Origin of the sequence: Rahnella selenatireducens, assembly GCF_046449555.1 — a bacterium.
GTDB classification, from domain to species: Bacteria; Pseudomonadota; Gammaproteobacteria; order Enterobacterales; family Enterobacteriaceae; genus Rahnella; species Rahnella selenatireducens.
In genome coordinates this window covers 57,672-173,014 of sequence record NZ_JBKEZJ010000009.1, presented here as the reverse complement: position 1 = coordinate 173,014, position 115,343 = coordinate 57,672, and the positions used below count along the sequence as shown (strand labels likewise).

The 115,343-nt window shown below is 54.0% G+C and carries 100 protein-coding genes, 3 tRNA genes and 2 pseudogenes (2 of these 105 cut by a window edge); 57 read left to right on the top strand and 48 right to left on the bottom strand.

What is annotated here, in order from left to right; genetic code table 11:
- The 3 genes in view from ACLBVC_RS16300 to ACLBVC_RS16290 are tightly spaced (at most 46 nt apart) and all read right to left on the bottom strand, a layout consistent with a single transcriptional unit that may run on beyond the window.
- Positions 1–179: the 5' portion of an ABC transporter substrate-binding protein gene (locus ACLBVC_RS16300; protein ID WP_410150500.1), read on the bottom strand. Its footprint begins 1,402 nt before the window's first position; the window shows 179 of its 1,581 coding nt (coding positions 1–179); its start codon is at positions 177–179; its stop codon lies beyond the left edge, outside the window.
- A 46-nt stretch (positions 180–225) separates the two neighbouring features.
- A complete protein-coding gene (ddpX, locus tag ACLBVC_RS16295; RefSeq protein ID WP_410150499.1) occupies positions 226–807 on the bottom strand; it encodes a D-alanyl-D-alanine dipeptidase in 582 nt (193 codons plus the stop codon).
- 30 nt (positions 808–837) lie between these two features.
- Positions 838–1,710, bottom strand: coding sequence for a MurR/RpiR family transcriptional regulator (locus ACLBVC_RS16290; RefSeq protein WP_410150498.1), 873 nt, complete (start codon positions 1,708–1,710; stop codon positions 838–840).
- A gap of 407 nt (positions 1,711–2,117) precedes the next feature.
- Here ACLBVC_RS16290 and ACLBVC_RS16285 point away from each other — a divergent pair.
- Positions 2,118–2,193, top strand: a tRNA-Asn gene (locus tag ACLBVC_RS16285).
- Positions 2,194–2,487: 294 nt separating this feature from the next.
- A complete protein-coding gene (locus tag ACLBVC_RS16280; RefSeq protein ID WP_410150497.1) occupies positions 2,488–4,026 on the top strand; it encodes a cryptochrome/photolyase family protein in 1,539 nt (512 codons plus the stop codon).
- Positions 4,027–4,169: 143 nt separating this feature from the next.
- On the opposite strand, the gene ACLBVC_RS16275 is transcribed toward ACLBVC_RS16280, so the two are convergent.
- Together ACLBVC_RS16275 and ACLBVC_RS16270 are read right to left on the bottom strand one after the other, a co-directional pair.
- Positions 4,170–5,084, bottom strand: coding sequence for a GGDEF domain-containing protein (locus tag ACLBVC_RS16275; RefSeq protein WP_410150496.1), 915 nt, complete (start codon positions 5,082–5,084; stop codon positions 4,170–4,172).
- A gap of 102 nt (positions 5,085–5,186) precedes the next feature.
- A complete protein-coding gene (locus ACLBVC_RS16270) occupies positions 5,187–6,956 on the bottom strand; it encodes a sensor domain-containing phosphodiesterase (protein ID WP_410150495.1) in 1,770 nt (589 codons plus the stop codon).
- 383 nt (positions 6,957–7,339) lie between these two features.
- On the opposite strand from ACLBVC_RS16270, the gene ACLBVC_RS16265 reads away from it, so the two are divergent.
- Positions 7,340–8,098 carry an EAL domain-containing protein gene (locus tag ACLBVC_RS16265; RefSeq protein WP_410150494.1) on the top strand — a complete coding sequence of 253 codons (759 nt, stop codon included), beginning with the start codon at positions 7,340–7,342 and terminating at the stop codon, positions 8,096–8,098.
- Positions 8,099–8,167: 69 nt separating this feature from the next.
- Here ACLBVC_RS16265 and ACLBVC_RS16260 read toward each other — a convergent pair whose 3' ends face one another.
- Complete coding sequence (locus ACLBVC_RS16260; protein ID WP_410150493.1) at positions 8,168–9,067, bottom strand: GGDEF domain-containing protein; 900 nt, start codon at positions 9,065–9,067, stop codon at positions 8,168–8,170.
- Between the two features lie 742 nt (positions 9,068–9,809).
- On the opposite strand from ACLBVC_RS16260, the gene ACLBVC_RS16255 reads away from it, so the two are divergent.
- Positions 9,810–11,099, top strand: a complete 1,290-nt coding sequence (locus ACLBVC_RS16255) for a glycoside hydrolase family 68 protein (RefSeq protein WP_410150492.1) — start codon at positions 9,810–9,812, stop codon at positions 11,097–11,099.
- Between the two features lie 107 nt (positions 11,100–11,206).
- Here the strand turns inward: ACLBVC_RS16255 and ACLBVC_RS16250 are convergent, their stop codons facing one another.
- The 4 genes from ACLBVC_RS16250 to ACLBVC_RS16235 form a co-directional block, all read right to left on the bottom strand.
- Positions 11,207–14,257 carry an efflux RND transporter permease subunit gene (locus ACLBVC_RS16250; protein WP_410150491.1) on the bottom strand — a complete coding sequence of 1,017 codons (3,051 nt, stop codon included), beginning with the start codon at positions 14,255–14,257 and terminating at the stop codon, positions 11,207–11,209.
- Positions 14,254–15,396, bottom strand: coding sequence for an efflux RND transporter periplasmic adaptor subunit (locus tag ACLBVC_RS16245; RefSeq protein ID WP_410150490.1), 1,143 nt, complete (start codon positions 15,394–15,396; stop codon positions 14,254–14,256). Before ACLBVC_RS16245 ends, ACLBVC_RS16250 begins: the two co-directional genes overlap by 4 nt.
- A 95-nt stretch (positions 15,397–15,491) precedes the next feature.
- Positions 15,492–16,673 carry a sensor histidine kinase gene (locus ACLBVC_RS16240; protein ID WP_410150489.1) on the bottom strand — a complete coding sequence of 394 codons (1,182 nt, stop codon included), beginning with the start codon at positions 16,671–16,673 and terminating at the stop codon, positions 15,492–15,494.
- The gene (locus ACLBVC_RS16235) at positions 16,670–17,368 is read right to left on the bottom strand and encodes a response regulator (protein ID WP_410150488.1); all 699 of its coding nucleotides are present in this window, start codon (positions 17,366–17,368) and stop codon (positions 16,670–16,672) included. Before ACLBVC_RS16235 ends, ACLBVC_RS16240 begins: the two co-directional genes overlap by 4 nt.
- Positions 17,369–17,493: 125 nt before the next feature.
- Here ACLBVC_RS16235 and ACLBVC_RS16230 point away from each other — a divergent pair, with 125 nt between their 5' ends.
- The gene (locus ACLBVC_RS16230) at positions 17,494–18,282 is read left to right on the top strand and encodes a MipA/OmpV family protein (RefSeq protein ID WP_410150487.1); all 789 of its coding nucleotides are present in this window, start codon (positions 17,494–17,496) and stop codon (positions 18,280–18,282) included.
- 94 nt (positions 18,283–18,376) lie between these two features.
- Here ACLBVC_RS16230 and ACLBVC_RS16225 read toward each other — a convergent pair whose 3' ends face one another.
- The 3 genes from ACLBVC_RS16225 to ACLBVC_RS16215 are packed head-to-tail and all read right to left on the bottom strand — an operon-like array spanning position 18,377 to position 21,434.
- Entirely contained in the window at positions 18,377–18,679 is a 303-nt protein-coding gene (locus tag ACLBVC_RS16225; protein ID WP_410150486.1) for a PTS sugar transporter subunit IIB, read from the bottom strand.
- Positions 18,680–18,691: 12 nt separating this feature from the next.
- Entirely contained in the window at positions 18,692–20,002 is a 1,311-nt protein-coding gene (locus tag ACLBVC_RS16220; protein WP_410150485.1) for a PTS sugar transporter subunit IIC, read from the bottom strand.
- Between the two features lie 13 nt (positions 20,003–20,015).
- Entirely contained in the window at positions 20,016–21,434 is a 1,419-nt protein-coding gene (locus ACLBVC_RS16215) for a glycoside hydrolase family 1 protein (RefSeq protein ID WP_410150484.1), read from the bottom strand.
- Between the two features lie 441 nt (positions 21,435–21,875).
- On the opposite strand from ACLBVC_RS16215, the gene ACLBVC_RS16210 reads away from it, so the two are divergent.
- Positions 21,876–21,965, top strand: a tRNA-Ser gene (locus tag ACLBVC_RS16210).
- A 265-nt stretch (positions 21,966–22,230) separates the two neighbouring features.
- On the opposite strand, the gene astE is transcribed toward ACLBVC_RS16210, so the two are convergent.
- The 5 genes from astE to ACLBVC_RS16185 are packed head-to-tail and all read right to left on the bottom strand — an operon-like array spanning position 22,231 to position 28,398.
- A complete protein-coding gene (gene astE / locus ACLBVC_RS16205) occupies positions 22,231–23,211 on the bottom strand; it encodes a succinylglutamate desuccinylase (protein ID WP_410150483.1) in 981 nt (326 codons plus the stop codon).
- Positions 23,212–23,229: 18 nt separating this feature from the next.
- On the bottom strand, positions 23,230–24,573 hold the full coding sequence (astB, locus tag ACLBVC_RS16200) for an N-succinylarginine dihydrolase (protein WP_410150482.1): 1,344 nt from the start codon (positions 24,571–24,573) through the stop codon (positions 23,230–23,232).
- 11 nt (positions 24,574–24,584) lie between these two features.
- A complete protein-coding gene (gene astD / locus ACLBVC_RS16195) occupies positions 24,585–26,063 on the bottom strand; it encodes a succinylglutamate-semialdehyde dehydrogenase (protein WP_410150481.1) in 1,479 nt (492 codons plus the stop codon).
- On the bottom strand, positions 26,060–27,133 hold the full coding sequence (gene astA / locus ACLBVC_RS16190; RefSeq protein WP_410150480.1) for an arginine N-succinyltransferase: 1,074 nt from the start codon (positions 27,131–27,133) through the stop codon (positions 26,060–26,062). Before astA ends, astD begins: the two co-directional genes overlap by 4 nt.
- A gap of 44 nt (positions 27,134–27,177) precedes the next feature.
- Complete coding sequence (locus ACLBVC_RS16185; protein ID WP_410150479.1) at positions 27,178–28,398, bottom strand: aspartate aminotransferase family protein; 1,221 nt, start codon at positions 28,396–28,398, stop codon at positions 27,178–27,180.
- Positions 28,399–29,159: 761 nt separating this feature from the next.
- On the opposite strand from ACLBVC_RS16185, the gene ACLBVC_RS16180 reads away from it, so the two are divergent.
- The 8 genes from ACLBVC_RS16180 to ACLBVC_RS16145 all read left to right on the top strand — a co-directional run bounded on the left by ACLBVC_RS16180 (position 29,160) and on the right by ACLBVC_RS16145 (position 37,139).
- The gene (locus ACLBVC_RS16180; RefSeq protein ID WP_410150478.1) at positions 29,160–30,149 is read left to right on the top strand and encodes an autoinducer 2 ABC transporter substrate-binding protein; all 990 of its coding nucleotides are present in this window, start codon (positions 29,160–29,162) and stop codon (positions 30,147–30,149) included.
- A 262-nt stretch (positions 30,150–30,411) separates the two neighbouring features.
- Positions 30,412–31,929, top strand: a complete 1,518-nt coding sequence (locus tag ACLBVC_RS16175; RefSeq protein WP_410150477.1) for a sugar ABC transporter ATP-binding protein — start codon at positions 30,412–30,414, stop codon at positions 31,927–31,929.
- On the top strand, positions 31,922–32,911 hold the full coding sequence (locus ACLBVC_RS16170) for an ABC transporter permease (protein ID WP_410150476.1): 990 nt from the start codon (positions 31,922–31,924) through the stop codon (positions 32,909–32,911). The genes ACLBVC_RS16175 and ACLBVC_RS16170 overlap by 8 nt, the downstream gene beginning before the upstream one ends.
- A gap of 1 nt (position 32,912) precedes the next feature.
- Positions 32,913–33,866, top strand: a complete 954-nt coding sequence (locus tag ACLBVC_RS16165; RefSeq protein ID WP_410150475.1) for an ABC transporter permease — start codon at positions 32,913–32,915, stop codon at positions 33,864–33,866.
- Between the two features lie 29 nt (positions 33,867–33,895).
- Positions 33,896–35,536 (top strand): FGGY-family carbohydrate kinase, encoded by a 1,641-nt coding sequence (locus ACLBVC_RS16160; RefSeq protein WP_410150474.1) that lies wholly within the window; start codon positions 33,896–33,898, stop codon positions 35,534–35,536.
- Positions 35,533–36,141: an SIS domain-containing protein gene (locus ACLBVC_RS16155; RefSeq protein WP_410150473.1), complete on the top strand. Its 609-nt coding sequence runs from the start codon at positions 35,533–35,535 to the stop codon at positions 36,139–36,141. Before ACLBVC_RS16160 ends, ACLBVC_RS16155 begins: the two co-directional genes overlap by 4 nt.
- A 144-nt stretch (positions 36,142–36,285) precedes the next feature.
- The gene (locus ACLBVC_RS16150) at positions 36,286–36,654 is read left to right on the top strand and encodes a hypothetical protein (RefSeq protein ID WP_410150472.1); all 369 of its coding nucleotides are present in this window, start codon (positions 36,286–36,288) and stop codon (positions 36,652–36,654) included.
- Entirely contained in the window at positions 36,654–37,139 is a 486-nt protein-coding gene (locus ACLBVC_RS16145) for a YqhG/Tai3 family protein (protein ID WP_410150471.1), read from the top strand. The genes ACLBVC_RS16150 and ACLBVC_RS16145 overlap by 1 nt, the downstream gene beginning before the upstream one ends.
- Before the next feature lie 37 nt (positions 37,140–37,176).
- Here the strand turns inward: ACLBVC_RS16145 and ACLBVC_RS16140 are convergent, their stop codons facing one another.
- Positions 37,177–38,625: an aminotransferase-like domain-containing protein gene (locus ACLBVC_RS16140; RefSeq protein ID WP_410150470.1), complete on the bottom strand. Its 1,449-nt coding sequence runs from the start codon at positions 38,623–38,625 to the stop codon at positions 37,177–37,179.
- Positions 38,626–38,993: 368 nt separating this feature from the next.
- On the opposite strand from ACLBVC_RS16140, the gene spy reads away from it, so the two are divergent.
- The 3 genes and pseudogenes from spy (at position 38,994) to ACLBVC_RS16125 (ending at position 40,653) form a co-directional block, all read left to right on the top strand.
- Positions 38,994–39,503, top strand: coding sequence for an ATP-independent periplasmic protein-refolding chaperone Spy (gene spy, locus ACLBVC_RS16135; protein ID WP_410150469.1), 510 nt, complete (start codon positions 38,994–38,996; stop codon positions 39,501–39,503).
- A gap of 138 nt (positions 39,504–39,641) precedes the next feature.
- Positions 39,642–40,355 (top strand): annotated as a pseudogene (locus ACLBVC_RS16130) (carbon starvation CstA family protein); the annotation flags it as partial.
- Positions 40,348–40,653 carry a YbdD/YjiX family protein gene (locus tag ACLBVC_RS16125; protein WP_410150468.1) on the top strand — a complete coding sequence of 102 codons (306 nt, stop codon included), beginning with the start codon at positions 40,348–40,350 and terminating at the stop codon, positions 40,651–40,653. The pseudogene ACLBVC_RS16130 and the gene ACLBVC_RS16125, both read left to right, overlap by 8 nt.
- Positions 40,654–40,706: 53 nt before the next feature.
- Here ACLBVC_RS16125 and nac read toward each other — a convergent pair whose 3' ends face one another.
- The 3 genes from nac to ACLBVC_RS16110 all read right to left on the bottom strand — a co-directional run bounded on the left by nac (position 40,707) and on the right by ACLBVC_RS16110 (position 43,688).
- Complete coding sequence (gene nac / locus ACLBVC_RS16120; RefSeq protein WP_410150467.1) at positions 40,707–41,633, bottom strand: nitrogen assimilation transcriptional regulator NAC; 927 nt, start codon at positions 41,631–41,633, stop codon at positions 40,707–40,709.
- A gap of 320 nt (positions 41,634–41,953) precedes the next feature.
- Complete coding sequence (locus ACLBVC_RS16115) at positions 41,954–42,739, bottom strand: SDR family oxidoreductase (RefSeq protein WP_410150466.1); 786 nt, start codon at positions 42,737–42,739, stop codon at positions 41,954–41,956.
- A gap of 49 nt (positions 42,740–42,788) precedes the next feature.
- On the bottom strand, positions 42,789–43,688 hold the full coding sequence (locus tag ACLBVC_RS16110; RefSeq protein ID WP_410150465.1) for a GntR family transcriptional regulator: 900 nt from the start codon (positions 43,686–43,688) through the stop codon (positions 42,789–42,791).
- Between the two features lie 192 nt (positions 43,689–43,880).
- On the opposite strand from ACLBVC_RS16110, the gene ACLBVC_RS16105 reads away from it, so the two are divergent.
- The 9 genes from ACLBVC_RS16105 (at position 43,881) to vapC (ending at position 51,573) form a co-directional block, all read left to right on the top strand.
- Positions 43,881–44,699, top strand: a complete 819-nt coding sequence (locus ACLBVC_RS16105) for an ABC transporter substrate-binding protein (RefSeq protein WP_410150464.1) — start codon at positions 43,881–43,883, stop codon at positions 44,697–44,699.
- Between the two features lie 49 nt (positions 44,700–44,748).
- Positions 44,749–45,462: an amino acid ABC transporter permease gene (locus ACLBVC_RS16100; protein ID WP_195812639.1), complete on the top strand. Its 714-nt coding sequence runs from the start codon at positions 44,749–44,751 to the stop codon at positions 45,460–45,462.
- Positions 45,463–45,472: 10 nt separating this feature from the next.
- On the top strand, positions 45,473–46,216 hold the full coding sequence (locus tag ACLBVC_RS16095; protein ID WP_152326870.1) for an amino acid ABC transporter ATP-binding protein: 744 nt from the start codon (positions 45,473–45,475) through the stop codon (positions 46,214–46,216).
- A gap of 82 nt (positions 46,217–46,298) precedes the next feature.
- Positions 46,299–47,462, top strand: a complete 1,164-nt coding sequence (locus ACLBVC_RS16090) for a M20 family metallopeptidase (RefSeq protein ID WP_410150463.1) — start codon at positions 46,299–46,301, stop codon at positions 47,460–47,462.
- 10 nt (positions 47,463–47,472) lie between these two features.
- Entirely contained in the window at positions 47,473–48,570 is a 1,098-nt protein-coding gene (locus ACLBVC_RS16085; RefSeq protein ID WP_410150462.1) for a mandelate racemase/muconate lactonizing enzyme family protein, read from the top strand.
- Positions 48,567–49,757, top strand: a complete 1,191-nt coding sequence (locus tag ACLBVC_RS16080) for a M24 family metallopeptidase (RefSeq protein ID WP_410150461.1) — start codon at positions 48,567–48,569, stop codon at positions 49,755–49,757. The genes ACLBVC_RS16085 and ACLBVC_RS16080 overlap by 4 nt, the downstream gene beginning before the upstream one ends.
- Positions 49,758–49,793: 36 nt before the next feature.
- Positions 49,794–50,714 carry a dihydrodipicolinate synthase family protein gene (locus tag ACLBVC_RS16075; RefSeq protein WP_410150460.1) on the top strand — a complete coding sequence of 307 codons (921 nt, stop codon included), beginning with the start codon at positions 49,794–49,796 and terminating at the stop codon, positions 50,712–50,714.
- Positions 50,715–50,920: 206 nt separating this feature from the next.
- On the top strand, positions 50,921–51,154 hold the full coding sequence (vapB, locus tag ACLBVC_RS16070) for a type II toxin-antitoxin system VapB family antitoxin (RefSeq protein ID WP_410150459.1): 234 nt from the start codon (positions 50,921–50,923) through the stop codon (positions 51,152–51,154).
- A complete protein-coding gene (vapC, locus tag ACLBVC_RS16065; protein ID WP_410150458.1) occupies positions 51,154–51,573 on the top strand; it encodes a type II toxin-antitoxin system tRNA(fMet)-specific endonuclease VapC in 420 nt (139 codons plus the stop codon). The genes vapB and vapC overlap by 1 nt, the downstream gene beginning before the upstream one ends.
- Here the strand turns inward: vapC and ACLBVC_RS16060 are convergent.
- Positions 51,559–52,761 carry a glutamine amidotransferase-related protein gene (locus tag ACLBVC_RS16060; protein ID WP_410150457.1) on the bottom strand — a complete coding sequence of 401 codons (1,203 nt, stop codon included), beginning with the start codon at positions 52,759–52,761 and terminating at the stop codon, positions 51,559–51,561. The genes vapC and ACLBVC_RS16060 overlap by 15 nt on opposite strands.
- A 204-nt stretch (positions 52,762–52,965) precedes the next feature.
- Here ACLBVC_RS16060 and ACLBVC_RS16055 point away from each other — a divergent pair, with 204 nt between their 5' ends.
- The 4 genes from ACLBVC_RS16055 to ACLBVC_RS16040 all read left to right on the top strand — a co-directional run bounded on the left by ACLBVC_RS16055 (position 52,966) and on the right by ACLBVC_RS16040 (position 56,859).
- The gene (locus tag ACLBVC_RS16055; protein ID WP_410150456.1) at positions 52,966–54,174 is read left to right on the top strand and encodes an aminotransferase class I/II-fold pyridoxal phosphate-dependent enzyme; all 1,209 of its coding nucleotides are present in this window, start codon (positions 52,966–52,968) and stop codon (positions 54,172–54,174) included.
- Positions 54,175–54,324: 150 nt separating this feature from the next.
- Positions 54,325–54,400, top strand: a tRNA-Asn gene (locus tag ACLBVC_RS16050).
- Positions 54,401–54,708: 308 nt separating this feature from the next.
- Positions 54,709–56,028 (top strand): shikimate transporter, encoded by a 1,320-nt coding sequence (gene shiA / locus ACLBVC_RS16045; protein WP_410150455.1) that lies wholly within the window; start codon positions 54,709–54,711, stop codon positions 56,026–56,028.
- A gap of 132 nt (positions 56,029–56,160) precedes the next feature.
- Positions 56,161–56,859, top strand: a complete 699-nt coding sequence (locus ACLBVC_RS16040) for an RluA family pseudouridine synthase (RefSeq protein ID WP_410150454.1) — start codon at positions 56,161–56,163, stop codon at positions 56,857–56,859.
- 6 nt (positions 56,860–56,865) lie between these two features.
- Here ACLBVC_RS16040 and ACLBVC_RS16035 read toward each other — a convergent pair.
- The 3 genes and pseudogenes from ACLBVC_RS16035 to ACLBVC_RS16025 form a co-directional block, all read right to left on the bottom strand.
- Positions 56,866–57,271, bottom strand: a pseudogene (locus ACLBVC_RS16035) (DUF2058 family protein).
- A gap of 58 nt (positions 57,272–57,329) precedes the next feature.
- Complete coding sequence (gene dhaR, locus ACLBVC_RS16030) at positions 57,330–59,258, bottom strand: dihydroxyacetone kinase operon transcriptional regulator DhaR (protein ID WP_410150453.1); 1,929 nt, start codon at positions 59,256–59,258, stop codon at positions 57,330–57,332.
- A 112-nt stretch (positions 59,259–59,370) separates the two neighbouring features.
- Positions 59,371–60,468, bottom strand: a complete 1,098-nt coding sequence (locus ACLBVC_RS16025; protein WP_410150452.1) for a glycerol dehydrogenase — start codon at positions 60,466–60,468, stop codon at positions 59,371–59,373.
- Between the two features lie 270 nt (positions 60,469–60,738).
- Between ACLBVC_RS16025 and ACLBVC_RS16020 the strand changes: the two genes are divergently transcribed.
- The 6 genes from ACLBVC_RS16020 to ACLBVC_RS15995 all read left to right on the top strand — a co-directional run bounded on the left by ACLBVC_RS16020 (position 60,739) and on the right by ACLBVC_RS15995 (position 67,418).
- Positions 60,739–60,990, top strand: a complete 252-nt coding sequence (locus ACLBVC_RS16020; RefSeq protein WP_410150451.1) for a hypothetical protein — start codon at positions 60,739–60,741, stop codon at positions 60,988–60,990.
- Positions 60,991–61,058: 68 nt separating this feature from the next.
- On the top strand, positions 61,059–62,129 hold the full coding sequence (gene dhaK, locus ACLBVC_RS16015; protein ID WP_410150450.1) for a dihydroxyacetone kinase subunit DhaK: 1,071 nt from the start codon (positions 61,059–61,061) through the stop codon (positions 62,127–62,129).
- A 10-nt stretch (positions 62,130–62,139) separates the two neighbouring features.
- Positions 62,140–62,772 (top strand): dihydroxyacetone kinase subunit DhaL, encoded by a 633-nt coding sequence (dhaL, locus tag ACLBVC_RS16010; protein ID WP_410150449.1) that lies wholly within the window; start codon positions 62,140–62,142, stop codon positions 62,770–62,772.
- A 10-nt stretch (positions 62,773–62,782) separates the two neighbouring features.
- Complete coding sequence (gene dhaM / locus ACLBVC_RS16005; protein ID WP_410150448.1) at positions 62,783–64,222, top strand: dihydroxyacetone kinase phosphoryl donor subunit DhaM; 1,440 nt, start codon at positions 62,783–62,785, stop codon at positions 64,220–64,222.
- Positions 64,223–64,379: 157 nt separating this feature from the next.
- Positions 64,380–65,873, top strand: a complete 1,494-nt coding sequence (locus tag ACLBVC_RS16000; RefSeq protein WP_410150540.1) for an AMP nucleosidase — start codon at positions 64,380–64,382, stop codon at positions 65,871–65,873.
- A 114-nt stretch (positions 65,874–65,987) separates the two neighbouring features.
- Complete coding sequence (locus tag ACLBVC_RS15995; protein WP_410150447.1) at positions 65,988–67,418, top strand: EmmdR/YeeO family multidrug/toxin efflux MATE transporter; 1,431 nt, start codon at positions 65,988–65,990, stop codon at positions 67,416–67,418.
- A gap of 9 nt (positions 67,419–67,427) precedes the next feature.
- On the opposite strand, the gene ACLBVC_RS15990 is transcribed toward ACLBVC_RS15995, so the two are convergent.
- Together ACLBVC_RS15990 and ACLBVC_RS15985 are read right to left on the bottom strand one after the other, a co-directional pair.
- Positions 67,428–68,114 carry a response regulator gene (locus ACLBVC_RS15990; RefSeq protein ID WP_410150539.1) on the bottom strand — a complete coding sequence of 229 codons (687 nt, stop codon included), beginning with the start codon at positions 68,112–68,114 and terminating at the stop codon, positions 67,428–67,430.
- Positions 68,115–68,117: 3 nt separating this feature from the next.
- Entirely contained in the window at positions 68,118–69,746 is a 1,629-nt protein-coding gene (locus ACLBVC_RS15985) for an ATP-binding protein (RefSeq protein WP_410150446.1), read from the bottom strand.
- 375 nt (positions 69,747–70,121) lie between these two features.
- On the opposite strand from ACLBVC_RS15985, the gene ACLBVC_RS15980 reads away from it, so the two are divergent.
- From ACLBVC_RS15980 to ACLBVC_RS15940, 9 genes are all read left to right on the top strand, one after another.
- Positions 70,122–71,486, top strand: a complete 1,365-nt coding sequence (locus ACLBVC_RS15980) for a 2-hydroxycarboxylate transporter family protein (RefSeq protein ID WP_410150445.1) — start codon at positions 70,122–70,124, stop codon at positions 71,484–71,486.
- Positions 71,487–71,544: 58 nt separating this feature from the next.
- Positions 71,545–72,414, top strand: coding sequence for a fumarylacetoacetate hydrolase family protein (locus ACLBVC_RS15975; protein ID WP_410150444.1), 870 nt, complete (start codon positions 71,545–71,547; stop codon positions 72,412–72,414).
- A 73-nt stretch (positions 72,415–72,487) separates the two neighbouring features.
- A complete protein-coding gene (gene citC / locus ACLBVC_RS15970; protein WP_410150443.1) occupies positions 72,488–73,582 on the top strand; it encodes a [citrate (pro-3S)-lyase] ligase in 1,095 nt (364 codons plus the stop codon).
- 15 nt (positions 73,583–73,597) lie between these two features.
- On the top strand, positions 73,598–73,888 hold the full coding sequence (gene citD / locus ACLBVC_RS15965) for a citrate lyase acyl carrier protein (RefSeq protein ID WP_410150442.1): 291 nt from the start codon (positions 73,598–73,600) through the stop codon (positions 73,886–73,888).
- Positions 73,885–74,760 carry a citrate (pro-3S)-lyase subunit beta gene (citE, locus tag ACLBVC_RS15960; protein WP_101075837.1) on the top strand — a complete coding sequence of 292 codons (876 nt, stop codon included), beginning with the start codon at positions 73,885–73,887 and terminating at the stop codon, positions 74,758–74,760. Before citD ends, citE begins: the two co-directional genes overlap by 4 nt.
- Positions 74,761–74,790: 30 nt before the next feature.
- Positions 74,791–76,317 (top strand): citrate lyase subunit alpha, encoded by a 1,527-nt coding sequence (gene citF / locus ACLBVC_RS15955; protein ID WP_410150441.1) that lies wholly within the window; start codon positions 74,791–74,793, stop codon positions 76,315–76,317.
- Positions 76,317–76,856, top strand: coding sequence for a citrate lyase holo-[acyl-carrier protein] synthase (gene citX / locus ACLBVC_RS15950; protein ID WP_410150440.1), 540 nt, complete (start codon positions 76,317–76,319; stop codon positions 76,854–76,856). The genes citF and citX overlap by 1 nt, the downstream gene beginning before the upstream one ends.
- Positions 76,834–77,673 carry a triphosphoribosyl-dephospho-CoA synthase CitG gene (gene citG, locus ACLBVC_RS15945; protein ID WP_410150439.1) on the top strand — a complete coding sequence of 280 codons (840 nt, stop codon included), beginning with the start codon at positions 76,834–76,836 and terminating at the stop codon, positions 77,671–77,673. The genes citX and citG overlap by 23 nt, the downstream gene beginning before the upstream one ends.
- Positions 77,670–78,215, top strand: a complete 546-nt coding sequence (locus ACLBVC_RS15940; RefSeq protein ID WP_410150438.1) for an RBBP9/YdeN family alpha/beta hydrolase — start codon at positions 77,670–77,672, stop codon at positions 78,213–78,215. Before citG ends, ACLBVC_RS15940 begins: the two co-directional genes overlap by 4 nt.
- Before the next feature lie 8 nt (positions 78,216–78,223).
- Here the strand turns inward: ACLBVC_RS15940 and ACLBVC_RS15935 are convergent, their stop codons facing one another.
- Positions 78,224–78,700, bottom strand: coding sequence for a DUF805 domain-containing protein (locus tag ACLBVC_RS15935; protein ID WP_410150437.1), 477 nt, complete (start codon positions 78,698–78,700; stop codon positions 78,224–78,226).
- 92 nt (positions 78,701–78,792) lie between these two features.
- Entirely contained in the window at positions 78,793–79,860 is a 1,068-nt protein-coding gene (locus ACLBVC_RS15930; RefSeq protein WP_410150436.1) for a LacI family DNA-binding transcriptional regulator, read from the bottom strand.
- Between the two features lie 277 nt (positions 79,861–80,137).
- Here ACLBVC_RS15930 and ACLBVC_RS15925 point away from each other — a divergent pair, with 277 nt between their 5' ends.
- The gene (locus ACLBVC_RS15925) at positions 80,138–81,394 is read left to right on the top strand and encodes a maltoporin (protein WP_410150435.1); all 1,257 of its coding nucleotides are present in this window, start codon (positions 80,138–80,140) and stop codon (positions 81,392–81,394) included.
- Between the two features lie 330 nt (positions 81,395–81,724).
- Here the strand turns inward: ACLBVC_RS15925 and ACLBVC_RS15920 are convergent, their stop codons facing one another.
- The 6 genes from ACLBVC_RS15920 to ACLBVC_RS15895 all read right to left on the bottom strand — a co-directional run bounded on the left by ACLBVC_RS15920 (position 81,725) and on the right by ACLBVC_RS15895 (position 88,954).
- A complete protein-coding gene (locus tag ACLBVC_RS15920; protein WP_101075845.1) occupies positions 81,725–82,042 on the bottom strand; it encodes a glucose PTS transporter subunit EIIB in 318 nt (105 codons plus the stop codon).
- 74 nt (positions 82,043–82,116) lie between these two features.
- The gene (locus tag ACLBVC_RS15915; RefSeq protein WP_410150434.1) at positions 82,117–84,180 is read right to left on the bottom strand and encodes a beta-galactosidase; all 2,064 of its coding nucleotides are present in this window, start codon (positions 84,178–84,180) and stop codon (positions 82,117–82,119) included.
- Between the two features lie 63 nt (positions 84,181–84,243).
- Positions 84,244–85,395: a glycoside hydrolase family 53 protein gene (locus ACLBVC_RS15910; RefSeq protein WP_410150538.1), complete on the bottom strand. Its 1,152-nt coding sequence runs from the start codon at positions 85,393–85,395 to the stop codon at positions 84,244–84,246.
- Positions 85,396–85,459: 64 nt separating this feature from the next.
- Positions 85,460–86,311 carry a sugar ABC transporter permease gene (locus tag ACLBVC_RS15905; protein ID WP_410150433.1) on the bottom strand — a complete coding sequence of 284 codons (852 nt, stop codon included), beginning with the start codon at positions 86,309–86,311 and terminating at the stop codon, positions 85,460–85,462.
- A gap of 14 nt (positions 86,312–86,325) precedes the next feature.
- Entirely contained in the window at positions 86,326–87,627 is a 1,302-nt protein-coding gene (locus tag ACLBVC_RS15900) for a carbohydrate ABC transporter permease (RefSeq protein ID WP_410150537.1), read from the bottom strand.
- Between the two features lie 100 nt (positions 87,628–87,727).
- On the bottom strand, positions 87,728–88,954 hold the full coding sequence (locus tag ACLBVC_RS15895; RefSeq protein WP_410150432.1) for an extracellular solute-binding protein: 1,227 nt from the start codon (positions 88,952–88,954) through the stop codon (positions 87,728–87,730).
- A 276-nt stretch (positions 88,955–89,230) separates the two neighbouring features.
- Between ACLBVC_RS15895 and ACLBVC_RS15890 the strand changes: the two genes are divergently transcribed.
- Both ACLBVC_RS15890 and ACLBVC_RS15885 read left to right on the top strand, forming a co-directional pair.
- Entirely contained in the window at positions 89,231–90,334 is a 1,104-nt protein-coding gene (locus ACLBVC_RS15890) for an ABC transporter ATP-binding protein (RefSeq protein WP_410150431.1), read from the top strand.
- Positions 90,335–90,474: 140 nt separating this feature from the next.
- Positions 90,475–91,434, top strand: a complete 960-nt coding sequence (locus ACLBVC_RS15885; protein WP_410150430.1) for a D-2-hydroxyacid dehydrogenase family protein — start codon at positions 90,475–90,477, stop codon at positions 91,432–91,434.
- Positions 91,435–91,498: 64 nt separating this feature from the next.
- On the opposite strand, the gene tmaR is transcribed toward ACLBVC_RS15885, so the two are convergent.
- Both tmaR and ACLBVC_RS15875 read right to left on the bottom strand, forming a co-directional pair.
- Positions 91,499–91,831: a PTS system regulator TmaR gene (tmaR, locus tag ACLBVC_RS15880; protein ID WP_152326830.1), complete on the bottom strand. Its 333-nt coding sequence runs from the start codon at positions 91,829–91,831 to the stop codon at positions 91,499–91,501.
- Between the two features lie 153 nt (positions 91,832–91,984).
- Positions 91,985–93,082: an FUSC family protein gene (locus ACLBVC_RS15875; RefSeq protein WP_410150429.1), complete on the bottom strand. Its 1,098-nt coding sequence runs from the start codon at positions 93,080–93,082 to the stop codon at positions 91,985–91,987.
- A 227-nt stretch (positions 93,083–93,309) separates the two neighbouring features.
- On the opposite strand from ACLBVC_RS15875, the gene sbcB reads away from it, so the two are divergent.
- Positions 93,310–94,737, top strand: coding sequence for an exodeoxyribonuclease I (gene sbcB / locus ACLBVC_RS15870; protein ID WP_410150428.1), 1,428 nt, complete (start codon positions 93,310–93,312; stop codon positions 94,735–94,737).
- A gap of 298 nt (positions 94,738–95,035) precedes the next feature.
- Here sbcB and ACLBVC_RS15865 read toward each other — a convergent pair whose 3' ends face one another.
- Positions 95,036–96,412: an APC family permease gene (locus ACLBVC_RS15865; protein ID WP_410150427.1), complete on the bottom strand. Its 1,377-nt coding sequence runs from the start codon at positions 96,410–96,412 to the stop codon at positions 95,036–95,038.
- Between the two features lie 480 nt (positions 96,413–96,892).
- A complete protein-coding gene (locus tag ACLBVC_RS15860; protein WP_410150536.1) occupies positions 96,893–98,317 on the bottom strand; it encodes a glutamine synthetase family protein in 1,425 nt (474 codons plus the stop codon).
- A 349-nt stretch (positions 98,318–98,666) separates the two neighbouring features.
- Between ACLBVC_RS15860 and puuD the strand changes: the two genes are divergently transcribed.
- The 3 genes from puuD to ACLBVC_RS15845 are packed head-to-tail and all read left to right on the top strand — an operon-like array spanning position 98,667 to position 101,395.
- Entirely contained in the window at positions 98,667–99,470 is an 804-nt protein-coding gene (gene puuD / locus ACLBVC_RS15855; RefSeq protein WP_410150426.1) for a gamma-glutamyl-gamma-aminobutyrate hydrolase, read from the top strand.
- A gap of 4 nt (positions 99,471–99,474) precedes the next feature.
- Positions 99,475–100,032 (top strand): HTH-type transcriptional regulator PuuR, encoded by a 558-nt coding sequence (gene puuR / locus ACLBVC_RS15850; RefSeq protein ID WP_410150425.1) that lies wholly within the window; start codon positions 99,475–99,477, stop codon positions 100,030–100,032.
- 49 nt (positions 100,033–100,081) lie between these two features.
- On the top strand, positions 100,082–101,395 hold the full coding sequence (locus tag ACLBVC_RS15845) for an NAD(P)/FAD-dependent oxidoreductase (protein ID WP_195812748.1): 1,314 nt from the start codon (positions 100,082–100,084) through the stop codon (positions 101,393–101,395).
- Positions 101,396–101,433: 38 nt separating this feature from the next.
- Here the strand turns inward: ACLBVC_RS15845 and ACLBVC_RS15840 are convergent, their stop codons facing one another.
- Complete coding sequence (locus ACLBVC_RS15840; RefSeq protein WP_101075866.1) at positions 101,434–101,628, bottom strand: hypothetical protein; 195 nt, start codon at positions 101,626–101,628, stop codon at positions 101,434–101,436.
- Positions 101,629–101,823: 195 nt separating this feature from the next.
- On the opposite strand from ACLBVC_RS15840, the gene ACLBVC_RS15835 reads away from it, so the two are divergent.
- A complete protein-coding gene (locus ACLBVC_RS15835) occupies positions 101,824–103,551 on the top strand; it encodes a potassium/proton antiporter (RefSeq protein WP_195812750.1) in 1,728 nt (575 codons plus the stop codon).
- Between the two features lie 44 nt (positions 103,552–103,595).
- Here ACLBVC_RS15835 and osmE read toward each other — a convergent pair whose 3' ends face one another.
- Positions 103,596–103,928 carry an osmotically-inducible lipoprotein OsmE gene (gene osmE / locus ACLBVC_RS15830; RefSeq protein ID WP_152324110.1) on the bottom strand — a complete coding sequence of 111 codons (333 nt, stop codon included), beginning with the start codon at positions 103,926–103,928 and terminating at the stop codon, positions 103,596–103,598.
- A 244-nt stretch (positions 103,929–104,172) separates the two neighbouring features.
- Here osmE and ACLBVC_RS15825 point away from each other — a divergent pair, with 244 nt between their 5' ends.
- Positions 104,173–104,772, top strand: a complete 600-nt coding sequence (locus tag ACLBVC_RS15825) for a cupin (protein WP_410150424.1) — start codon at positions 104,173–104,175, stop codon at positions 104,770–104,772.
- Between the two features lie 7 nt (positions 104,773–104,779).
- On the opposite strand, the gene ACLBVC_RS15820 is transcribed toward ACLBVC_RS15825, so the two are convergent.
- From ACLBVC_RS15820 to ACLBVC_RS15795, 6 genes are all read right to left on the bottom strand, one after another.
- Positions 104,780–106,405 carry a methyl-accepting chemotaxis protein gene (locus tag ACLBVC_RS15820; protein WP_410150423.1) on the bottom strand — a complete coding sequence of 542 codons (1,626 nt, stop codon included), beginning with the start codon at positions 106,403–106,405 and terminating at the stop codon, positions 104,780–104,782.
- Positions 106,406–106,517: 112 nt separating this feature from the next.
- Complete coding sequence (locus ACLBVC_RS15815) at positions 106,518–107,018, bottom strand: GNAT family N-acetyltransferase (protein WP_410150422.1); 501 nt, start codon at positions 107,016–107,018, stop codon at positions 106,518–106,520.
- 57 nt (positions 107,019–107,075) lie between these two features.
- Positions 107,076–108,167 (bottom strand): ABC transporter ATP-binding protein, encoded by a 1,092-nt coding sequence (locus ACLBVC_RS15810; RefSeq protein WP_410150421.1) that lies wholly within the window; start codon positions 108,165–108,167, stop codon positions 107,076–107,078.
- Positions 108,160–109,929: an ABC transporter permease gene (locus ACLBVC_RS15805; RefSeq protein ID WP_101075872.1), complete on the bottom strand. Its 1,770-nt coding sequence runs from the start codon at positions 109,927–109,929 to the stop codon at positions 108,160–108,162. Before ACLBVC_RS15805 ends, ACLBVC_RS15810 begins: the two co-directional genes overlap by 8 nt.
- A gap of 77 nt (positions 109,930–110,006) precedes the next feature.
- Positions 110,007–111,095, bottom strand: a complete 1,089-nt coding sequence (locus ACLBVC_RS15800) for an ABC transporter substrate-binding protein (RefSeq protein WP_410150420.1) — start codon at positions 111,093–111,095, stop codon at positions 110,007–110,009.
- Positions 111,096–111,284: 189 nt separating this feature from the next.
- The gene (locus ACLBVC_RS15795; RefSeq protein WP_410150419.1) at positions 111,285–112,175 is read right to left on the bottom strand and encodes an SDR family oxidoreductase; all 891 of its coding nucleotides are present in this window, start codon (positions 112,173–112,175) and stop codon (positions 111,285–111,287) included.
- Positions 112,176–112,296: 121 nt separating this feature from the next.
- Here ACLBVC_RS15795 and ACLBVC_RS15790 point away from each other — a divergent pair, with 121 nt between their 5' ends.
- From ACLBVC_RS15790 to ACLBVC_RS15780, 3 genes are all read left to right on the top strand, one after another.
- Complete coding sequence (locus ACLBVC_RS15790; protein ID WP_410150418.1) at positions 112,297–113,238, top strand: AraC family transcriptional regulator; 942 nt, start codon at positions 112,297–112,299, stop codon at positions 113,236–113,238.
- Between the two features lie 176 nt (positions 113,239–113,414).
- On the top strand, positions 113,415–114,425 hold the full coding sequence (locus tag ACLBVC_RS15785) for an iron ABC transporter substrate-binding protein (RefSeq protein WP_410150417.1): 1,011 nt from the start codon (positions 113,415–113,417) through the stop codon (positions 114,423–114,425).
- Positions 114,426–114,462: 37 nt separating this feature from the next.
- Positions 114,463–115,343: the 5' portion of an ABC transporter permease gene (locus tag ACLBVC_RS15780; RefSeq protein WP_410150416.1), read on the top strand. 703 nt of this gene lie beyond the right edge of the window; 881 of the gene's 1,584 nt are visible here — the first part of the coding sequence; its start codon is at positions 114,463–114,465; its stop codon lies off the right edge, out of view.

The window sequence follows — 115,343 nt, the reverse complement described above, 5'->3', positions numbered from 1 at the left end:
TTGTCGATCGTCACCGCGGGATCCAGCGTTTGCGGGTCAGCGGCTTTACCGATCACCAGCATGTCTTTCGGAACGGCGGCCTGCGCGGCAAAACTCAAGCCTGACAGGGCAAGAAAAATGGCACCGGCGATCCGTGTTTTAGTGTTTTTACGGAACGTGCTGATTGCTGTGTTGCTCATCGGAGAACTCCTGGCTTTATGAAAAGTGATAAGAGACTTGCAATGATTACGCGGCGTTAACCGGCGGATAGCAGCCGAACCGCTCGTCCAACAACGGATACGTTTTGGCATCCGGTAATTCGAAGTGCCACCACTCGCTGGTGATGCCTTTAAAACCGCCCGCCGCCATCACGGCGTTGAGCAGTAAACGGTTTCGCTGGATCTCCGGCGGTAAATCCGGATAAAACGGGTGCGAGACTTCGGTCATTTCATCAAAACCCGCGCCCATATCCAGCACGTCACCCTGATCATCAAGCAACGTCAGATCGACCGCCACGCCGCGGCTGTGGTGCGAACCGAGTTTGATATCCACGACGTAATCAGGGTTCGGAAACGCGGCCCATAAACAGGCCTGCGCCGCTTGTGGCCGGTAAGCGTCATAGATTTTCAGCCGAAATCCCGCCAGCTTCGCGACCGCATTGCAGCGCACCAGCGCAGCGGCCGCATCGGGGTGCAGCAGGCAGCGCGATTCGCGGTAAATCGGCTGACCGGTCAGGTTATCGGCGGTGGCATATTTCAGGTCGATCATCGCGTCAGGCAGGCTTTCCGCCAGATCAATCAAGGCAACGTCGGGTATTTTTGTGTTCATCAATAAACTCTGTCCGCTGGTTTTAGAAAATTACGATTCAAATTGTCCGAGCTGTTTCTGCAAAATCCGGTTGTTCGCCAGCCGCTGTTCCACATCGTTCCCGCGCAGTTCCAGCACTGAAGAACACAGCAGGTTGAACAGGCAGCTGAGCGGCGCCATGGAATCCCAGAACTGGCCGGTATCCGTTTTCACCTGCAATAAATCGACCGGGTAATCACGTGCCCACGGACAGTAAATGTCGGTGATCAGCGCCACGTTCAGCCCGCGTTCGCAAGCCGCTTCACAATAGGTTTGCGCCATTTTCGAGTACGCGCGTGTGTCTGTAACCACCAGATAAGGCTGCGCGAACTCCGAATTAAGCGATTCCACGTAGGTGCCGGAAAGGCCGTCGGCGAAATACACTTTTGGGCGCAGATATTCGAGATAGCTCGCAAAATTATTGGCGATTCCGCGCACCGACTGGATGCCGAGAATAAACACCGCGTCGGCCTCGGCCAGACGGCGGCTGACCTGCGCAAAACTGTCGGTCTGCGCCAGCTGATAAACGTGATTAATGGCCTCAAGTTCAAGCGTGAGTGATTGCCCTAATTTTTCCTGCTGCGGCTGTTTGCTGCGTTCGCGGTATGCGCCCAGACGGTCGGTGACCACCCACGGCTGATACGCGGTTCCGCTTTGCTGGCGCAGCGTTTGCTTGAAATCATCCAGGTTGCGGTAGCCAAGACTGCGCAGATAACGCCCGACAGAAATGCCGCTGGTCGCCGCGCTGCGCGCAATGCTGTCGGCGGTTTCAAACGGAATTTGCGCCAGATTCGCCAGCAGGTAACCGGCAATGCGCTTTCCCGTCGGCGTTTGCGCGGAAAATGACGCTTCGATTTGTTCAATCACATCCTGCGCTGGCTGCATCGGTTAATCCCCTGTAGCTGTTTTTGTTGCTTGATTGTCAAAAAACTAGTCATTGTTAGTAAAATAACAATGCACGGGGTGTGCCAATTTCCACAAATGAATGAAATTTGTGCAGCAGATCGGAGTTTGTGACGATTTAATGAACAAAAAGTGGCAAAGAACCTGCTTAAAAAATTTAAAAAGCCCACCACCCGATAACCACTGCACAACAATCAGGCAACTTATGGTTGTTTTTAGTGCAGAAGGTTTCCTGAAACATCAGAAATGAAGTAGAAATGGGAGAGGTTTTAATCACTTTGCCTTAACAGTCAACAAGTTGGATATTAAGAGAACACTCAGACAAGTTTTTGCGTTAACCCTTTGACATGCCTACGGGCAGTCGCTATTATTCGCCCCGTTCACACGATTCCTCTGTAGTTCAGTCGGTAGAACGGCGGACTGTTAATCCGTATGTCACTGGTTCGAGTCCAGTCAGAGGAGCCAAATTAGAGACGCCCGCTTAAGGAAACTTAAGCGGGCGTTTTGCTTTTCGACCCCGACCGACATTCTCTAAACCTCGATTTAATAACCCTACCGCTGAACAAAAAGAAAAGTTGCAGGTTAAAGAAGACTCTTCTTAACGGATACAACATAAGAATGCTTTCAAAACAGGAGCAGGAATACTGCAACTATCACGTCTATACTCCTTTTTCCTTGATTAAGACCTGAAGCGTTCCCCGCAAATGTATTTTCACCCTGTTCACAGTGCCTGTTTTATCTACTGCAAGGTTCAATCCAATGACTAAAAACCGCCGGTTGTGTCTGGTGCTGGGCGATCAACTCTCGTTTGATCTGGCTTCGCTGAACGGACTGGACGCGCAACGTGATGCCGTTCTTCTGGTCGAAGTCATGGAGGAGGCGCGCCATGTTCCTCATCATCCGCAAAAAATCGTGCTCATTTTCAGTGCAATGCGCCACTTTGCTCAGGCATTGAAACAGCAAGGTTTTTGCGTGCATTACGTCACTCTTAATGATCCGCTCAATACCGGATCAGTTCCGGGCGAATTGGTGCGATGGCAGTCGCTGTTGCAACCTGAAGAGGTTCACCTGACTGAATGTGGTGACTGGCGTCTTGAGCAGTCGCTGAGAGAATGTGGCCTGCCCATACAGTGGCATTCCGACACCCGTTTTTTGTGCTCGCGTGAGGAGTTCTCAACCTGGGCAAAAGATAAAAAGCAGCTGCGCATGGAGTTTTTCTATCGGGAAATGCGCCGCAAAAGCGGGTTACTGATGAATCTCGACGGCACACCGGCAGGCGGCAACTGGAATTTTGATGCAGAAAATCGCAAGTCACTCCCCAAAAATGTGGTGGCGCCCTATCCGGCGCGCTTTAGTGCAGATGTCATCACGCAGGACGTGCTTCGGCTGGTTCGCGAGAATTTCCCAAACCATTACGGTTCAGTGGACGTGTTTGATTATCCTGTGACGCACGAAGATGCGCAGTCATTGTGGGATTATTTTCTGGATTTTGGTCTGGCCGCATTTGGCGATTATCAGGATGCGATGGCATGTGACGAACCTTTTTTATTTCACGCACGTATCAGCGCCGCCCTCAATATTGGTCTGCTGAATGTACGGCAGTTATGCAGCGATGTGGAATCCGCCTGTTTGGCTGGCCGCGTTAAGCTTAATGCGGCTGAGGGTTTTATTCGCCAGCTTATTGGCTGGCGCGAGTATGTCCGCGGCGTCTACTGGCTGAAGATGCCTGACTATGCCGATGGCAATGTCTTTGGTAACAGCAGACCGCTTCCTGAATTCTACTGGACCGGTAAAACCCGGATGAACTGTATGCGGCAAGCCATCGGTCAGAGCCTTGAATATGCCTATGCGCACCATATACAGCGGCTGATGGTGACGGGCAACTTCGCACTGCTCGCAGGCATTGCGCCCGCTGAGATATGCGAATGGTATCTCGCCATTTATATGGATGCCTTCGACTGGGTTGAGTTACCCAATACGCTCGGCATGGTCATGCACGCCGACGGGGGATATCTGGGCTCTAAACCTTACTGTGCAAGCGGTCAGTATATTAACCGCATGTCCGATTATTGCCGCAGTTGTGTTTATAAAGTCAGTGAAAGCACGGCGGATAATGCCTGCCCTTTCAACGCGCTTTACTGGCATTTCATCATGCGAAACAGCGAGGTTCTGCGCAGAAACCCCCGCATGGGCATCACATACAAAAATCTGGATCGGTTGGAAGAATCTAAGCGAGAAGCGCTCTGGCAGCGCGGCCAGTTGGTGCTGGCAAAGCTGGATGCCGGGGAATCATTATAAAGAAAGCCAACGTTCACACAGAATTTGTCATTCTGGCGAAAGACATTTTAGCTGGCGACCACGATTTTTTTCCTCATAAGCAAGAAACCCGCTCCGGAAATGCAGCGGGTTTTTATTAACACGATATCACAAGCCTCCGCGTTTTATCCGTCCGCCCATTCGATGCGGTTCTTACCCCGACATTTCGCGTCATACAGGGCGATATCGACACGTTTGAGTAAATCCTCAACCGTTTCATCTTCTTTCTTATGGCCCGCTCCGATACTGACGGTAAAGCGTATTTCCCCCCGAATAATTAAGTCCCGGGTTCGGGATAATATTTTTTCTGCCACCACACTGGCGTCCTGTTTTGAGGATAATTGCAATATAACCGCAAACTCTTCGCCGCCGATTCTGGATGCCGTGACATTTCCGTCATACAGTCTGCTCAGCAGGTTTCCAAATTCCCGAAGAACTTCATCACCTACGTCATGTCCATACTTGTCATTAATGTTTTTAAAGAAGTCGATATCAATGATAAAGACATAATTATTCGCATTGTTTAATTCCAGAAGAACATTTTTGAAATAACGCCGATTAGGTAGATGCGTTAATTCATCACGATAAGAATCGATACTGACATCGGCATATTTATCATTAACATATCGCACAATAAAATAGATGCCCATTGAAACACAAAGCATCCCTGCCAGTCTGGAGACATCTTCAACGTAATAGCCAACCCACATCGGCTGGTGAATAAATTCATCCATCACATCAAAAGCCGCTGACATTATCCAGATAAATAACCCCAGGTTAATCCACCGGCGCAAGCTGGCTTTCACCGTCAGACGATTAAAACTCCATAAGATAAAATTAAGTATCAGCCACTGCACGGTATCCATCGCCCAGCCGGAATTCTCCATCCAGGAATGACCGATTTCTTTTTTGGGAAAACAGACCAGATTAATAATCATCACCAAAACACATACCACCAGTGAGCATATCATTGGCACATACAGGGTTTTTCGTGAGTCATTTTTAGTAAAAAGTCCGTCCTCATATTTCACGAATGGCATTCGAACCCCTGACATATATTGAAATGAAAAAATATTCTGACGCCAATTCCATGTCGGCAAAGAGTAGAAAACCTGCCTAAGGACACTTAAGCAGGTTTTTCTTTAGGGTTTCACGGGGTCTTCATTTCTGGCGTGATACCAGACTTCCAAATCCCGGGGGTTCAGTGGTCTCGAGTAAACATAGCCCTGCACCTCATCACAGCCCAGGGCACGCAACATGCCCACCGTTTTTTCATCCTCCACCCCTTCAGCCAGCACCACATAATCAAGTTGCTTCAGCAACCGGATAACGTTGCGGACAATAATGCGGCTGGCTTTATCGCTGGCAATATTACTGACAATGGAACGATCGAGTTTAATGACGTCCATGGGGATCTGCCGCAGGTAGTTGATGTTACTGTAACCGGAACCAAAGTCATCCAGTGAGATCTTAAACCCACGTAACTTAAGCATTTCCAGCCCGTGAAGGGCCGCCGGGCTTTCCAGCATTCTCTCGGTTTCTAAACACTCCACCGCCAGCAAGGCGGGAGTCAGCCCGGCGTTATACATTTTCTGTTCAAGTTCATCGGCAAAATCAGGCCGGGAAAAATCACTGGCAGCCAGGTTAACAGAAACGGGTAATAAGATGCCCCGATCACGCCATTGGCTCAACTGAGTAATAGCATGATCAATGACCCATTCAGTGAGTTCCCGCATCAGGCTGGTTCTTTCCACCAGCGGGATAAACAACCCGGGGAGCACTTCCCCGTGTTCTGAATGCTTCCATCGCAACAAGGCCTCGACGCCCGTCACCAGACCGGTCGCCAGCGAAATCTTTGGCTGATAAACCAGATATAACCCGCGGTCTTCCTGAAGCGCCTTTCTCAGACCCGTGAGGAGACTAAAATCATTCTTCTTGCGGTCATCCAGCGTCGCATCAAAAGTCATAAACCGGTGTTCACGGCTTATCGCCTCATGCAATGCGCTGACCGCACGGCGCAGGATTTCCACCGGCGTCATCGTCTTATCACAAGGCCCGGAGTCGCCGATATGAATATCCAGATCCAGAGGAACCTCGGGATTAATTCTGGCTTGAATTCCACGCAAACGCAGGGAGATATTCTCTAATGTCGCGCCATCATTTACGTGTGTAAACCAGGCAAACCGCCCCACTGCAACGGCATAGAGTTGCGCCGACATTTGCAACCGGGACTGAATCTGAACCGCCATATCGCGCAGTAAATTTTCCACGGCGGTCATTCCCAGCGAGCGCGCCATTTCATACGCAAATGGCATATCGATACAGTCAATTATAATGAGCTTAAATGTGTCTTCTGCAGAAACGGTGATATCTTTTAGCATCCGCTGACGGTTTGGCAGAAGTGTAACAATGTCGATATAACCGACAGCATGCCACGACGCCAGAAAACCTGACACTAAACCGGCCAGCGTCTCAAAAATCTCAATCTGCTCGTCTGACAGTACCCGGGGCTGTGTATCCAAAACACACAATGTCCCGACGGCCACTCCGTCCTGCGTTTTCAGCGGGGAACCGGCATAAAAACGCACAAAAGGCGCTTCCGTGACGGCCTGATAATGGCTGAAATCGGGGTGCCGGACGGTATCAGGGCAAATGTACGTCTCGCCTTGTTCCATCGTATTTGTGCAAAATGCTTCGCTGAGGGTCGTTTCCGTTACTGCCATGTTCTGAGCGGATTTAATGTACTGCTTTTCATCATCCATCACCGACACAAAGCACATCGGCATTTTCAGTAGCTGGCAGGCCAGACGCGTGTATTTTTTCAGCGCTTCGTCACGAACCTCATCATGGTTTTTCAGCAGGTCAATCGCCGCGCGTTTCTTACTTTCATCGCTGCTGAGATCAGTCAACATGGCAATACTCCCGGTACAGTGATTTTTCTGGACGCCTGATAAAGGTGACAGTTTTGGCGTCACAACTATCCTATCCCCACATTAATTCGTTTCCCAGTTTTTCTCTGCTACAGACCTCGCGCGCAAGCCGGACAGAACTGTTTAAACGGGTCAGCCCTATTTGCAAATAGGGAAAGTTGTGCAGAAAACGTGGGCAGAAATACACATTACGGTCTTCTTTAGAAAATATTATGGTTCCTTATGCTTTTATTAACATTTAAAAATCATATAACGCATCAAATCAGCAGGTTAGATTTGTTTTATCGATCAATAGGAATTGATCAATAGGTTTTATCATAGGAAAAATCGATCGATATATGTTTATTAATTCGCAAAAGTGATCAATGATCACCACCATGAAATGGCGGACTTTAAAGGAGGAAATGATGTTGCATTTAAATTTTCAGGTTTCGTGCAAATTCAGATGCGAACCTATATACAGTATCGCAGGGTCATTACACGCAGTCGAAGTACTAACAAGTTTTGAAGGAGGATTTTCCGGCGGGAAAATGGAGCCTCAAAAATTTATCAGCGCACTGGACACAAAATCTAAACGTGAATTACTGCTAGCACAGTTAACCAGAATAAACGCCCAATCACTCTTCTTCAAAAATAACAAACTCCTTTGCTCCCTGAATATAGATCAGGGTATGGCAATCATGATTCTTGAAGATCATCACATAAAAGAAATCATAGAAAAAAATGATTTCATAAGATTAGAAATCTCTGAGCGTTTTCCTAGAATTGATAAAACCGAGGGAAATATCATTTTAGATGCGCTGGCTGATAAGTATGAATTATGGCTCGATGATTACGGAACTGACTTCAGCAACATTAACACATTGAAAAATACAACATTCGAATCTGTAAAAATCGATAAAAAGTTCTTTTGGGAGAATGGCAATTCGGTGATGTGGGCCAGCATTCTTGATAACATTAGCCAGCACTGTGAGTCGATTATCGTTGAAGGCGTTGAAACAGGCACCCAGTTACGAAATCTTAAATACAGCGGTGTCTCCTGCGTTCAAGGTTTTTTATTCCCCTCCGTTCCATTAGAAGACATCGAGATACTGATACCTAAAAAAGATTATTATCATCTTTAAACCAGTTCATACCCCTCGGGTAAAGAGGGTGGAAACGAAAACCGGCGTAATATTCAAACAGTAACAACCTCAGACAAGCGGCTCCATGAGCGAAATCGTTTTATTTTTCCCACCGGTCTTGGCTGCATAAAGCGCGTTATCCGCTAATGTTATGGTTTCGAGAACAGAGTGATTCTCTTTGTGTTCAGCCAGACCAACAGATACGGTCACATGCACTTCATTACAGTCAAATTTTATTTTATGATCTTGTATCCCAAGCCTGATTTTTTCAGCCACCTTGGTAGCGCTCTGTAAATTTGCGTGGATAAACACGATGAACTCTTCCCCACCATATCTCCCGACAAAATCACTCCCCCGCACATTATCCCTCACCTGTTGAGCAATTTTCTTGATGACCTTATCGCCGAAAGGATGTCCAAAGTTATCATTTAAATATTTGAAATTATCAATATCCAGCATCATGACACAAAATTTTTCGCCGTAAGATTTTCCCAGGGCGTCAATGTGTGCATCAATACTTCTTCTGTTGCTAATCCCGGTAAGAGGATCAATCCTCGAGGCATTTTTAAAAAATAACTCTCTTTTCGATAAATTGATCAGGTTATTCAGGAAAGCATAAACCAATGAGATATAGAGCAAACTCATAATGGTTTTAATAATGGCCAGCTCCCAATATCCGTTTTCATTAAGAATGTTGATATGTATGAGTAAATTGAACGCCTGTGCAAGACAGTATGAGTAGAGAACGTATCTGACCCCCATCAGTCCTTTAATATTAAAAACCATGAGCAAAATAAAATACACCAGCGAAAATGCATCATAGAATGTCGATGCACCAAATAAAAAGACAGTACTCACAATCAGACTGGCAAAAAACGTCGGGTATCCAAAAATAATGAACCCAAAAGTGACAGGTGATATCACGACACTGTAGATGCTGGTACTGTGCTGCTCACCGATCTTGAACAAATAAATGCTAGCTATCCCCAGGATAATTCCTAGCAATATTTTCAACGACAGGTATTTACCTAAAGCAGATTTATAGTTTATCAAAGGAATGGATATGCAGGTATAAGTGATACATATACCGACGAGCGTGTTTATAAACGTTAACTCAATGAAGTCCATAACAAGGTAGCCACTTTAATAAAATCTCCTGAAGGAGTGTATCTTTTCCGATTTGAACTAACAAGAAATTACATCTGCCAGAAGATTTACCGGCCTTAAGAAATACTCGTTGGTAATACACGCGAAGTGCACTGCACTTTGGCAGAAATCTTAATTCATGCAACAAATTATCTTGCCGATCTTTGAAACAGGCGATTTTATAACTAAAAAAACCTCTTCAATCTGGATCTTATATTTACGAGATAAAATTCACAATGATTAATACCTCTAAAGTATCAGCAAGGTAATAGCTAAAAAATAAAACCTGCCTTGCGCTTTTTTACCCTGCCTCACGCTTATGCATTCTCATGCTAATAATGTGGATGTTTATCACTTATTACGATTTACAGCCATATCTGACCACATCCTATTAATTTCGCTCTGCGTCTTGCCATTTCTCACACAACGAAACTGACTTTATCTGAAACGCTTCGGTGTTCAATATTAATCCTGTCAGACGGTCCTGATGGATAAATGAAACCAACGGACGGAATGGCAGTGAATAAATTTGATTTAATTTTATTTGAAAATAACGAGGTGGTTTATGAGTACGTTAAATGACAATACATTACAGGAACAACCGGGTGTTCATTCAAGTATCTGGACACGAGCAGATGCTTTAAAAGTGAATGAAAATGATCCCACCACAACTCAACCGTTGGTCAGCGCCGACTTCCCGGTAATGAGTGATACTGTTTTCATCTGGGATACCATGCCGCTGCGTGATATTGACGGCAAGGTACTTTCGGTGAATGGCTGGTCCGTCATTTTCACGTTGACCGCTGACCGTGAGCCGAACAACCCTGAATATGTTGATGCTAACGGTAATTATGATATTGCACTGGACTGGAATAACCGTCATGGTCGGGCAAAAATGTGTTTCTGGTATTCCAAAACGGGGAAGAACTGGAAATTTGGTGGCCGCGTGATGAAGGAAGGGGTTTCTCCAACGACACGCGAGTGGGCGGGTTCCCCTATTCTGCTCAACAATCAGGGCGACATTGATTTGTATTACACAGCCGTCACTCCCGGGGCTACGATTGTAAAAGTTCGGGGACGCGTTTCAACCACCCGTAAAGGCGTTACTCTTACAGACTTTACCGACGTGAAGGCCTTGTTCGAAGCTGACGGTAATCTTTACCAGACCGAAGCACAAAATCCGTACTGGGGCTTTCGCGACCCGTTCCCGTTCCGTGATCCGAAAAGCGGCAAGTTATATATGTTGTTTGAGGGGAATGTGGCGGGAGTGCGAGGCAGCCATATTGTCGGGCCAGACGAAATGGGTGACGTTCCGCCGGGTTATGAAAATGCTGGCAACTCGCGTTATCAGACGGGCTGCGTAGGCATTGCAGAAGCCGATGACGACACGGGCGACAGCTGGACATTGCTCCCGCCTCTGGTGACCGCCGTTGGCGTAAACGACCAGACTGAGCGCCCACATTTTGTATTCCAGGACGGTAAATATTATCTGTTCACCATCAGCCATAAATTTACCTATGGTGACGGGCTGACCGGCCCGGATGGTGTTTATGGTTTTGTCAGTGACGAGATTTTCGGGCCTTATACTCCGCTCAATGGCTCTGCACTGGTGCTGGGTAATCCACCCTCTCAACCCTTCCAGACCTACTCACATTACGTCATGCCCAATGGATTAGTGACCTCATTCATTGACAGCGTTCCTTCGGATAAAGCCACCACCGGCATGGATTATCGTATTGGCGGCACGGAAGCGCCGACGGTCAAAATCAAGATCAAAGGTGACCGCACGTTTGTGGTCGATGAATACGATTACGGATACATTCCGCCAATGGCTGACGTGGTAATTAAAGCGTGATCTACTGAGCCATTCTGGCCTGCGTTAACCTTCGCATGCCCTTACCACGCCCGGTGCACTGCATCGGGCGTTCTTTCATTCCACGCGGTTACGCACATTGAGAAGTCCTATTTCTCAAATCCCATCACCAGGCTCAATGACGCGGGCAACACCGTCAGCGTCACAAAGGTGGCGATAATCAGTCCACCGATAATGGCATATGCCATCGGCCCCCAAAATACCTGTTCGGCAATCGGCAGCATCCCCAAAATCGCAGCGCAGGCCGTCAGCAAAATCGGCCTTGAACGGTGCTCAGCGGCAGCTTTGATGGCGTCATTGCGGCCCATTCCGGCAAGAACGTTATTGTCTGCTTCACTGATCAGGATCACCGCGTTACGGATAATCATTCCGGCCAGGGCAATCACTCCCAGCAAGGCGACGAATCCCATCGGCGTGCCTGTCGGCAACATGGCGAGCACAATGCCGATAAGCCCAAAAGGAGCCATCGATAATGCCAGCAACATGCGCGAAAAACGTTGCAACTGGATCATCAGCAAAACAAGCATCACGCATAGTGTGACCGGCAACACCGCGTAGACTGAACTGTTCCCCTTCTCTGATTCCGTCACCACGCCGCCCTCTTCGATTTTATAGCCCGGCGGCAACGACGCCCTGATACGCGAAATCTGTGGCGCGAGTTGCTGAGAAACCGTTTCCGCACGCAGCCCCGGCGCAATATCCGTCTGCACGGTAATGAACGGCAGCCGCTGGCGACGCCAGACAACCGGATCGTCAATCCCCCAGACCGGTGTGGCAACCTGGCTTAACGGGATTTTCTGCCCCGTGGCCGTGGTCAACATCAGCCCTGAAAGCGTCGTCACATCCTGGCGTTCGCGGTTATTTGCCCGCAGAACCACGTCGATCAGCCGGTTATTATCCCGGACAGTGGTTACCGTGCTGCCAGACCAGACGGTATGGAGCAACGCCGCGAGACTTTCTGAAGAAACGCCCGCTGCCCGCGCTGCCGTCTGATTCACCCGCAGCGTAATCACCCGCTCGGGCTCTCCGGCGGTCAGGTTCACATCGCGGGTTATGGCGCTGTTGCCCAGTGCGGCGGCAAGCCGTTGCGCCGCTATTCTGACTTTCGCGTAGTCCGGCCCGCTGACGCGATATTTCACTGGCCAGCCTACCGGCGGGCCGAGTTCCAATGGCGAGACCCGGCTGGTGATGTCGCTGAAATCTCGCGCTAACAGGGTTTCCAGCTGTGCCCGAAGAGTGTCCCTGTCCTCCAGACTTTTCGCCACAACCACCAGTTGCGCCGTGTTTTCGTTATCCAGTAAAACATCCATCGGCAGATAAAAACGCACAGCCCCCGACCCGACATAAGCCGAAAAGTGATCAACATTTTTGTTGCCTTGCAGCGTGTGTTCCAGCCGTTCTGTTTGCCGCGCGGTTTCTGTCTGGGACGCATTGGAAGGCAGGGTCAGGCTAACCAGCAGTTCCGGGCGGTCGGAGGCCGGGAAAAATTCGCCCTGCATAAACGTCGTTGCATACGCCGATATTCCGAGTAACAGGCAGGCGATGCCCAGCGTCATCCCGCGGTGATGCAGCACATAATTTAGCAGGCGCGGGTAGATGCGCATTAATGTGCCACTTTTTTTCGCCTGTGAAGCGGATTTTTCAGGCAAAAGCCACGTTCCGATCAACGGTGAAAAAAGTATGGCAACACCCCAGGAACACAGCAGCGCAATGAACACCACGGCGAACAATGAATAGCAATATTCGCCCGCGCTGGAGGCCGCAAAACCGACCGGAATGAACCCGGCAATCATCACCAGCGTACCGGTCAGCATCGGGAATGCGGTCGTTTCAAATGCGTGAGTTGCCGCACACCACAAAGTGTCCCCCGCCTCGATGCGTGACACCATCGCTTCGACGGTAATCATCGCGTCATCCACCAGTAATCCCAGCGCAATGATCAGCGCGCCCAGCGAAATACGCTGTAATCCTATTCCGGCCAGCATCATGCCAATAAACGTCATGGCCAGCACAATAGGGATCGCGGCTGCGACCACCAGCCCTGCGCGGGTGCCTAGCGAGACAAAGGACACCGCCAACACAATCACGACGGCTTCGATAAGCACCCGGATAAAACTGCTGACGGCCTGCGAAACCACGGCGGACTGATCCGCCACTTTCACCCTGTCAATTCCGTGCGGGAGACGCGTTTGAATATCTGCCATCCGTTCATTGAGCGTCTTGCCGAACGACAACATATTCCCGGAAGAAGCCATCGAAATCGCCAGCCCGATGGCCGGTTTCCCGTTAACCCGGAATGCCGGTGAAGGCGGCTCGGCATTCTCACGGCTGATAGTCGCGATATCGGTCAGCGGAATGAAGCGCCCGGCAAGGTGCAAGGTGACGGCCCGCAAACTTTGCTCAGACGTCAGGGCACCGCTAACGCGCAACGCAATGTTCTCGCGATCGCTGCGCAGGAAACCCGACGGCTCTACGGCGTTTTGCGCTTTCAGAGCATCGGCGACCTGTTGCAGGTCAATACCCATACCGGCGAGTTGCGCTGGCGAAAACGCAATCACGATGTTTTCCTCCTGCACACCGAGCAGGCTGGCTTTGCCCATGTCCGGCAGCGTCATCAGGCTGCGGCGGATGTCTTCCACACGGTCGCGCAACTCCCGCGGCGTGAAACCTTCCGCGGTAAAACCATAGATTGTGCCAAACGTATCCTCGAATTCATCGTTGACCGACGGTGCCTGAACACCGGCGGGTAAAGAAGGCGTAATATCCTGCATTTTTTTACGCACCTGATACCAGATCCCGGCGACCGCAGACGGCGGCGTGTCATCGCGCAAGTTAACGAAGATCACCGACTGTCCGGCGTGCGTATCGCTCTCCACGTAATCAAGATACGGAATTTCCTGTAATTTTTTTTCCAGCGTGTCGGTGACCAGATTGACCGTATCCTCCACGGTGGCACCCGGCCAGGTGGCAGACACCACGGCGGTTTTAATGGTAAATGCCGGATCTTCGTTACGGGGCAATTGCACGTAACTGATAATGCCTGCGGTCATTAACAGGAGCATAAGAAAGGCCATCAGCGGCTGATGGGCTAGCGCCCAGGCAGAGAGGTTAAATTTGCTGACCCGCAATGAAGGCTTCATTCGCAGCCCTCCCCGAGGGTCACTTTTTCACCGTCACGCAACTGACTCACCCCGGCAATCACTACCGTTTCGCCGGGGCTGACGCCCGTTTTGACAAAGATTTCTGAAGTGCTGTAACGCCCTAATACCACCGGTCGCAGGTGCAGCCTGAGGGTTTTGGTATTCACGACAAAAATGGCGGGCTGCCCCCCGGCGCGGGTCAGAGCGGTGGCAGGAAGGGCTACCGTTGATTCCTCTGAAGCGTGAAGGATGAGCTGCACGCTGGCGCCCAGTGCCAGCGCAGGCGGCGGGTTGTCGAGCGTGATGCGAACGCGCCAGGTCCGGGTTTGCGGGTCGGCCTGCGGGCTGATATCCCGTAAATGCCCCTGCACGACCAACGATGGATCCGATAGCAAAGACACGGCAAACACATTGCCGGCGTGGGCAGAAACGGCCTGCGTGCCGGCCACATCAAAGACCGCATCGCGCCCGTCGCCCGACGCCAGTGTCATTACCGTTTGTCCGGCGGTAACGAACTGACCGGCCGAGGCGTTGACCTGCGTAATCACCCCGTCCGCCGGAGACGTCAGTTGTGACCAGCCGAGGTTCTCACGGGCAGTTTTCAGCGAATCTTCACTGCTCTGACGCCGTGAACGGGCCGCCTGCCAGTCTGACTGCGCGCTATCGAGCTGCGAACGGGCGATGGCGCCGCCCGGCATCAGCAACTTCATGCGTCTGAGATTGAGCGAGGCCAGCTGTTCCGCTGCGAGGGCGCTGTCGAGATCGGCCTGCGCGCTGCTGAGCTGGTTCCGGCGGGTGTCCGGTTCCTGTATGGCTAACACCTGCCCGGCCGTCACGCGCTCACCGACATCGGCCTGTCGGGTCAGTATGCGCCCTTCGAGCCGGAAGCCGAGTAACGTCTCTTCATGAGGCCGTATTTCGCCGGTCTGGATAAACAAACCGGAAGCTTCCGGAGAAGGTGCGATAACCACGCGCACCGGCCTGACGGGAGCCGCCTGTTTATGCGTTTTATCGCCACAGCCGGACACCAGCGCGGCAACGAACAGCAGGAATACAGCGGGAATAAACGGCCACAAGCGGTCACAGGCAGCCAGATGGCGCAGCGCGTGGCGTGCATAATCAGTAAAAGTAGCGGACATGACAGACTTCCTGAATTGAGATGCCGCTATTCAATCCACTCACTGTCCAGATTCCCGCGATATTTCATCAAGGAACCGTCAAGACACACACTTTTTTATTGTCCGCCTTCCGGCTGAGGAAAACTGACCGTAATTAACAACCCGCGAGGCGCTTTCTGCGCTGCCCGAATGCTGCCGCCGTGGGCTTTACAAATTGCCCGGGCAATGGATAATCCTAATCCGCTGCCGCCGGAATGCCGCGCGCGGGAAGATTCCGCCCGGCTAAAACGTTCAAACATCACCGGCAGAAATTCGGCATCCACGCCCGGCCCGTGATCTTCAAAAGTAATCTCAACGCTGGTTTTCGTGTGCAAAACCGAAATATCCAGCCGGTGCCCTTCGTGCGCATAACGCAGCGCATTTTCCATCAGAATGGTCATTACCTGCCCGAGCCGGAACGGATCGCCGACATAAAGGCACGGAACATCAGGCGTCACGACAATATCAAACCCGGCATCCGCTGACTGAGGTTTGAGCCAGGCCACGCGCTCACGCAGCAATTCAGCCAGATCCAGACGGGTTTTACTGAGATTGAGCTGACCGGCGTCCGCCAGTGAAAGCAAATGCAGCTCGTCAATCAGCCGGTTCAGATGCAAAAGCTGTTTCATGACCATCTGCAACTGACGCAGTTCCGGCTGGAATACGCCGTCAAGCATCCCCTGCAAACGCCCCACCGCCGCCGTCAGAGGCGAGCGAAGTTCGTGCGCCATCGCCACATGCGACGCCCGCAGTTCCCGCTCATAGCGCGAAAGCTGCAACATCATGGCGTTAAAATCGTCAGTGAACTGATTAAGCTCTGCCGGGGCATTTTTGACCGGCTCGGCTCGCGTATTGAAATCCCCTTTCGTGACTGCCCGCGCCACCTGCGCCAGGCGGCTGAACTGTAATGAAAGCGGACGCGCGGCTTTTAAACCCAACAGGGCAATAAAAGGGATCACCACGACAACCAGTATGCCGACCATCATCCAGTCGGCAGACGCGATAGAGGGATCCGAATAACGCGCCCCCCAGCCCTGATCCACAATCTCATGAAAGCGTGCCAGATTGAGCTCAGGGTTAGTGCGCAATACCTCAAATTCCGCCCGCATGGCCGGGGACATATGGTGCAATACCCAGAGGTTCTCAATGACAAACCGCAGCCACATGCACAGCGCAATCAGAACAACGCTGCCGATAGCCAGCGTCAGGATACGGACACAAATCCAGCGCCACAGGGACTGATCGTGTGAGCCACTCATGGTTGACGGAACCGGTAGCCCACGCCACGCACGTTGACCAGCACATTCACGACCCCGGCGGATTCCAGTTTTTTGCGCAAGTTATAGACGTGTGTATCCACCACCCTTTCCAGCGCCTCACTTTCCGGCAGGCAATGTTCGAGCAGATATTGCCGTGAGAACGGGCGCGTCGGCGCACGCATTAATGTGCTCAGAACACCGAATTCTGTGGGGGTTAAATCCAGATAACGCCGTTCACCCGATGCTGACCGGACGGAAGCAGTGAGCGCATCGACATCGACGTCGAGCCCCTGCCAGCACAAAACGGACGGTGTCACCTCGTTGCCCGACGCCACACGCCGTAATACCGCCTGCACCCGCGCCACGACTTCGCCGGGGTTGTAGGGTTTGACGACATAATCATCCGCACCAAACCGCAGCGCACCAATTTTATCCGGCATATCCCCCATCGCGGTCACCATGATGACCGGTGTACTGCTTTCGCGGCGGACAGACGCCAGAACGTCCGTGCCTCGCATCCCCGGCAGCATCACATCCAGTAAAATCAGGTCAGGCTTCCAGCGCTGCGCACTCTCCAGCCCCGACAGTCCGTCACCGGCAATCTGCACTTCATAACCTTCACGCTTCAGATAAGCATCAAGAACGTCTGCCGCATCAGCATCGTCTTCAATGATCAGGATCCGTTTTGTCTGCATGTTTATCGCCTTGACTGTTTCTTCATAAATCCCAGACAGTATATTGACACTGCCTCTGCATACTCCGGTTTCAGACGCGGCTGCAATCCGCTACGAACCATACGGTTGGGTGATGAGGAACCACAATGATATCCAGAAAACTTATGCTGCACATTACCTGTTTCACCGTGTCCGCAACAGTGCTGCAGGCACTGGCCGATGACAACACTTCGCCTGCACAAACGTTTACTGTCGGGATAGGCGCACAAAGCGCGCCACGTTACAGCGGCTCGGATGAGCGTCACTGGCTGGTTGCGCCGGTCATCCAGGCGCGAGACAACGCCGTGTTCTTCGATTCGCTCAAAGGCGTGGGATATGACCTGCAGGCCGAGAACGGTCTGTATCTTGAACATACGGTGGGCGTCAGCCTGGGGCGAACAGACCGGAATTCGACCTGGCGCGATGGCTCAGAAAAACTGAAAGGTATGGGGAATATTGATGTGGCCGTCAATACCGCCATCGCCATCGGCTGGTCAGCGACGCCGTGGCTTTCTTTCGAAGGCAAAACCACGCTTCCCCTGAGTGACGGGCAAGGCGTGCAGTATCAGACGTCAGTGACATTACTGCCGGTGCAAAATAATACCGACACCGTCGCATTCCAGTCGGCAGCCCTTTTTGGCGACCGGCGCTACATGAATACCTTTTACGGCGTGAGCAGAAAGCAAAGCGATCGGACTGACTTTGCCCCTTATCAGGCCGCCGGAGGATTTTATGGCGTGGACACCAGCCTGACCTGGAGTCACACGTTCACCCCAAACTGGGGCGGTGTCGTCAGCGCGGATTACACCTGGCTGGGCGATCATGCGGACAAAAGCCCCATCGTTGAACAACGCGAGGGCACCACCGTCAATTTCGCCGTGCTTTATACGTTTTAAGGAAGCGGCCATCGGCGTAGCCATCCATAGCAAAAACGCCCGCTCAGGTTTCCTGAGACGGGCGTTTTGTTTTACGGCATTCTGCTAATCGTGCTTACCCTTTCAAATCGATAGCCTGCGCCAGAACCGCCGTCCCGTTCATCCGTCCATAACTGATCATGTCTATAGCAGCAACCGGTCTTGTCCCCTGCGTGACTGTTTCAACTCGCGCTTTCAGATACGCCACCTGCGGCCCGAGCAAAATCACGTCTGCTTTCGCCCACTCTTCGTTCAGGCGAACATCAGGAATGGCCCAAATCTCAGCCTCAATATTTTGCTCTTTCGCGGCAGCAGTCATTTTGCCCATCAGCATGCTGGTCGACATCCCTGCATTGCACACCAGAAGAATTTTGATCATGGTTACATCCTTTTAAGAGTGAGTTGCCTGCGCCATCGCGACGCGTTCAGCAAATTTGAGGAACGGCAGATAGAACATGACGGTCAGCGCGATCAGCACGCCCTGCAAAATCGCAGCACGCCAGTCACCGCCGGTCGCCAGAAACCCGGAAAGCAACGGCGGCGTGGTCCACGGGATCTGCACGGTGACATGATTAATCCATCCCCACGCGGTGGCGTAATAGGCGATCGTCAGGCTGAAAACCGGTGCCAGCACGAACGGAACGATCAGCGCCGGATTAAATACGATCGGCAACCCGAAAATAATCGGCTCGCTGATATTAAAAAGGCACGGCGCGGTCGCCATTTTGGCGATGTCGCGGTAATCCTTTTTACGGCTAAAAATGAAGATGGCAATCAGTAAACCAATGGTGTTTCCCGAACCGCCCATCACGCCAAACGTGTCCTTAAACGCCATACAGATTATGTTGGGAATTTCCTGATGCTGCGCAAAAGCCAGCGTGTTCTCCTGCATGTTGTTCAGCAGGAAAGGATCCAGCACCGCGCCGGAAATCACGCCCTGATGGATGCCTACCGAGAAGAAAAGATTGGCGACGGTGGTGATAAACAAAAAGCCCGGCAGACTGGTGGTAACGGATTTCAGGGGTTGCTGGATGAGCGTCGCAATCAGGGTATTCACGTCCAGGCCACTCAGCGTTTTGATAGCAAACGACCCGGCGGCAAAGCAGATCATGGTCAGCATCACCGGGATCAGGGTGTTGAACGAATTGATGACCGCGGGCGGAATTGCGCCGCCGCTGATATTGACCTGCAAACGTTTATTCCCTGCCAGACGGATAAACAGCGACGTCACCATCAGCCCGGTCAGAATGCCGACAAACATCCCGGCAGATCCGGTCGAGGCGAAACTGATGCCGCCGGTCACTTCCACCGGTTGCTGTGAAACCAGCGCCGTCAGGTGGACGGTTTCAGGCATAAAAATCACCACTACGGAAACCGATAGCAGCACCGGCGCAATAGCGTTCTGGTAGTTTTTGTTCTGACACAGGTGATACGCGCCTGCCGCCGCAATCAGAATGGAAATGAAATTCAGCGAGCCGTTGACGACAGAATTGCCGATGGCCTGAATCTCGGTCAGACGCATCGGTTCAACAAATCCCGACAATATCCCGTCAGGTTTCAATAAGGTGTTATTGAGCAGCACCATCAATCCGGCCAGGACAAAAAATGGCATCAGTGAGGCAAATGCATCGCGTAATGAACGCAGATGTACCTGACCTCCAATATGCTGGGCGACCAGCACGGCGTTATCCATCAGTTTCATGATTATTTCCCTATCAGAATTCGGTATAGAATCCGTCGAATTCAAATCCATTTTCATCGCTGAGTTTCTTATAAAACTCACCGCTTAATTTAAGCGTGCGTATTTGTGTACTGAGATCTACTGCCACCAGCCCGTAGCGGTTTTTATACGCATTAATCCAGGACCAGCAATCAATAAATGTCCACAGATGATATCCGTTGATATTACAACCTTCACTGATTGCCTGATGTACATAGGTCAGATGGTTTTTGATATATCCGATTCGATAAGTATCCTGAACCTGGCCGTCATTAATAAACCGCTGTTCATCGGCAACCCCCATACCATTTTCAGAAATAAAGGATTCAATATTGCCGTAATTATCACGGATATCGATGCAGAGATCGTAAATTCCTTTTTCGTAAATTTCCCAGCCGCGATGAGGATTAAAACGGCGCCCCGGCATCACATAACTTTCGAAGAACCATTCAGGCATAAACGGGGATTGCGGATTCACGGCGGCAGAGCGCGCTTTGACCCGGCGCGGCTCGTAATAATTCAGGCCAAGGATCTGCACGGTATTGTCGCGGATGACGGCTAAATCGTCCGGCGTGTAGGACGGTAAATGGTGGTATTGTTCCAGCGTATCAATCAGTTTTTTCGGGAACGTGCCTTTAACGGACGGATCGAGGAAGCTGCGATTGTAGAACAAATCAGCGTATTCCGCCGCCTGTTTATCAAAGCCGTTTTCACTGCGCGGATACGTCGGGCTCAGGTTAAGGATAATGCCGATTTTACTGGTCAGGTCGTGGCGTTTAAACGCTTCAATAGCTTTGGCGCTCGCGAGAATCGTGTTAAAAGCGACCTGCACACCACGCTGAAAATCGACGACATTCGGGTAATGAAAATCTTCCATATACCCGCCGAGCACAGGCCCCAGCGGTTCGTTAAAAGTAAACCAGTGGAAGACCAGATCGCCGAATTCAGTGAAACAGGTATCGGCGAAACGGACGTAAGCCTCCACCACCTCGCGACTTTCCCAGCCGCCTTTTTGCATCATGCTTTCTGGCATATCGAAGTGGAATAAATTGGCAAACGGCTTAATGCCGTTTGCGTTCATTTCCGACAGCATATCGCGGTAAAAAGCGATGGCCTGAGGGCAGACGTCCCCGTCTCCCTGCGGGAATAACCGCGCCCAGGAAATCGACAGCCGGAAAGAGTTATGTCCGGTTTCCTTCATCAGCTGAATATCTTGCGGGTAACGGTTAAAGAAATCCGTTGTAGTATCGGTGTTCACGCCCTGATAAAAACGATTCGGCTCTTTATCCCACGACATATCCCATTGCGTACGCCCTTTGCCGGTATTTCCCCTGCCTTCTGCCTGCTCTGCCGACCATGCACTTCCCCACCAGAATCCATCAGGAAAATTAAGAAATTTCTTGTCGTGATGCATTACGCCATCCTTTATTAGCCACTGCTGCCGGTTATTTTTTAAATTCCGTTTACTGAACTGCGTCAGCATAGAATTAAACCTAGACCTATAAATAAATGATTCAGGGTTTTATTTATTTCTGTGAACTGTTTCCAATTTCAACTTCAAGGCACTATTGAATTTCAGGCGTCCGGCATACTCTTGGGAAAATAGTCGACCCCATGCTAATTCATAACTTTAAAATATGAATTTCTATAATTTAATATAAATTTAGTATTATTAATGTCAGGTTATCATTTTTAGAACCTGTGAATTGCCCGCAGAGAACAGCCACCGTTTACTAAATCGTCACCCTGAATGCTCTGTGAGCGTCTGACACAAAACACCGAAATTCTGCTTGACCCTTCGGGACTGCCTCCCTATAGTAGCGCCCCGTTGCAGCGCTTGCGGTGTAACAAATCCGGTGAGGTGTCTGAGTGGCTGAAGGAGCACGCCTGGAAAGTGTGTATACGAGTAATCGTATCGAGGGTTCGAACCCCTCCCTCACCGCCATATAAAAGAAAAAGGTTCTGATGAAAATCAGAACCTTTTTCTTTTGCAACAAACCGAAAGTTAGTATTTAAATCCTTTATAACCAGTCGCATTCATCAAACATTGCTTCCATGACATCCTCCGGCGACTTTGGTCATTACGTTTTCACGTTGTGAAAACATGTAATAAATTCAACATCCTGCTGAATCCACTGCTCACAAAATACGCAGAATAAAACCGACTAGCAATACTGTATGAACAATTCGGGAATGCGCCTCGCAAAAATCTACATCTTCACCAGCATCAGTCCGGCTCTCAGCCCCGGCGCGACATTCGGGTTCGGAAACAGCACCACTTCTTCCTCTTCTTCCACCCGATAGGTTTTCCCGGTTTCTTTGGCGATCACGAAGCCTTTTTTATAAGGCGTAAAATTCAGTGCAGCCGCGGGAACAAACAGTTGGAAATCTTCCTTCGCGCGGATCACGTCCTGTACCACACGGTAATGCAGCAGTGGTTCACCAGTTTCACGGGCAGGCAGAGGCTCGCCGCTGACCAGCGTTTCCAGTCCGCAGCGGATCCCCGTGAACTGCGTGTGATCGTTGCTACCGAATGGCAACGCTTTACCCAGTTCTAATGTGCAACTGTCGGCCTGAAACACTTCACTGCTGAAATGCGTAAAGGTACCGCCCGGTGAACGGTGATGCACCAGCGCGTCGAGACCGCACGCACTGAGCCACGCCAGCATTGCTTCGCTTTTCGGTCTGGCCTGTAACGGCAACAGCCCGAAGCGCACATGCAGGGAACCGCGAATAGCGGTGTGCAAATCATAATGAAAACGATGTACGGCACCCGCCGCCGTGGCGCTGCGGTAAAACAGCGCCATCGCCTGCTCGAGTTCCTGCGCGCGTCGTGTTTCCTCATTCGGGGTATAACGTGCGTGACGTCCGCCAAACATGCGGTTCATATCGGCAACAGCAAACCGCTTATTGAGTCGCATGGACGGCGGGTTGCCCAACAACACCAGCAACCGCACCCGCAGCGCTCTTGCGCCGGAAAGCAGTTCGCGGGTCAGCTGATTCAGCAGTTCTATCGGCGCCGTCTCATTGCCATGAATCCCCGCCGAAATCACAACGGCGGTGTCACAAGGCACACGCGGTGTCAGTTCGAGAATGCCCTCACCGCGCCACTGCCAGTCCAGCGTTTCGGTTTGTCCGGCCGGTTCAGTGACCGGCTCGCCCGCCAGCGTCACCGCTAACAAATCAAACATAACTCACTCCTTTGAGGGTCAGCGCTGGAACGGGTAAATGGCACCCAGCCCGAGAATATTGGTGAGTTCATCCAGCGCAGTGCGCACTTCGGTCAGCAGTTGCGGATCCGCCAGATCTTTGGCCTGCATGCGGTCACGGTAATGCGTATCCACCCACGTATTCAGGCGCGCAAACTGGCTGTCACTCATGATCGACGCCACATTCACCGCGTTCAGCTCATTCCGGTTCAGCGCCACGCGCAGCCGCAGACAGGCCGGGCCGCCGCCGTTGCGCATACTTTCACGTAAATCAAACACTTCAATCTGATTAACCGGCCCGCCGCTTTCAACTAATTCGGACAAATAGGCCCAGACGCCGCTGTGCTGGCGTGACTCTTCCGGCACCACTAACAACATTTTGCCGTCGGATTTGGTCAGCAACTGGCTGTTGAAAAGGTAGGTTGCCACGGCGTCATCCAGAGAAACTTTCGCCTGCGGCACTTCAATCGGCTGGAAATCCAGTTCAAGTGCAGTCATTTTGCGGCGGATTTCACTGAGCGCGCTGGCCGTATTCACAAACGCCTGCTGATGATGGAAAAGCACGTTGCCGTTACTGACCGAAATCACGTCGTTATGGAAAACGCCGCTGTCGATTGCCTGCGGATTTTGCTGGATAAATACCGTTCTTTTTTCATCGAGCTGATGCAAACGCGCCACCGCGTCACTGGCCAGACGCGTCTGGCGCGCAGGATAACGCACTGGTTCGTTTTCGCCGGTCACCAGCCCGTCGCGGCCATACACAAAAACCTGCACGCCAGGTTTGTCATACGCCCCACATAACCGGTTATGGTTGGCGGCACCTTCATCGCCTAAAGCAGCTACCTGCGGCAGCGCTTCGTGATGCGCAAAATAGCGATCCGCATGGAACGTCGCGCGCAAAATGGCTGACGTGGTTTCGGCTTCTATCGCCCGGTGGAATTTATTATTCAGATTAGCGACGGTGAAATGTACGCGCCCGTCGCCGCTGTCCGCCGATGGGGAAACCGTCGCCGCATTCGCCACCCACATGGATGATGCGGAGCTCAGCGACGACAACAGACGCGGCGAATACGCCTGCGCTTTTGCCAGCACTTCGCGGTCGCTGCCGCCGAATCCCATCTTGCGTAACGTGCTGAGATGCGGCCGTTCGTGCGGCGGCAAAATCCCCTGCGCAAAGCCCAGATCGGCCAGCGCTTTCATTTTCCGCAAACCCTGCTTCGCCGCCAGACGCGGATTAGCGACGGCATTCTGGTTTTTAGTCGAGGCTTCGTTGCCAAAAGACAGCCCGGCGTAATGGTGCGTTGGCCCGACGAGTCCATCAAAATTTGCTTCACATCCAGACATTCCAGCTCTCCTCAGGTTGTGCGAAAATCAACACCCGGCGACAGCGTCGCAGGAAGTTCCAGCTTGTCTGTTTCCAGCGAGGCCATCGGCCACGCGCAGTAATCCGCAGCATAATAAGCGCTCGGGCGATGGTTACCGGAAGCACCAATACCGCCGAATGGCGCATTGCTCGATGCCCCGGTTAGCGGTTTGTTCCAGTTCACAATCCCCGCCCTTGCTTCCAATAATAGCTGCTCAAACTGAACGCGCTCTGCAGAAATCAGCCCCGTCGCCAGCCCGAAGCGGGTCTGATTAGCGAGACGGATGGCGCTATCAAAATCGCTGTAACGGTAAATGCTCAGCAGCGGGCCAAAATATTCTTCATCCGGAATGCCGGCCACGCCGGTGAGATCAATAATCCCCGGCGTCAGCACCGTATTCAGCGGATCCGGACGCGTCAGCAGCAACAGCGGTTTGCCGCCGAGCGCCAGTAATTCGTCCTGCGCTTTCAGCATGTTGCGCGCTGCGGCATCCGAAATGACGCCGCCCATAAACGGTTGCGGCTCGTCATTCCAGCCGCCCACGCGCAGTTGCATCGTGACATCCAGCAGGCGCGCGATAAACGCATCACCCGCCGCGCCCTCTTTCACCAGCAAACGGCGCGCGCAGGTACAACGCTGCCCGGCAGAAATAAAAGCGGACTGAATGGTCAGATTAACCGCGGCATCGATATCCTCTACCGGTTCAACAATCAGCGCGTTATTGCCGCCCATTTCCAGCGCGAGAATTTTCTCTGGCTGCCCCGCCAGCTGGCGATGCAACTGATAGCCCGTGCCCGCGCTGCCGGTAAACAGCAACCCGTCGATATTCCCGCAGGCCGCCAGCGCTTCGCCGGTCGTGCGCCCGCCCTGCACCAGATTCAGCACGCCTTCCGGTAAACCGGCCTGCTGCCAGAGTTTCACGGTTTCTTCCGCAGTTTTCGGCGTCAGCTCGCTGGGCTTGAAAACGAGGGTATTGCCCGCCAGCAATGCCGGAACGATGTGACCATTTGGCAGATGTCCGGGGAAGTTATACGGCCCGAATACCGCCAGAACGCCGTGCGGACGGTGGCGTAATACCGCTTCTCCGTCCGGCATCGCGGTGTGTTTTTCACCGGTACGCTGCTGATTGGCTTCCAGAGAAATGGCCACTTTACCGATCATCGCCTGGATTTCTGTCAGCGTTTCCCAGCGCGGTTTGCTGGTTTCCTGACTGATGATTTCCGCCAGACGGGTTTTATGTTCGGTCAGTAAATCCGCAAAACGTTTAATCACCTCGCTACGTTCCGCCAAGGTTTTACGTGCCCACGCCGGAAATGCCGTGCGTGCTGCCGTGCAGGCCATTTCCACGTCTTGCGCGTCAGCGCTCAGTGCCGACCACAACAACGTGTTATCCGCCGGATTGGTTTTGCTGAGCTGCGCGCCTTGCCCGCTGCGCCACTGGCCCTGAATAAAGAGTGCGGGTTGCATCATGCGAGACTTTCCTTTTTTTGAAATTGTGTCGGTTGGGTGGCGCTGCTGCCGGGGAAAAGTGCCACGGCGCGCAGGCTGTCGCCTTCACGAACACCGAGCATGTCTGCTTCGCGGGCGTTTAACTGAACAGATTCCGGCGAATCGCTGCCCGGGATTAGCAAAGCGCGGAAATTCTGGTACTGCTCGTTGGCGACCAGATATTGCGGCTCGTCACGGTCGGCGCGATGTTCTGCCAGCCGGACCGGCAACAGGCGGCTTTCTCTGACGGCGCGCAGCGAATCAATTTCGCCTTCCAGCGTCGGGCCCGCGTCAAAAATATCGACATAACCTTCGTAGCGCAGCCCTTCGCCTTCCAGCACGGCGCGCGCCGGTGCGGTTTGCGGATGGACAGCACCAATCACTTCCCTCGCTTCGTGGCTGAGCAGTTCGGTGTACAGCGGATGTTTCGGCATCAGTTCGGCGATAAAAGACTTTTGCCCCATACCGGTCAGTCGGTCAGCCTCGGCGAATTCCATACCGAAGAAATGCCGCCCGACGCTGTCCCAGAACGGAGAACAGCCGTTGTCGTCGGACATCCCGCGCATCTCCGCAATCACCTTACGGGAGAAATATTCGCGGAAAGCCGCCAGAAACAGAAAGCGCACTTTTGATAACAGCTGGCCGTTTTTCCCGTGGCGATAATCCGGATCGAGGAACAGCGTGCAAAGTTCGGTATAACCGGTGTGGTCGTTGCTGAGAAACAGCGTCGGCACCGGTTTGTAGATATTCAGGCTTTTTGAGGCGTGAACCAGTGTGCCGAGGCGAAAGTTATACCAGGGTTCGCTCAGCCCGACGGCCACTTCGATGGCGCTGACGCCCACGACTTTTTCAAGTTCCGTGTCTTCGAGCACAAACAAATAACCCTGTTCGGCTTTCTCAAGGCGACCTTCCCAGGTCGCCACCGAACGCTCAATGCGTCCGCGTAAATGCGCTTCATCCTTGGGCAAAGACGTTAAACCGATGCCGGTTTTGCCTGACAACAGCAGGATATCGGCGAGATCGCCGGGCCGCACAGGTCGAATCAACATCATGATGCTCTACCTCTTTCATCCCAAAGCTTATTTATGTCAGACCATCACACGCAAAGGCGCGCCACGGCGCGTTCCAGGCGGTTCAGCCCTTCTTCAATATCTGCACCCGGAATAATCAGCGACGGCGCAAAGCGCAGCACGTTTGGCCCGGCAATCAGCGCAATCAGCCCTTCTTCGGCTGCCAGCGTATTCAGCTGTTTTGCCTGATCTTTATAGCGCTCACTCATCACCGCGCCGAGCAGCAAACCTTGACCGCGCACTTCGCTGAAAACGTGATAGTGGTCGTTGATACGTTTCAGACCGTCGATAAACCACTGATGACGTTTTTGCACGCCCGACAAGACTTCCGGCGTATTGATCATCTCAAAAACCTTACCCGCCACCGCCGTCGCCAGCGGGTTACCGCCGTAGGTGGTGCCATGCGTGCCCGGTTGGAACAATACGGCATAACGGTCGGTGGTCAGCATCGCCCCAATCGGAAAACCGCCGCCGAGTGCTTTGGCACTGGTTAAAATATCCGGCACCACGCCGTAGTGCTGGTAGGCGTACAGTTCACCGGTGCGGCCCACGCCGGTCTGAACTTCATCAAAAATCAGCACCGCCTGATGTTTGTCGCACAGCTCGCGCAGCCCTTGCAGGAATTGCGCATCGGCAGGCACCACGCCGCCTTCGCCCTGAATCGGCTCAACAATCACGGCACAGGTACGCGAAGAAATCTGGCTGGCAACGGCGGCCAGATCGTTAAACGGCAGATGCGTGATGGCCGGTGGCAACGGCGCGAAATCTTCGGAATATTTCGGCTGACCGCCAGCGGTGACGGTGAACAACGTGCGGCCGTGGAAGGCGTTTTTGAAGGCAATAATCTCGTTCTTATCGCCACCGGCTTTATGTCCGTACAACCGCGCCAGTTTGAGCGCCGCTTCATTGGCTTCCGCACCGGAATTACAGAAAAAAACTTTGTCGGCAAAGGTCGCGTCGATCAGTTGTTTTGCCAGACGCAGCACCGGTTCATTGGTGTAGCCGTTGCCCAGATGCCAGACTTTATCGGCCTGCTCATGCAACGTTTTACGAATTTCAGGGTGCGCATGTCCCAGCGCATTCACCGCAATACCGCCTGCAAAATCCACATAGTCTTTGTCCGCCTGATCCCACAGCCAGGATCCTTCGCCACGCACCGGAATAAATGCGGCCGGAGCGTAAACCGGCACCATCCAGTCATCAAAGTTCTGGCGGCTGACATTTTGCGGCTGCTGTTGGTGTTCCATATAAACCTCTTTATTAAGTCTCAGTGACTGGCTGAATTCAGGGTGACCGTTTCCCCCGGACTGGCAGGGAATGTAGTTATTAATTTGTTATTTAAAAGTTAATAAATAATCTCACTCAGTCACATCATAGATTGCAGTCTTCGTGCCAGCAAAGAGAAAAAGTGAATAAAAAAAGCGACACCCAGAAAAAACAACCACTTAATACCGCCCGTTATTCACTTAAATTGCATAAAAAATGAATAAAAGAAAAAATCCCCTTTTACAGCAACGAGGGAAAAGGAATGAGTATGCAGGGAATTATTTTGATTTCTGATGGCAGGTATTGTGCAGGATTGTGATCTGGCGCTTGCGCAGCAATGCACCGCGACAGCACATCGCCCGATAGCGGTGCAATCGCGCACCCGTTTGGGGCATTTCCTCCCCGTGACCGTGTTCACATTCTGCGCAAATAAAATCTTGTGATGGATTTTAAGAACACAAAAGTCCATCAGTTTTGTTTTATTGATGCGAAAATGTTGTTTAATTGTTATCAAATTGTATTTTTGTTATCGGTAACTACCATTCTCTCCGCGTTACCATGTCTGAAGTTCGAATTTATGAAACTTTAATTTAACCTTATTGATTATATAAATTAACAATTATGGGCTTTGATCACACTACGTTCACGAGCACGCGAAAACCGCTTTCCCGTTAAGTTAATCTCTGATTGCGGCATTTACCCCGACCGCCCCTACACAAACCCTCATAAGAAAGGTACAGACATGAAATTTAACCTCGCATTAGTCAGTGCATGTGTGGTTTCAGCATGCATGTTATTCACGACACCGGCTTTCGCTGCCAATAAGCCGTACGACATCGCCGTTGTGGCGAAAGTCACCGGCATTCCCTGGTTCACCCGCATGGAAGTCGGCGTAAAAGAAGCCGCGCAGAAGCTGGATGTTCACGCCTACCAGGTTGGCGGTTCGACGCCAGACCCGGCGCAGCAGGTGAAAGTGATTGAAGATCTCATCGCTAAAAAAGTGGATGCGATTATCGTGGTGCCGAACGACGCAAAAGTCTTAGAGCCGGTGCTGAAAAAAGCGCGCGATCAGGGCATCGTGGTATTAACTCACGAATCTCCGGATCAGCAGATTGGTCAGTGGGATATCGAAACCATCGACAGCCAGAAATATGCCGAAGCCAACATGGATGAATTGGCAAAAGATATGGGCAGCAAAGGCGGTTATGCCATTTATGTCGGTTCCCTGACCGTGCCATTGCATAACGCATGGGCTGACGCTGCCATTAAATATCAAAAAGAAAAATACCCGGACATGCACGAAGTCACCTCACGTTTACCGGTGGCGGAAAATATCGACAAGTCCTACTCCACAACGCTGGATTTAATGAAAACCTATCCTGATCTGAAAGGGATTATCGGTTTCGGTTCACTCGGCCCGATCGGTGCCGGTCAGGCCGTACAGCAAAAACGTGCGAAAAATAAAATCGCCGTCGTCGGTATTGCGATGCCAGCGCAGGCCGCACCGTACCTGATGCGCGGTGACATTAAAAAAGTCCTGCTGTGGGATCCGAAAGATGCCGGTTACGCGCTGGTCACGGTTGCCGACCAGCTGTTGCAGGGTAAAGAAGTGACCAAAGATCTGAGCATTGATGGTTTAGGCAAAGCCGATGTCGATACCGAAAAACACGTGATTCGCTTTAATAAAATCCTCGAAGTGACACCGGATAACGCGAAATCACTCGGCTTCTAATTTTACGACTAAAGACCGATTTTACCGGAGATACATTATCTCCCGCGCCACACCAGGGGAATGAAACAAATAGGGCGATGTTTGTTGTGCCCTATTTGTTTCCCCAATATAAAAAAATCCCCCTAAATAATTCGGATTGCAGGAAGGCGGCAAGCGAGAGAATCCCGATGAGCTTACTTGAGTAAGTGATTCGGGTGAGCAAGCGCAGCCAACGCATCTGCAATTTGAAGTATGACGGGGTAAACGCTGCAAGGATAATGTGATGAACATGCTCACGCCCGCCGTTCCTGCTGAGGCATTTATCAGCCTCGAGAAAATCAGCAAAAAATTCCCCGGCGTATTGGCACTGGATAATGTCTCGCTCACCTTAAATAAAGGCGAAGTACATTGTCTGGCGGGCCAGAATGGCTGCGGAAAAAGCACAATTATTAAAGTCATTTCCGGCGTTTATCAGCCGGAAAAAGGCGCCGCGATTACGCTGGACGGCAAACTCTTTCATTCCTTAACGCCGCAACTCTCTTCTTATTACGGCATTCAGGTGATTTATCAGGATCTTTCTTTATTCCCTAATTTATCCGTCGCCGAAAATATAGCAATTCACCGCTATTTGCCGGGCGGCGATTTTTGGGTACATCGCGAGGCAATGCGCAAAAAAGCGATAGCGGCTATGCAACGGGTTGGGGTTTCTCTCGACCCGGATCGTAAAGTCGAAAAATTATCGATCGCCGACCGTCAGCTGGTGGCAATATGCCGGGCAATCGCTGCTGACGCCAGCCTTGTGATCATGGATGAACCCACCGCGTCATTGACCCGCACCGAGGTGAACGGCCTGCTGCGGGTGGTCAACGAGCTGAAAGCGGCGGGCATTTGCGTAGTGTTCGTCAGCCACCGATTAGATGAAGTGATGGAAGTCGCTGACCGGATCAGCGTCATGCGCGACGGTAAGCTGGTTGGCACCTATCCGGCCAGTTCGCTCGACAGCAATGAACTCGCCTTCCTGATGACCGGGCAGCGTTTTAGCTACAGCCATCTGCCGCACCGTGCACCCGCTGAAGCCACACCACTGCTGGAAGTCAGCCATCTGAGCCGCAAAGGCCAGTATCAGGATATTTCGCTGTCGCTGCGTCAGGGCGAGATTACCTCGATTATCGGCCTGCTGGGGTCGGGGCGCACCGAACTCTGCCTGAGCCTGTTCGGCATGAGCCCGCCGGACAGCGGTGAAATTCGCGTGAACGGCAACGCGGTGAAATTTCATAACAACCGCGACGCTATCCGTCACGGTATCGCCTATGTCTCGGAAGACCGCCTGACGCAAGGGCTGGTCATGGAGCAGTCGATTTACGACAACACGCTGGTGTCCATCTTCGACAAGTTGCACACCGCCACAGGCCTCATGGATCACCGCAAAGCGGCTGCTGTGGTGAACGATCTGATCCGCGACCTGAACATTAAAGTCTCGGACAGCGCGCTGCCGGTGAAAACGTTATCCGGCGGGAATGCGCAGCGTATCGCCATCGCCAAATGGGTGGCGACGCAGCCGCATATTCTGATTCTGGATTCGCCGACGGTCGGCGTGGATATCGCCAACAAAGAAGGCATCTACCGTATTGCGCGCGATCTGGCGGAGTCCGGCATGGCCGTTCTGATGATCTGCGATGAAATTCCCGAAGCTTATTACAACAGTCACCGCGTGCTGGTGATGCGCAAAGGCCAGTTGGTGGCGGAGTTTGCCCCGCACCAGAGCAGCGAAGCGCAGATTGCGGAGGCAATCAATGGATAACAAAAAGCTCTCCAAATTGTTTTCTCAGCACGAATTCTGGCTGGGATTACTGGTTCTGCTGCTGGTCATCGGCCTGAGCCTGCGCACCAATGAATTTATGACGCTCGGCAACCTCACCGACGTCGCCACCAGCTACGCCATTCTTGGCATTTTGGCCTGTGGCCTGTTTGTGGTGCTGATTGCCGGCGGCATTGATATCTCATTCCCTGCCGTGACCTCAATCGCTCAGTACGTGATGGCGAGTTACATCATTCACCACGGCGGCAGTTTTCCGCTGGCGTTTGCGATGTCGATGGGTACCGGTTTGCTGCTCGGACTGGTGAACGGATTCCTGGTTTACTGGCTGCGCGTTCCGGCAATTATCATCACCATTGCCACGCTGAATCTGTTTTACGGTTTGCTGGTGTATCTGACCAACGGCACCTGGCTGTACGGTTTCCCGGACTGGTTTATGAACGGCATCAGCTGGTTCTCGTTCACTGCCGCAGACGGCTATGACTATGGCCTGACGTTGCCGCTGCTCAGTCTGCTGGGCGTGATTATCGCCACCGGCGTACTCATGAACCGCACCCGCGTAGGCCGCCAGATTTACGCGATGGGCAGCAACCGTGACGCCGCCTCGCGTCTCGGGCTGAACATTCTGCGTCTGCACTTCTACGTTTACGGCTTTATGGGTTTGCTGGCAGGCATTGCGGCAGTGGTACAGGCGCAAATCACGCAGTCCGTCGCGCCCAATTCCCTGCTCGGCTACGAGCTGACGGTACTGGCAGCGGTGGTGTTGGGCGGTACCAGCATGACCGGCGGACGCGGCTCGCTGACCGGCACAATCCTGGGCGTTATGCTGCTGGCCTTCCTGCAAAACGGGCTGACATTACTGAGCATTTCGTCTTACTGGCATCAAGTTTTCAGCGGCGTGATCATTCTGGTCAGCATCAGCAGCACCGCATGGAACGAAAAACGCAAACTGGCGAAGGGGATGTGACATGAAGACCTTAACCCGAATTCTCCCCGGCGACCGCATCATCCGCTTGCAGTTGCTGATCATCGTCGCTGTCGCCGTACTGTTTTCCTTCACGCTGGGCGGCAGTTTTTACAGCGTCGGCAATTTCCAGTCGATTTCCTCGCAGTTGCCGATTCTGGGCATGCTGGCGTTAGGCATGGGCATCACCATGCTGACCGGCGGGATCAACCTTTCCGTCATTGCCGGGGCTAATGCCTGTTCGCTGGCGATGGCTGCGATTCTGGTGGCGCATCCCGACCAGCCGGGGTATTTCGCGCTGGCTATGCTCGCCGGGCTCGCGGTGGCGATAGTGATTGGCGTACTGAACGGCGCGCTGATTGCGTACGTCGGCGTTTCCCCGATTCTGGCCACGCTCGGCACCATGACGCTGATTGCCGGGCTGAACATTTTGCTTACCAACGGCGCAGTGATTTCCGGCTTCCCGGCGGCGATTCAGTATCTGAGCAACGGCAGCCTGCTGGGTATTCCGGTCGCCCTGCTGCTTTTCCTGCTGGTGGCGCTGCTACTGTGGGTTTTACTGGAACACACCACGCTCGGCCGCAGTTTGTACCTGATGGGTTCCAACGAACAGGCCACGCGCTTTAGCGGCGTCAACACACATAGAGTCACCATCGCGGTGTACGTGCTTTCCGCCCTGCTCGGCTGGGGCGCGGCGCTGCTGATGATGTCTAAATTCAACTCGGCGAAAGCGGGCTACGGCGACTCGTATTTGCTGGTGACCATTCTTGCGTCCGTGCTCGGCGGGATCAACCCCGACGGCGGATTCGGACGGGTTCTCGGGCTGGTACTGGCGCTGATCGTCCTGCAAATGCTGGAAAGCGGCCTGAACCTGATGGGCGTCAGCAGTTACCTGACGATGGCACTCTGGGGCGGCGTCCTGATCCTGTTTATCGCCTTACAAAACAGAAAATCTTAAGCGAATTGCTTTTACCGAAGGGAAAAAACATGGCGAGTTATTTTATTGGAGTTGACGTAGGAACCGGCAGCGCCCGTGCGGGCGTCTTCGACATGACCGGCCGCATGGTCGGTCAGGCCAGCCGTGAAATTACGCTGTACCGCCCAAAAGCTGATTTCGTTGAGCAGTCTTCCGATGAGATCTGGCAATCCGTCTGCAACGCCGTTAAAGACGCGGTGAATCAGGCCGACATCAACCCGATTCAGGTAAAAGGCATCGGCTTTGACGCCACCTGTTCGCTGGTGGTGCTCGATAAAGAAGGTAAACCGCTGACCGTCAGCCCGTCCGGTCGCAGCGAGCAGAACATTATTGTGTGGATGGATCATCGCGCCATCACGCAGGCCGAACGCATCAACGCCACCGGCCACCGCGTGCTGGAATTCGTCGGCGGGATTATTTCGCCAGAAATGCAGACGCCAAAACTCCTGTGGCTGAAACAACATATGCCGACGACGTGGAATAACGTTGGGCATCTGTTTGATTTGCCGGATTTCCTGACCTGGCGTGCCACGCAAAGTACCACCCGCTCACTGTGTTCCACGGTGTGTAAATGGACTTATATCGGCCATGAAGACCGCTGGGATCCGAGCTATTTCCGCCAGATTGGGCTGGAAGACCTGCTGGAAAATAATGCCGCGAAAATCGGCAGCGAAGTCAAAACCATGGGCGAACCGCTGGGCCACGGCCTGACACAGCGCGCCGCCGCTGAAATGGGGCTGATGGCCGGCACGGCGGTCAGCGTCTCAATCATTGATGCGCACGCGGGCAGCCTCGGCATTCTCGGCGCCAGCGGCGTATCCGGTGAATCCGCCGATTTCGACAACCGCATTGCGCTGATCGGCGGCACTTCTACGGCGCATATGGCGATGTCCCGCAGCGCACGCTATATCGGCGGCATCTGGGGGCCGTATTTCTCCGCGATCCTGCCGGATTACTGGCTGAACGAAGGCGGCCAGTCCACCACCGGGGCGCTGATCGACCACGTGATTCAGTCACATCCGTGCTATCAGGATTTGCTGAAACAGGGCAAAGACAGTGGCAAAACCATTTATGAAATACTGAACAGTCTGCTGCGTAAAATGGCGGGTGAACCGGAAAATATCGCGTTCCTGACCAAAGACATTCATATGCTGCCCTACTTCCACGGCAACCGTTCGCCGCGCGCCAACCCGACGCTCACCGGCACGCTGACCGGCCTGAAACTCTCGCGCACGCCGGAAGACATGGCGCTGCATTATCTCGCAACGATCCAGGCGCTGGCGCTCGGCACCCGTCATATCATTGAAACCATGAATCAGAGCGGCTACCGCATTGATACCATGATGGCGAGCGGCGGCGGCACCAAAAATCCGGTGTTTGTGCAGGAACATTCCAACGCCACGGGCTGCGCAATGTTACTGCCGGAAGAGAGCGAGGCGATGTTGCTCGGCAGCGCCATGATGGGCACGGTGGCAGCAGGCGCATACGATTCACTGCCCGAAGCGATGGCCGCCATGAGCCGTATCGGCAAAACCGTCACACCGCAAACCAACAAAATCAAAGAATATTACGACCGTAAATACCGCGTTTTCCACGAGATGTATCACGACAGCATGAAATACCGCCGCCTGATGCAGGGGGAAGAACAATGACCGCTGACGAGGAGTTTCAGCTGGCATGTCAGGGCTGGCGGACATATAGCCAGGAATTGCTGGCGCTGCAGCACCATCTCGACGCCGATATCTGGCGTCAGTTGCTGACGCTGGTCACCGGTTGTAAAGGCAAAATTGCCGTCACCGGCGTCGGCACATCCGGCATTGCCGCACGTAAAATTGCGCACATGCTGGCGTGTGTCGAACAGCCGTCGGTCTATCTCAGCGCCACCGACGCCGCGCACGGCGACCTGGGCTTTCTGCGTAGCGATGACCTGATGATCCTGATTTCACGCGGTGGAAATTCCGAAGAGCTGACACGCCTGTTGCCGACGCTGAAAACCAAAGGCGTCGCCATCATCAGCGTGACAGAGAATCTGGATTCTGCGATTGCCCGTGCCGCCACGCTGGTGGTGAAAACCCATATTCAGCAGGAAATTGACCCGCTCAATATGCTGGCCACCACGTCTATCGTTCTGGTACTGGCGATATTTGACGCGCTGTGCGGCAACATCATGCATCGCAACGGCTTTGATCAGCAAAGGCTTCTGAAGGTGCATCCCGGAGGAAATGTCGGAAAAACATTGAGGGAGCAGGATTTATGAATTTGCGCGGGGAATAATCGTTTCGGCTAATGCGTTTTCGTATAACAAACCTCTGAAAGTGCCTCACCGCGCATTCGTTTTGTTGTTCTGTCGTTTTCTGCGGCGTACTTTGTCTGCTCAATTGTTCTCAGATTAGGGAAAATTATGAGCTGGAACCGAGATGCCGCAATATCACATATCAGGAGTAATGCAGGCTCACACTCTACACACCGCTGTGCCCGTTATACCCGGCAGGCGATAGAGGCTGGCGGCGTTCATCTGGACAATATACCTGATGCGAAAGACTACGGTGCTTCGCTTGAACGCGCCGGGTTCAGAGAGGTGCCAGCAGGCTCCACATTAGTCGCGGGAGATGTGGCAATAATTCAACCCTATCAGGGAGGTAACCCATCCGGTCATATGACAATGTACGACGGTACAACGTGGTTTTCAGATTTTCGCCAAACCAGTATGTATCCCGGCCAGGGATATCGTAACACCCACCCCGCCTACAAAATTTACCGGAAGAACTGATGCGTATAGTGATTCTATTAGCTCTCAGCTTATTAACAGCGTGTACTTCCCGTAACGATGATAATCAGCAAGCGATTAAACAGGTCACCGATTTTTATGGATTTTATTTTCCGGCTTTTCTGAAAGATCCCCCACCGGCATATGATTCGCCTGAAATGCGTCGTTATGTGGCGGCGGATACCTTAAACCGTCTTGCCGACGTGGATAAAATCCCGGAACAGGGGATCGTTAGCGCGGATTATTTTACTTATACGCAAGATTATGACGCGGCGTGGATCCCCGCTTTTAAGACGGGGGCCGTGCGCAGTTTTATGGGCGGAAAAATCGTGGATGTCTGGCTTGGAATTGACCACGGAAAAAGCCTTCACCTTGAGACATATTTGAAACGTGAAGACATGACGTGGAAAATTTATCGCGTACGCAATATCTCTGATAACTATGAAGCCCCGATTTTCAGCGCCGGCAGGATCCAGCGCGGCTGGTAAAACGTAAAATCCCCACCATCTAAAAAGGCGGGGGGGGTTAAGCACTTCCCAATGACCCCCGAATCTCCTCCGCCACCAGCCCTGCCAGAACGGATATCGCGCGGGCGGTGTGCGGGCCCCATTCGAATGACGTGTTGATGCGCAAACAATGGCGGAAACGCTCGTCGGCGGAAAACATCGTGCCCGGCGCGACGCTGACGCCTTTGGCCAGTGCGCGCTGATAGACCCGCGCGGCGTCCACGTTATCGCCCAAATCGAGCCAGAGGAAATAGCCGCCCTGCGGTTGGGAAACCGAAACCTGCGCGGGGAATTCTTTGATAATGGCGTGATGCATCGCCATTTGCCGCTGTTCCAGCACCCGGCGCAGGCGGCGTAAATGGGTGTCGTAACCGCCCTGCTGCCCACCTTTTTGCAGGAAATCCGCCAGCGCCAGTTGCACCGGCACGCTGGCTGATAACGTGCTCATCAGCTGCAACCGTTCAATACGCTCAACGTATTTCCCTGCCGCCACCCATCCGACGCGAAAACCGGGTGCCAGACATTTAGAGAATGAAGAACAGTGCAGAATTTCGCTGCGGTACGCCGACGCCTTCAGCGGCACCGGGCGTTCACTGCCAAAATACAGTTCGCTGTAAACATCGTCTTCGATTAACGCCACCTGATGCCGTTGCAGGATATCCACCAGACGCACCTTATTGTCGGACGGCATCGTACAACCGAGCGGGTTCTGAAAACTCGACATCAGCCAGCAGGCTTTTATCGGATAGGTTTCCAGCGCTTTTTCCAGCGCATCGGGATCCATACCAAAACGCACGTCAGTCGGAATAGCGATCGCTTTTAACTTGCGCCGCTCTATGGCCTGCAATGCGCCATAAAATGCCGGGGACTCAATCGCCACCCAGTCACCCGGCTCGGTCACGGCCTGCAAACTCAGCCCTAAAGATTCCATCGCGCCAGATGTAATGACGATTTCATCGGGCGCAACTTCTATTCCATTCTGAGCATAACGGCGGGCAATGCTGCGGCGCAGCTCTTCGTTGCCTGGCGGCAAATTGGCGGTGGCGCTGTGCGGCGACATCCGGCGGACGGCGCTGGCAAGTGACCGCGCCAGACGCGGCTGCGGGAATAATGTCGGATCGGGAAATGCCGAGCCGAGCGGCACAACGGAAGGATCCTGCCCCGCTTTCAGAATGTCAAAAATCGCATCATTGACGTCCACCTGTTCGGCGGCGTGCAGACGCTCATCGGGCTGGCGGCGAACCGGACGCTGCACCCCCGCCGCGACGTAATAGCCGGACTGCGGGCGCGCAACAATTACGCCCTGGCTTTCAAGCAACTGGTACGCCTGTAACACCGTCATCAGGCTCAGCCCGGACTGTTTGCAGGACTCGCGTAAGGAAGGCAGACGGTCGCCCGGCAGCCAGACCTGAGTGTCGATTTGCCGGCGCAAGGTACGCGCCAGCGTTTCGTAGCGGGATTCAGTCATGGGTAATCAGCACTGTTATAGAAGATGTTAACCAAAGGGTAACTATTATGCAGGGTTTTGCCCGTATCCGGCGATGTAAACCGGATATCAACCGCAAACAATCTTTACTTTAGAAGTCTGGCGGCCAAACATTCACCATGGTAATGTGTCAACTCACCGCATTACTCAGATTTATCTGAACTTCCATTCATGCCTGTTCTCGCAACCTTACGCTTTCTAAACATTTTCTCCACGATCGGCTGAAAAGTAACACTTCGGCTTTCACTCTTTTACATCTTGCTCGCATTACTATTCATTGGATTCAGTAGACTTGCTTTCGTCGAAACAAAACGGGCGATGTGCCTGAATCTCCAATGAGGAATTTAATTATGCGTAAACTTACCGCAATGATTGTGGCTTCAACTCTGGCTCTGAGCTCTGCTTCTTTCGCGTTTGCTGCTGAAACCACAGCCACTCCGGCAACTGACGCACCTGCTGCGACTCACGGCAAAATGATGCACCATAAAGGCCCGCATCATATGAACCCGTTCGCAGGTCTGAACCTGACTGAGCAGCAGAAAACTCAGATGAAAGAAATTATGAAAGACAGCGGCGCGCGCCCTGACCGCGCTGCAATGAAAGCGCAGATGGATCAGATGCACACCTTAGTCGCTTCAGACAGCTTTGATGAAGCGAAAGTGAAATCGCAGATTGATTCCATCACCAAAGCACAGTCCGACCGCATGCTGGATCGCGCACGTGCTGAAAATAAAATGTATAACCTGCTGACGCCTGAGCAGAAAAAACAGTTCAACGAGAACTACCAGAAACGCGCTGCCAAAATGGAACAGATGCGTGACCATAAACCAGGTCAGCCAAAACCTGCTGACGCTGAGTAATCTTCAGGGCAGTCAAACCTGAAATCCTGACCCGAACCGGCCTTTCACAGGCCGGTTTTTTTTCGTTTTATCTCTGCCCCGCCACAACTTTACTGTCATCCGACCAGTCTTCCCGTCGCAAAGCGTCAACCGCATCAGATTATTACCGTCGTTTTCAACAGCCGCGCCATGATGGCGTTCTGGTATCACTTCGCCATTCTGTTTGAAGCCTTATTTATTCTGACGGCGGTGGATGCCGGTACCCGTGCCTGCCGCTTTATGGTGCAGAACCTGGTTGGCGTAGCAGTTCCTTCGCTGGCAAATAACCGGTCGTGGGTGGGGACAATTGCAGGGACAACAGTCGCCGTAGCGGGCTGGGGTTTCTTTGTTTATCAGGGCGTGGTCGATCCATTAGGCGGCATCAATACTCTGTGGCCATTATTCGGCATCGGTAACCAGATGCTGGCTTCCATGGCGCTGATTCTGGGTACGGTGGTGCTGTTCAAAATGAAAAAACAGCGCTATGCATGGGTCACAATTTTGCCGACTGTCTGGCTGTTTATTACCTCCATGACCGCGGGCTGGCAGAAGATTTTCCACGAAAAACCATCGATCGGATTCCTGGCACAGGCGAAAAAAATCAGTGCAGGGATCGAAAGCGGGGAAATCATCAAACCGGCTAAAACCCTGGCTGATATGCACACCATCGTGCTGAATAATCAGATTAACGCCATTTTGTGTGGGTTCTTTATGCTGGTGGCAGTCACTATGCTGATTTCAGCATTCTTCGTGATCCGCCGTGCGCTAAATTCTGCCACACCAACGGTACACGAAACGGCTGTTGTGCAACGTCGTGAGGCGCGCCATGTCTGAGTCACATTTGTTATTTAAAACGCCCTGGCTTACCGCGTTCCGTATAATCCGCTGCCGTCCGCTGTTCATTGTCGAGCCGAAACCGCACAACATCGCCGGGTGGCTGAGACTGGCTGTTAAGCGTACGGCGCAAAGTTTCAGGCTGATGGTAGGGGTTCAGGATTATAGGAACTACGTGGCACATATGCAGGTGAGGCACCCGGAAATGGCCCCCATGACTGAGCGGGAGTTTCACCGCCGATGTCTGGAGGCGCGGTTCCCGAGTGAAGGCGGGAAGATGGGCAAGTGCCCGTGTTAAACACTGAAAAATACCTCCCCTTGTAAAAGGGGAGGACGTCTTTACAACCGCAGTCAACTCACCGCCAGCAAAGGCTCTGCCTCTGTCGTCGCCTGCTCAAAAACCAACGACAGCAAGATTTTCTTTACCGCCGCCGCTTCCTGCGACAGAGCCAGCGTTTCTGAAACACACAGTGAAAGCGGAACCTGAATCGCCGGGCTGCTGATGCACGACATCCACGCTTTGGCCGGGCCCGTCATGGCGCGGGCTGCGGATTCCGGCAAAATGGTGGCGCCCAGACCGCTGGCAACGGCAGCCGTCAACGTGGCGGAGGACTCGATTTCACCGATAATATTGGCCGTCAGACGGCGAACCGCCATGGCATCGTCAACCAGACGGCGCATCACGTTGTATGAACGCGGCATGAACAGATTGAGTTTCGCGACATCACACAGCTCGACATATTTTCCCGGATTGGGCACGGCATGCGTCCCGACCAGATACAAATCTTCTTTCATCAGCGGCTGACTGCTCAGCCCGACGTCGTTATTTGTGCCGTACAACACCGCCATATCCATACGGCCGTTGAGCACTAAATCCCCGAGCGCCGTGCCGAAATTTTCGTTGAGATACAACAAAATGCCCGGATGCTGTTTACGCACGGCCTGCAATAACGGCAGCGCCAGCTGGGAAGCCGCAGTGCCCGGCGCAAGCCCGACAGACACCTGCCCGCTCAGCGACTGACCCGCGCTGTTCACCGCGCCGTGGATCTGATCGCACTGACGCAAAATCGCCTGCGCATGTGAATAAAGAATGTTCCCGGCTTCAGTGGGCGTCACGCCGCGCTTGGTGCGAATCAGCAACTGTTGCTGCAATTCCCCTTCCAGCGTCGCCAGTTGCTGGCTCAGTGCTGGTTGTGCGATATGCAGAACATCAGCGGCCTGCGTCAGGCTACCGATATCGACGATTTTCACGAAGTACTTCAGACGTCTGAGATTCATCTCTGTCTCCATTTGGCCCTAAAGGGAACACCGTTCGGTAATGATTAGCGTGACTGATAAAAGCAAGATCTGCGCCAATCTCCGTGGGGCAGATGAAATAGCTTCTCGCCGCGCGCTAATGCCACGGAACATAAGAAAAAACGATTGCTGAGATGATTGAAAAAACCGGCGGGGTAAAAAAACTTAAGTAAAATAAAACCGAATCGTCCATCGTGGTGCACCAACATAATGCATTCTTATGAAGAAGGTTGCAGGATTAGTCAGGTTAATACCGGCAAAAGCCTACCGCAAAACCTTGGGGCCTTTGCCGCAAAAAAAAATCACACCGACGGGATCATTCCGCCGTCAACGCGGATAACAGAACCGGTCACATAAGAAGCCTGCTGGCTGGCGAGAAATGCCGCCACCGCGCCGTATTCTTCCGGTTTGCCGTAACGTTTCGCCGGAATGCCCGCCGCGCTTTTCGCCACCACGTCTTCAACCGAAAGGCCTTCACGCCCGGCGCGCGCAGCATCCAGCTGCCCCAGGCGACGCGTGGAAATCCGCCCCGGCACCATCACATTCACCGTAATGCCGTCAGCCGCCACTTCAGATGCCAGCGTTTTTGACCAGCCGACCAGCGCCATGCGCAGCGTGTTGGATATTCCGAGATTCGCGATCGGAGTCACAACACCGGAGGAAGTGCTGGTGATAATCCGCCCCCAGCCTGCGTTATGCATATCTGGCAACACTTTGTCTGTGAGAACAATCAGCGGGCTGACCAGCGTCGCAAACTGGCTTTGCCAAAGTTCCGGCGCTACCCCTGCGGCTTTGGTCGGCGGCGGCCCGCCGGAGTTGTTGACCAGAATACCGACCGGCCCGAACATACGACGGATTTGCATCAGCACATCGTCAAAACTTTCCGGTGCCGTGAGATCCAGCACCCATGCCTGCGCCGTTCCGCCCTGGTCTTCGATAAGGCTGACCGTTTCCTGCAATGCGCCAAGCGTTCGCCCGCACACCGCGACCTGAGCGCCTTCCGCTGCCAGCGCAATCGCCATGGCCCGGCCCAGACCGCCGCCCGCGCCGCTGACCAGCGCCACGCGGCCCTGAATCCCAAAATCCATCACTTTTTCCTCTGGTTAACGTATGAAAAATTAAATTTCAATCAAAGGATTACCCAACTTTGCTGACCTTGTTGAGCACCATCTGATAAGCCGATTGCAGGTGGCTACGCATCATTTCTGCCGACTCCTCCATCCGCCCTTCCAGCACGGCATCGATGATGGCGACGTGTTCGCCGCACCATTCGCGCACACGCTGTTTATTGGTGTAACTGCCGAACTCAAGCAGGCGTCGCAGCCGGTTTTGCTGCTGTATCGCCTGTAAAACAAAAATATTGCCGCTGAATTCCGCCAGCATTTCGTGGAACGTGGCGTCCGTTTCGAAAATCTGACGGCCATCAACGGCGAGAATATCGGGGTGCGTAATCAGGTAGATATGCTGCATCCGCAGCCGCCGCAGCGCGCTTTTGTCGGCGTGAAATCCCGACCCCAGCATCGCGCCCGGTTCAATCATCAGGCGGAATCCATAGCCGTTGCTCAGCGCCACGTCAGTGTTGAGCGTCGGTAAAAATGACCAGCCATGCCCCTTGTTGCGGGCGATCAGGCCGTCCTCAGACAACCGGAGCAACGTGCGCGCCAGCACGCCGCGGTCGGCGTCATAGCGCTGGGCGATTTCCGTTTGCGTCAGGGAATCCGGCAATTTTCCGGCGATGCGGTCTTTGACCAGTTGCTCGTACAGGTCCTGATCGCTAGTGGCCGGAATATCAATGCTGATGCGCTGAAGTTCATCGAAGGGTTTCAGCAGGAAAAAACCCTGATTGCGGCGCGCTTCGATAATTCCCAATTCACACAGCAATTTCAACGCGGTACGCACCGGTGTACGGGAAACGCCGAGCATATCGGCTAATTGTTGCTCCCGCAGATGGTGACCTGGCTCAAATTTTGCTTCACGTATCAGGTCAAGGATTTGGTTTGCCAGACGCCTTCCGCTGGCTGTCGTAGTTTGGGTCATGGAATAGCAACACCTGAAAGTATTTGTTGTTTAGGTTTGTACAATATCACAAGCCTTATGGATGGTGAAGCCTGGTTAAAAAGCCCCCAAATTGTGCAACAAATGCACCAAAAAAGAGCCTTGACTCGCAAATTTAATTGTATTTAATGAGACACAAAGAGCAATCCTGCTCATGGGAAACTGGAGTCTGTCATGTCAAAAAAAGCTTTTTTGCGCCGATATGCCGCCGTCTCTCTGGCTGCAATTTGCCTGAGTGCCCCGCTATTCAGCCAGGCCGCCGCGCCTGCTCTGGTCAGCAAAGGTCAGCTGACGTACGGCACCGCCGCCACGTTCATGCCGTTTGAATTTACCAAAGACGGCAAGCTGACCGGCTTCGATATCGACCTCATCACCGCCTTGTCGAAAAAGCTGGCGCTGACCCCGGAACCGATGTCGATGGAATTCAAAGGACTGATCCCCGCGTTGCAGGGCAAACGTCTGGATATCATCAACTCCGCGATGTACATCAATCCAACCCGCTCTGAACAGGTTGATTTCGTCCCTTACCTGAAAATCGGCAGCCGCGTGATTGTGGTGAAAGGCAATCCGGAAAAAATCACTGGCCGCGATTTATCCCTGTGCGGCAAAAACATCGCCGTCACGCTGGGCGGTATCGAAGAAAGTCAGGCGCGGGCAGATAACCAGAAATGTCTGGATGCCAAAAAGCCGGCGCTCACCGTGCTGACCTTCCCGGCAGCAACCGATTCTGCGGTCGCAGTGGCGCAAAAACGCGCTGACGCCGAATTCCTCTCCACGCCGGGCGCGGTCGCGCTGCTGAGCGAGAAAGGCGACACCTTCGAAGCCGTCGGTGCGGAGTTTGAAACCGACACGCACATTGGTTTTGCCGTGCGTAAAGGCGATGACGAAATGAAATCCCTTCTGGAAAAAGGCTTACAGGACGTGGTGAAAGACGGCACTTACCAGAAACTCATCACTAAATGGCAGTTCCCGGCTTCAGTGTCCATTTTCTGATGTTGTGAAGTCCGGCCTTAAAGCTTTGCCCTGACGTTGAGGAAAGTTCATGTCGCTTGATCTTGTTTGGCAGTACCTGTTCTCACCGGCGTTCTTTCAGGGCGCATTAATGACCTTGTTGTTAACGGTGTGCTCGTTGTTCTTCGGCATTATTGCAGGGCTGATTCTGGCTCTGCTCCAGGAATCCCGCTTCCGGGCGGGTTCCGTTCTGGCGTTCTTTTATCTGTGGCTGTTTCGCGGCACGCCGGTTCTGTTCCAGATTATTTTTGTCTACAACGTACTGCCGACTTTCGGCCTGCGTTTCTCGGCGTTCACCTGCGCCGTTATGGCGCTCTCCTTAAATGAAGGCGCGTACATGGCTGAAATTCTGCGCTCCGGTTTACAGGCAGTACGCAGTGGTCAGCGCACCGCGGGCATGGCGCTCGGCATGACCCAAAGTCAGATCATGCGCAAGATTGTGTTGCCGCAGGCCGCGCGCATCGTGCTGCCGCCAATGGGCAATCAGATGATCAGCATGCTGAAATCCAGCGCACTGGTATCGGTAATTGCCGTACAGGAGTTATTGCTTATCGCCAACCAGACCGCCAGCGCCAGTTTTCGTTATTTCGAAGCGCTGTGCGCCGCCGGGGTTTATTACCTGGTGCTGACGTCTATTTTCATGGTCGGACAGGCCTGGCTGGAACGCTCGCTTGACCCGAAAAAGCGCAAGAAACCTGCGCTGTCTTTGACTGAACGCCTGCTGCGCAGCAGCACGCCAAACTGAGGAGAAGCCTGTGAGTAAATCCAAACCGGTTCTGGAAATCATCGGCGTCGATAAACATTTTGGCCCGCAGCATGTTCTGAAAAACTGCTCCCTGAATGTGGCACAAGGAGAAACCGTGGTGCTGATTGGCCCGTCAGGTTCGGGGAAATCCACCCTTCTGCGCTGCATTAATTTGCTGGAGCCGGTTCAGGGCGGCTCGATTTTCTTTCGCAATAAAGACATCACGCACGCCAGCGTTGAACCACACAAACTGCGGCAGGACATCGGCATGGTGTTCCAGAACTATGAACTCTTCTCACACCTGACGGCAGCGGAAAACATCATGCTTGCACCGATGACCGTGCTCGGCGTCAGCCGCAGCGAGGCCGAAGCGCAGGCGCTGGAGCTGCTGGGCAAAGTGCGCATTCCCGACAAAGCCGATTCGTTCCCGGACGAACTTTCCGGCGGCCAGCAGCAGCGCGTGGCGATTGCGCGGGCGTTAGCCATGAAGCCAAAACTGATGCTGTTTGATGAGCCTACGTCGGCGCTGGATCCGGAGATGATCCGCGAAGTCCTTGACGTGATGGCCGATCTCAGCGCGGAAGGCATGACCAGCATTGTCGTCACGCATGAAATGGGCTTTGCGAAACGCGCAGCCAACCAAATCGTCTTTATGGAAAACGGCGAGATTATCGAAAACGCGACCGGCGAAAAATTCTTCGGCGGCGACGTCAGCCTTCGGGCACAACGCTTTCTGGATCAGATTTTACATTGATCCTTTTACCCAGAATCACCCCCGTATTGCGCCCTCACCAGGGGCCAGTTTTGCCACAAAAAAGATATTTCAGGAGACACCGATGAGCCTTTCATCGCCCGATATCAGCAGAATGAAACGCGATCTGGCCGCACTGGTCGCGATTAATACCGAGAACCCGCCGGGGCGCGAACGTGAAGCGGCCGAACTCATCAGCCAGATGCTGAGTGAAATCGGCTTCGACATGACGCTCAGCGAATATTCGCCCGGGCGTACCAACGTCATTGGCCGTCTGGAAAACGGTGACGGCCCGTGTTTTGCATTTAACACGCATATTGATGTGGTGCCCGCCGGAGAAGGCTGGGCACAGGATCCGTTCACACTGGCTGAGCGCGACGGCAAGTTATTTGGCCGTGGAGCCTGCGACGCCAAAGGCCCGCTTGTGGCCATGATTGAAGCCATGCGCTGGCTGGCCGCCAACCGTAACGACTGGAGCGGCACGCTGATGGCGATTTTTGTCGCCGATGAGGAAGTCGCCAGCGAAGGCGCGAAGTTTTATGTCCGCGAAGCGCCTGCTCACATTGATTACGTGGTGATTGGCGAACCGACCTCCAACACTACTTATTCCGCGCATAAAGGCAGTTTGCGTCCCCTGGTTCGTGTTCACGGCGTGACCGCGCATTCCGGCACGCCGGAGCTGGGCGAAAACGCCATTTTCCGCACCGCGCAGTTACTCGGTCTGGTCGAAGAAACCCACGAACACAGCGTGCGCTGCCGTTGTCACCCACTGGTCGGCAACGCCAGCCTGACCGTGACCCGCATCAGCGGCGGACACGCCGATAACGTGCTGCCGGGTGCCTGCGAATTACTGCTCGACCGTCGCATGGTGCCGGGGGAAGACGAAGACGCGGTAAAACAGGAAATTCGGGATTTACTGCAACTGGCTCACGACAAATTCGGCGTCCGCAGCGAAATCATCACCTTTAAACCGACCACCGGCGGCGCGACCGAAACCGATTCTGAAGACCCGATTGTACTGGCGGGCGTTGAAGCCTGCGCCGCACAGGGCAACCCGGAACCCGGACCGTTCGGTTTTCAGGGCGGCTGCGATCTGGTGCATTTCCGCAGTCTCGGCACCAAGGGCATCATTATTGGCCCCGGTTCGCTGGCTGTGGCGCATAAGCCTGATGAATTTATCCCGATCGACGAATTCATTGCGGGCAGCAAAATCTACTGCGACGTCGCGCTGAAAATGCTCAAACGCTGAGGAGCCGCCGGTGAAAGCCACTTTGTATCGCGCCGATTTACGCTACCCGCACCTGCAACTGCACACCGCGTCATCCGGCACCATTACCGGGCTGGATACCTTGTATCTGTTGCTGGAGGAGAAAAATTTTAACGGCATCGGTGAAGTACGTATCAACATTGCTTATCTCAACGGCTACAGCGCTGAACTGGTATTAAGTGATGTAATCCGCGCCCTGCGCCAGCTGGATCTCAGCCAGCCTGCCAGTACGTTATTGCTGAATCTTCCGGTGCTTTTAGCCGATTTTCTGGCACCGACACGGATGTTGATAGACATCGCGCTGCATGACCTGATTGCACGCCAGAACGGGCTCAGCGTGGCAGAACTGGCGGGCGCAGAAAATGCCGACACGGTGAGTTATCACACCAACCAGACGCTGTTCTGGACGCCCATGGATGAAATGCTCGAACAGGCCACGGCGTATGTCGAACGGGGTTTTACACAGCTGAAACTGCGCGTCGGCGTTGCATCCTTTGCCGAAGACGAAGCCCGGCTCAGCGCCCTGCGGCGGCGTTTCGGCCATGAAATCCGCTTATCGGCGGACGCTAACGGCCAGTGGCAGCCGGAAGACGCGCGCAGTCATCTGCTGGCGCTGGCGAAATTCGAGATGAGCTACCTCGAACAGCCGGTTTCCGATGCCAACGCGCACTTTTATCCGGCACTGGCCGCCGCCAGCCCGGTGCCGCTGATGCTCGATGAAAGCATGAGCAGCGAGGCTGATTTAGAACGCATTTTGCAGCTTGAAGGCAAAATTATGGCGCACCTGAAACTGGTCAAAATGGGCGGCATTGCCCCGACGCTGGCCGCTGCCAAACGGCTGACCGCCGCCGGTGTGCCGTTCATGATGGGTCAGATGAATGAGGGAGGCGCCGCGACCGCCGCGGCCCTGCACGTCGCCCGCGCCAGCCAGCCGCGTTATGCCGAACTTTACGGTGCCGACGGGCTGGGCAACGACCCGGTTCACGGCCTTTCCTATCATCAGGGGATGCTCAGCAGCCCGTCCGGCGCAGGGCTGGGCATCAGCTTCACCCCTTCCCAGGCAGAATTTATTCAGGAGTTTGCACAATGAAAGCACAGTCAGTTTCCCTGCCAGACCTTGGCAGCGTCGTTCCGGGCGCGGAATCCGCGTTTCGCGAAGAAGAGTATCAGCAACGCATCGCGCGGGCGCGTCAGTTACTGGTGAAAGCCGGGCTGGACATCATGGTCATCACCGGCCCGGAAAACATCTTTTATCTGACCGGGCAGCAGACGCCGGGCTATTACACCTTTCAGACGCTGGTGTTGCCGGTGGAAGGCGATCCGGTATTTGTTATCCGCCAGCTGGAATATTTCAACTTCATCTCCAACACCTTTATCCGCGACGCGGCGATATATACCGACGGCGATAATCCGGTGAATTTCCTGCTCGACATGCTGAAAGCGCGTGGCTGGATGAAGAGCCGGATTGGCATCGACAAACGCGGCTGGTTCCTGCCGGTTGCGGTTTATGAAGCCTTGCAGGTTGAGATCGGCACAATCCACGACGCCGCAGGCGTTATCGAACAGTTGCGTGCGGTGAAATCCGCCGCCGAACTGGAAAAAATGGCGCATGCCGCCCGTTACGTTGACGCCGGAATGCTCGCCGGACGCGCTGCAATTGCTGCCGGAGCCACTGAAAACGATCTGGTTTCTGCCATGATGGGCGCGGCTATTGCCGCTGGTTCCGAATACATGGGCATGGAACCGCTGGTGTCCACCGGCCCGCGTACCGGCGTGCCACACGGAACCTGGCGTCGCCGTAAGATCCTCGACAACGACCCGATTTTCCTCGAAATGGCCGCCACGCATGACCGCTATCACGCGGCTCTGATGCGTTCCGCGTGGCTCGGCAAACCGCCAGCGGTTGCACTGGAAATGGAAAAAGTGTGTCAGGAAGCGCTGCAAGCCGCACTCGATGCTATCCGTCCGGGTGCCACCTGCGAAGCGCCGCATCTGGCCTGCCAGGCCGTGATTGACCGCGCCGGTTACACCGATAATTTCAAGAAACGCACCGGTTATTCCATCGGCATTTCGTTCGCACCTGACTGGGGCGAAGGCGCCATCCTCAGCCTCTACAGCGGTATTACCACTGAATTACAGCCGGGCATGACTTTCCACATTCCACCCGCACTGCGTATTTACGGCGAATTTACCGTGGGCGTCAGCGAAACAATTGTCGTGACCGAAACCGGTTATCGCGCGCTGGGCACGGTTGACCGCCCGTTGTATTTACTCTGATTTTGCCAACCGCTTCGTTTTACAGGAATTGAATAAATGAAAGACATCAGTGAAAGTCGGGCCCGCCTGAAAGGTATTTTTAACATCACCGTGACGCCGTTTACCGCCAGCGGTGAGTTCGATTTCGCCGGGTTATCGCGCAATATCGAACGCGTTATCGGGCTGGGTTATGACGGTATTTTGATCGGCGGCACTTATGGCGAATTCCCGGCGATGACCGCTGACGAACGCGCCATGTTGTTCCGCCACGTGATGGAAGTGGTCGGCGATCGCGTGCCGGTCATGCTGTGCAGCGCCGGTTCCGACGCCCGCGTGGTGCGCGATTTGACACAACTGGCGGGCGACCTTGGCGGCCTGCCGATGGTGACACCACCGTTTGTTTCTGAAGTCACCGACGCGCAAATCATCAGTTTTTTCAAACAGATGGCACCGCTGTCACGCACCGGGATTCTGGTGTACAACGCGCCGGGTATTGGCATCACGTTGCCGCCGGTCGTTCTGGAACAACTGGCTGATATCGATGGCGTTGTCGGCATCAAACAGGGCGATCTGAACCCGACGGCGATTGACCAGATTGCCAACCGGCTGGGCGGACGTCTGCGTCTGTTCTGCGCCTCAGACCTGGCGTTCTTAGGCCCGATGATGTGCGGTTTCGACGGCATCAGCACCACTAACAGCGGCGCGTTGCCGGAAATCATTCTGGCGACTTACCGCGCGCTGGAAAGCGGCGATGCAAACACCGCCCGCGAACTTCACCGCCTGTGGTATCCGTACCGCGCCCTCGCTCGTCGTTATGGCCAGCCGCAGCTGGTGAAAGCGGCCATGAACCTGCGCGGATTCGACGGCCACCACGTTCGCGCGCCGCTGATTGATCTGGAACCCGGGATCATCAGTCTGGTTGAGCAGGAATTGCAGCGTCTGGCGGCAGACCCGCGTTCCGGCGTCACGCTGAAGTAACCCGTTTTCCAGGAATCCCCGTAAATATTGCGGGGATTTTCTTTTGTTGCAGCCTTTTCCCCGAGCCATCGCGCAAAATCCAACATCCGCTGATTTCTTTCGTTGTCTTTCACATTCCGCGTATATACCTTTGCACTATATTTTTCAGGCGCGTAAACTTTAGCCAGCATTTATCGGACTAAGGTCACGTAACTGGAGAAAGCACCATGTCAAAAGGGTCAGTGTTTTTAAATAACCGGACGCAAAGCGTTCGTATTCCGGCAGAGTGCCGTTTTCCTGATGAGGTAAAAACTGTGACGATAAGAAAGGTAGGGAACTCGCTGGTACTCACACCGGCTGAAAACACATGGGATAATTTCTTCCACAGCGACCTCAGCGTTTCCGCTGATTTCATGGAAGAACGCAGCTCTCAACACCAGACGGATCGGGATACGTTTTAATGCTGACTTACCTGCTGGATACCAATATTGTCATTTATATCCTGAAGCGGCGTCCGCTGAGCGTGCTGGCAAAATTCAATCAGCACGCCGATCACATGGCGATCTCCATAGTGACCTATGCAGAGTTACTGCATGGCGTAGAGAAAAGCGCCAGCCCGCAAAAAAACAGGCAGGTCATTGAGGATTTCGTCTCCCATTTGCGTATTGTCGATTACGACCAGAAAGCCGCCGCACATTATGGGCATATCCGCGCCATGCTTGAAAAAAGCGGCAGCCCGGTCGGCGTAAACGACATGCATATTGCCGCACAGGCCCGTAGTGCAGGCATGGTCATGGTGACCAACAACCTGAGAGAATTCTCACGCATCGACGGCCTGCTCATGGAGAACTGGGCCGGTCCGGTGTTAACTGCGCTTTAACGCTGCCGCTTTCAAAAACGCCGTCAGCAATGGATGCGGGTTTATGCGCAGTGACGACAGCTCAGGATGCCCCTGAACGCCCAGATAAAAAGGGTGTCGCGGGAACTCAATGCCGTCTGCAATCTGCCCGGTAATATCGGTCCCGCTGATGCGCAGCCCGTACGCTTCCAGCCCGGCTTTCAGCGCCGGCTCAAGATGGAAGCGGTGGTTATAGCGCACGGTAAACGTCTCGCCCAGGATCACGCGCAATATGCTGTCGGGCTGCGTCAGCATCGTATGGTTGCCCAGCCGGTGAACCGGAAACGTCGGCGTATTGCTCAGCGGAACAAAGGTTTTAATCTCCGCGTCGGGGTCGGCTTCGGCAAGATTAGCCTGCAAAGAGCCGATCATTTTCTGCACGATTGCCGTGGTCATGGTTTGCATGCCGAGACACAAACCGAGAATGGGAATATTGCGGTTCAGCGCATAATGTGCGGCGCTGATTTGCCCGCTGACGTTACACATCGCCGCCCCACCCGGCAACAAAATGCCGTCCACGTTTTCCATCACTTCATGGAGATGGTCTTCCAGCGCCATGGGCGCGGCGTAAACGATATCCAGCGAAAGCGCGAGCGCATCTGCCGCATCGCCCAATGCCGCCAGCGTGGCCGGATAAACGCTGCACTGGTCAGACTGAGCGCCAACCAGCGCAATTCGTAATGTCGTGAGGGTTTGCGGCGGCGTATTTTTGTTTATCCAGCGCCCGTAGTTATCACGCCACCAGCAACCGAGCGATTCATCTTCCATACCGTGGCGGCTGAAGGCATAGCCCTGATTCGAACGCTCTACGTTGATCAGCTCATAATCGAACGCACTTTCACGCACCTGCCGGGCAATCTGCGTGAACTGAATGAGCTGCATCGGGCCTAGCGGGATAATGACATCTTGCGTGCCGTAGGTTTCAAGTAATTCGCCCAGTTCCATCACTTTACCGGCGCTCTGCGGATTGAGCCTCTCGGTCCATAACAACCCGCTGGTCATCAGTTGCCCTTCTCCGATGACATGCTGGCAGGCATCGGGATACAGCGCGACGTCCCAGCTCACAGGCAGATGCGCCAGCGGTAGATGTTTTTGTGCAGCCAGTATTGCCGCCATCGCCCCATACAAAGAAGGCTCCGGCGTGTCATGCGCAACAAAAATAAAAGCCATAAGAGAACCTTGAAAAGTAAAAGGAAAATTCAGACAACCCGCTGACCCCAGAGTCAGTTTAGGGATTGAAGTACCATTTCCGCCGGCAAAAAAGCGGCTCTATACGAAGAAATTATGAGCATCGCAACAAGAAGAATGATAAGTTTAAATTGGTTTTAGTGAATCATATAATACAATTTTATTATTGTTCAAACAGGGGAAACAATGTCTGCTGACTTTCTTGCACCTCGTTTACGGCGTGTGCGCCCTTCGCCGACAGCGGCAATTTCCGATCAGGTTCGCTCGCTGAGTGCGGCAGGTCTGGATATCATAAACCTTGGTGAAGGCGAGCTCGATTTCGATACTCCGGCTCACATTAAACAAGCCGGAATGGACGCAATTGTACAAGGTGACACAAAATACACGGCTGTCGCTGGTACTGCCGCACTCAAACAGGCCATCATCACTAAGTTTAATCGCGAAAATCAGATAGGCTACCGCGCGGCTGAAGTGATTGCCGGCAGTGGTGCCAAGCAGTTGATCTTCAATGCGCTTTTAGCCACAGTTTCTTCGGGCGATGAAGTCATCATTCCTGCGCCGTACTGGGTGTCTTACCCGGATATGGTCGGACTGGCAGAAGGAGAACCGATCGTTGTACCCTGCCACGAGAAGCATGGTTGGAAATTGCAGCCGGAAGATCTGGCGGCCGCTATCACGCCGAAAACCCGTTGGGTGATCCTCAATTCCCCGAACAACCCGACCGGTGCTGTGTATTGCGCTGCAGAATTACACGCACTGGCTGCTGTTTTGCTCGATCACCCGCACGTACTGGTGATGGCTGACGATATTTATGAGCAAATTTGTTTTGTACCGGGCATTTTTGCCACTCTGGCAAACGTTGAACCGCGTCTGAAAGACCGCGTACTGACCGTTAACGGCGTCTCCAAGGGCTATTCAATGACCGGCTGGCGCCTCGGCTACGCAGGCGGCCCGGCGTGGCTGATTTCGGCGATGCAAATCCTGCAATCCCAAAGCACTTCCAACCCAAGTTCGATTTCTCAGGCCGCGACGGTCGCCGCGCTGGAACAGGGCAGCGATTTCATCAGCGGCTGGATAGAAATCCTCCAACGCCGCCGTACGATGATCATGAATTGCGTCAATGCCATCAGCGGCCTCAGCGCGGATACACCGCCGGGCGCTTTTTATGTCTTTGCGAACTGTCATGGAATGCTGGGTAAAACAACGGCTTCGGGCGATATTCTCCGGACAGACGAAGATTTTGCTGCTTATCTACTGAAAACCGCCCATGTCGCCACACTTCAGGGCTCCGCTTTTGGCGCGCCAGGCTATTTGCGCATCGCTTACGCCATTGATGACAGCCGACTGCAGGAAGCCTGCGAAAGGATCACCCGCGCCTGCGCGGAACTGCGTTAACCTGTAAAAGGCCTGTTTGCGTGCAAGAACGGGCCTTTTTGACTCTATTCTCAACAACTTGCCTAAAGTATCAGCAAACGCACGCATTTATGCAGTTTCCCCTTTGACATGCCCACGGCCAGTCGCTATTATTCGCCCCGTTCCAACGATTCCTCTGTAGTTCAGTCGGTAGAACGGCGGACTGTTAATCCGTATGTCACTGGTTCGAGTCCAGTCAGAGGAGCCAAATTAGAAACGCCCGCTTAAGGAAACTTAAGCGGGCGTTTTGCTTTTGTGTTTTCCCATTTTTCGGGCAGATTCGCACACTCAGTCTCATCGCTTATTGCCCTCTGCCACCGGATAATTATCTGCACATCCGCATTCCCTGAGTTAAATCCCCCTTTCGACCCTGCTGTTTTTGCAAAAGCGTTTTAACCTGACGGTTGTCCCTGTAGTCTCAACAGCGGCTGATTTTTTGCTGTGCACGATGTATTACCTTTTTGCCTATTTTAATAACTAAAAATTTTAGAAATTTAAGGAACGGTCAGAATAACTATGGACTCCACGCTCATTACTCCCCGCCCCGATAAGGAGATACCTTCACTTAACCGCGCACGCCGCGCTGCCTGGGGCAGTTTTGCCGGGGCCGTGGTCGACTGGTTCGATTTTTTACTCTACGGCATTACCGCTGCGCTGGTGTTTAACAGCGAATTCTTTCCGCAGGTTGACCCGGCAATGGGTACGCTTGCCGCATTTGCGACCTTTGGCGTTGGCTTTTTATTCCGTCCGCTCGGCGGCATCGTTTTCGGGCATTTCGGCGATCGCTTAGGCCGCAAACGCATGCTGATGATGACTGTCTGGATCATGGGCATAGCGACCGCGTGTATCGGTATTCTTCCGTCGTATTCTATGATTGGCTGGTGGGCACCTGCTTTGCTGGTCACGCTGCGAGCCATTCAGGGGTTTGCCGTGGGCGGCGAATGGGGCGGCGCGGCGCTGCTGGCCGTTGAAAGTGCACCCTCTGGCAAGAAAGCTTTTTACAGCAGCGGGATCCAGATGGGATATGGCGTTGGCCTGTTGCTGTCTACCGGGCTGGTCTCACTCATCAGCAGCCTGACCACCAACGAACAGTTCCTGAGCTGGGGCTGGCGTTTGCCGTTCCTATTCAGCATTGTTCTGGTGCTGGGCGCGCTGTGGGTGCGAAATGGCATGGAAGAATCCGTAGAGTTCGAACGCGCTCTGGTGGAACAGCCGAAGCAGGCCAAAAAGCGTCTGCCGGTGTTCGAAGCGCTGATCAGCCACCCCGGCGCGTTTTTAAAAATCATCCTCCTGCGCCTGTGCGAACTCCTGACGATGTACATCGTCACCGCGTTTGCGCTCAACTATTCGACGCATAATCTGGGGATGTCGCGCGAACTGTTTCTGAATATCGGGCTGCTGATCGGCGGTGTGAGCTGTCTGACCATCCCAATGTTCGCCTGGATGGCCGATCGTTTCGGGCGTCGCCGTATCTACATTACCGGCGCAATCGTCGGCGCGCTGAGCGCTTTCCCGTTCTTTATGGCGCTGGATGCGCGCTCAATTGCAGGCGTGGTGATCTTCTCGCTACTGCTGGCGAATATCGCCCACGACATGGTGGTTTGCGTGCAACAGCCGATGTTTACGGAAATGTTTGGTGCCGGTTATCGCTACAGCGGCGCGGGCGTGGGATATCAGGTTGCCAGCGTGGTGGGCGGCGGTTTCACGCCGTTTATTGCTGCCGCGTTGCTGACATATTCCGGCGGTGAATGGCATTCCGTGGCTATTTATTTGATGGCAGGCTGCCTGCTTTCGGCACTGACGGCGATACTGATGAAGTCGCCAAAGCCGCATTGAATTTTTGATCGTACCTGAAAACGCCTGCTCAGAAAACCTGAGCGGGCGTTTTGCTTTTCATCGGGACAGCCGGGTCGTCAGCGGGCTGAAAATTGGTTATCATCCGCTTCCACTTTCCCTTCGGTTAGCCTGATGTCCGCGATTATCGATACCTTTGTTGCCCCGCCGTGTCATGAGGAAATAGAGATCCTCTTTCAGGATGACCATCTGGCGCTGATCAATAAACCTGCAGGGTTGCTAAGTCTGTCGGGGAAAAACCCGCAAAACCTCGATTCAGTGCATCACCGGCTGGTCAGGATTTTTCCCGGCTGCACGCTGGTACATCGTCTTGATTTCGGGACTTCCGGGCTGATGGTGATTGCGCGGAATAAGGCGATTAACGCCGCCCTTTGCCAGCAGTTCAGCCAGCGTACGGTAACGAAAGTCTACATCGCGCTGCTCTGCGGACATGTGGCAGAAAATGAAGGGGTGATTGATGCGGCGATTGCCAAAGATCCGGCGCTGTTCCCGCTGATGTCAATTTGCAAAATCAGCGGAAAGCCCGCCCGCTCGCACTATCTGGTGCTTGATCGCTTTGAGCAAAAACGGGAAGACGGAACATTACTGCCGCTGACGCGGGTGCAGCTGACCCCGGAAACCGGGCGTACTCATCAGTTGCGCATCCACTGCCAGCAACTGGGTCACCCTATTTTAGGCTGCGACCTGTATGGCGGCCTTCTGCTGCCTGGCACCGAAAAGATACCGCGCTTAATGCTGCACGCCAGTGAACTGAATTTTGTTCACCCGGACAGCGGAGAACCGGTCAACGCGCGGTGTAACAGCCCGTTCTGAAGCTGATTACCACATCAGATCATCAGGCACTTTGAAATCAGCGTACGGATCTTCTTCGTCCTGCTCTTCTTGTCTTAGCGCGCTGTTTAAGACAATCCTGCTGGCGTCACGCTGTACATTTTTATCCGCGACGCTTGCGGGGATAATCGCGTACTGACTCTCGCCGTTGCTGTCCGTCACCAGACGCACAATCGCAAGACGGCCCTTGACCAGCTGAGCCTGCGATTTATGTTCTTTCGACAAAGCTGCTTATCACGCTCTGGCTGGGCTTTTTTTTGTTTTCTTCCACAACCGCTCTGGCCTCACCCTACTGAACACGTGACTTTTTGACCGTTCTCTGGACTTTATCCATTTTCCTGGAGGTTACTAATCCCGCTTTCAGCAGTTGCTCTTGTAAGGTGAGTTTGGTCATCTTCGTTTCTAAATCCGTTGAATAATTTCCTGGATTATTCCTGCAAATTTAGCCGCAATCAGTTCGAATGACTGCGTTTAAACTGGCTGGCATCGATCTCGTATTGCTTCATTTTCCGCCATAACGTGGTTCGTCCGATGTTTAAAAGCTGAGACATTTCACGGACACGGCCGCTGGTAACGCGGGCGGCGTGGATAATGGCCTCTTTCTCAATGGAAGAAAACGTGAGGCTGGCAGGCATCAGCGTGGACGGATTCTCGCCCACCGGACGTTCAGAAAATAAGTATTCCGGCAGATGACTCAGGCGTATACGGCCGTTTTCACTGCTGATGGCGATATTTTCGATAACGCTATTAAGCTCAAAATCATTGCCCGGCCAGGAATACGCCACCAGCTGTGCCAGCGCGTCGTCATCAACTTTCAGTTTCGACGTAAAGCGTTTCTCCAGACTGTGCAGCCGGTTATGTACCAGCGACGGAATACTGCTGCGCCGCGCCCGCAACGGCGGGATGACAATTTCAAAAGAATGCAGCGCGTAATAAAGCTGACGACTGAAGCGGTTTTGTTCGACCAGCGCGGAAAGATCCACCGTCGTCGTGGCAATCACTTTGACGTTCACCGGGATCAGCCGCCGCGCGTCCAGCCGCGTCAGGACGCCCTGCTTGATCACTTGCAACAATCCCGACTGTAACTCCGGCGCCAGATACTCAATTTTTTCCAGAAATAACGTGCCGCCGTTGGCCAGTTCCAGACGGCTGAGCCTTCCTTTAGCATCATCGGTGGGTGCATTGCCCATGAAATCCTGCCCCAGCGCGCTGTCGGCATAAAGCTGACAGTTCACCGCAATATACGGGCCGCCGGCGCATTCGCTTTCATTGTGAATGGCCTGGCTGAGCAGTTCTTTGCCCACGCCCTCTTCCCCGCATAACAGCACCGGGAAACTCCCCCGCGCCGCCTGCCTCCCGAAATGAATTAACCGGCGCGATTCCTGATCGTCGGCGGACATCTGCTCAAACGTGTGGCTGACTTTGCCGAGCTGGCTGGTCATCAGCTGACGCATCTGTTCTACCGGATGCAGCAGCATAATAAAGCTGATGCCCTGCTCTTCAACGATCGGTTTAAGGGTAATCACAGCGTCGATAAACTGATGCTGGCTCTCAAACGTCACTTCGGTATGGTTAAGCCCGCGTGCGTGTTTGATGGCGCGGCGCAGCAACGCGGGCAGCGTCACCAGCTCGCTGAGATTTTTCCCCTGGCAGACCTGCGCATCCAGATGCAACAGCGTCGCGGCCTGAACATTCAGAAACTGCAAAACGCCCTGCTCATTCCATGCCATCACGCCGTCATCCATGCTTTCCAGCAGGCCGTACATTTGATTGAGATGCCGGTTGGATTCCGCCAGCAAGCTGTCGGTGATGAGTGAATTGCCCACTTCGCGTGCGACAGCCAGCGTCAGGGACAAATCAGACGACGCCTGCTGCTCATTCAGGCAGCAAAGGGAAATCGAACCCGAAAGCCGCCCGTGGTTATCAAACACCGGCGTGGTACTGAACGACCACGGGTGAAGCGCCTGTTTAAAATGCTGCGCGCCACTGGTTCTGACCGGCTGTCCGAGTAGCGCAGCCAGTGATAACGCGCAGCTTCCGATAATACTTTCGGCACAATAACTGCCCGCCAGAAAGCCTAAACCGGCCAGCTGCGCCAGCGTGTGCGGGTCACCGCAGCAGCAGAGAATACAGGCCGATTCATCCAGAATCAGCAGCGCGCAGGGCCGGTTATCCATGTATTCCCAGGCATCCTCCAGCGCCGCCTGGCCGATGGTCAGCAACGTGGTTTTACGCCGGCAAATCGATTCAAACGTCAGCCCCTGCGCCTGATGCGGCGGCTGCCAGGTTTCACGCTGCATGAACCGGTCGCAGCGCTGCCATGATCGCGCGATAAGCGAAGAGACTTCTTCTTTTTCCACATCCTGTTCCCGGCTTGTCATAACCTTTTCCGTTTATGTGTCATAAAATACCCCTCTGATCCGCATTTATCACAGAGTCAGAGGGGGAGCGTTATGCGGCAGATGAACGGTCAGATCAGTTATTTGCGGCAGCTCATCGCGCCAGCCACTGCTGCCCCAATTTATCTGCGGTCACGATGGCGGCGTAAACGCTGTCCTGCGCAACCGGGAAAGGCATGTTGTGAATGGTTTCCCCTTCCGCACAGGTCGCCTGCGCCACCGCCATAATCTTCGCTTCAATCCCCTCTTTCACGCCCATTTCGCCCAACGTCACCGGCAACCCAACCTTGTGGCAAAAACCGAGAACGGTTTCGATTTCTTCCATCGGGCTGTTTTGCAGCACCAGTTGTGACAGCGTGCCAAACGCCACTTTTTCGCCGTGATAAAGATGATGGCACTCTTCCAGAATTGTGAATCCGTTATGGATTGCGTGCGCCGCAGCCAGCCCGCTGCTTTCAAATCCGATGCCGCTGAGATAGGTATTGGCTTCAACAATACGTTCCAGCGCCTCAGTGACCACGCCGGCATCGCAGGCAAGCCGGGCTTTTTCGCCTTCCGCCAGCAGCGTATCGAAACACAAACGCGCCAGGCTGAGCGCCGCCACCGTGGATTGCCCGCCCGCCATGCTGGTGGCGCGGGAGTCGTAACAGGCTTTGGCTTCAAACCAGGTCGACAGCGCATCGCCCATTCCGGCGACCAGCAAACGCACCGGCGCTTTCGCGATAATCGTGGTATCCATCACCACCATATCCGGATTTTTCGGGTAAACCAGATACTCTTCAAACTCACCCGCTTCGGTGTAAATCACGGACAGCGCGCTGGTCGGCGCATCCGTAGACGCAATCGTCGGCACAACAATCACCGGCAATTTCTGGTAATAGCCGATGGCTTTTGCCGTATCCAGCGTTTTGCCGCCGCCAATACCGACCACGCCCTGGCATCCCTTTTGTTTCAGAATGGCAATCAGGCGGTTAATTTCGGCGTGGCTGCATTCACCTTTAAAGCGTTCAGCGTGACTGCTGACGCCGTAATCGTGCAGGCCGTTAATCACTTTGTCCCCGGCGAGCTTCATCACGAAGTCGTCAGCAATCACGAAGTAGCTCTCCGCCAGATTTTTAGCGTATTGCCCGAATGACGCAGACGCGTCAGCGCCCTGAAGATATTTGGCCGGAGATTGAATTACTTTCAGCATTGTTTTCGCCCTCAGATAGTCCATGTTTGCAGAATGTCGCCGGTTCACGTTCCGCTCTGCTTTCAATAACCTGCGGAGCGAAATGTTGTCCCGGCGTGATGCAGTCACTCTAGGGCTCGCGAAGCACAAAAAAATCTTTCGCGTTTATGTTCTGATTTGAAACCTTGTGAAAAACAATGCGTTTCATAATGAAACGTAAAACCACAAGAACATTGCGGATTGCGATCGCGGTCCGTCATTTTCTTCAAAAGCATTCAGTACAGCAAAACAATGAAACAGCCTGTCGTGCTGAAAATCGCAGTGCAGGCGCAAAAAATTGTCTGTCGTGGTTCTATCTTTGCCGTGAATGGCCGTCAGAAAATAGCGCTGCGTCCCAGTTTCGGTTTTTCCTTTTCCAAAACGTTCCATTTAGAAACAAAAACCTCTGATTCATGTTCCGTATTGGAACTCATTTTTCCGAAATTCTTTTTGCCGCTAACTCATCCAGAATCACTCTACCGGCCAGGTGACAATGACCGGTAACCCTACGCACGATGACTGCCACCGCCTATAAGGGGCAGCTTCAGACAACCTCCGACGGAGTACGAATAATGAAAAAGCTCATTAACCGTGTAGAAGATGTGCTGAGTGAACAATTGAGCGGGCTGGCAAAGGCCCACCCTGAACTGACACTTCACCAGGATCCTGTTTATGTCACCCGCGCCGATGCGCCCGTGGCCGGAAAAGTGGCGCTGCTTTCCGGTGGCGGCAGCGGTCATGAACCGATGCACTGCGGTTTTATCGGCCACGGAATGTTGTCTGGCGCGTGCCCCGGTGAAATCTACACCTCGCCGACGCCGGACAAAATGTTCGAATGCGCCATGCATATCGACGGCGGCGAAGGCGTTCTGCTGATCATCAAAAACTACACCGGCGACATTCTTAATTTCGAAACCGCCACAGAACTGCTGCACGAAAGCGGCGTAAAAGTCTCCACCGTGGTAGTGGATGATGACGTTGCGGTCAAAGACAGTCTGTATACCGCCGGACGCCGCGGCGTAGCCAATACCGTACTCATCGAGAAACTGGTGGGTGCCGCTGCTGAACGCGGTGATTCGCTGGAGGCCTGCGCTGCGCTGGGGAGAAAACTCAATAACCTCGGCCATTCCATTGGCATAGCACTCGGTGCCTGCACCGTGCCTGCCGCCGGACAACCCTCTTTCACGCTCAAAGATGACGAAATGGAATTCGGCGTCGGTATTCACGGCGAACCGGGCATCGACCGCCGCCGCTTCAGTTCACTCGATCAGACCGTGGATGAAATGTTCGACACGCTGCTGGAAAACGGCACGTACAGCCGCACGCTGCGCCAGTGGGATACCGCGCAAGGCAGCTGGCAGGATGTTCCGCAAGGTAAACAGGCGCTGGGCAACGGGGACCGCGTGATTGCGCTGGTCAATAATCTGGGTGCTACCCCGCTGTCTGAACTTTATGGCGTTTATAACCGCCTGGAACAACGCTGCCAGCAAACCGGTATCACCATCGAACGCAATCTGGTGGGTGCGTACTGCACGTCTCTGGATATGGCAGGATTTTCCATCACGCTGCTGAAAGTCGATAACGACACGCTCGCATTATGGGATGCGCCGGTCCATACCCCCGGCCTGAACTGGGGAAAATAAGGAGCAATACATGTCACTGAACAGAACACAAATCGTCAACTGGCTCTACCGCTGCGGGGATATTTTCACCCGGGAAAGTGATTTTCTGACCGGGCTGGATAAGGAAATCGGCGACGCCGATCATGGCCTGAACATGCACCGGGGGTTCAGCAAAGTGGTGGAAAAGCTGCCGTCTATTGCGGACAAAGACATTGGTTTTATCCTCAAGAATACCGGCATGACGCTGCTGTCTAACGTCGGCGGTGCCAGCGGCCCGCTGCTCGGGACGTTCTTCATTCGCGCCTCGACCGTAACGCAGGCGCACCAGAGCCTGACGTTGAAAGAGCTGTGCGAGATGATCCGCGAAGGCGCAGAAGGGGTCATCAGCCGCGGCAAAGCCGAGCCCGGCGATAAAACCATGTGCGACGTCTGGCTCCCGGTGGTCGATTCACTGCGTCAGTCGGGCGAACAGCATTTGTCCGTCACCGCCGCGCTGGATGCGGCCAGTGAACGGGCCGAAGCCGCCGCGCATGCCACCATCACCATGCAGGCGCGCAAAGGTCGCGCCAGCTATCTGGGCGAGCGCAGCATCGGCCATCAGGATCCGGGCGCAACCTCGGTGATGTTCATGATTCAGATGCTGGCAGCCGCAGCCAAAGAGTAAGGAAAACACGATGGTAAACCTGGTTATCGTTTCTCATAGTGCCCGGCTGGGCAATGGCGTCGCAGAACTGGCCCGGCAGATGTTATCGGGCGATGGCTGCAAGCTGGCCATCGCTGCGGGCATTGACGATGTGGATAATCCGATTGGCACAGACCCGATTAAAGTGATGGAAGCCATTGAGTCCGTCGCCGATACCGATCATGTGCTGGTGATGATGGATATCGGCAGCGCGCTGCTCAGTGCCGAAACCGCGCTGGATTTACTCGATCCGGCGATTGCCGCTAAAGTCCGGTTGTGCGCGGCACCGCTGGTCGAAGGCACGCTGGCAGCCACGGTCAGTGCGGCTGCCGGTGCCGGTATCGACAAAGTGATTAGCGATGCGATGAATGCCCTCGAGGCAAAACGCGTTCAGCTGGGTTTACCACCGCAGACACCGCCATCGCTGGTGTTGGCCTCTTTTGCCGATGATCGCGATGCGCGGTCGGCGTCGGTGACGATCAGAAATCCTAACGGTTTGCATGTGCGCCCTGCTTCGCGTCTGGTTGCCGCACTGTCCGGCTTTGATGCCGAACTGGTTCTGGAGAAAAACGGGAAACGGGCAACGCCGGACAACATCAACCAGATTGCCCTGTTGCAGGTACGCTGCAATGACCCGCTGACTTTGCTGGCACGAGGACCGCAGGCAGACGCTGCGCTGGCAGCATTTACCGCGCTGGCAGCCGAAGATTTTGGCGAAAGCACGGAGATCGCGAAAGCAGAACCCCCTGCGCCTGCGCCTCTCCTTACCCGCGTTGAAGGCAGCGTCGTGCTGTGGGATTTGCCGCATCAGTTACCCGGCCTGCAACCTTGCACGGACGTCTTGCAGGAACAGCGCAATTTAATGCGCGCCATTGAACTGACGCTTGACGATCTGAACGCGCTTACCGTCATGGCGGAAGAAAAATATACCGCCGATATTGCCGCCATATTTTCCGGCCACCATATGCTGCTCGATGATGCGGATTTGTATGAAGAAGCGTGCCGGATCATCAGCGAGAAATATTGCAGCGCCTCGTGGGCATGGGATTCGGTCATGACCGACCTGAGTAAACAGTACCGACAGCTCAACGACAGCTATTTACAGGCGCGTTATATCGATATCGAAGATTTGCGAAACCGCACGCTGGCGCATCTGGCGGGCAAATCCGTCGCGCAACCGGCCATCGGCTTACCTGCGATTCTTATCGCCGACGACATTTTCCCCTCAACGGTTTTGCAGCTCGATGCGCAGCAGATCAAAGGCATTTGCCTGCGCGCGGGAAGCGATGTTTCCCACAGTGCGATTATTGCCCGCGAGGCCGGTATCGCGTTTCTCTGCCATCAATATGATGCACTTAAAAATATTATTCCCGGCGACGGGCTGACGCTAGACATGGCGCAAAAACGCGTTATTCGCCTGCAGGCGGGGTAAACACAGTCAAAACTTTGCATCTTGCCCGCCGGGAAACTGGCGGGCTTCTCCGGTTCAGATTCTGGCGTTTCCTTTCACGTTCACTTCATGCGCTCATAAAATCATCATCCGGCCGCAGCGCTCCAATAAAACATTGGCGGCTCCGGCCAGACAAGCCATATTTAGAAAGAATGATGATGAACGAAGCACAAAGGAAAAACGTATGCATAACAAATCCCTCACCTCCGCACAGGCGATTGATAAGCTCGAAGAGATGTACAACAACTCTGTTGCCGCATTGCGGGATGCGATTAAAAATTTCATCGTTCAGGGTAGGTTGCCGGATGTTACGGCCAGAGCTGCCGGGCTGTTTGTTTACCCGGAATTACGCGTCAGCTGGGATGGGGTCACGCCCGCGAAAAACCCGACCCGCGCCTATGGCCGTTTTTCACATCCGGGGCGTTATGCCAATACCATCACCCATCCCGAGCTGTTTCGCGATTACCTGCTGGAACAGCTTTCCCTGCTCGAAGAAGAATATGACGCGCTGATTGAAGTCGTGCCATCACAGCAGGAAATCCCCTATTCCTATGTGATCGACGGTTCAGATCTGATGCTGGATCGCTCAATGAGCGCCGGGCTGGCAAAACATTTCCCGACCACAGAGCTTTCGCAGATTGGCGATGAAACCGCGGACGGCCTGCAATATCCCGGCGATACTTTCCCGCTTTCGCATTTTAATGCGCTGCGCGCCGACTTCTCGCTGGCCCGTCTGCGCCATTACACCGGCACGCTGATCGAGCATTTCCAGCCTTATGTGCTGTTCACTAACTACACCCGTTATGTCGATGAGTTCGTGAGCTGGGCGTGCGCGCAAATCGCCGATCCTGAAAGCCCGTATGAAGCGCTGGCTTGCGCAGGCAGCGTATTTATCACCGCTGAGACGCAAAACCCGGAGCAAGCCGTTTCAGATCTGGCGTGGAAAAAACACCAGATGCCCGCCTATCACCTGATTGCCCGCGACGGTGCAGGCATTACGCTGGTCAATATTGGCGTCGGCCCGGCGAATGCAAAAACCATCTGCGACCATCTTGCCGTGCTGCGCCCGCACGTCTGGCTGATGATTGGTCACTGTGGCGGGCTACGCGAAACACAGTCCATCGGCGACTACGTTCTGGCGCACGCCTATCTGCGTGACGATCATGTTCTCGACGCCGTGTTACCGCCGGACATTCCGATCCCAAGCATTGCCGAAGTACAGCGCGCGCTGTATGACGCCACAAAAATGATGAGCGGCATGCCGGGTGAAGAAGTCAAACAGCGTCTGCGCACCGGCACCGTGGTGACGACTGACGACCGGAACTGGGAACTCCGCTATGCGGCGTCTGCGCTGCGGTTTAACCTCAGCCGCGCCGTGGCCGTTGATATGGAAAGCGCCACCATTGCCGCGCAAGGCTACCGCTTCCGTGTGCCATACGGTACGTTGTTGTGCGTTTCGGACAAACCATTGCACGGAGAAATCAAACTGCCGGGTCAGGCCAATAAATTTTACGAAGGCGCGATTTCTGAGCACCTCCAAATCGGCATCTGTGCCATCGACCTGCTGCGCGCCGAGGGCGATCATCTGCATTCACGCAAATTACGTACCTTTAACGAACCGCCTTTCCGTTAATTCTTTTTTAACAATTTAATTAGAGCTTTGGATGAAAAAGACTTTGCATAATGCGGAGTCTTTTACCATCATAAATTAAAACGCTGTTCTACTTTCTGCCACCCTGGAATTCTCTTGCAAAACGTCATCGTCTCTTTGCGCAAAGCCATTGAGCGCACGCCCTGGTATCCGAAACGGCGTTCATACCGCACGTTGTTCTGGCGTGAAATTACGCCCCTCGCAGTACCGATTTTCTTCGAGAATGCCTGCGTTCTGTTAATGGGCGTGTTAAGCACCTTCCTCGTCAGCTGGCTGGGTAAGGAAGCGATGGCCGGGGTGGGTCTGGCTGACAGTTTTAACATGGTGATCATTTCATTCTTCGCCGCAGTCGATCTGGGGACCACCGTTGTCGTTGCGTTCAGTCTCGGCAAACTTGACCATGAACGCGCCCGCGCGGCCGCCCGTCAGTCGCTGGCAATCATGACTGTTTTTGCCGTCCTTCTGGCAATTCTTCTTCAGTTTTCCGGGCATGTCATTATCGACATGATTGCGGGTAACGCTGAACCTGAAGTGAAAGAAATGGCGCTTTCATATTTGCAGATGAGCAGCTGGAGTTATCCGGCCGCTGCCATTGCGCTGATCGGTTCCGGTGCCCTGCGCGGTGCCGGTAATACCAAGATCCCGATGCTGCTCAACGGCGGCATGAATATCCTGAACCTGATCATCAGCAGCGTGCTCATTTACGGCTGTTTCGGCTGGCACGGTTTAGGGTTTATCGGTGCCGGACTGGGGCTGACGATTGCCCGTTATATTGGTGCCGTGGCGGTCATTTTTGTCCTGATGATCGGCTTTAACCCGTCGCTGAAAATCTCCCTGAAAAGCTACTTTCTGCCACTCAATACCAACATTCTGCGCGAAGTGCTGGGCATCGGTATTCCGGCCAGTATTGAATCCGTGCTGTTCAACGGCGGCAAATTGCTGACGCAGGTGTTTGTGGCGGGTATGGGCACCAACGTGATTGCCGGTAACTTTATCGCCTTCTCGATTGCCGCCCTGATTAACCTGCCGGGGAACGCCTTAGGGTCGGCCTCGACGATTATTGTCGGCACCCGTCTGGGCAAAGGGCAAATCGCCCAGTCCGAGCGCCAGCTGCGGCATATTTTCTGGTTATCCACCTTCGGGCTCTGCGTGCTGGCCTTTCTGTCCGTGCCGTTTGCCGGGCTGCTGGCGCGGTTTTACACTAATGAACAGGACGTTATCGACGTCGTAAAAATCCTGATCTGGCTGAACGCCGCTTTTATGCCGTTCTGGGCCGCCTCCTGGGTGTTGCCTGCCGGTCTGAAAGGCGCGCGCGATGCCCGTTTCACCATGTACGTTTCCATGGTCGGCATGTGGGGCTGCCGCATCGTAGTGGGTTATTTCCTCGGCATTGTGCTTAACTTCGGCGTCGTCGGGATCTGGCTCGGGATGTTCCTCGACTGGATCGTTCGCGGCATCTTCTTCTACTGGCGTATGGCGAGCGGCCGCTGGTTGTGGAAATACCCGAGAGAGAAAAAAGTGCAATAAAGCCCTGCGTTACGCCCGCCGGTACATCCGGCGGGGATGTCCGATTTTCCCGTACAGCATTTCCACCCGCAAATCCCCTTTCTGAACGCAATGCTCGAGATACCGCCGGGCGGTGGTCTTACTTAACTTCGTTTCACTGACCACTTCATCGACCGAATAACAGCGCCCTCCATCCTGCATAAAAATCGCTTCCACCAGATTCAGCGTGTTCTCTTCGATGCCTTTGTTTCCGGCCTTCGGTGTGAAGTCTTTGGCCTGTAGCTGATAGAGGCTGTCGACGTTTTGCTGATCCACCACTTTCCACGCCCGCTGTGTCTGGCTGAACTGAATGAACCGATCCAGCGATTGTTGCAGACGGTTCCAGGACACCGGTTTAAGAATGTAATCAAAAGCGCCAGAACGGATCGCCTGACTGCACGTGTTCATGTCGCTGGCCGCCGTGATAAAAATCACCGAGCAATTCGTTTTCTTCAGCACATCGTTTTCAAGCAGAGAAATCCCCTGTCCGTCCGGCAAATAGTTATCCAGCAGCAACAACTGCGGCCGCTTTTCCTCAATCAGCACCTTCGCTTCCCGCAGCGTGGAGGCCATCCCCACCAGTCGCAGCCATCGGTGATTATCGATAAGCTCGGCGTACAGCTGTGCCAGCTGGTTTTCATCTTCCACAATCATTACGTCAATCATTTCAGCTTGAATCATTTATGCTTTTCCCGTTGTTCCGGTTGAATGGACCGGCAGCCCGTTAGGTATGAAGACAGAGAAAACAGAACCTGTCGGGGAGTTATCAGAAACTTCAATGGTGCCACCCGCGTGGCTGACATAGCTGGCAACCAGATGCAGCCCCAGCCCGTGATCCCCTTCCCGCTTGGAGGTCACACCGAGCGAGAAGATCTGCTCACGTCGCTCCGGCGCAATGCCGACGCCCTGATCGGCAACTTCGATCACCAGATCCGCGTGGGTGGAAATGATGTATACCTCAACCGGCCCGGCATTTTCGCCACGCAGCAAGGTGGCTTCGATAGCGTTATCCAGCAGGTTACCGATAACCGACATCAGCTCTGTTTCACTCAGCGCCGGAGGCAAATGCGTTAATTCACACGCAGGATCGAAGGCCAGTTCAACGCCCTTTTCACGCGCACGCGCATATTTCCCCAGCAGCAATCCGCACAGTCTGGGCGAACAAAACCGCGCCGAGACAAAATCCAGCAATTCCTGCGCGCTTTCCGATTGCGCTTCGATATATCTGATAGCCTCATCGTAACGGCCCATGTGCAGCAGCCCGGCCAGCGTTGCCGTCCAGTTCAACTGCTCATGGCGCATCACCCGCAGGTTATCGGCGTAACGCTGCACCTGACTGAGCTGAATGCTCAGGCGATCGATGTCACTGCAATCGCGAAAGGTAATCACCCAACCCTGAAGCTGATCTTCCAGCATGATCCGTACGCGGCTGGCGACCACCGTCAGGTTGTTGAACAGGCAGATTTCATCGTGAATATCTTTCTCCAGCATCACCTGACGATCAAAAAATCTGACCGGCGCAATCACCTCTTCCAGCGGCTTTCCGCGCAGTTCACGCGAGGGTGCGTCCAGATTCAGCAGTTTTTTCGCCGCCTGATTAATCACGGCAATACGCGACTGCCCGTCAATGGCGATCACGCCTTCGTAAATGGATTCCATCAGCGCTTTTTGCTGACGAACCAGCAGGCCGATTTCACGTGGCTCCAGCGAAAACATCTGCTTTTTAATCGAGCGCGAGAAAAACCACGAGAAGGTAAACAGCGCCAGCAGGAGCGTCGCGGCAGCCACCAGAATGCGGATGGCTTTCTCGACGGTCAGCGTATTAATGTGGCTGGTCAGATACCCCACAGAGACGATGCCGATGACGTGGCCCTGCGCATTTAAAATCGGCGCTTTGCTGCGCAGCGACAGCCCGATGCCGCCCAGGCGCACGGTAGTGCTGCTTTTGCCCGCCAGCACATCGACGTTGTCGTCGCCGACCAGCGCCTTGCCCACGCGATCGGCATAAATGGAATGGAAAAGATGCATCGCTTTTCCGTCACCAATCACCATATAACTCGCGTCACTGTGCGCGGATATATTCCTCATCAATCTGTTAATTGCAGAAACATCATTATTTTCCACTGCGGTAATTAACGACGGTATAAGTGCAATTTCTTCTGCCTGTACTTTTGCACGCACACCCATATCTTCATATAACTGACGTTCAATATCGTGATAGTAATAAACACCCACTATCGAAAAAAGTGTGACGAATAAAACCACAAGATAAATAAAGAGCTTTATCTGGAAAGAGGGTCGAAACCGCATCGGGACATCCGTTATAAAGAGCGCTGAGATAATTACTAACAGTGACGGCACTTTATCATCCGGGGCAATTTCTGTCAGACGGGAAAATCAAAGTTGCGAGGCACGCCGCAGAACAACATCAGGCTCAGCAAGCCTCCAGCGGCTGATAGCAAAGTTCACAACAGTTATTTCACCATAAATTAACAGTAATATTATAATTACAAATAACACCATAAAAACCACAGCGAAATATATTAAGGAAAATCCTAAGAATTAATTAAAACCATAAAAACCTTTCACTCCTTTAAAATACCACTGTTAACTTGCGGGACTTCACATAATACCGGTTATTATCTCTCTTACACTCCCTGCACAAATTGACACAGGGGATTCATCATGAGTACAACCGACGACACTTATTCTGTTCCCGCGGGTTCGGTACCTGCAAAACAGCTCTCATTAAAAGATAAATGGTGGCACATTCTCGACACCTGGAAAATTGGCATCATTCCTTTACCACTGTTTGTGATGGCTGGTGTGCTGATTGCCATCGACTGTCTGGACGGCAAACTGCCGAGCGATATCGTGGTGATGGTAGCGACGTTAGCGTTCTTCGGGTTTGCCTGCGGCGAGTTCGGCAAACGTCTGCCGTTCATCGGCAAAATGGGCGCCGCGGCGATTTGCGCGACCTTCATTCCCTCCGCGCTGGTGTATTACGGCCTGCTGCCTGACGTTGTGGTCGAATCCACCACGAAATTCTACAAAAGTACCAACATCCTTTATCTCTACATCTGCTGCATTATTGTCGGCAGCATCATGAGCATGGACAGGAAAGTGCTCATACAGGGCTTCATGCGTATTTTCTTCCCGATGCTGTGCGGTGAAGTGGTCGGCATGCTGGTCGGGATGGGCGTGGGTCTGGCACTGGGCATGGAACCTTTCCAGATATTCTTCTTCCTGATCCTGCCGATTATGGCGGGCGGTGTGGGTGAAGGTGCGATCCCGCTGTCTATCGGCTACGCGGCCATACTGCATATGGATCAGGGCGTGGCGCTGGGCCGCATTCTGCCTATCGTGATGCTGGGCAGCCTGACGGCAATTGTTATCTCCGGCTCACTCAATCAGCTCGGTAAACGCTACCCGCACCTGACAGGTGAAGGCCAGCTGATGCCCTCTTCCAAAAATGCCACCGCAAGCACAAGCGCGCTGTCAGCAACCAGCGGTAAAACCGATGTCACGACCATTGCTGCAGGTGCCCTGCTGGCAGTTCTGCTGTACATGGTGGGTATGCTGTTACACAAACTGATTGGCCTGCCTGCACCGGTCGGCATGCTGTTTGCGGCTGTCGCGCTGAAGCTGGCACACGGCGTCTCACCTCGCCTGCTTGAAGGTTCGCAGGTGGTGTACAAATTCTTCCAGACTTCCGTGACCTACCCGATTCTGTTTGCCGTGGGCGTGGCTATCACGCCGTGGAACGAACTGGTGGCCGCGTTCACCGTTTCCAATCTGCTGGTCATTGTCAGCACCGTCGCCGCATTGGTTGCCACCGGCTTCTTCGTGGGCAAGAAAATCGGTATGCACCCGATTGATGTCGCCATCGTGTCCTGCTGCCAGAGCGGTCAGGGCGGCACCGGTGACGTGGCTATTCTGACGGCGGGCAACCGCATGCAACTGATGCCTTTCGCACAAATCGCGACCCGCATCGGCGGCGCGATCAACGTTTCGGTAGCCCTGCTGGTTCTGGGTAATTTCCTGGTCTGACAGCGTTATCCGGCAAGCACGATTGTGATTTTTGATTGATTCAATTCAGGACATATTTATGAAACTGGCAAGTTATCTCTATCAGGGGCGCAAGTCCTACGGCATCGCAACGCAGAGCGGCATGATCGACCTTGGCCGCCTTCTCGGCCAGTGTTATCCCGACCTCAAGGCTCTGCTGGCAGGCGACGCACTGTCACAGGCGCAGGAACTGGCCAGCCAACCGGCAGATCTGAGCTTTGACGACCTGACGTTTTTGCCGGTCATTCAGAATCCGGAAAAAATTCTCTGCGTCGGCATGAATTACGCTGAAAAACGCAAAGAGTTCGATCAGCACAATCCGGCACCGACTCTGTTTGTCCGCTTCGCTGACTCACAAACCGGCCACGCCTCCCCGATCATCAAACCCAGCCGTTCGGTTGAGTTTGATTACGAGGGCGAACTGGCCGTCATCATCGGGTCAGCGGGCGAAAATATTTCCCGCGAAGACGCCCTTTCCCACGTTGCCGGTTACAGCTGCTACATGGACGGTTCCGCCCGCGACTGGCAGCACACCTGGTTTACCGCCGGTAAAAATTGGCGGCAGACCGGTGCTTTTGGCCCGTGGATGACCACGGCGGATGAAATTCCTGATCCGCATGCGCTGGCAATCCGCACCTGGCTGAACGGCAATATGGTTCAGGACGACAACACCCGCAGCATGATCCATAAGGTTGCCGAGCTGATTGAGTACATCAGTACCTTTACCTCACTGAGCGCAGGCGACGTGATCATCACCGGTTCTCCGGGCGGCGTGGGCAAGAAACGCGTGCCGCCGCTGTTTATGAAACCCGGCGACCGCATTGAAGTGGAAATCGAAAAAATCGGTCATCTCAGCAACGTGATTGTTGCCGCGGACCGTCAGGTGAGCCATGCACCGGCCGCCCATTAACATGTTAAACGCCGGGCTTCGTGCCCGGCATGCTCCGTTTTATTTGAACAATACCCGATATCAGGAATGCATTATGTTCAGCCGTGACGAACCCGACTTTCACGTCATCACCACAAGCCAGGCACCTCAGGGCTTGCTGGCCGATATCCGCGCCCTGCTGCATCAAAGCCAGCTGGGCATGGATGATGATATCGAGTATTTCGTGGTGGCCCTATCCGGCAGACGGCTGATCGGATGTGCAGGTCTGGTCAGTAACACCATCAAGTGCGTGGCTGTGGCGGCAGACTGGCGCGGCGAAAACCTCAGCGCCAGATTGCTCAGTGAAGTCGAAAACTTTGCGGTTCAGCGTGGCAAATTCCACCTGTTTCTCTATACCCGTCCCGGCAATCTCGAACGTTTTCGCGGCTGCGGATTTTATCCGCTGGTGCAGTGGGACAACGTCGCAGTACTGATGGAAAACACGCCGGTCGGCATCAGCCATTATTGCCGCGCCCTGAAGCGCCATTATCACGAAGGTCAGCGTGTTGGCGCGGTAGTGATGAATGCCAATCCGTTCACGCTCGGCCATCGTTATCTCGCGGAACAGGCGGCGGCGACGTGCGACTGGCTGCACGTGTTTGTGGTCAGCGAAGACGTGTCGTATTTCCCGTTTCAGGAACGGCTGGAAATGGTGCGTCAGGGCGTCGCCGATTTACCGAATGTCACGGTTCACGCCGGTTCTGAATACATGATTTCACGCGCCACGTTTCCCGGTTATTTCCTTAAAGATGCCGGGCTGGTGAACCAGACCTGGAGCGTGATGGATCTGCTGATTTTCCGCCAGTACATCGCCCCGGCGCTGGGCATCACGCATCGTTTTGTTGGCAGCGAGCCCTTTTGCCCGGTCACGCATCAGTACAACTGTGATATGCACGACTGGCTGGAAACACCCTCCCGTTCGGCTTCAAAGCCACTGACCGTTATTGAACTGCCGCGTAAGCGCCATGCCGGTGGCATCGCGATTTCAGCCTCGGAAGTCCGCGCATTGCTGAAAACCTGTCAGTTACCGCGCATCCGCGACATCGTTCCGCCCAGCACGTATGCGCATCTTGAACACCATTATTGCGCTGAGGCGCCCGCCGAAACGGCGCGCAGCGATGAACTTATTATTTCTACCACTCTTTGTTAAAGCAGGAAAAAACGAATGAAAATTGTGAAGGAGGCGCTGGCAGGTACGGTTGAATCCAGCGATTTGCTGGTAAAAATCGCCCCGGCCAGCGAGCTGAGCGTGGTGATCAACAGCGAAGTGATCAAGCAGTTTGGCGACCAGATCCGCCGCGTAGTGAACGAAACGCTTGAAGCCCTCGGCGTGACAGAAGGCTTACTGATTATTGAAGATAAAGGCGCGCTCGATTGCGTTATCCGCGCCCGCGTGCAAAGCGCGGTACTGCGTGCAGCACAGGAAGAAAATATTCACTGGGAGACGTTACGATGAAAAAACTCCGCCGCAGCATGCTGTTCCTGCCGGGGGCCAGTGCCGCCATGTTATCCACGGCATTTATCTATCGTCCTGATTCCATCATGTTTGATCTGGAAGACGCCGTATCCCTGCGCGAAAAAGACACCGCCCGCATTCTGGTGTTCCACGCCCTGCAACACCCGATGTACAAGGATATCGAAACCGTCGTGCGCATTAATCAGCTCAGCACGCCGTTTGGTTTGAAGGATCTGGAAGCCGTAGTACGCGCCGGTGTGGACGTGGTTCGTCTGCCGAAAACCGATACGCCGGAAGATATTTTCGAGCTGGAAGCGCACATCGAACGCATCGAAAAAGACTGCGGGCGAGAAGTCGGTTCCACCAAAGTCATGGCCGCCATCGAATCGGCTATTGGCGTCATCAACGCTGTCGCCATTGCCCGCTGTTCGCCGCGTCTGATTGGCATCGCGCTGGCTGCTTTCGACTATGTGATGGATATGCAAACCGAACGCGGTGACGGCACTGAGCTGTTCTACGCCCGTTGTGCCGTGCTGCACGCTGCGCGTGCCGCCGGTATCGACGCCTTTGATGTGGTGTATTCCGATATCAACGATGAAGCCGGTTTCCTGCGTGAAGTCGAGCTTATCCGCAAAATGGGTTTCAACGGCAAATCCCTGATTAACCCGCGCCAGATTGAGTTGCTGCACAACGCTTACGCGCCGACGCAGGAAGACGTGGATTACGCGCGTCGCGTTATCGCCGCCGCCGAAGAAGGCGAGCGCAAAGGCCTCGGCGTGATTTCGCTCAACGGCAAGATGATCGATGGCCCGATCATCAACCACGCACAAGTGGTGCTTGAACGCGCCAGCGCCTCCGGCGTGCGTCGCTAGCCCCCAATTTTGCACAGGAATATTAAGAGAATGAGCCATTTAACAGAAATGTTGCACAGCCAATATCCCGGCATGAAGCATCTGGTTGCTTTCGACGGTGCACACCGCACCACGCCGTATCTTTCCGATCCCGATGCCCGCCTGCATCGTAAATTATGCGATTCGCTGGAACAGGCGATTGCCCGCAGCGGCCTGAAAGACGGCATGACTATCTCGTTCCACCACGCTTTTCGCGAAGGCGATCAGGTGATTAATCATGTCGTCGGCACGCTGGCGCGTCTGGGCTTCAAAAATCTGACGCTGGCGTCCAGTTCCCTGATGACCTGCAACGACGCGCTGATCGAACACATCCGCAACGGCGTGATTACCCGCATTTATACCTCGGGGATGCGCGGCAAACTGGCCGATGCCATTTCGCACGGCCTGATGGAAGAACCGGTCCAGATCCACTCTCACGGCGGTCGGGTCAAGCTTTTGCAGGACGGCGAGCTGAACATCGACGTCGCCTTTTTGGGCGTTCCGTGCAGTGACGAATTCGGCAATGCCAACGGTACGCACGGCAAATCCTGCTGCGGTTCGTTGGGCTACGCGATGGTGGATGCGCAGTTCGCCAAAACCGTCGTGCTGCTGACTGAAGAACTGGTGCCCTTCCCTAACATGCCCGCCAGCCTGATGCAGGATCAGGTGGATTACATCGTGAAAGTCGATCAGGTCGGCGACCCGGCGAAAATCAGCGTGGGCGCAGCGCGCGTGACCAGCAATCCGCGCGAACTGATGATTGCCCGCACTGCTGCAGAAGTCATTGAACATTCAGGCTATTTCAAGCCCGGTTTTTCGATGCAAACCGGTTCCGGCGCGGCAGCAACGGCCTGTACCCGTTTCATGGAAGAAAAGATGGAGCGCAACCAGATCTCCGCGCGTTTTGCTCTCGGCGGCATCACCGGCAGTCTGGTGGACTTGCACGAAAAAGGATTGATCGAAACGCTGCTTGATACGCAATGCTTCGACGGTCAGGCCGCGTCATCGCTGGGTCGCAATCCGCAGCACATTGAAATTTCCACCAATGTTTACGCCAATCCGGGAGCCAAAGCCGCAAGCTGTGATCAGCTGGATATCGTCATTCTGAGCGCACTGGAGATCGACACCGATTTTAATGTAAACGTGATCACCGGTTCCGACGGCGTGATGCGCGGCGCATCGGGCGGCCATTGCGACGTCGCCAGCGCCGCCAACCTGACGATTGTGGTTGCGCCACTTCTGCGTAGCCGCATTCCGACCGTGGTGCGCCGTGTCACAACCCGCGTCACTCCGGGCGAAAGCATCGATGTGCTGGTCACTGACCATGGGATCGCTGTGAATCCGGCACGCCCTGAAATCCGCCAGAGACTCGAAGAAGCTGGCATGAAAATCATGGATATCGAAACGTTGTATCAGCGTGCCATTTCCCTGACTGGCGAACCGAAGCCGATTGAGTTTACGCAGCGCGTCGTGGGCGTGATTCGTTACCGCGACGGCAGCGTGATTGACGTCGTTCATCAGGTCAAAGAGGACGCATAATGACGATTTTGACGCCTGCGGATGCAGGCGTCAGTTTGGAGGTTTTGCTGGCCGCAAAGGAACAACGTGCGCAGCGGCAAACCGACTGGCTGACACAATTTCCACACACCCTGATTTCCCTCACACTGGTCACCCCCGGCGCGGTGAAAGATAGCGTGCGTTACCGCCAGGTCATGCGCGAAGCACTGGGCGCGGCGGAAACACTGCTGTTACAACGTGGCTGGGCGGTACTGAAACAGGACGTATTCTGGTTGCCGACCGGCGCGGAAGCGTTCTGGAGCATTGAGCACCCGGCGCCGGAAGTGAAAGCCGCCACCGTGGCGCTTGAGCAGTCGCATGCGCTCGGGCGTTTATGGGATTTCGATGTGATCTGCCCGCAGGCTGGCGTTGTAGGCCGCCGGTCGCTGGATAACGCCAGCCGCCGATGTCTTATCTGCGACGGCCCCGCCCACGCCTGCGCGCGTTCGCGTCAGCATCCGTTGCCCGACGTGATCGCAAAGATGGAGGCGCTGATTGATGGCTGGCATCGCACTCTCTGAACCACAGGTTTACACCGACATAGCCACACTGGCGGCAGAAGCGCTCCGTCAGGAAGTCTGGCTGACGCCTAAACCCGGTCTGGTGGACAGCGCCAATAACGGTTCACACAGTGACATGGATTTGCCGATGTTTTTGCGCAGCATCGGTGCGATTACGCCGTGGTTGCATCAGTTTTACCGGATAGGCAAGCAGGACGCCGCGCAACCGGCAACATCTATGCTGATGCGGATCCGCCCTGCCGGTCTGGCCTGTGAGCAGGCGATGTTCGGCGCAACAAACGGCATTAATACGCACAAAGGCGGTATTTTTTCTTTGGGAATTTTGTGTACGGCGGCAGGCCGGATCAGCGCCCGTCAGCAACTGCTGACCCGCACGGCGTTATGCGCCGAAGTGGCCGCGCTCACGCAAGGGCTGGTGGAACAGGAATTACAACATTGCCGCCAGCCGGTGACCGCCGGTGAACGGTTTTTTCAGGCACACGGCATGACCGGCGCCCGCGGCGAAGTGCAGAGTGGATTCGTGACGTTGCGTCGCCATGTTTTGCCTTACTGGCAGACAGAAAACCAGCCTGAACGCCGCAGTCTGAACGCCCTGCTGCGCCTGATGGCGTTTAATCCCGATACCAATCTGGTGTCACGCGGCGGACTGAGCGGGCTGCATTTTGTTCAGGATTATGCCCGCAAGTTGCTGAAAATCGGCTGGCAAAAAGAGGATTTACAGGAGATGGATCAGGCGCTGATTTCCCGGCATCTCAGCCCCGGTGGCAGTGCCGATTTGCTGGCAATCGCGACCGTGCTGATGGCTTTCCCGCAATGAGTAAGAATCCAAACATCACGCGAATGCTGGTTCCCGGTTTACGCGACAGCGAAGCCGGACACTGGCAAAGCCGCTGGCATGAACAAAATCCGCAGTGGCTGCGGGTGAAACAGCGCAACTGGGCGCAAGTCGATCTCGAAGGATGGATCACCGCCATTGACCGCGAGCAGAAGCTGGCGAAAAGCCCTTTGTTGCTGATTGGCCACAGCTTTGGCGCGCTCGCCAGTCTGGTGTGGGCGAACCGCAACCCGCTGCTTTGCGCAGGCGTGATGCTGGTCGCTCCCGCAGAACCGATGCGTTTTGGTCTGGACGATGACATTTTGCCAGAGCCGCTGGCGGTTCCCGGTCTGCTGGTCGCCAGCCATACGGATCCGTTATTACCCTTTACCCGCGCACAGTTCTGGGCACAGGCGTGGGGCTGCGAGCTGGTGGACATCGGCGAGGCCGGGCATATCAATGTGGAATCGGGTTTCGGAGAATGGCCGTGGGGGCTGGCAAAACTGGAAGAGTTTGCCGCGCGGCTGGCGGCAAATTCATGTTGAAAATGTGCTTAACGAACGATGCGGTTATCTGCTTCCGGTGCCGGTTTGGATTTCACGCAACACAGGTAAATCATCATCAGTAGCGGGATCCAGCCGAGCACGATACCCAGCGTAATTTTCATCCAGACATAGGTTTCCGGTGACGCGTATTCCATCAGGATCATATTGAGCAAACGCGACACAATACCTGCCAGATAAACACCGCCGAACCACCAGCCGGAGCGGTTGATATCGTGCATGCGTCGGATGCCAACCGCCAGAATCGGTAATGCCAGTGCCAGCGCGTAAATGGTGTAAGCCATGCCCGCATAGAACACGCCGTAAGGGTTCCCCGCCAGCGCCATCACGGTCGCCACAGTCCCCGTCAGCAAAATCATCAGCAGGATATTGACCAGCGTGAACACCCAAAACTCTTTGCGGGTCGCACGCCCTTCAAACTTCACGTACCCTTTCCAGCCCCGAACAAAACACTGCCATACGGTCATTCCGTCATATCCTTTTGTTTATCGTTTGAAATTTTTCATATCTTAAACGCTATCAAAAGCATTCTGAAATCTTTATTTACATCTGCCGGACGTCACTGCCCACGCAGCTGTCGGGCGAGTTTATCGAGCTGATCGGCGATCTGGTTGAGGTCTTTATCCTGCTGTCCCGGCGCGCGCGTGGAATTTCGCACGACCAGTTGCGCAGGCAAAATACGCGACGGCGTGTCCGGCTCCGTTGCCAGCAAAAGCCCGACGGCTTCTTTGCTTTGCAAATCGAGATCCAGAGAAACCGTGGTCAGCGCAGGATGGAAGAATGCGCTGTCGTAGGTGTCGTCGTAGCCGATAATAGAAACCTGCTGCGGGATCGCCACGTTGTGCTGATGCAGCGCACTGATCACGCCGAGCGCCATCTGGTCATTCCCGACCAGCAGGGCCGTAAACTGCGGCGTCTCCCGCAAAATCTGCAACGCGCCGTAGTAACCGCTTTTAGCACTCCAGTCGCCGTGAACAACCGTCACCGGTTGTAATCCTTTTTCGGTCAGCGTTTTCTGCCAGCTTTCCAGACGCAGGCGCGAAGACACCGATTCTTCCGGCCCGGCCAGCAAAGCAAATTCCCGATGCCCCAAATCATGCAGATATTCCACGCTGGCGCGCGAACCATCGGCCGGATTAAAGCAGACGTTAAACACCGGGCTGGTCGGATCCACATCCAGGAACAGGCAAAGAATGTCGCGGTTGTTTTCGTAAATGCGTTCGGCTTCGGCACTTTCCAGCGGGATATTGATGATCACGCGCTCAACCCGCTGGGATTTCAGCTCGTTAATGGAGTCCTGAATACTCTGATTCACGTCCTCGTCAATCATCGAAATCAGCACCTGATACCCGGCCTGATGGGCATATTTCTTCACCGAGGCGGCAATTTGCGACGGTGCATGCAGTGCCAGCGAGGTTGTCACCAGCCCGATCGTAAAACTCTGTTTTCCCACTAACTGCTGTGCCAGCCGGTTTGGCACGTAGCGCAGCACTTCAATCGCCTGCTCAACTTTCTGGCGCGTGGCGTCGGACACATTGGCCGACTTGTTTAAAACACGCGAAACCGTCTGATAGGAAACACCGGCATAGCGGGCAACGTCTTCTAATGTCGAACTTTTCGATTTCATGCTTTTCCCGTTTTGCAGCCCGTGATTTTACGCAATCTCATGATAATCGAGCCAAAGTACGGGATCTCATTTAAAAGTTCAATCTGAGAACCGCTTGACTTAAAAGTTATACGTTAACATTCATTAAATTCGTGATTTAAATCACCAGACGTTTATTTTAAATACACAACTTGTGGATCTAACTCACAATTCACACTGTGTTAAATTGATCATTATTGTTTCTGGGTATCTTATAGACTCCGTGAATGTGAACGTCATACATCAATAAGGAAAAATAATGAAACACAACTTACGTACTCTGGCTGTGGCGGTCTCTCTTGGGCTGGTGACAGGCCCCGCAGTGGCAAACGACATTGATTTTCATGGATATCTGCGCTCCGGATTGGGCGTTTCCGGCAGCGGCAGTCTGGAGCAGTTTCAGAAAAACAAAGTCGGTCGTCTGGGCAACGAAAATGACACTTACGGCGAAATCGAGCTGGGCAGTGAAGTTTACAAAAAGGACGATGTGAGTTTTTACGTCGATTCTATGGTCAGCATGGTGTCAGACGGCTCCAATGATGACGAAAGTACCCTCAACGATGATGCACAATTCGGCCTGCGTCAGCTGAATCTGCAAATCAAAGGGCTGGTGCCATGGGATAAAGATGCGGTGATCTGGGGCGGTAAACGCTATTACCAGCGCCATGATTTGCACATCATCGATACCAAGTACTGGAATATTTCCGGTGCTGGTGCCGGGGTGGAAAACCTGAAAATGGGCGAAGGTGCGCTGTCTGTGGCCTGGATCCGCGGCGATGCCAATGATGTGGATTACCGCGTTGACGGCGATAACGATGTCAATATCAACTACATCGACGTGCGTTATGCCGGTATCAAACCGTGGAGCGGCGCGTGGATGGAAGTCGGTGCTGACTACGCCATGCCGAACCTGACGCATGATCAGAAAGACTACGGCGGCCTGTATGACGCTGAAAATGGCGTGATGCTGACCGGCGAAATCAGTCAGGACATGTGGGGCGGCTACAACAAGCTGGTTTTACAGTATGCCAACAAAGGTCTGGCGCAGAACATGATTTCCCAGGGCGGCGGCTGGTATGACATGTGGAACTACACTAACGACGCCAGCGGTTATCGCGGCATTATCACCGGTCTTATCCCGATCACCAGCAAATTTAGCCTCAACCATGTGCTGACTTACGGTCACGCGGAAAATATCACGGATTACACCGACACCACCGAGCTGGTTTCTCTGGTCGGCCGTGCGCAATATCAGTGGACGGATTACGTGCGCACCATCGGTGAAGTCGGTACGTTCTACCAAAAAGACGATTACAAGAACGGCACCAACTATAAGCAAGGCGGGCAGAAATATACGCTGGCGATGGGTCTGGCGGCCGGCCCTGAGTTTATGTCACGCCCGGAACTGCGCGTGTTCGCCTCTTACCTGAATGATTCAGAGCACGGCAATACGTTTGAGGACCACACCAAATCCGATACGTGGAACTTTGGTGTGCAGGTTGAAGCCTGGTGGTAATTCCCTGTCGTCCTTGAAGCCGCTGCCTTAGGTACGTTTGCTCACCCGAATCACTGACATCTGTCAGCTCAACGGGATTCGCTCACTTGCCGCGACTGCAATGACTTAAGAGAAGAGTAAGAAGTTATATTTATTAAAAACCTCATTGTAATAAACGCTCAGGGTTTGACGCATTTTCTCTTGTAGGGGATCGTGACGTTTTTGTACCCGCACAGCAGCATCATTATTTAAATTAAAGCAGTAAACAATAAAGGCAGCCTTGTGTCGGGCTGCCTTTATTTATTTCAATATTCTTCTTTATTTAATATGCCAAGTTAAAACCAGGTTCAATTACTGACTTTTTAAGCCAAATTTCTCGGTCATTAATTTCTTCAGGCTATCGGACTGTTTACCGAATATCGCATGGACTTCCTGCCCGATGATCACCACGCCAATCGCGCCGGTCTGCTGGATAGCACCGGAGTTAACCCGCCGGAGTTCTTTCACCGTAACGCGCAGTCGTGTGATACACGCATCGACGTTAATAATATTTTCTCGTCCACCTAAAGCATCAATTAATAACGCCACGTCCGTTGACGGCGGAACGTCATCTTTAGGGTTTTTATTCTTTGCGGAAAAGACATGCATGAAATCTTTAATATTAACCATAATGAATACCCTCTTTCAGAAATGAAAAAACGTGCAGAAGGGAATATTCCCCGCTGCACGTTGGTGATTAAAAATTATCGGGAGACTTTACGCGTTAGTATCTGGCAACCGAATGCCGGTAACGTTAATTTGCGCGGTAATATTCCGCCGTGAACCATGTCCTGATAATCATCCGGCAAACTGACGGTCTGGCTGTCGTTGCAATAGTTTTGCAGGAAGATGAATTCACTGTCGCCGTCGGTACGGCGCGCGGCGGTGACGCCTTCCGGTAGCGTTGTGCTGATGGCGCGCGGCAGGTTCATCTCTTTCGCCAGCGCGGAGAAGAAATCCGTCTGGAACTGTTGATCATTGCGCGACGCCACATAATATGCCTGCCCTTTGCCGTACAGATTCACGGTCACTGCAGGCGTTCCGGCGTAGAAATCATCGCCGTAGGTTGCCAGCGCTGCCGCGCCTTCGAGGTGGATCACTTCGCACAATTCGGAAACCTGATACGGCCCGTTCAGCCCCAATGCGTTACCTTCAATACCGCAAACGCTGTTGTGCTGTTCATCTGTCAGGCTGTCGATTTCTTCCGCCCAGATGCCCAGCACCGGACGCAATGGTCCCGGGAATCCGTTGAGGAAACACAAATCCGTTTCGTTGACGATGCCGCTCCAGTAAGTGGCGACAAAGCGCCCGCCCGCCTGCACAAAGGCGCTGATCCGCTCTCCTGCCCCTTCGCGCACCATGTACAACATCGGGGCGATGACTAAGTCGTAACCGTCCAGTGCGCAGTCGGCGTTAATCACGTCAACCGCAATACCTTGCGCCCAGAGTGCCTGATAATGCGCGGCCACGGTGTTTTCATAATGCAATCCGGCGTTGCGCGGCCCCATTGCATCGTCCATCGCCCAGCGGCTTTCCCAGTCAAAAATGATCGCGACTTTGGCTTCCACGCGGCTGCCTGCGACCGGCGCTAAGGCAGAGAGAATCGTGCCGAGTTCCGCCACTTCGCGACCAACGCGGGTATTGATGTGCCCGACATGATCAACCACAGCGCCGTGGAATTTCTCGGAAGATCCACGGCTTTTGCGCCACTGGAAATACTGCACCGAATCCGCCCCGTGTGCGACCGCCTGTAGCGAGGACAAAATGTGCATCCCCGGTTTTTTCAGTTTGCTGGTTGGCTGCCAGTTGGTGAAGCTCGGCGTCGATTCCATCAGCACGAACGGCTGGCCTTTTTTGAGCGTGCGCATCAGGTCGTGATACATCGCGGTGTACGCCGCCAGCCCGATATCGTCTTTGCGCGTGTGCCACATCGGGTAGCTGTCCCACGAAATGAAATCCAGCACGCTGGAAAGTTTCCAGTAATCGTAGTCGTAGAAATATTCCATGAAATTGGTGGTCGCCGGTAATGCCGGATTTTCGGCTTTCAGCGGGCGAATCTCTTCGCTGTAAAAACGTGTCACCTGATCGGTATTAAACCGACGCCAGTCGAGATTCAGGCCATGCACCCCGGTTTCGCCCTGGGGTGACGGCGATTCGATCTGCGACCAGTCGGTAAAGGTGTGGCTCCAAAAGGTGCTCCACCAGGCGTTGTTCAGCGCATCGAGGGTTTCATAACGGGCTTTCACCCAGCCACGGAACCGCTCCTGACACAAATCGCAATGGCATTCGCCGCCGTATTCATTGGAAATATGCCAGCCGATCACCGCCGGATGATGCGCATAACGTTTTGCCAGTGCCGTGTTCATCTGCTGCACTTTGTCACGGTAAACCGGTGAGGTCATACAGTGGTTGTGACGCCCGCCGTGCAGCGCTTTCACGCGGTCGCGCCCGACGCGTAACACTTCCGGGTATTTTTGCGACATCCACGCCGGACGCGCCCCGCTTGGCGTGGCCAGAAACACTGAAATGCCGTTTTCATGCAAACGATCCAGCACCTGATCCATCCAGTCAAAGGTATAACGTCCTTCTTCAGGCTCCAGCGCTGACCAGCTGAAAATCCCGACAGACATGACATTACAGCGCGCCTCTTTCATCATTTCGACATCGCGAATCAGTACATCGGGGCTCTCCAGCCACTGTTCCGGGTTGTAATCCGCGCCGTGTAGCAGGCCGGAAATCTTACTGCTCAGAAGAGGGAATTTCGTCATGTTAGGTCCTTACGAACTTTAAGAAATAAAACTCCCCGGCCAAATTAGCCGGGGAAAAGGGAATCAGTTGAAGACCTTTATGGAAGGGAGAACCTGACCGTCGCAGCCAAACAGCGCCTGATTTTCGCGGGCATTCCCCTCTTTCCAGTGGTCGTTGATGTAGGTCATGCCCGCCGGTGTCGCCCAGCCTGCGCCATTAACCGGGATCCACGTTGGTTCCCAGTAGAACAGGCCTTTGCCGCGATGATCGGGTACGCTCACCAGACTTTTGATCATGTCGCTGAGGAAATCGGCCTGCCCCTGTACGGTGCCCGGATAGCCGCCGTCTTTGGCTTCTTTAGCGGTGAAGCTGTTCTCCGCGGCGTCGCAGTTTTCGAGGGTGTAGCCGTAAGCCACTTCAACCACGATTACGTCTTTGTTGTAGCGTTTACTGATGTCATCCATGTTGGCCTGTAACGCGGAAATCGGGCCATTCCAGTAGGTGTAAAACGACAGACCGATGACGTCGTAAGGCACCTTGCGCTGGTTGATTTCATCGAACCACCAGCGGAATGTGTCGTTCTTGGTGCCTTCGGCCAGATGCAGCATGATTTTGATGTCTGACGGGTTTCTCTCGTCGGCCCTGACGCCGGAAATCGCTGCATTTAGCAGCCCGGCCAGACGGTCAAATTCGCCACCGCCCGCGCCCCAGCTTTTGCCTTCCGGCCACAAAATGCCGCCGTTCATTTCATTGCCGACCTGCACCATATCCGGCAAAACGCCCTGCTGGCGGAACTGTGCAATTACGTCGCGGCTGTAATCATGAATGGCAGTTTTCAGCTGCGGATAATCCATTTTTTCCCAGGCTTTCGGCTTGAACTGTTTGCCGGGATCGGTCCAGAAATCGCTGTAATGGAAATCGAGCAGGATTTTAAAACCCTGCGCTTTGGCGCGTTTCGCCAGCGCCAGCGTGGTCGCCAGATCGTTATTGCCGCCGCCGTACGGATGCCCCTGCGCGTCTTTCGGGTCGACCCACAGCCGCAGACGCACGTAGTTGAAACCGTTCTGTCTGAGGATCACCATCGCGTCGGTCTGTTTGTGGTTCTGGTCGTAGAACTTGCCGCCGTGTTTTTCCACGTCAATCAGCGTGGAGATATCTGCGCCCTTAATGAAATCCGCCGGTACGTTGGCGACTTTTTTGATGACCACGTCCTGCGCCAAGCAGGAAAAGGACATCGCCAGCAGCACGCAAGCCACAGCGCTTTTTGTGAAAATCTTCTGTGTAAAGAGAGTCATGTGATTATCCTTTGGTGCTGCCAGCGGTCAGGCCGGAGACGAAGTATTTTTGTAAGGCGAGATAGAAAATCGCCACCGGCACGGCAATCAGCACCGCGCCCGCTGCGTACGTGGTGTAGCTCGCGCCCATTTTCTGTGCGACCAGGTTGTAAAGGCCGATCGGCAGCGTGTATTTATCCGGCGTGCGCAAGATGGTGCTGGAGAGGATGAAATCGCCCAGCGGCCCGGTAAAGGAAAACAGCGCAATCACCGCCAGAATCGGCTTCGACAACGGCATGATGATTTCGATAAAAATGCGGAAATTCCCCGCGCCGTCCATGCGTGCCGATTCATCCAGGTCTTTCGGGATCGCGTCCAGATACCCTTTCATCAGATAGGTGTTCATCGGGATCATGCCGCCGACGTATATCAGCACCAGCGCCAGATGGCTGTTGATCAGGCCGAGCAGCTGCGCCAGCACAAAGATGGCGATCAGCGCCGAAAACTGCGGGATCATCTGCAATAACAGAAACAGCATCAGCCCGTCTTTGCGCCCTTTAAAGCGAAAGCGTGAGAAGGAATAGGCGGTGAAGCTGACGCAAATCAGCGTCAGCACCATGGTCAGGAAACTGATTTTCATCGAGTTCCAGTACCACGCCATGTAATTCACCTGCCCGTTGAACAGATCTTTGTAATGCTGGAAAGAGAGGTTCTCCGGAATAATCGACGTGCTGAGCAGGCTGTTCCCCGCATTCAGCGACGCGCCGACGGTCCAGATCAGCGGATAAATAATAATGACCGCCACAATCAGTAACAGGAAATAACTCAGCGACAAACGGATAAACCGGTTTCTTTTAATACTGCTGTTCTTACTCATCAGTTTGCTCCCGCTTACGCCATATCATCTTGTTTAAATGAATTGGTTGAACGGAATTGCCACAGTGCAATACCGACAACAAATATCGACAGCAAAATCGTAATGGTCGCGGCAATCGCATATTGCGAGGAAGACATGGTGAGTTTATAAATCCACGACACCAGAATATCCGTTCCGCCTGCATTCGATCCCGCCACGGCTGGGCCGCCGTTATTAAACAGATAGATAATATTGAAGTTATTAAAGTTGAAGGTGTATTGCGTGATAATAATCGGCGCAATGGAATACAACACCAGCGGCAGCGTAATGGTTTTTAATTTCTTCCAGGTGCTGGCTCCGTCCATAGTAGCGGCTTCGTACAGGTCGTTAGGGATCGCCTGTAATACGCCGGTGGTCATGGCAAAGACAAACGGGAAACCGAGCCAGGTCTGCATCATGATGAGAGCCGTTTTGGTCCAGAACGGGTCGGTCATCCACGCTTTAGGTTCAATGCCTAACGCCGCCAGTATCCCGTTGTTAATCACGCCAAACGAGTCGTTAAACATCCCGGCGAAGACCAGAATGGTAACGAAACCCGGCACCGCCCACGGTAGGATAAGTACGGTGCGGATAAGCGCCTTGAAGCGCAGATCTTTCTGGTTCACCAGAATCGCCAGCATCACGCCTACGGTGCATTGCAGCGTGGTCGCCAGCACGGTCCAGACGACGGTCCACTGTAAAACATCGAGTAACGTCGAACGCCAGATATTGAGCGTGAAGATATTAATAAAGTTTTTGAATCCCACCCAGTCAACTAATTTAGCCGGCGGCGTGTGATATAAATTGTAATTAGTAAAGGCAATGGAGAAGCCGAAGATAATCGGGAACACCACCACGAAGACCAGCAGAATAAAACCGGGCGTAATCATTAAATACGGGAAACCCTCGCGCAACAGCAAATGATATTGCTTTCTAACGCTGGGTAATTCCATGCCCGCATCGCGGCGTTTTCCGTTAATCCACGCATCACGCAGGCTCCAGTAATAAAAACCTGCGCCGAACGCGCCGATTAATACGCTGATAATTCCTTTCGCCAGCAGAAATATCGAGTTATCGCGCGGGACTTCTTCCCCCAGCGTAAAAAGCCCCCACATGCCCTGTTGCAGGAAATCATAAAAAACGCCGGCGAAACAAAACAGAATGATAAAAAACAGAATTCCCTTGGCCCATTGCCGGTTGTAGAACTGGCCGAAACCGGGAATGAGTGCCAAAGCCAGTGCCACCGGCGCGTGATGGCGGGCAGACAGTGGCTCCTGGTTTTCCTCATGAAAATGCATAGACACAAAGATATTCCTTTCACTGTGAGGGAGTGAAATCACTCCCTCTTTTCAGACGTACAGCCGTTTCAGATGCGGTTGCCGATGCCGTTACCGCAGATCACTCGTTGCTGGCTTTCGCGGCTTCAATCTGCATTTGGATATTTTTCACGGCGTCATTGAGCGCCGCGTCCACCGGCTGTTTGCCGGTTACACCCAGCTGGATCCCGTTGTTCGCCGGGCCCCAGACTTCCTGCATTTCAGGTACGCCCGGCATCGCCGTGGCGCGGGTTGACTGCTCGGCTACCGCATTAGCTTTCTCGTCATTTTTGATCATCGGGTCATTCACCAGCGCCGTCAGTGCCGGAATTTCCTTGGTCACTTCGTAGCGCACTTTGGCGTATTTCGGCTGGTTGATGAAGGTGATGAATTTCTCGGCCAGCGGTTTTTGTTTGCTGTAGGTCGATACCGCATAACCTTTAACGCCCAGGAATGAGCTCATCGGTTTGCCGTTCGGCAACAGCGGCAGCGCTTTCACGCCGTAGTTGATGCCAGCGGCTTCATAAGGCTGGAACGCCCACGGGCCGGTGATCACGGCGGCGGCTTTCTTCTCAGTAAACAGTGAGTCGATGGCATTCAGGCCGTTGTCGCCGGTGATCCCCGCCGGGAATAAACCGTCGGCATAGAATTTTTTCAGGTACGTGACGGCTTCAATGCTGCCCGGTTTGTTCAGGCCGATATCGTCGACGTTGATCTCCCCTTTGGCGTCTTTACCGAAAATGTAGCCGCCCATGGAGGCCATCGCGCCGTAGGCGTAATAGACTTCGTCAAATTTGGCGAGCAGACCGTATTTGCCTTTCGCCCTTTCCACTTTCGAGAAGGTGTAATACTCGTCGAGCGTCGCCGGGGCTTCCGGCAGCAAATCTTTGTTGTAAATCAGCACCAGCGTTTCGACGGCTTTCGGCACGCCGTAGGTGTGGCCTTTAAGCTGAAAAGCGTGGATAGCCGATGGCGTAAAGCTGTCGGTGAACCCTTTGTCGAGCGTCAGCGGTGCCAGCAAGCCCTGTACCACGGCGGTGCCGAGCTGGTCGTTCGGGATCACCACCACGTCGGGGCCGATGCCCGCCGGGCCGTCGAGACGCAGTTTTTCAGTCTGTTGTGCATACGGCGTTTCCTGCACCACAACTTTGACGTTGTTCTCTTTTTCAAAGTCTTTTACGGCATCGGAAATGCCCGAGGATTTCTTAATATCTTCCCAGACAAGTAGTTGTCCTTCGGCTGCCCGCACGGCCTGGCTGCTCAGACTTAATGACATCAGTACCAAGGCAGTAAGGTGTGTAATTTTCATTGTTGCTCCTGGATGTGAAGGTATAACATTTTTATGTATATGACAACGACACCCAATCAACACCCAGCGATACAAACCCTTTAAATGCTGAATATAAAGTGATTAATGTCGTCATAAATATCGTGTTACACGTTAGACTTATAACCCGTAAATCACTACCAAAAGATGTGTATTGTGTGATCACAACTGCAAAATTCGAACCCGCTCGTGCAAACGTTTACACAAGGTGGTTATAGTCCGAAATATCAGCGGTATGAATTTATTACGAGGTCAAACATGTCCAGCATCAGGCTTAAAAATGTGGTTAAGCGTTTCGATAAAACGGTGACGTTGCATGGCATCAATATTGATATAGAAGACGGCGAATTTACGGTGTTCGTCGGGCCATCCGGCTGCGGAAAGTCCACATTGCTGCGCATGATTGCCGGGCTTGAAGATATAACGGAAGGTGATGTGTATATCGGCGAGCAGCGGGTGAATGACGTTGACCCGTCGCGCCGTGGCGTGGCGATGGTGTTTCAGTCTTACGCGCTGTATCCGCATATGACGATTGCCGAGAACATGGGTTACGGCCTGAAAGTGAACGGCGTACCGAAAGACGAAATCCGCCATCAGGTGGAGATGGTCGCCAAAACGTTACAGCTTTCCCATCTGCTGGATAGAAAGCCGAAGCAGCTTTCCGGCGGCCAGCGCCAGCGCACCGCCATTGGCCGCGCGATTGTGCGTAATCCGCAGGTCTTTATGTTCGATGAGCCACTTTCCAATCTGGATGCTGAGCTGCGCGTGGATATGCGTCTGCACATTTCCAAACTGCATCAGGAACTGAAAACCACCATGGTTTACGTGACGCACGATCAGACCGAAGCCATGACGCTGGCCGATAAAATCGTGGTGATGAACTACGGCAAAGTCGAGCAAATGGGCGCGCCGATGGATTTGTATTACAACCCGGTGAATCAGTTTGTGGCCGGTTTTATCGGGTCGCCGAAAATGAATTTCCTGCCTGCCGAAGTGCTGAGCTGGCAGCCCGACCGGCTTGAAGTGCGCCTGACACCGGAGAAAACCCTGTCGCTGGCGCTGAGTACCCGCGAGCTGGCGGCGGGTGACAAAGTGACGCTGGGTATTCGCCCGGAACACCTGCTTTCCCATGAAACCGAAAATCAGCTGGAATTTAACTGCGAGGTGGTTGAACGTCTGGGCAACAGCACGTATCTGTTCGGCCAGTGTTACGGCACCGACGGTTTTAAAATGCTGCTGCCGGGGGATATGGCCTTTAATCCGTATCAGAGCCTGACAACCTGGTTCGACGCAAAACGCTGCATGGTATTCAGTGAGGACGGCCTGCGCATCAGTGCCGCCAGCCTTTCACATCTGCATTAATGCCATTATCAATAACCGCCCCTCGCCGGGCGGATATTCCTGCTAAGACTCTGTTGTAAAAGAACCGGCCGCCCTGCTTCACCTCCGCGTAAATTCAGTGCTATACCTCTTTATCTCTTTTTTACAGATGAGGAAGTTCCATGCCCATGCAATGCCTGATCCTGGATGATTATCAAAACGTCGCACTGTCTCTGGCCGGCTGGCAGGCGCTCGCGCCGCAGGTGGAATGCCGCGCGCTGACGGAGCATATCAGTGATGAAGACCAGCTGGTCGCGCAGTTACAGGACGCAGAGATTGTGGTGATCATGCGCGAACGCACGCCATTCAGCGCAGCGCTGTTTGCCCGTCTGCCAAAGCTCAGACTGCTGATCACCTCGGGGATGCGCAACGCATCGGTCGATCTGGCCGCCGCCCGTGAAAATGGCGTGACGGTTTGCGGCACGGGCAGCGGTTCGACGGCGCCGGTCGAGCTGACCTGGGCGCTGATCCTCGGGCTGGCGCGGCATCTGGTGACGGAAAATAACGCGCTGCGCCAGAACGGGCCGTGGCAAAGTACGGTCGGCACCGGGCTGTGTGGCAAACGCCTCGGCCTGCTGGGATTGGGTAAAATCGGGCAGAAAGTGGCGCTGATTGCGCAGGCATTCGGGATGGACGTCAGCGCATGGAGCCAGAACCTGACCACAGAACGCGCCGCTGAGCATGGCGTTCAGCTGGCGGTATCGAAAGAAGCCTTGCTGAAAACCAGCGATGTGGTGTCAGTGCATCTGGTGCTGAGTGAGCGCACGCGCGGGCTGCTCGGCGCACAGGAACTGGCGCTGATGAAACCCGACGCATTGCTGATCAATACCTCGCGCGCCGCAATTGTCGATCAGCCCGCCCTGCTGCACGCCCTGCAAACCGGGCAGATTGCCGGCGCCGGGCTGGACGTTTTCGAAACAGAACCGCTGCCGCCTGCCGATCCATTCAGAACGCTGCCCAACGTGCTGGCGACGCCACATCTGGGCTACGTTTCCGACGGCAACTATCAGGCATATTTCCGTGAAGCCGTCGAAGACATTCAGGCGTTTCTCGCCGGAAACCCAGTGCGGACGCTGAGCTAAGCCGGATTTCCGGCATAAAAAAACCGGGCATAAACCCGGTTTTTCTCATTAAGCGGCAACGGAATTATTTGGTTTCGTTGGCTTTGATTTCGCCCAGTGCTTTCAGCTTTTTGGACATTTCACGACGTTCTTTAGACAGGTCAGCATTGCGGATGATGTAGTCATCAACGCGATCTTCATAGTCGCCGCGCATGTTAGCAATGATCGCCTGAATTTCTTCGATGCTCATGCCTGGTTTGATGTAATCACTCAGGTTGTCGAGCAGCAGAACGCGTTTCTGGTTGTCACGGATTTTCTTTTCGTTATCAGCGATTTCGCGTTGTAATTTGTTTTTACGACGGAAAACACGCACAAACTCCAGAACGTCCTGGAAACTCGGCTTATTGATATTGTCCATTTTAACACCTTCGATTAAGTTACACAGATTCAGTGACTGATTTGCCGCAACCCGACTTGACGCAACAGCTAGCGTAGCAAAGATCGGGCAGTACGCTCAGATAATCGTCCAATGGCCCATCTTACCCGTTTTAGGCCACAGACAAAAATCCCTTCATGCTTTCGTTGTTTTACCGCTGATATTTTGAGCTTCTTCTTTTTGCATGACCATGGTGATCAGGTCGCCCATTGACCGCAACTGCTCTGCCACCTGCGTGCTCAGCCAGACGTAACCGTAGACCTGCGCTTCCAGGTGATTCGCGGCATTCATCTCGGTAAGCAGCGCTTTCAGCTCTTCAGCAGACTCATTCAGCTCATGGCCGATTGCCAGTTCGTCGCCCCGCGTGCCGTTGAGTAACATCAGACTGAGTTTCTCCAGCGTGCTGAGCAGCAGCAATTGCGCGCTGCGCAGGGTGCGGGCATTGAGCATCAGATAATGGCTTTCGCGCGAACTCCAGTAAGCATCGGCCAGCAGTTCCAGCGTACACAACAGATTGCGGCTGAGCGTCTGAATGGCGTCAAACGCCTCACGCGGCACATGCGATTCCTTGCTAGCCGGTGCAAACAGCGAACGCATTTTCACCATCTGGCCCATCGTACTTTTCATTTTGCCGTGCAGATGCGGACGCTCCAGCATGTTGGGCGACAACCACGCGCTGTAGAGTTTGTTCAGCGACATCAGGTAATCGGCCATCTGCATACGCCAGTGAATAAACGCGCGCTGCGGATAAATGCTGGCAAACAGCAGCGCCAGCAGGGAACCGAAAATCACATCCCCGGAACGCCACAGCGCCATCTCCATGTCGCCCGGCCCTGCGCCGCACACCACCGCCAGCGTGATGCCAATCAGCAGCGCCATGTAGGGCCGTTTGCCGAGCGTCAGATATCCGCTGACAAACATGACAACGCCGCACCAGACCAGCATCACCGGCAATGAATACAGCTCGAGCCACAGCGCAATCAGGCCGGAAACCGAGCCGAGCACCGTACCGGTGATGCGCTCCAGCACGCGCTGAACCACATTTCCCCAGAACGAAATCGGCCCCATCACCACCACCAGCGTAATCAGCGGCCAGGTGCCTTCAGGGATTTCGGTCAGACGGACAATCAGGAAGGTCAGAATAAACGCCACCGCGATGCGCAGCGCATGAGTAATACGGTAGTTACGGTAAATGACGTTATCCAGCGGAGAAATTTTCTTGTCGAGACGCACGTTTAGCCTGCCGTAAGGCGAAAATTCAAAGAAGGCGTTAAGTCTAGCTGAGTTACCAGAGGTGTTCACCCTGCTTTAGTCAGGGTTTTGGCGGATTGATGCTGAATTTTGCGACGTTTTGGACGTTATCCCGCAGCGTCACGGATTTTGACATGACATCACTGCGCCGGATGGTATCCTAGCCACCGTTTCGCCTCTATTTCCGCACTGATAAGGTTATCTTCGTAATGTCAGACAAGCCGCAAAAAACCTTCTACTTTCATGATTACGAGACATTCGGTAAAAATCCGGCGCTGGACCGCCCGGCGCAGTTTGCCGGGGTGAGAACTGACGAAGATTTCAATATCATCGAAGAACCGTTAGTGATTTATTGCCGCCCTTCTGATGATTATCTGCCAGAACCGGAAGCGGTGATGATCACCGGAATTACTCCGCAAATTGCGCTGGAACGCGGCGTGATCGAAGCTGAGTTCACCGCGCAAATCCATAAAGCGTTTAGCGTGCCGGGCACCTGCATTGTGGGCTATAACAACATCCGTTTCGACGATGAGGTCAGCCGTAATATCCTTTATCGTAACTTTTACGATCCGTATGCCTACAGCTGGCAGAACGGCAATTCCCGCTGGGATTTGCTGGATGTGATGCGCGCCTGTTACGCGCTGCGCCCGGAAGGCATTAACTGGCCGGAAAACGACGACGGTTTTCCAAGTTTCCGTCTTGAACATCTGACCAAAGCCAACGGTATCGAACATGAAAATGCCCACGACGCGATGGCCGACGTTTACGCCACGATTGCGATGGCAAAACTGGTGAAGCAGGCACAACCGCGCCTGTTCAGCTTCCTGCTCGAACACCGCAGTAAGCACAAACTGAATACGCTGATTGATATTCCGGCGATGGCGCCGCTGGTGCATGTCTCCGGCATGTTTGGTGCCGCGCGCGGCAATACCGCATGGGTCGCGCCGCTGGCCTGGCATCCAGAAAACAAAAACGCCGTGATCATGTGCGATCTGGCGGGCGATATGTCCACGCTGTTAGATCTCGACCCCGACCAGATGCGCGAGCGCTTGTACAGCCGCCGCGACAGTTTGCAGGCCGGGCAATCTCCGCTGCCGATCAAACTGGTTCACATCAATAAATGTCCGGTGCTGGCTCCGGCAAAAACGTTGTTGCCGGAAAACGCCGAGCGTCTGGGTATCGACCGCCAGCGCTGTCTGGAGAATCTCCAGATATTGCGCCAGAACCCGCAGGTACGCGAAAAAGTGGTAACGATGTATGCCGAAGCCGAGCCGTTTACTGCGTCCGACGATGTCGATGCCCGCCTTTACGACGGTTTCTTCAGCGACGCCGATCGCGCGGCTATGCGGATTATTCTGGAGACACGCCCGGAAAACCTTCCGGCGCTGGATCTGACGTTTAATGATTCGCGCATTGAACCGCTGTTGTTCCGTTTCCGCGCACGCAATTACCCCGCAACGCTGACCGATGCCGAGCAAAAACGCTGGATCCAGCATCGCCAGACGAAGCTCACCGATGAGCGTGTTCAGGCATACATTTTAGAGCTTGAATCGCTTTATAACTTGTACGAGGGGGATGCGGAGAAGATCGCATTGCTCGGGGCGCTGTTTGAATACGGGAAGAAATTGGTTGCTTAATTGCAGGAGGACGCGTTTTAAAAAGCAGAACTGTAAAAGTTTCGGTTTCTCACGAGCAGAGATTACTTAACGCCCTTCGCCGAAACCGCCAAGACCTTAGCCTCGTCGCCGAAAACACTGGTCGCTTTTGATTTGCTCCTTCCCCTCTCACGAGGGGAAGGACGGGATGGGGTGTTGGTTTTAGCGGCACAGTGGCCTGCTAAACCCCCTCCCGACCTCCCCCTTCGCAGGGGGAGGAGCAAACCAACCGATTGTTATATTTGAAAAAAGGCAGTGGCCGCTTTCAAAGGGCTATAAATCACGCCTCCGGCGCTATCTCCCCGCTCATCTGCGGCGGCTGCTTGCGAAACGCATTGGTGATAAACGCCAGATATCCCAGGCCAATCGTACCCCACACCAGGCCGAGGGTCATCGAACTGGCTTCGAGGTTCAGCCACAGCGCACCGACGGTCAGCGCGCCGATCACCGGCAGGACCAGATAGTTGATGTGGTCTTTCAGCGTACGGTTGCGCTTCTCACGGATGTAGAACTGGGAAATCACCGACAGGTTCACGAAGGTGAAGGCCACTAACGCACCGAAGTTAATCAGCGCCGTAGCGGTCACCAGATCAAAGGTCACGGCAGACATCGCCACAACACCAACCAGCACAACGTTGAACGTCGGGGTACGCCATTTCGGATGCACGTAACCGAACACTTTCTCCGGGAATACGCCGTCGCGGCCCATCACATACAGCAGACGGGAAACGCCCGCGTGCGCGGCCATGCCGGATGCCAGAACGGTGACGCAGCTAAAGCACAGGATGACGGACTGGAAGAATTTACCGGCCACGTACAACATGATTTCAGGCTGTGAAGCGTCCGGATCTTTAAAGCGCGAGATGTCCGGGAAGTACAGTTGCAGGAAGTACGACACCACCACGAAGATCACACCGCCAATCAGTGCGGTCAGGAAGATCGCTTTCGGGATGACTTTGCCCGCGTTTGGCGTTTCTTCAGACAACGAGCTGATGCCGTCGAAGCCGAGGAACGAGAAGCACAGGATGGTCGCGCCGGTAATCATCGGCACAACATGCGCGTTTTCACTGAAGAACGGTTTCGTTGTCGCCAGCGTGCCCATGCCCTCGCCCATGTAAACACCACGGACCAGCAGGCCCAGGAAGACCACCATGATCGCGACCTGAACCACAACGATGATGCTGTTGAGGTTAGCCACCACTTTGATGCCACGGAGGTTGAACGCGGTCATCATCGCGACCAGCGCGGTCACGAAGATCCACGAAGGCACACCCGGGAAGATGGCTTCCAGGTAAATTTTTGCCAGCAGGATGTTGATCATCGGCATGAACAGGTAGTCCAGCAATGATGACCAGCCGACCATAAAGCCGACGTGCGGGCTGATGGCTTTTTGCGCGTAAGTGTAAGCAGAACCGGCAGACGGGAAACGCTGCACCAGTTTGCCGTAACTGACAGCGGTAAACAGCACGGCGATCAGCGCAAAGATGTACGCGGTCGCGACGTGACCATCGGTCAGGCCGGACACAATGCCGAACGTATCGAAGATGGTCATCGGTTGCAGATAGGCCAGACCCATCATCACAACCTGAACCAGCGTCAGGGTTTTACGCAGTTGTACGCGCTGAGTCGCCGGAGCGGCAGAAGTATTAGCAGACATGGCTCAGTCCTCCCTGAATTGCAGACACCGGGCGTTTAAACGCCTCTGAAAGCAACGTACAGGGAAAACTTCGTGGGTTATTACCAGTAAACGGGGGGGTGATCTTCACATCGCTGATGACGGAGGTGAAGGCTGTGCGAATTTGGCCGCAGCTGAAAGAAGCACCGGCGGGCACCGGTACAGGTTTGAAGTATTGCCCCATGTTACATTTCCTCATAGTGGCGACCGTTGTTAATTTGGGGTCGCACACGAACCTTGTTATCTATCCGGATCTGGGTCCGGCCTCTGTTGAATTAATTTGGGTACTGCACATACAAAAAAAATAACCGGCGCCTTTAAGCGTCGGTTATCTGCAGTGCTGCGTATTTTGCACAAATAACGCATAAATGACAACATTCAGAGGCCGTGAGTTACAAAATCTTTTCCGATTTTAAACATCTTGCCCGGCCAGTGCCGTTGCAACGCCTGGGATGATGGGGATCAGGCGTTTTTGAGCATCCAGTCGATCTCTGTTTCTGTCACCCGCCGTTCGAACTGCAACAGTTCGTCAGATTTACAGGCGTGAAAGACCTGCGAGAAACGTTCGCCGAGGATTTTCTTCAGCGCTGGCTGGTCATCAAAATCATACAACGCATCGCTCTGGCGGATTGGCAGCGGGATCCCTTCCTGCTCCAGACCGTTTCCCGTCACCGGTTCGGGCAACGGCAAATTGTTATCCAGCCCGTAAAGCATCCCGGCCAGCACGGTGGCGACCACTAAATACGGGTTGGCATCGGCACCGGCCACGCGGTATTCCACGCGGTGATCGGCGGTTCCGCTACACGGTACACGCAGTGCGACGGTGCGGTTATTGTGCCCCCACGACGCCTGCGTCGGAACATACATGCCCGGCTGGAAGCGGCGGAAGGCATTCACGTTGGGCGCTAAAACAGCCATCGACGCGGGCATCAGGGCAATCATCCCGGCGAGCGAACGTTTCATCAGTGTGGAATCTTTACCGTTCGTATCGGCGAACAGGTTTTTGCCGTTGTCATCGAGCACGCTGAGATGAATGTGCATCCCGCTGCCCGCATATTCGTCATACGGCTTCGCCATAAAAGTGGCGTCCATTTCATGATTTTCCGCCACCAGCCGCACCAGACGTTTAAGCATCAGGGCATGGTCACAGGCGCGCAGAATATTTTCGCTGTGGTGCAAATTGATTTCGAATTGTCCCGGAGAAGACTCCGCCACCGCGCCATCCGCAGGTAAGCCCTGGATGTGCGCCAGACGGTCAATATCACTGAGCACATCGGCAAAGTGATCAAGATTATCGACGGAATAAACCTGCGTGTGCAGGCTACGTTCCTGTGTGCCGGGCGTGCATGGCGGCTGAATATAACCTTCCGCGTCCCGCTGCCTGTCGAGCAGATAGAACTCCAGCTCTACCGCTACCACCGGGAATAAGCCCCGCTGGCGCAATGTTTGCCAGATATGGTTCAGCACATTGCGTGGTTCAACGTTAAAGGGAGTGCCATCTTCGTCAAGCATGGTGAGAAGCAGCTGGCCGATGTGTTCGGGGTCGGAAGCCGAAGGCGTTAACGTGCCGGGAACGGGAATACAGGTACGGTCGGGTTCGCCCAGTTCCTGGCCTAAACCGGCTTCTTCCACGACATTACCGAGAATGTCCATGGCGAAGACCGATGCCGGGAAATAACAGCCTTTTTCGAGTTTGCGCAGGGCAGAGACAGGAATGCGTTTGCCGCGGAAGGAACCATTGAGATCGGTGAGCAGGACGTCGACGTGCAGGGTAAGCGGGTGACGCTCCAGGTATTGGGACACTTCATCCTGGAACGCGCTACTTCGCTCTTCCACCGGTTTAGCAAGGGGCTCATTCTCGCTAATCTCTTTCTTAATTTCGTTCATCAGTTCAGTCGTTTGCATAGGTTTTCCGCCATTTGCTGGTTTCCGGCTTCAAGGACACCACCATGATGCCTGCCGGTTATGCGTTACCGTTTCATTGTGCTGTTCAAAGCAGTCTTCTCATTAGTCGGGATCCTCACGGGCGTGCTCAAAATATAGGCCATATGAATAACCCTAGCTGTAACATTAATTATTTGCAACACCTACAATCGCGCAACATATCAGTTTGAAAAGCCACCGACCCGCTGCTAAATTGTTCAATAAGAGTTCATTATTATTGACAGATAACGATCCTTTGCGTGCGGGGAGGCACGCAAGGGCGACACATTCATCAACTCAAAGAGGCGGTATTATGGGCAATATATTTTCCACGGCATCCGCAGGAAAACAGACAAGCTACAGACCGGTCATTGGGGTTGTTATGTGTGAAAACACGGTGGATGAAAACCCGGCGCTCACCGTCCATGAGAAGTATCTGGACGCTATTTTCAACGCCGACGCCCTCCCCCTCTGCCTGCCACACGAACTGGCGGCACGCGACGGGGCGATAGACCAGATCCTGCGCGGTCTGGACGGCATTTTCCTCACCGGCAGTCCGAGCAATATTGAGCCGCATCAGTACGGTGAAGAAGGCGTCGAAACGCTGGCCGACCCGGGCCGCGACCGTCTGAGTTTGCAGCTTATCCGCGCCACGCTGGATAGAAAAATTCCGCTGTTTGCCGCATGCCGCGGTTTGCAGGAGCTGGTGGTCGCGACCGGCGGCAGTTTGTACCGCAGGGTCCAGGAAGAACCCGGCTTTATGGATCATCGCGAAGACACGTCATTGCCGCATGACGCACAGTACGATCTCGCGCATCCGGTATTTATCGAACCGGGCGGCTTACTTTCAGAATTGTTACCCGACTATCAGCAGTTTCAGGTGAATTCCTTGCACGGTCAGGGAGCGAAACGTCTGGGCGCAGAACTGGCTGTCGAAGCCCGTGCGCCGGACAATCTGGTGGAAGCCGTGAGTGTCCGCGGTCACCCGTTTGCGTTGGGTGTGCAGTGGCATCCGGAATGGCACAGCCTGACGGATCCCGTTTCCCGTCAGCTGTTTAACGCTTTTATCGCAGCGTGTCGCAAAGGCCATCAGGCCCGGAGCGCACAAGAGGAATAAAGGGATGAGCGAAGTCAGTCTGGCGCCTGGTCGCCGGCTTTCTGAAATTCGTCAGCAACTGGGCATGTCACAACGTAAAGCCGCCGAGTTGTCTGGCCTGACGCACAGCGCCATCAGCACCATCGAACAGGATAAAGTCAGCCCCGCCGTCAGTACATTGCAAAAGTTATTGCGGGTTTACGGGCTGTCGTTATCAGAGTTTTTCGCCGAAGAACGCAAAAGTGACGAACCGAGAATCGTGATTAATGCGGCAGATTTGATTGAGATCGGCAGCCGGGGTGTTTCCATGCGAATGGTGCATAACGGCACGGTAAACCACGCAGTCGCCATGCTGCTGGAAACCTATCAACCCGGCAGCACAACGGGCGACAAAATTAAACATCAGGGAGAGGAAGTCGGCACCCTGCTCGAAGGAGAAATCATATTAACCATCAACGGTCAGAGCTATCCGCTGCGCGCGGGTCAAAGCTATGCCATTAACACCGCGAACCCTCACAGTTTCAGTAATATTTCGACGCGGATTTGCAGGATAGTCAGCGCACATACCCCTAATACCTTCTAGTTGTCAGCGTTCTGGGCCTGACGACGGGAACCCAAAGAAGGATGTCATCATGAGTGCTCAAACAGGAAGTCCCCGCGCTGCCGGTGCGCCTCACACCGACAGCTATTACGCCAGTTCTGTCAACGCTCACGCGCCGTGGCCTGAGCTTAATGACAATATTGAGTGCGACGTTTGTATTGTCGGTGCCGGTTATACCGGCATCTCTTCAGCGTTATATTTGTGCGAAGCCGGTTACGACGTGGTGGTACTGGAAGCCGCGCGCGTCGGCTGGGGCGCCAGCGGGCGCAACGGCGGTCAGGTGGTCAATTCTTACAGCCGCGATATTGATGTAATTGAAGACCGTTATGGACGCCAGACCGCCGACATGCTCGGCAGTATGATGTTTGAAGGCGCAAATATCATACGCCAGCGCATTGATCAGTACGCGATTGACTGCGATTACCGCCCCGGCTGCATTTTTGCGGCGCTGAGCACAAGACAGCTCAATAAATTGCGTGACCAGCAAAAACTCTGGAACCGCTACGGCCATACCGAACTGACACTGCTTGATGAAAGCGCGGTTCGCCGCGAAATCGCCACCGACCGTTATGTCGGCGGTCTGCTGGATAAAAATGGCGGGCATATTCATCCGCTGAATCTGGTGCTGGGCGAGGCCGAAGCGATACGTCGTCACGGCGGACGCATTTTTGAAGGCTCGGCGGTCACGCGCATCGAGCACGGTGAACCGGCCATCGCGCACACGGCGAAAGGCACGGTCAAAGCGAAATATGTGATTCTGGCGGGCAATGCGTATCTGAGCCAGCAACTCGCACCGCGCCTGACGCGCCTGAGCATGCCGTGCGGTTCGCAGATTGTTGCCACTGAGCCGTTGTCCGATGATATGGCGCTGTCGCTGCTGCCGAATAATTATTGCGTGGAAGACTGTAATTATCTGCTCGACTATTTCCGTCTTACTGCCGATAACCGCATGCTGTACGGCGGTGGCGTGACCTACGGCGGGAAGAATCCGCCGAACATTGATTCGGTGATCCTGCCAAAACTCAACCGCACGTTCCCGCAGCTCAAGGGCGTGAAGATTGATTACCGCTGGGGTGGCAATTTCCTGCTGACGCTCTCGCGCCTGCCGCAGTTCGGGCGGCTGGAAAAAAATATCTACTATATGCAGGGCGACAGCGGCCACGGTGTGACGCTCACGCATCTGGCCGGAAAGCTAATTACCGAAGTGCTGCGCGGCGATGCAGAACGTTTTGACGCATTTGCCCGACTGCCGCACATGCCGTTTTTCGGTGGCCGCAACTTCCAGGTGCCGTTTACCATGCTCGGCGCCGCTTATTATTCACTGCGCGACCGGTTAGGGGTTTAACCGGCTACAGCCCTTCCCCGCAGGCGCCCTGCGAGGGCTTACCCTTTTCCAGCGACCGGAAATTCGTTATCCGTACTGACTTCGGGCAACTCATTCAGATCGGGCAGAATCCCTTGCGAAATGTAATCTTTTGCCGCGATCGCCTGTTCAGTACCACCAGCATCGCGGATAACCACATGTTTTATCGCGCCGTCTTTCAGCACCTCACGGCGTACGCCGGTATATTCACTCATTTTTAGTTCCTTTTGTATTCACTACTCATGGACATTGCTTATCTTTAAGCATAGTTTTTTATTCCTAAGTGCAACTAATAAAAATCCTAAATGACCTCAGCAAGACGCTCATTTTCCTGATAAATTAGACCTGTTGTCATTGATGACTCAACCGCAGTTCCCCCGCGCCCTTAAAGCTTTACAAGGAGATCTCTCTTGGACGCCAGCACGATTAATACCCTTTTCTTTATTGGCGCCCTGTTAGTCGCAGCGAGCATTTTGCTCAGTTCGTTCTCTTCGAAGCTCGGTATCCCTATTTTGGTCATTTTCCTCGCGATCGGCATGCTGGCCGGCGTCGACGGGATCGGTGGCATTGCCTTTGATAATTATCCGGCCGCGTATCTGGTCAGTAACCTGGCGCTGGCGGTGATTTTGCTTGATGGCGGAATGCGCACCCGCGCCTCTTCGTTTCGTGTAGCCCTCTGGCCCGCGCTGTCGCTGGCAACGGTCGGCGTGCTGATTACCGCCGGTCTGACCGGGCTGGCGGCCGCCTGGCTGTTCCACATCAATCTGATGCAGGGCTTGCTGATTGGCGCGATTATCGGCTCCACAGATGCGGCGGCGGTGTTTTCGCTGATCGGCGGAAAAGGCCTGAACGAACGCGTCAGCGCCACGTTAGAAATTGAATCCGGCAGCAATGACCCGATGGCAGTCTTCCTGACCATCACGCTTATCGACATGATTTCCAAAGGCGAGCACGGGCTGAGCCTGATGTTTGTCGTGGACGTCGTGCGCCAGTTTGGCCTCGGCATTGTGTTTGGCGTCGGCGGCGGCTGGCTGCTGCATAAACTCATCAACAAGATTACGCTGGCGGCCGGGCTCTATCCGTTGCTGGCATTCAGTGGCGGACTGCTGGTTTATGCGGCCACCATGGCGCTGGAAGGCAGCGGCATTCTGGCGGTCTATCTGTGCGGCCTGATGCTGGGCAATATGCCGATCCGCAACCGTCACGGCATTTTGCAGACGTTCGACGGGCTGGCGTGGCTGAGCCAGATCGGGATGTTCCTGGTGCTCGGCCTGTTGCTGACGCCGAGCGATTTACTGCCTATCGCCCTTGCGGCGCTGGCGCTTTCCCTGTGGATGATCCTGCTGGCCCGCCCGCTCTCGGTGTTTGTCAGCCTGATCCCGTTCAAAAACTTCACGCTGCGTGAACGTTTCTTTATCTCCTGGGTTGGCCTGCGCGGCGCGGTGCCGATCATTCTGGCGGTTTTCCCGATGATGGCTGGCCTGCCGAACGCCACGCTATATTTCAATGTCGCGTTCTTTATCGTGCTGGTATCGCTGTTGCTTCAGGGCACATCTCTGGGCTTTGCGGCCAAGAAAGCCAAAGTGCTGGTGCCGCCGCAGCCGACGCCGATTTCCCGTGTCGGGCTGGATATCGACGTTTATAACGACTGGGAACAGTTTGTGTATCAGCTCGGCTCCGACAAATGGTGTGTCGGCGCGGCCCTGCGTGACCTGCAAATGCCACAGGCGACGCGGATTGCGGCACTGTTCCGCGGTAAGGAAATGTTGCATCCAACCGGCAGCACGCGGCTCAAGGAAGGCGATATTCTCTGTGTCATCGGTCAGGAAAAGGATTTGCCGGAACTGGGTAAACTATTCAGCGACAGCAATAAAGTCGTGCTCGACGATCGTTTCTTCGGGGATTTCATTTTGCAGGCCGATGCGCCCCTGGATGCGATTTCACAACTGTATGGCCTGAATCTGGAAGATTCTGTTGACCAGTCACAAACGCTGGGACACTTCGTTATCCGCCTGCTGGGCGGCGAACCGGTGATCGGTGACCATATCGAATGGGACGGACTGACGTGGACGATTGCAGAAATGGATGGGAATCAGGTGAGTAAAGTCGGCGTGAGGATTGTGACGGAGAAAGCCTGAGGTTCTGCTCCTTCCCCTCTCGCGAGAGGAAGGAGCAGGCTGTATTACTGACCCGCCTGCGGATCTTTGTCGTAGTCTGAACAAGACTGATAGCCTTTATTCATGACATGACCTGTGTCGTTAAAGCTGACGAAGTAAGTCTGCGCTTTGCCGTCACGCGGGGCGACGGCGTAAGTCTGACAAGTCCCTTTCGCATGTACCAGCGTCGCTTCCGTTGACGGTGGCCCGGCAATAGCACGAACCTGAGATTTGGTCATGCCGACTTTAACGTCGCTGACGACAGGTTCTTTCACGTAACTCGCTGCACGATCGTAAGTCTGACACCCTGCCAGTACAGAAACTGCTGTAGCAACCATAATTAACATTTTCTTATTCATAACATCTCCTCCTGAGGTCTTTTTTGTATTATTAAGACTAGAAGAGATGGCCGATATAGCCAGCCAATATGACTTATATTTGTTGATTGCTACAGTTTTTAAGTTTTTTCTGATAACTGTTGTTGCGAATTTAACCGGTTTCCGGCGGGCAAAAAAATGCCCGTTAAAAAGAGGCCAGCCCGCCATTTATGATCTATATATGAATGATGTAAGCCTTTGATTGCGCGACAAGGAGCTATTCCTGATGCATTTGGACCGACGCCGGTTTGTGACTTTGCTGGGTGTGATGGCCCTGTTGCCGCTCCCCCGTTTAGGCTTTGCGGATCCCAGAGAGGTCGCGATGGACACTTTGCTGATTGATAAGCCCGATGGCGGCGTACCCAATAACCCTTTACCGGTGCTGATTTATCACCGCGTGATCCCGCCCGATGCCGTCGATAACGCCGATTATCTTGAACACCTTTTCCGCTCCAACGGCTGGCCGCCGCAGTGGCGTTATCCGGTTTATACGTTCACGCATTTCCACTCAAATACGCATGAAGCACTGGGCGTTTTCTCCGGCACAGCCAAGCTGCAACTCGGCGGCGAACACGGCAAGATTATTGACGTGAAAGTCGGCGACGTCCTGTTACTGCCCCCCGGTATTGGCCATAAACAGATTTCCGCCGACGAGGATTTTATGCTGGTCGGCGCTTACCCGCCGGACATCAAAGCCGATTTGTGTCATGACGAACTGCCGCTGCTGGCCGCGCGCACCAAAGCGGTCAAAGCCGTGCCGCTGCCAGCGACCGATCCGGTCACCGGACACAGCGAAGGCAGCATGCTGGTCTGGCATAAAAGCTGAACTTTACTTACGCCGCTGCCAGCCCGAAACGCGCCACCGCCCTTTCCAGACGCTGTGACTGGTCGAGCAATTGCTGGGAAGATGCCGCCGCGTGATCGGCCAGTTTGCCGTTTTGCAGCGTCACATGGTTGAGTGCGGTGATCCGTTCGGAGACATCGTGAACACTTTGCCCCTGATACAACGTCGCTTCTGAAATTTCATTCACCAGCGCGCTCAGTCCGTTGAAGATGTTGATAATTTCCTCCAGGCTCTGGCTCAGCACGCTGACAGACGCCGATCCGCGTCCGATTTGCTCAACGGAATCGTCAATCAGCTGATGAATGCCGCGTGTTGAATGGCTGCTTTTTTGCGCCAGCAGACCGATTTCTTTTGCCACCACCGCAAAGCCGCGCCCGTGCTGTCCGGCATGCGCCGCTTCGATGGCCGCATTCAGCGCCAGAATGTTGGTCTGGAATGCCACGCTGTCAATCATCGACACGATGCTGCTCATTTCCGTCGACTGGCTGACAATCTCTTTCATCGCCGTATCCACCTGCCCCATCACTTCGCCGCCGCGCGTCGCCACGCCTTTGGCCTGTTCGGCGCGTTTGCTGGCCTGCTGCGCATGCAGGGCATTTTCTTTGACCCGGGTGTTAAGGTTAGTGATGTGTTCGGTCGCCGCTTTCAGTTCTTCACTCTGAATGGCCGCCTGCGCGGAAAGCTCTTCGTTGCCTTTCGCCATCTGGTTGATGTTAAGCATGATATGTGAGGACGCGTCGCGCACTTCGCTGACCAGTTTTTGCAGGCCACGTTGCATGTTGCGCAGGCTCACGCCCAGTTCGCGCATTTCAATCACACGCGAATGATCGTCTTCGACGTCGCGGGATAAATCCCCGGCGGCCAGCACGCTGATATGCCCGATCATCCGTTGCAGCGGGCGGATGATCCAGGCCGTGACGCCGCGCCAGACCAGAACGGCGATCACCGCCAGAATTACCAGTGCGCCCATAAATAATGTTTTCGCCTGCGTCAGCGAGCTGAGCAAACGGTCGCTGAGCGACACCGCCGTGTGTTCGTTGACGTCCAGATAGGCGTAATACTTCTGGCTGAAATCATCCTGAAATGCCTGAATCGGCACTTCAAAGAAGGAATCAATCGTGTTGGTTTTTTGTAAACCGTCCGACTGTTCGCGCAGCCCGTCAAAGAACATCTGGTAGCTGGCTTTAAGCTCGGCGGTCGCTTTGTCGGCGCTCTTCGTCATGCCGTCGAAACGGGCAAACGCTTTTTGCGAGGCGGTCAGGGAATCCAGCGATTCCTGCATCAGGCTGTGCCAGCTGCCGTCGGAACCGGTTTCTTTATCCTGCATGTAATAAATGCCAGCGCGGTTGAGTTTGTCACTGGCCATCAGCAGTTCCATGCGGGCTTTATCCATCACCGCCTGTTGCTGACGCAGGTTTTCCGTCGCAATGACGTTATTGCGCGCATCCTGAAGAATATTGGTGAGCACAACGGTGGAGAAAATCTGTAACGCAGAAAACAGGGCGATAACGCAAATTACCCCGAAAAGTATTCCCCGCGGACGGTTTATGAAAACAGATCGAAATAATCTGTTGAAAGGGATTTTACCAATACGTGAATGAGAATTTAAAATCATGATTATTCTGCATTATTTGGAGAAGAAGCAGAATTTTACGCGCAGGAAATGACAGAAATATTTCAGGAAACCACAGGACGCGGTTCCCCTGAATGGAAGAGCATGAATAGTTTCAGCTGAGCGAACGCTGCATCACGGTGACCTGTTCGTTATCGACTTCACGGTTTTCCACTTCCTGCCAGCCAAGACTCCCGTACAGCCCCTGCTGATCCGGCGTGTAAAGCCAGAGTGTTTCCAGCCCGGCATCGCGCGAGCGGCTGATACAGGCTTTAACCAGCGCCGTACCAATCCCTTTTCCGCGCAGATGGCGCGGCGTAAACACTTCGCCCAGCCAATATTTGCGTTCTGCAACATCGCTGAGTTCATAACGCATTACACCCGCCGTGCCCACAACCTGCTCATCTTCATCAAGCGCAATCAGCACACACTGGCGTCCACGGCTGTTCATCCGCTGTATAAGCCGCTGGCGGATATACTCTTTCTGGGCCCAGTGAGGAAAGTCAGACCATTCGCCGTGCAGGTATTCGGTTACGACATCCAGATACTGAGGAACGTCGGCCAGGCTGACAATTTTTAAGGTGCTGTGAGCGGTGAAAGATGAAATCTGAGTCATGGAAAAACCGTTTTAAACAAACAAGGGGAACCAATCTGTCGATTCCCCTTGTTTGTGTCAAGCGCCCTGAGTGCTTCCCTGTTGTTTAGGGAAGATCCACACATGTTGCTCCGGCAAAGACAGATGACAATGCTGCGGATCGCGCACATCAGAGCCATACGCACGGATCACAAAATCATCTCCGGACGTGCGGAACAGATACTCCCAGCGGTCGCCGAGATACATGCTGGTCAGCAGCGGCAATTCCAGCTGATTATCGCCCGGCCCGTCCGCCAGCACCACGCGCTCAACGCGGATCACCGCCGTGCCTTCCTGCCCGGCTTGCACGCCGTCGCCCGCCAGCCCCCACAGCGTCCAGCCGCTGCCTTCGATCCGCGCTTTGCCGTCGCGGACTTCGGTGATTTTCCCATGCAGCCGGTTATTGCTGCCCATAAATTCGGCGGTAAACAAGGTTTTAGGCGAACCGTACATTTCCTGCGGCGTGCCCTGTTGCTCAATTTTGCCGTTATTGAGCAGCAGAATGCGGTCGGAAATCGCCATCGCTTCGTTCTGATCGTGCGTGACCATCAGCGCCGACAGCCCCAGTTTGATGATCAGCTCACGCAGGAACACGCGGGCTTCCTCACGCAGTTTGGCGTCCAGGTTGGAGAGCGGCTCATCGAGCAAAATCACCGGCGGGTTGTAGACCAGCGCCCGGCCAATCGCCACGCGTTGCTGCTGTCCGCCGGAAAGCTGATGCGGATGGCGTTTGCCCAGATGCCCCAGCCCGAGCTGATTCAGCACATCTTGCACGCGCTGAGTGATTTCACCCGCTGCGATTTTGCGCAGTTTCAGCGGATACGCCACGTTCTCGAACACGGTTTTGTGCGGCCACAGCGCATAAGACTGGAACACAAGCCCGAGGTTGCGCTCTTCTGCCGGAATTTCGCTGCGCGGCGTGCCGTCGTAGACTTTGTTTTTGCCGATGATAATGGTGCCCTGCGTCGGCTTTTCCAGCCCGGCGACGGCGCGCAATAACGTGGTTTTGCCACTGCCGGAAGGCCCGAGCAACGACACCACTTCCCCGCGTTTGAGATCCATCGACACGCCTTTGAGCACAGGGTTGTCGCCGTAGGTTAAGTGCAGATTCTCGACCGATAATTCAATCATGTAATTTGACTCCAAAACGAAGGGCAATACCCAGACCTAACACCACCAGCAGGATGTTAATAAAGGAGAGCGCGGCAACGATGTCGATTGCACCCGCCGCCCACAGGGAAACCAGCATCGAGCCGATGGTTTCCGTCCCCGGCGATAACAGGTACACACCGGTAGAATATTCGCGCTCGAAAATCAGGAACATCAGCAACCACGAGCCAATCAGGCCGTAGCGCGATAACGGAATGGTGACGTGCCGGGTAATCTGCCCGCGCGTCGCGCCGGTACTGCGCGCCGCTTCTTCCAGCTCAGGGCCGACCTGCAACAGCGTGGAGGAAATCAGCCGCAAACCGTACGCCATCCACACCACGGTGTACGCCAGCCAGACGCTGAAAATGGTACTGCGCAGGGAACGCAGCCAGACCACCAGGTTATCGCGCAGCCATTGCGACCACGGCATTCCGGAAAGCCAGCCGGATTTGAGCGCGTTATCCAGCCACATCGGCAGAAACAGGAATACCCACAAAAATGCCAGACCGGCCAGCAAGCCCGGCACCGCACGCGGCACCAGTACGCTGTAATCGAGAAAACGCGTGACGCCGTCTGGTTTGCGGTGCATCGCAATACCAATAAACAGATAACAGGCCACCGCCAGCGCCCCACCGATGACACCAATTGCCATCGAGTTGACGATGGCGCGCAGCAGGTTCGGCTGCTCCCAGATCGTGCGGAACGTATTGAACGACAGCTCGTCCCACAGGGAAACACCGACGCCCCAGTTAGAAATAAACGCGCGCAACATGACGCCAAGCAGCGGCACACCAATCGTGACGGTCAGCCAGAAAGCTACCACCGCACCAGCCACCCAGCGCCATTTCCCGAGCGGCAACGCCCTCGCCTGCGAGGCTTTGCCTTTGACGGTCACGAAGCGGTTAGCCGTACGCATCAGGCGGCGCTGCAACATCACCAGCGGAATCGTGATGCAAATCAGCACCACCGCGACGGCGGCCATCAGATGATAAGACGGCGTCCCGAGTTTGTTGGTCAGCTGATACAGGTAAGTTGCCAGCACCATGTTACCTTCCGGGTCGCCGAGAACCAGCATCAGCCCGAAGACTTCAAGCCCAAGGAAAAACAGCAATACGGTGGCGTATAAAATGGAAGGACGCACCATCGGCAAACTGACGGCGGTCATAACCTGAAGCGGCGAGGCCCCGGCGGTTCGCGCGGCTTCTTCCACATCCGATCCGACACTGCGCAGCGCCGAGGAGATGTACAGATAAGCATGCGGAACGTGCGTCAGCCCGGCAATCACAACGATGCTCGACATGTCGTAGATGTTCCACGGCACAAACCCGATCAGCGACTGCGCCCACAGCGAGAAGAACCCGACCGGCCCGGCGGCGACGACGTAACCGAAACCTAACACCATCGGCGAGACGAAAATCGGCACGAGGATCAGCGGTTCAATCACGCGGCGGCCCGGCAAATCGGTGCGCACCATCAGAAACGCCAGAATACCACCCAGCGGAATGGCGATCACCACCAACCCGAAGGCCAGAATAAAGCCGCTTCTCAGCGCCTTATAAAAATCCGGATCGGTGAAAATGAATCCGAAAGACTCGAGGCTCCACTCTTTTGACGGGGAAAAGAACGGAGCGGAGAGAAAACTTTGTATCACGATGAACGACAACGGAATGTAGATAACCAGCGCGGTTATCAGCACCACAATGCCACGCGGCAAGCTTTGCCACTTTCTGCGCAATGCATTCATGTTACTTCCCTTCGGTTAGGAACCCTGAACAGCGAAATCGGGCAAAAAAACAGGAGGCGCGGACGCCTCCGTGAGTCTTATTTTTGTGCTGCGGCGCGCCACTCTTTGATGTAATCCAGACGCTTTTTCTGTTGCAGGTATTCGAGCAGGGTTTCATCGACCGGGATTGGCTTGAGCGCATTGCCTAGTAGTTTGGTCAGACCGTCGATGTCGTTTTTACCTTCGATATCGTTGCGGATTGACGGAATGTCGGCCTGATTTGCCAGAATGGTTTGCCCTTTTTCAGACAGCACGTAGTCCAGCCACAGTTTGGCGGCGTTGCCGTGTTGGGCTTGCTGGCTGATGAAGGAAACGCGCGAAAGCACCAGGGTGTAATCCTTCGGATAGGAAATGCCGAGCGACGGATCGGTTTTGGCACGGGCTTCGGCGTAGGAACCGAGAATGTTAAAACCGATCAGGTTTTCACCCGAAGACACCCTTTCCATCATGGTGCCTGTGGAAGACTGCACTGCTAAACCGCCTTTGGCGACGTCAGCCAGCGTTTTGAAATAGTTCGGATCGGCTTTGAAGTCCTGCACGGAAAGCATGAAGCCGAGGCCGGATTTCTCGATATCGTAAGTGGTGACTTTTTTGTTGAATTTCTCGGTCTGGCTGGCGATGAGTTTTGCCAGCGCGGCGTGGGAATCCGGTACATCACCGGCCGGGATCAGGCGTTTATTATAAATAAACACCACCGGTTCATAGGTCGTGCCGTAGGCTTTGTCTTTCCACACCGCCCATTTCGGCAACTGGCCTTGTTCAGGCGATTTGTATTCCTGCGCGTAATCGGTCGCCAGTTTCAGCGCGGTGTCCATGGAAGAGCTCCAGACCACGTCGCCGCTGGTGCCGCCCGCCGCCTGTTCGCTGATATAACGGTTGTACAGCTCGGTGCTGTTCATGTCGTTATATTCCACTTTAATGCCGGGATAAGTGGCCTCAAACCCCTGGATCAGCGGGCCGGCGGCTTTGGTGTCGGTGGTGGAATACACGACCACTTTGCCTTCTTTGGTCGCGGCATCAACAACTTTTTGGTAATCCGCAGGGTATCCCTGCGGCAGGGCAGACATTGCGGAGGAAGACATCAGTACAGAAGCAGCAATCAGAGACAGACGTAATTTTTTAGACATTATTGTTAACCTCTAGTTACATTTGGGAAACTAAAAATCAACATAACGCATAACGTCAGACAGGCAATGAGGGATTGTTTTTATCTTCCCGATTTGTGAGTCGGGGCGTTTTTTAGGCAATTAACACCATTAAAACCACGGCAAGAAGTTAAAATCAGGCCGCAAGCGCAGCCTGATTTACGTGAGGAATTAATCAAAATATCCGGCGGTATCGATATCCTTCAGTAAGCCCTGATGCTCGGGTTTCCAGCCCAAAACCTTGCGGGTCAGCTCGCTGGACGTCGGATTATTCAGCCCCGCGAAGTGGGTAAACCAGCCAAAATGTGCCGCGGCGGCTTCTGCCGTTTTGCTTTCAACCGGGATATTCAGGTGTCTGCCGATCATTTCTGCAATCTCGCGGAACGGCACGCCTTCCTCAGCATTCGCGTGATAAACCGCATTGTGCGCGCCCTTTTCCAGCCCCAGCCTGAACACTTTCGCCGCATCAAGCCGGTGAACCGCAGGCCAGAGATTCTCGCCTTCGCCAAGGTACGCCGACACGCCTTTCTCCCGCGCCATCGCAATGATCATCGGCACGAAACCGTGGTCACCCGCGCCATGTACGGATGGCGGCAGGCGCACCAGCGAAACCCGCACGCCCTGTTCTGCCAGCGCGGCGACGGCCAGATCGGACGCCACGCGCGGATTTCCACCTTGCGGATCCGGCAAATCCTTTTCCGTCACCCGCTGGCCGTTATTCACCAGCGCCGTGCCGGACGTCACGATCAGCGGTTTTTCCGTTCCCACCAGCGCCTCGCCCAGCGCGCCTATTGCCAGCCGGTCTTTTTCGCAGTTCTCCATAAATTTGGAAAAATCATGAATAAACGCCGTGTGGATCACGCCATCGGCCTGCGCCGCGCCTGCTTTCAGGCTGTGCAGATCTTCAATACTGCCGCGAAGCACACCGGCTCCGGCCACTTTCAGCGCCTGCGCTGATGCGTCGGAACGGGCCAGCCCGAGCACATGATGGCCCGCGCGCAGCAATTCCTTAACGACCACAGAACCGACAAAACCTGTTGCTCCGGTTACAAATACACGCATGGCAATTTCCTCTGTGTTCTCTGAAAAAAATGAAAGACAACGCCATGAAATATAGGGGCTGGAGAAAAGACGATCTATGCGCTAATGTCCGTAATATCTTTGCAATCGTCCGGAGCCGCTGATGGATCCTCTTTCTGATGTGTTGTCGCTGCTTAAACCGCGCAGCTATATGTCCAAAGGCTTTGAAGCCGGCGGAGACTGGTCAGTACAATTTCCTTCTCATTATCAGTCGATTAAATGCAATGCGATTATTACCGGCGAATGCTGGCTGGCGGTCGAATCGGTGCCTGAACCGGTTCATCTCAAAGCCGGAGACTGTTTTGTGTTGCCCGGCGGCCGCCCTTTCCGGCTTGCCAGCGATCTGAGTATTACACCGGTCGATGCCGGGCCGATTTTTGAGCAGGCGCGCGATGGCGGCACGGTGTCGTGTAATGCTGGCAAAGATTTCTTCCTGACCGGCAGCCGTTTTGCCGTGAGCGGAGCCAACGCATCGACCCTGCTGGCGATGCTGCCGCCGGTTGTACATATCTCGAAAGAATCTGATAAAGACAGTCTTCGCTGGGCGGTGGAACGGATGATGCAGGAACTGCGCGACAAACGCCCCGGCGGTCTGCTCATCGCGCAGCATATGGCGCACATGATGCTGGTGCAGGCGCTGCGGATGCACGTTGATAACGCGCCAGAGCGCGGGGCCAGCGGATGGTTTGCCGCACTGGCGGATAAGCAATTAGCGAAAGCGCTGAACGCGATGCATGAAAATCCCGCACACCGGTGGACGGTTCAGACGCTGGCGGAACGCGCAGGCATGTCGCGCTCGGTCTTCTCACTGAAATTTAAGCAGGCCGTCGGCAGCGCGCCACTGGAATATCTGACGCGCTGGCGTATGTTGCTGGCCGGAGACCGGCTGGCAAACGGCAACGAACCGGTTTCCAGCGTGGCATTGTCACTGGGTTATGAGTCTGAAAGCGCATTTAGCACGGCATTTAAACGCACGCTCGGCTGTTCGCCACGGCAATACGGGCAGAAAGAAGAAACGTTTTTTGAAGAGGAATCGCGTCCCTAAGGTTTTCTTAATCTTGGATGTGTCATAAAGCGGGGCTGAAAGATGATGAGATGTTTTTACATAATTAAATACGAATCAATTTCAGAATGGTTTGCAGTGTAATTTTTGCATTTTCATGCTTTGCACATGTAGTGACGTCGTTATCTTCTTCTTTTTTCTTTCTAAAGGATTTTCTTATGAAGTTACGTTTTTCCTCACTCGGGCCTGTCGCTTTACTCGCTTCCTCGCTGATGCTGGCTTTCACTGCCCGCGCCGCCGACGAAGGCATCGTCATTTACAACGCTCAGCACGAAAATCTGGTGCAATCCTGGGTCGACGGATTCACCAAAGACACCGGTATCAAAGTCACGCTGCGTAACGGCGGCGACAGCGAACTGGGCAACCAACTGGTACAGGAAGGCAGCGCCTCTCCGGCCGACGTGTTTCTGACCGAGAACTCACCGGCAATGGTACTGGTGGATAACGCCAAATTGTTCGCCCCGCTCGATTCCGCCACTCAGCAACAGGTGGACTCCGCTTACCGCCCTGTGCACGGCCGCTGGATTGGTATCGCCGCCCGCACCACCGTTTTTGTCTATAACCCGGAAAAAATCAGCGAAGCACAGTTGCCAAAATCACTGATGGATCTGGCAAAACCGGAATGGAAAGGCCGCTGGGCGGCATCACCTTCCGGCGCGGATTTCCAGGCAATCGTCAGCGCATTACTGGAACTGAAAGGCGAAAAAGCCACGCTGGAATGGCTGAAAGCGATGAAAACCAATTTCACCGCCTATAAAGGCAACAGCACCGTAATGAAAGCCGTGAACGCCGGGCAGATCGACGGCGGGATCATTTATCACTACTACCGCTTTGTCGATCAGGCCAAAACCGGTGAAAACAGCAAAAATACCCAACTGTATTACTTCAAACATAAAGATCCGGGCGCATTTGTCAGCATCTCCGGCGGCGGCGTTCTGGCCTCCAGCAAGCATCAGAAAGAAGCGCAGGAATTTGTTAAGTGGATCACCGGCAAGCAAGGTCAGGAAATTCTGCGCACCAACGACGCATTTGAATATGCCGTTGGCGTGAACGCCGCGTCTAACCCGAAACTGGTTCCGCTCAAAGATCTGGATGCGCCGAAAGTGGATGCGTCTAAGCTTAACAGCAAGAAAGTGGTCGATTTAATGACTGAAGCCGGTCTGCTGTAACAGCAGTAATTTTCACGAGCAGCGTGCCTTAATCATCATGTCGAATATGAGTCTCGAAGGTGTCCGCGCCAGATGGCGTATCCGCCGCAACGGTTCCTCCCGCCGGGCAGGAACCGGTATTGTGCTGGCGGCGGTGCTGCTGTCCCTGCTGTCTTTGCTGCCGCTGGGATTTGTGGTCGGCATCACACTCAATACCGGCTGGCAAACGGTTAAGGCACTGGTTTTTCGCCCGCGTGTGGGCGAATTACTGACCAATACCGTGCTGCTCGTGGTCATCACGTTGCCGCTTTGCGCCGTCACCGGCATTGGGCTGGCGTGGCTGACTGAAAGAACCCGTCTGCCCGGCCGCCGGATCTGGTCTTTACTGGCTACGGCGCCGCTGGCCGTTCCGGCTTTTGTACAAAGCTACGCCTGGATTAGCCTGGTTCCGTCAATGCACGGGCTGGGTGCAGGCGTATTTATCTCCCTGATTGCTTATTTTCCCTTTATCTATTTGCCCGCGGCGGCGGTTTTACGACGGCTCGATCCCGGGCTGGAAGATGCCGCAGCGTCATCCGGTTCGCTTCCCGTCGCGGTCTTTTTTCGTGTGATCCTCCCGCAGCTGAAACTGGCCGTCTGGGGCGGTTCGCTGCTGATTGCCCTGCACCTGCTGGCAGAATACGGCCTTTACGCGATGATCCGCTTTGATACGTTTACAACCGCGATCTTCGATCAGTTTCAGTCCACCTTTAACGGCCCCGCCGCCAATATGCTGGCAGGTGTTCTGGCGTTGTGCTGCCTTGCCGTTTTGCTGGTGGAAACTGCCAGCCGCGGGAAAGCGCGCTACGCCCGCGTCGGCTCCGGCAGCGCCAGACGTCAGACTTTGCGCCCAATGAGCACCGGTCTGACTGCTATGAGTTTATGCCTGCCTGTCCTGCT

Excerpts from the sequence above, each read along its gene's own strand:
- ddpX (WP_410150499.1), bottom strand. The coding sequence starts at position 807 with ATGAACACAAAAATACCCGACGTTGCCTTGATTGATCTGGCGGAAAGC.
- ACLBVC_RS16290 (WP_410150498.1), bottom strand. The coding sequence starts at position 1,710 with ATGCAGCCAGCGCAGGATGTGATTGAACAAATCGAAGCGTCATTTTCC.
- ACLBVC_RS16280 (WP_410150497.1), top strand. The coding sequence starts at position 2,488 with ATGACTAAAAACCGCCGGTTGTGTCTGGTGCTGGGCGATCAACTCTCG.
- ACLBVC_RS16275 (WP_410150496.1), bottom strand. The coding sequence starts at position 5,084 with ATGCCATTCGTGAAATATGAGGACGGACTTTTTACTAAAAATGACTCA.
- ACLBVC_RS16270 (WP_410150495.1), bottom strand. The coding sequence starts at position 6,956 with ATGTTGACTGATCTCAGCAGCGATGAAAGTAAGAAACGCGCGGCGATT.
- ACLBVC_RS16265 (WP_410150494.1), top strand. The coding sequence starts at position 7,340 with ATGATCACCACCATGAAATGGCGGACTTTAAAGGAGGAAATGATGTTG.
- ACLBVC_RS16255 (WP_410150492.1), top strand. The coding sequence starts at position 9,810 with ATGAGTACGTTAAATGACAATACATTACAGGAACAACCGGGTGTTCAT.
- ACLBVC_RS16250 (WP_410150491.1), bottom strand. The coding sequence starts at position 14,257 with ATGAAGCCTTCATTGCGGGTCAGCAAATTTAACCTCTCTGCCTGGGCG.
- ACLBVC_RS16245 (WP_410150490.1), bottom strand. The coding sequence starts at position 15,396 with ATGTCCGCTACTTTTACTGATTATGCACGCCACGCGCTGCGCCATCTG.
- ACLBVC_RS16240 (WP_410150489.1), bottom strand. The coding sequence starts at position 16,673 with ATGAGTGGCTCACACGATCAGTCCCTGTGGCGCTGGATTTGTGTCCGT.
- ACLBVC_RS16235 (WP_410150488.1), bottom strand. The coding sequence starts at position 17,368 with ATGCAGACAAAACGGATCCTGATCATTGAAGACGATGCTGATGCGGCA.
- ACLBVC_RS16230 (WP_410150487.1), top strand. The coding sequence starts at position 17,494 with ATGATATCCAGAAAACTTATGCTGCACATTACCTGTTTCACCGTGTCC.
- ACLBVC_RS16225 (WP_410150486.1), bottom strand. The coding sequence starts at position 18,679 with ATGATCAAAATTCTTCTGGTGTGCAATGCAGGGATGTCGACCAGCATG.
- ACLBVC_RS16220 (WP_410150485.1), bottom strand. The coding sequence starts at position 20,002 with ATGAAACTGATGGATAACGCCGTGCTGGTCGCCCAGCATATTGGAGGT.
- ACLBVC_RS16215 (WP_410150484.1), bottom strand. The coding sequence starts at position 21,434 with ATGCATCACGACAAGAAATTTCTTAATTTTCCTGATGGATTCTGGTGG.
- astE (WP_410150483.1), bottom strand. The coding sequence starts at position 23,211 with ATGTTTGATTTGTTAGCGGTGACGCTGGCGGGCGAGCCGGTCACTGAA.
- astB (WP_410150482.1), bottom strand. The coding sequence starts at position 24,573 with ATGTCTGGATGTGAAGCAAATTTTGATGGACTCGTCGGGCCAACGCAC.
- astD (WP_410150481.1), bottom strand. The coding sequence starts at position 26,063 with ATGATGCAACCCGCACTCTTTATTCAGGGCCAGTGGCGCAGCGGGCAA.
- astA (WP_410150480.1), bottom strand. The coding sequence starts at position 27,133 with ATGATGTTGATTCGACCTGTGCGGCCCGGCGATCTCGCCGATATCCTG.
- ACLBVC_RS16185 (WP_410150479.1), bottom strand. The coding sequence starts at position 28,398 with ATGGAACACCAACAGCAGCCGCAAAATGTCAGCCGCCAGAACTTTGAT.
- ACLBVC_RS16180 (WP_410150478.1), top strand. The coding sequence starts at position 29,160 with ATGAAATTTAACCTCGCATTAGTCAGTGCATGTGTGGTTTCAGCATGC.
- ACLBVC_RS16175 (WP_410150477.1), top strand. The coding sequence starts at position 30,412 with ATGAACATGCTCACGCCCGCCGTTCCTGCTGAGGCATTTATCAGCCTC.
- ACLBVC_RS16170 (WP_410150476.1), top strand. The coding sequence starts at position 31,922 with ATGGATAACAAAAAGCTCTCCAAATTGTTTTCTCAGCACGAATTCTGG.
- ACLBVC_RS16165 (WP_410150475.1), top strand. The coding sequence starts at position 32,913 with ATGAAGACCTTAACCCGAATTCTCCCCGGCGACCGCATCATCCGCTTG.
- ACLBVC_RS16160 (WP_410150474.1), top strand. The coding sequence starts at position 33,896 with ATGGCGAGTTATTTTATTGGAGTTGACGTAGGAACCGGCAGCGCCCGT.
- ACLBVC_RS16155 (WP_410150473.1), top strand. The coding sequence starts at position 35,533 with ATGACCGCTGACGAGGAGTTTCAGCTGGCATGTCAGGGCTGGCGGACA.
- ACLBVC_RS16150 (WP_410150472.1), top strand. The coding sequence starts at position 36,286 with ATGAGCTGGAACCGAGATGCCGCAATATCACATATCAGGAGTAATGCA.
- ACLBVC_RS16145 (WP_410150471.1), top strand. The coding sequence starts at position 36,654 with ATGCGTATAGTGATTCTATTAGCTCTCAGCTTATTAACAGCGTGTACT.
- ACLBVC_RS16140 (WP_410150470.1), bottom strand. The coding sequence starts at position 38,625 with ATGACTGAATCCCGCTACGAAACGCTGGCGCGTACCTTGCGCCGGCAA.
- spy (WP_410150469.1), top strand. The coding sequence starts at position 38,994 with ATGCGTAAACTTACCGCAATGATTGTGGCTTCAACTCTGGCTCTGAGC.
- ACLBVC_RS16125 (WP_410150468.1), top strand. The coding sequence starts at position 40,348 with ATGTCTGAGTCACATTTGTTATTTAAAACGCCCTGGCTTACCGCGTTC.
- nac (WP_410150467.1), bottom strand. The coding sequence starts at position 41,633 with ATGAATCTCAGACGTCTGAAGTACTTCGTGAAAATCGTCGATATCGGT.
- ACLBVC_RS16115 (WP_410150466.1), bottom strand. The coding sequence starts at position 42,739 with ATGGATTTTGGGATTCAGGGCCGCGTGGCGCTGGTCAGCGGCGCGGGC.
- ACLBVC_RS16110 (WP_410150465.1), bottom strand. The coding sequence starts at position 43,688 with ATGACCCAAACTACGACAGCCAGCGGAAGGCGTCTGGCAAACCAAATC.
- ACLBVC_RS16105 (WP_410150464.1), top strand. The coding sequence starts at position 43,881 with ATGTCAAAAAAAGCTTTTTTGCGCCGATATGCCGCCGTCTCTCTGGCT.
- ACLBVC_RS16100 (WP_195812639.1), top strand. The coding sequence starts at position 44,749 with ATGTCGCTTGATCTTGTTTGGCAGTACCTGTTCTCACCGGCGTTCTTT.
- ACLBVC_RS16090 (WP_410150463.1), top strand. The coding sequence starts at position 46,299 with ATGAGCCTTTCATCGCCCGATATCAGCAGAATGAAACGCGATCTGGCC.
- ACLBVC_RS16080 (WP_410150461.1), top strand. The coding sequence starts at position 48,567 with ATGAAAGCACAGTCAGTTTCCCTGCCAGACCTTGGCAGCGTCGTTCCG.
- ACLBVC_RS16075 (WP_410150460.1), top strand. The coding sequence starts at position 49,794 with ATGAAAGACATCAGTGAAAGTCGGGCCCGCCTGAAAGGTATTTTTAAC.
- vapB (WP_410150459.1), top strand. The coding sequence starts at position 50,921 with ATGTCAAAAGGGTCAGTGTTTTTAAATAACCGGACGCAAAGCGTTCGT.
- vapC (WP_410150458.1), top strand. The coding sequence starts at position 51,154 with ATGCTGACTTACCTGCTGGATACCAATATTGTCATTTATATCCTGAAG.
- ACLBVC_RS16060 (WP_410150457.1), bottom strand. The coding sequence starts at position 52,761 with ATGGCTTTTATTTTTGTTGCGCATGACACGCCGGAGCCTTCTTTGTAT.
- ACLBVC_RS16055 (WP_410150456.1), top strand. The coding sequence starts at position 52,966 with ATGTCTGCTGACTTTCTTGCACCTCGTTTACGGCGTGTGCGCCCTTCG.
- shiA (WP_410150455.1), top strand. The coding sequence starts at position 54,709 with ATGGACTCCACGCTCATTACTCCCCGCCCCGATAAGGAGATACCTTCA.
- ACLBVC_RS16040 (WP_410150454.1), top strand. The coding sequence starts at position 56,161 with ATGTCCGCGATTATCGATACCTTTGTTGCCCCGCCGTGTCATGAGGAA.
- dhaR (WP_410150453.1), bottom strand. The coding sequence starts at position 59,258 with ATGACAAGCCGGGAACAGGATGTGGAAAAAGAAGAAGTCTCTTCGCTT.
- ACLBVC_RS16025 (WP_410150452.1), bottom strand. The coding sequence starts at position 60,468 with ATGCTGAAAGTAATTCAATCTCCGGCCAAATATCTTCAGGGCGCTGAC.
- ACLBVC_RS16020 (WP_410150451.1), top strand. The coding sequence starts at position 60,739 with ATGAAACAGCCTGTCGTGCTGAAAATCGCAGTGCAGGCGCAAAAAATT.
- dhaK (WP_410150450.1), top strand. The coding sequence starts at position 61,059 with ATGAAAAAGCTCATTAACCGTGTAGAAGATGTGCTGAGTGAACAATTG.
- dhaL (WP_410150449.1), top strand. The coding sequence starts at position 62,140 with ATGTCACTGAACAGAACACAAATCGTCAACTGGCTCTACCGCTGCGGG.
- dhaM (WP_410150448.1), top strand. The coding sequence starts at position 62,783 with ATGGTAAACCTGGTTATCGTTTCTCATAGTGCCCGGCTGGGCAATGGC.
- ACLBVC_RS15985 (WP_410150446.1), bottom strand. The coding sequence starts at position 69,746 with ATGCGGTTTCGACCCTCTTTCCAGATAAAGCTCTTTATTTATCTTGTG.
- ACLBVC_RS15980 (WP_410150445.1), top strand. The coding sequence starts at position 70,122 with ATGAGTACAACCGACGACACTTATTCTGTTCCCGCGGGTTCGGTACCT.
- ACLBVC_RS15975 (WP_410150444.1), top strand. The coding sequence starts at position 71,545 with ATGAAACTGGCAAGTTATCTCTATCAGGGGCGCAAGTCCTACGGCATC.
- citC (WP_410150443.1), top strand. The coding sequence starts at position 72,488 with ATGTTCAGCCGTGACGAACCCGACTTTCACGTCATCACCACAAGCCAG.
- citD (WP_410150442.1), top strand. The coding sequence starts at position 73,598 with ATGAAAATTGTGAAGGAGGCGCTGGCAGGTACGGTTGAATCCAGCGAT.
- citE (WP_101075837.1), top strand. The coding sequence starts at position 73,885 with ATGAAAAAACTCCGCCGCAGCATGCTGTTCCTGCCGGGGGCCAGTGCC.
- citF (WP_410150441.1), top strand. The coding sequence starts at position 74,791 with ATGAGCCATTTAACAGAAATGTTGCACAGCCAATATCCCGGCATGAAG.
- citX (WP_410150440.1), top strand. The coding sequence starts at position 76,317 with ATGACGATTTTGACGCCTGCGGATGCAGGCGTCAGTTTGGAGGTTTTG.
- citG (WP_410150439.1), top strand. The coding sequence starts at position 76,834 with ATGGCTGGCATCGCACTCTCTGAACCACAGGTTTACACCGACATAGCC.
- ACLBVC_RS15940 (WP_410150438.1), top strand. The coding sequence starts at position 77,670 with ATGAGTAAGAATCCAAACATCACGCGAATGCTGGTTCCCGGTTTACGC.
- ACLBVC_RS15935 (WP_410150437.1), bottom strand. The coding sequence starts at position 78,700 with ATGACCGTATGGCAGTGTTTTGTTCGGGGCTGGAAAGGGTACGTGAAG.
- ACLBVC_RS15930 (WP_410150436.1), bottom strand. The coding sequence starts at position 79,860 with ATGAAATCGAAAAGTTCGACATTAGAAGACGTTGCCCGCTATGCCGGT.
- ACLBVC_RS15925 (WP_410150435.1), top strand. The coding sequence starts at position 80,138 with ATGAAACACAACTTACGTACTCTGGCTGTGGCGGTCTCTCTTGGGCTG.
- ACLBVC_RS15920 (WP_101075845.1), bottom strand. The coding sequence starts at position 82,042 with ATGGTTAATATTAAAGATTTCATGCATGTCTTTTCCGCAAAGAATAAA.
- ACLBVC_RS15915 (WP_410150434.1), bottom strand. The coding sequence starts at position 84,180 with ATGACGAAATTCCCTCTTCTGAGCAGTAAGATTTCCGGCCTGCTACAC.
- ACLBVC_RS15910 (WP_410150538.1), bottom strand. The coding sequence starts at position 85,395 with ATGTCCTTTTCCTGCTTGGCGCAGGACGTGGTCATCAAAAAAGTCGCC.
- ACLBVC_RS15905 (WP_410150433.1), bottom strand. The coding sequence starts at position 86,311 with ATGAGTAAGAACAGCAGTATTAAAAGAAACCGGTTTATCCGTTTGTCG.
- ACLBVC_RS15900 (WP_410150537.1), bottom strand. The coding sequence starts at position 87,627 with ATGCATTTTCATGAGGAAAACCAGGAGCCACTGTCTGCCCGCCATCAC.
- ACLBVC_RS15895 (WP_410150432.1), bottom strand. The coding sequence starts at position 88,954 with ATGAAAATTACACACCTTACTGCCTTGGTACTGATGTCATTAAGTCTG.
- ACLBVC_RS15890 (WP_410150431.1), top strand. The coding sequence starts at position 89,231 with ATGTCCAGCATCAGGCTTAAAAATGTGGTTAAGCGTTTCGATAAAACG.
- ACLBVC_RS15885 (WP_410150430.1), top strand. The coding sequence starts at position 90,475 with ATGCCCATGCAATGCCTGATCCTGGATGATTATCAAAACGTCGCACTG.
- tmaR (WP_152326830.1), bottom strand. The coding sequence starts at position 91,831 with ATGGACAATATCAATAAGCCGAGTTTCCAGGACGTTCTGGAGTTTGTG.
- sbcB (WP_410150428.1), top strand. The coding sequence starts at position 93,310 with ATGTCAGACAAGCCGCAAAAAACCTTCTACTTTCATGATTACGAGACA.
- ACLBVC_RS15865 (WP_410150427.1), bottom strand. The coding sequence starts at position 96,412 with ATGTCTGCTAATACTTCTGCCGCTCCGGCGACTCAGCGCGTACAACTG.
- ACLBVC_RS15860 (WP_410150536.1), bottom strand. The coding sequence starts at position 98,317 with ATGAACGAAATTAAGAAAGAGATTAGCGAGAATGAGCCCCTTGCTAAA.
- puuD (WP_410150426.1), top strand. The coding sequence starts at position 98,667 with ATGGGCAATATATTTTCCACGGCATCCGCAGGAAAACAGACAAGCTAC.
- puuR (WP_410150425.1), top strand. The coding sequence starts at position 99,475 with ATGAGCGAAGTCAGTCTGGCGCCTGGTCGCCGGCTTTCTGAAATTCGT.
- ACLBVC_RS15845 (WP_195812748.1), top strand. The coding sequence starts at position 100,082 with ATGAGTGCTCAAACAGGAAGTCCCCGCGCTGCCGGTGCGCCTCACACC.
- ACLBVC_RS15840 (WP_101075866.1), bottom strand. The coding sequence starts at position 101,628 with ATGAGTGAATATACCGGCGTACGCCGTGAGGTGCTGAAAGACGGCGCG.
- osmE (WP_152324110.1), bottom strand. The coding sequence starts at position 103,928 with ATGAATAAGAAAATGTTAATTATGGTTGCTACAGCAGTTTCTGTACTG.
- ACLBVC_RS15825 (WP_410150424.1), top strand. The coding sequence starts at position 104,173 with ATGCATTTGGACCGACGCCGGTTTGTGACTTTGCTGGGTGTGATGGCC.
- ACLBVC_RS15820 (WP_410150423.1), bottom strand. The coding sequence starts at position 106,405 with ATGATTTTAAATTCTCATTCACGTATTGGTAAAATCCCTTTCAACAGA.
- ACLBVC_RS15815 (WP_410150422.1), bottom strand. The coding sequence starts at position 107,018 with ATGACTCAGATTTCATCTTTCACCGCTCACAGCACCTTAAAAATTGTC.
- ACLBVC_RS15810 (WP_410150421.1), bottom strand. The coding sequence starts at position 108,167 with ATGATTGAATTATCGGTCGAGAATCTGCACTTAACCTACGGCGACAAC.
- ACLBVC_RS15805 (WP_101075872.1), bottom strand. The coding sequence starts at position 109,929 with ATGAATGCATTGCGCAGAAAGTGGCAAAGCTTGCCGCGTGGCATTGTG.
- ACLBVC_RS15800 (WP_410150420.1), bottom strand. The coding sequence starts at position 111,095 with ATGTCTAAAAAATTACGTCTGTCTCTGATTGCTGCTTCTGTACTGATG.
- ACLBVC_RS15795 (WP_410150419.1), bottom strand. The coding sequence starts at position 112,175 with ATGCGTGTATTTGTAACCGGAGCAACAGGTTTTGTCGGTTCTGTGGTC.
- ACLBVC_RS15790 (WP_410150418.1), top strand. The coding sequence starts at position 112,297 with ATGGATCCTCTTTCTGATGTGTTGTCGCTGCTTAAACCGCGCAGCTAT.
- ACLBVC_RS15785 (WP_410150417.1), top strand. The coding sequence starts at position 113,415 with ATGAAGTTACGTTTTTCCTCACTCGGGCCTGTCGCTTTACTCGCTTCC.